The sequence below is a fragment of the Flavobacterium sp. B114r genome, from assembly GCF_056824125.1.
On the sequence record NZ_CP124858.1, the window covers coordinates 4,613,711 to 4,729,053 of the forward strand.

A 115,343-nucleotide genomic window follows, 5' to 3' on the forward strand; every position below is an offset into this window, starting at 1 on the left:
TTAATTCATATATTTTATCCTTTTTTCCATCAACACTTTGTGGAAAACCCATCTCATTAATCAAATTTTCCGTCTTCTTATTCCAAATGGGATTACTTATTGGATTCCAATCTCCCCTACCAAATTGAATATCTTTTTTTACTCCTATTAAAAAAACTGCCGCATTTCCATCTTTTAAAGCTGAACTGTTGTAGAAATTCTTTACTGTTACAACCTTTTTAACAGTATTATCCGGATATTCAATAAAAAAATCACAACTTAAATCGTCAATTTCAAATTGATTGTGAGTACAAAAACTTAATGTAGGCAGAATTAACAAGTACGAGCCCAATAATAACTGGGATTCTTGATTGTCATATTTTAATTCAATCCAATTGGCTTTTTTATTTTCAAGCTGTTCAAATATTTCTTCGTCAATTTCGTCAAGGTCAGAAATTGTTCGATTCGCTAAAAAATCATATATCAACTGCTTATTTTCTACCTCAAATTCTTCTTCTAATATTAATTCATCTATTGAAAATAAATTCCCAATTTTAATTTTTTTAAAATCATTTGGAACTTTTAATAATTCTATAGAATATTCTTCCTTAAAAATAGAAGATATTAGAATAACTTCTTTTAAAAGTGACCATGTATCATAAGACTTAGCATCAACGGGATAAGCCATTGATAAATCATTTAAATAGGCGTACATTTTTAGCTAATTAAATTTCTAAGGTTTGTCTCCCATTCATCAAAAAAACCTTTTGGCCAGCCGCTTAATTTACCAGTTGGCCCTACGGATAAAATTCTCCTTTCAGTGACATCTCCTTCATTGGTAAAAAAATGAATTTTTGCTACCTCAGGATCTATTTTCCCATACTTAGTACCTTTTACTGCGACCCTAATACCATTGAGTAAATGATCACTGTGAGTTTCAATAATTACTTGAACTCCATTTTGAGCAGCTAATGCTAAGAGAATACCTATCTTTGACTGTGCAGAAGGATGTAAATGAGCCTCAGGATTTTCAATAATTAGCAAATCTCCTGGCTTAGCAATAAGTGGAGCTACTATCACCGGCAAACTAAAACTATAACCAAAACCGACTTGCAGTGATGAGAAATCATCGCCTTGACTACCTTTTATAGAGAAAGACATTTTTACATTATCTTTGTCAATATCAGAAATTTTTGTTATGACAGTTCTCCCTAATATATCACTTAACCACGCATTAACATTACGGTATAATAAATTAGGATTATCCAATTCACTGCTTTGAACTTCTTTTAAGCTAGGGTGAATTAAAGCATCTATTCCAACGTTCATGTTTTCTGAAACCGCTCTCTGAATAAATTGTGGTGTTAATTCTCCCTGAATACCTAGAAATGTATTATAGTTTCTACTGGAATAGAATTTAGCGTATGACTTTCTTGGACCAAATCGTTCAGCGTTTAAATAAATAAAATCTTTTTTAAATATAGGCTCATTTTTATAACTTTCATCACCATCAAATTTTACCGGAGCTTCTTTCATATCAGGAATAGATGCATCAATAACCCAATGAAAAACTTTTTCATCTGAATTTTCAATACAAATTTCAACCGTTTTTGGATAGGCTTTTTTATTGCACAATTCTGCGCAATTTTCAAGATTAACAAAGTCATTCTCAAGTACTACTTTTTCTTCATTTTGCAAATTTTTACTTTCAAAACTTTGCTTTAATAATAACAGTGATTGGATAACACTTGACTTACCCATTCCATTTATACCTGTAAATAAAGTTAATGGAGCTAACTCAAATTGCTCATCTTCAAATATTTTGAAATTTTTAAGTTTTATCTGAGTTATCATGTAAAAATGTTTTTATAAATTGGTTTAAAATTGAAAATCTGGCTAAAACAGCACTTTTTGATCCTGTAGTATCATTAATTGATTTAAACAATGTCTGATTGTCATTCATAAGCTTAAAATACTTTTCTGCAAAGGTTATCTTATCATGTTCAATTCTATAAAATTCATCATCTGACAGCCCAGATAGATTCCATGAGATCATATCAAATACAGCTTTATTAGGCTGACGTCCCCATTCATTTTCAGATTTCGGACGATAAAATGCGTAAAAACCAAATATTTCATACGCTCTATGCATAGAAATTTCAAATATACTTTCTAGTTCATGTAATTCATCATCGGAACGATTATATAAATCGTATAGCGCTTCAGAAAGGAATAGATCCATCTTTCCGCTATAGTCCTCATAATTGAATACTTGAAAAGCAATAAATCGGTTGACATATTCCCTGTCTATCATTCTTCTTGAAGTAACTTTATTATTAGTTACTTTTTTAAAGATATCATTTGAAGCTAATTGTTTTAACAAATTTGCAGGGGAACCTCTAAAAATTGCATTTCTGATTTCTTGACCATTCAGTTTTAAACCTCCTGTGTTGATTCTCTGAAAAATATTATATTTTACATCTTCAGGCGTACCTGGACTTATGATATAAGCTATAATTTTTGAATCAAGAATTCTTGCTTTCAAATACCCTGCAAAATCACTATCGTTAAATTTTTTTCCCTCGCATTCTTTAACTAAATATTCGAGTGAAACTAACTTATATTCATTTTGTATAAAACCCAAAATGCTATTTAGTCTTTGCAAACCGTCTATTACCCTCCAAGGTTGTGCAGATCCATCCAAATAAAAAATTGGAATTGGTAAATTAATCATTAAAGATTCTATAAATCTGCTTTTTTGAATATCATTCCAAAGATCAGGCATCCTCTGCAAATCATCCTCAGTTCGAATATCAAGTTCTTCGTTCTCAGAATAAAAACTATAATTATTATTTTCTCCCTTTAAATATATAGTTTTATCATCTAAATCTTCTAATGCTTTTTTATCAATTAATTGAATAAGCTCGTGTACACGAAAATGCTGTAAACGTACATTTACATCATCAGGATCAAAAGATAGTTCCTTTTTATATTTGAAATTAGATCTTTTTATTTTTCTAATCATATTTTATTCAATCATTTTATTTTGTTCACACATAAAAAAACATTTTTTTTCAAAACAAGTTACTTCAAAATTTATATTTTGCCTTATAATATTATCTATTAATAGTCTGACAATTCAATTCTATCCTTTTAATTTAATTATCTCAAAATTAAAGAATTTATTGTTTTTTTTATTGGAAATCACAGTGTATAAATCAACAACTAATATAAATACAATTATTTTTTTCTTGATTTTGTCTATTTTAAATTTAACTACTCAAATTATCAACTTTAAATATAAATACATTTGAAAATTTATAAAATGGCTATAACTCTATTGGCAAATATAAAAATTAATACAAAAGCAACTTAACTAAAATCTCTATTATTTCAATGTTAACTTTTAAATTTATTGTAATAATTAGCTAATAAAAAATCTAATATTATGATTTAATTAGCAAAGATAATCCAACTATAATAAGCAAACTATTTAATTAAACTTTACTATACGTAACATTTCAATAACATAATTATTTAAACAACTAAAAAAAAGATTTTATGTTTTATCACTCATGCTACTAATTATTTACAACTGAATTTATTGACCCGATGCTTACATAGTTCTTTTATGAAAAAAGGTTCCATATAAGGAATTGATTTAATAGTGAGGCTGTTATAAAATCATCATAATAAAGCACGAATATTTTGAAGCAATAAAAGGCAAAATCAGCGAAAAAACCGAATCGTTTTTTTTCTATTTCAATATTAGCTGCAACCTTTACAACTATTTAGTTGGTTTTCTAATATCCATCTAAGGGTTTTATGTTTCGAAAAATGGGTTTTGTAGTCTTTTTAAGCTATAAGTTTACCTATAAAGGTTTCTTGAGGCGTATTTCCTTGAAGGGATAGTTGGGGCGTATGGTGTTATAAGTTAACACATCTACCACAAGAGCAGTTTCAAGTTGTTTTCTGTTGGTTAAATTTTGGGATTTGGGAATTTTGATTTTTATGGAATTGGGTAAGTTATTGTATAATCCGTTTCGGATGCAATCATTTATCAATTACGGATTTCCGTAATGACATTGAACTCTAAATAACGATATTTGATGTAATTATTTAAGTCTAAATAAAATAATCATATATATGGCTAAAAGTAGAAGTTTCTCAATTTACCTATTAAAAGATACATATAGTCCAGATAATGCATTGAAAGACGACCACAATCTGCAATTATTAGAGGAAGAGAATACAAATCTTCCTAATAATTCCATAATGTACCTATCTGATAATCCAGGAAGCCCTCCATGGTGGAAAAATTTTGGGGGAATTCGTAAAAACTTACATCAAGTCCAAAAAGGAAGCCTTATCTTTTTACCTGTTGATAATAACTGGGTAGTATTGACATTTGGCATTACTTACCATCAATTAAAAGACAATTGTTATCATTATGATTTTGGTTTAAAGACAACATTAAACGCACTATTTGGTTAAAATAAACCTATTATATTCATAAATAAACAATTAAAAAATTATATTATTTAAACTTCAGGAGGAAGCCTTATTCCGCCATATCCCCGGAGAAGTAAATTCTTCGTAGGCGTTTGGCTGTCTTATCAGAAGTATCGTTGAAATAATCTTTTAACCATTTATCAGTATCATCCAGAAACTGTGGCTTCCATTCGTCTTTCGTTCCTTCTAATTTTTCTTTATCCAGATGTCTTTTTACAGATTCACGAAAACTATAATGATTAAATAGACGCATATATTCACCAAAGTAAATATCCGAAATTCTTTTGTCCCCTTTTATAATCAACATATTTTCATCATTATCGCAAGTACTCGCCTTGCTAAAATTAGCACTGCCTCCTACTAGGATGGGTTCTTCACCCAAAGGATCAATAAGCATATATTTCGTGTGAATCCAGTATACATGAAGACTTGGAATTATACGGTCAATTTCAGCGAGCCATCTGTCAAAACTATTTGTCCAAATCCTGTTCCCGATAGCAACGACTACATTATCAAGCGATCTTATTTTTCTATTGCCTCTTCATCTTTCTCTTTTGACTTTGGACTTGAAAAAGCTTTTTCCATCAGCGCCATCTTTAGTATTTTACTTTCTTGTATACCATAAACATCTTTAAAGTTCTGGTGCATTCCGAAAGCAAATGTCATAAATAATCCTCCTTCTGCCTCGCCGGCAAGTTTTTTATAATAGCTTAATGCATCAAGATCTGTGTTCCTCGGACTAAATACTGCAGTAGTACCCTTCTGCAGAACTGCAGGAATTGAAAATGCTTCTACATTTGACTGACGATATGGTTTATCAATTTTAGGATCTTCAAACAGTCTCTCCCAATATGCGTAAAAAGATTCTGCAATGTTTTTATCCTCTACAATATGCCCAAGATTAGAATGTCCGAAAATGCCGTTCTCCGTTAGATTTGTTGAACCTGTCCATACAGATTTGAAAACGCCCTGTTTTTTTAAAATAAAAAATTTATTGTGCATCAGTTTGCCATTTGCACGCCCCTTGCAAAGGTGAGCTATTCCTGCCGTCTCTATAGCTTTCCTATTTGCTTCACGGGGTCCTTTAAGTTCTCCTTTGTTATTTATTGTTACTATATCATCAAACAGTATTTTGACTTCAGCTCCACGCATTTCAGCCTCCTTTAATGCCAGAAGAACATCACCATATTGAAAAGCATTACTGACCCCATATTGGAATTCATAAACTGCTCCAAATATAGCATCTCCACTTCCCGCCTGCTTTATAAACTTAATAAGTGCTTCTATTAGACCTCTGGAGAGCCATTCATAGGCGCCTCTTCCTGCTTTACTTGGTTTGATCTGCTGAAATCGTCTTGCATACTCCTGAGTCGCAACAGATCCTCTGTTAAATATCGCGGTGTGGTTTGCTCCATCTTCTATTTCAGTTTCGATGTCAACAACTGCTTTATGACGTATTTCTAACGAATCAGGTTCACCATACATTGCGTTTATAGAGTAGGTATATTTTCTACCTGGAAAGGCAGAATAGTCCGACCATTGAAATCCTTGAAACGGATGTTCAAAAGAAGAAAAAGTTTCTCGCAGTACAGGAAATGGTTTTGTTTTCTCGAAAGTTTTAAGTCCGCGCAGCCAAGTATCCTCACCGTCACTATGATCTTTTCTTTTAATTGCAAATCCTCTAAAACCTTCTTTGAGACCAGTTTCAATATCCAACCCTAAAAACACAACATAAGTTCCTGCAATAGCATTTACTGTCAAACCGTTCTCTTTTACTCTTTTTCTCATAACAAATGGATTATCTTAATACTAAAAGTTTTTTAAGCCAAATTCACATTATTAAAATCAGAATAAAAATATATCATTTTGCGAGTAAAAAAACAGGTACAAACACCTGATTTACAGACAAATGATTTTATTAAACTTTAGATAATATTCTTTTAACACGAGCAGAATCACAATAATGTAGAATGAAATAAAATAAGAGGTCTAAAACAATTATTTGATATGCGCAGATAATTTTTAGTCTGGCTGTACTTAGTTTTAAACTATTTTGTTTTATAAATTAATGATGATCGATGAGGAGTTTGAACCGTAAATTTGAATAAGTTATTTCCATTTTGCGATTAAAGTAATTTGCAATTGTCTGAATAATAAACTTTAACACATTTCTACGTAAAACTTCCAATTACATTTGGTAATTTTACGTATAGTTTTTAAATTTAAAAAAATGGCAAAAGTTCGCAGGAGCTCTCCAAAAAGAGATGGAGACCAAAATACCCAAGCAGGTCCAAAAAGACGAATCACTCCGCAAAATTCTGGTAAGGTAGAAGTAAAAGGTTTAAGAACTGCTTCAACTAGACCTTTAACAATTAAGGGGGGGCAACCTTTAAGATTAATGCCTAAAAGTTCAGTACAAATAAACACGAAATTTAATATTAATGATTCGCTTCCAAATATTAAAAACGCGATGGATGTCGTGCAATTTATAAGACACAATACTATTAATTCAGACTATTTCAATTATCTAAAAAATATTGTTACGTTTCCTGACCAAACCATCTCAGAATTGCTGCACATTAGTTCAAAGACATTTGTGTCGTATAGATCAGGAGGTACTTTACCAAAAGGAAATACTCAGGAACAAGCACTTATGATAATTTCTTTATATAAGCATGCGGAAGAAGTATTTGATACAAATGATGATTTTAGCAATTGGTTAAACACTCCTAATTTTTTCTTTGACAATCAGAAACCTATCACCGAACTAAGCACGATCTCTGGAATTAGATATATTGATGATCGTTTAACTGCTATGGAATATGGTGATAATATTTAGTTTCTACTATGATAGTATTTAGAATTGCACTTGAAAAATATGCCCTACTTACCTCTTCAGGCGCTGAAAACCGATGGAATAAAACAGGTGAATATGTTATTTATACAGGAGGAAGTAGATCACTTTCAACACTTGAATTGGTTGCTCATAGAGCTCACGTAAGCACAAGTAAAATTTATAAGGTCATGCAAATATTTTTTGATGATGATCCAACGTTAATTAATGAAATTAAAATTTCTACTTTACCCGCAGATTGGAGAAGTAGAAGTGCGTATAGTATACTTCAAAATATTGGCTCGGAGTGGTACAGTAAAAATTCATCATTAGTTTTAAAAGTTCCATCGGCTATAATTCCACAAGAATTTAATTATATAATCAATACAAAACATCCCGACTTCGCCAAAGTAAAACTTATATTAACTGAAGATTATTCATGGGACAATAGGCTTTTGTAAATTTTATTAAATAAAAATCAGTTTTGTTATTCCAACAACTTTAATTTTCGTTCAAATTCTTTATTACTTTTTAATTGACTCTGTCGCATCTGTCAAAAACAGGTAAAAATACGGGTGACGTGGTTCAAAGAATTGTTCCATCACATTTGAAAAAAAATTAAATTTCAATTTCTTAAATCATCACCAAATTTTGAACTGGATTATCCTCAAATTATAAATTAACTTTATATAGAACAAAATTCAACTTTCATATTGCTTTAAAATTCTCTTGATTTGAAAATTAATTTAAAAAATTTGCTCATTAATAAATCCGAGATTTTACGTTTTTTTAATATTTAACCCTTACGATACATACAAACCGATTACAAATAAAAAAATAAAATAATTATCTTACAAATCAATCGAAAAATAAGCCAATTTCTTTAAATCCTGCATAAAATGGTTTGTAAATTGTTCAGTAAGGGTCACCACAGCCAAATGGCGCCAATTGAAGACAATTGGCGCCATTTTTTTTATATACCCTATTAGTAGTGAGTTTTACTTATTTTTGATGTTTTTACCTCTCTTTTTAATCATATTGAAATAAAGAAAAAAATTATAAAAAAATAAGTTTTTACATGAAAAATAAGATGAATTTAAAATTAGCGTTCGATAACTTAACAGGATTCGAACCAATTGATGAAATATTATCTAATTTACAAAATGGTTTATCAATTCATCATTACATGAATTTTTCGGTTATTATATTATCAATTGTTCCTCAATTCAGACAAAAAATTGGTTCATTCCTCATTTCATCTTTCGTTTAATTTCAAGAAAAATCTACAAAAGAATATATACCAATTCCAAATCATTCTCCATAATAATTATAGCTATGGGTTTAATGATGAGTACAATCTTTCCATTGAATACCAATTTATAAATACAAAATTAAATTTAAATAAAGCCTAAAAAGCAAATGTTGTGTAAGTGTTATTGCAGATAGCGTATATTTATTAATCAACAAATTAACTATCAAGACAAAGCAAATGGTCCGCAACTCACTTCATGATCTTTTGTATTTGCATGACTTATAGTCGAAAAGTGACTAGAAAATAGCTTGGCTTCAACCGAATCAGAACCACAATATTTTTTTATCAACGGAACAATAGTTGCGGCAGCATTAACAAAAAGAGGAACAATATTAAAGAAGATACTTGACTCATCTAAATTATAATAATTACAATATTCAATAAACTGATCTGTATTAAGATACTCTTTTATCATTCTTTTTGTGTCTTGTTTTATTCGAGTTTCTTTTTCTGGTAGATTAAGCAGATTTTTAAAGTCTAACCAAGAAACATAAAGTTCAAATGTATCTGCGCCATCTTCAGTACAGGGAAAATCAACTAAAATATACTGTTCCATATTTTGTATCGATATCGCCTCTTGAGTATGATAAGTATATAACGATCTAATTCTGTTCGCTGTATTGTGATGACGTGCATTTCGAATTGTTAAGATTAAAGCTAATGGGGCAGATTTATACCAATCAATTGGAATTTCTTCTAGTTGTCTCCCTATAGCATCATACAAACTGTGAAAAGAATTTAGTACACCGCTTAATCCAGCTTCAATATTCCCTACGGCTTCAGCCCTATCAACTAGAAGCAGACCTCCTGCATGTGCAATAATATGGGATTCTAGTAATACTCGGAAGCATTGAGATAATTCTTCAAATGAATGTTCAACCATTTTATCATGTATCATATTTACTTTTTTTTGATTTTATTTTTTTATTTCGCATTAAACGACTTAGGCATTTCGAATTTCCAGACTAATAGGCCAATTTAGTTTTGCATTACTTTCTGTAATTTTGTATAATTTATTTACCCCCATCGCACAAATATTTTTATATTAACCAAATAATGGCAAATTTTGTCTTTAAATTAATTATCGACCAAAGATAACTCCAGTAGTACGCAGTTATTTTGCGCAGTTGGATAATTCTTCTTTAAATTACCAGTAAACGTACTTTTTTTTAAATTAATGTGCCTACTAGCATTTTATAAATCTTAAAAGGAAAAATATTTTAATGGCTTTTATAATAATTGCAAATACCTAAGCGAAAAGATTATCATTTAGATTTTATGAACCCTTGATTTTAAATAAAATACACAACACGTATTTATACTGTTTTTTGATTTTAGAACTTTAATTAGTTTTACTCAACAAAAAAAAGTAAGTTTTCGATTAATAACAAAGGTCATTAATGAGAACATTTAAAACCAAAAATTCTTTTTTAAAGATTTAAAATCACTTCATCATTGGGAGTCAATTGCAAATACTATCAGCATTATTAATAAGCCAATGAGATAATGTAGTTAAACTTTTCTTTAGTTTTGTTTACATATCCCATTCTAATAAAAATTAAAACTTAATATGAGTAAAATAACAAGAGTAAAATTCTATGGCCATCCTGTCCTAGGAAATTCTGAAATCAATTTAGTCAATACAGAAGAATTTAAAAATAATGAATATATTTCATTTGTTATTGGCCAAAATGGAACGGGTAAATCAAAATTGATGGAAGCAATTTCACTATTCTTAACCAACGCACATCGATTTAATAATGAAAATGCGAAATGGAATAACATTAAGTATGGGATTGAAATAGATATTTACGCTGCTGGCAAATTATATAATTTAAAATACAAAAATGGTTTTAATTTCGCCCAGGCAAATGATACCGATATAAAAACAATTTTACCCGATAACTTAATTGTTAATGTTTTTACTTTTAATGACAAATACCCTTTTATTGATAGTGAGGAGTTTTATAATTATTGTGGTCTCAGAACAGTTTCAAATAGCATATATGTCAACAAACCAACTGAAGAGTGTTTTAATAATTTAACCTCAATTCTTCTCGTGAAAGAAAAATTAAAAGTTACAAATGATATCTTCAAAGAGTTAAACTTAAAAAAAAAGATATCTGTTACATATCTTAAAATAAGCAACAAGATAGAAAAAGATAAAAATTTTATTAAAATAAAGAACGACTTTAAAAAAAATAAAAAATTCAGCAAGCAAAATATTACAGATTTTGTTTCGATAGTAAGCTCAACGTTATCAAAAAATAAAAATGAAAACTATAAGATCAAAAGGTTCGTAAATAATTTAGAAGAAATTGATATCGTATTAACTTTTCTATGTTCAACAGAAGAATTAAATAAGAGTAATGAGCTAACTTTTAGCTGGGAAGACAGTTTAGAAGATAATGAAGTGTCAAAAAATAAAGAATTTACAAATAAAATAGAATTATTCAAAATTTTAAGAGAAATTGGAATTTTACAATTTGACAAATTTCAAGTATTCAGAGATAGCTATTTCAATTTTAATGACGCGAGTTCGGGTGAATTTCATTTCCTAAATCTTTTTTCCTCTATATTAGCAAATATAAAGGAAAATTCAATAATTATTATTGATGAGCCAGAAATTAGTCTGCATCCCAACTGGCAGAATATGCTTTTATACACCTTGGATCCTTTATTTAAAGCATTTCCAAATTCTCATTTCATAATTGCTTCCCATTCCCATTTAATGGTGTCCAGTTTAAAAAAAGACAATAGCACTTTAGTAACAATCAAGAAAGGCGAAGAAGGACTTATAATTAAAAACTTAGATAAATTTGATACCTATGGCTGGTCTGCTGAACAAATTCTTTTTGACGTTTTTGATATGTTTACAGATAGAAATTATTATCTGTCAATTAAAGTTCAAGAAATAATTAATGAAATGGCATTGATAAAACCAAATGATGGAAAAATAGAAAAATTAAAATCTGAGCTACGAGAGCACAACATTGATGGTTTACATGACAATGATCCTTTTAAAAGTATAATCAAAAACATTCTAGAATGAGTTGGAAAAAAAATCAAAAAATCAAATACAGTTACGAAAAAAACATTAATATAATTCCAAATGTAAATCCACTATCAACAGATGAGTGGAAGACAAGCACCGCTCTTAAGGAATTAATTAAAACTCATTATACAATAATACAAAATGATTTGTGTGCATACTGCAGGACACCTGTAAGATTTGGTGCCTATGGTGAGCCAATAGAACATATTGTCCCAAAATCCGACAAATTAAAATGGATGTTTCATCCAAAAAACCTATGTGTCTCCTGCTACGGGTGCAATACAAAAAAAAGTACTAAAAACACTTTAATTAATATTAACGGACATGCACCAAATGATTTTTTAAATTATCCAACTAACTCAAGTGATTTTAGTATTATTCACCCACATTTTGATAATTATTCAGCACACATAGTTGAGGAGAACCTAATTTGTAAACCTAAAGATTCTAGTTCTAAAGGAGCTGCTACAATAGATATTTGTGAATTAAACAGAATGGATTTAATATATACAAGGGCAAGAATAAACAAAAAATCTAAAAAAGAAATTAATAATTTACTTACGTCAATAGTAGCAGATCCATCGAATAGAGCTGAAGAGATTGCATCAGCAAAAATAATGATTGACAACATTATATTTAGATACAATTACTACAAAGCTCTTATGAAATAAAAAAATGGTTTTTAGGAATTAATATTGTACTTGCCATTAAGTCTGGCGAGTCTAGTGTCGAATATATTAAACATTGTAAAAAGTGCACCTGACTTTTAGCAGGTGCATTTTGGACTTAATACCTATCTAGCACAAAAAATTAAGGCGAATTATATAAATGTTTCGCCAGGGTAAGTTTTAATTATTTTAAATTGTTTTCAACTGCTGTTCAAAGGCTAACAATGCTATCTCATTAAAAAAATGTTTTATCATCCTATCATTAGAAATATCTTCTTCTTTCGTTGAACTATTTTTAATCAATTCTAACCCGAATATTTTCTTTATAAATTCAGGAAGCATATTCAGAATATTTTCATCAGCAATTACTTTTTCGGGAAAAAACAACCTTGTAATTCTTTGTTTTATTAATACATCTGACAGCTCATAAACTTCTGCTAAGCGACAGAGTATATTATCTCCTCCATTCTTTCCATAAATCCCCGCCCCTACTTTTAAAGCCAGTTCGCGTAATTCCGAAGCATATTTTTTCAAATAAGCTTTACAGTTTTCTTTTATCAAAAAATAATCATCATAATCAATTTTTCCTTCTGAAAAAAGCTTATGAGCATTTAAACTTCTGTCAATTGATCTGTCCATTGCTTTTCCAATCTCACGTTTTTTAATTTGATAGTCTAGCTGTCTTCCCTTATCAATCTTTTTCAATAAATCATTGACTCTTTTACAAAAAGAAACATCAATCTTGACATCCTTAAGAAACAACTGGAAACCTGGATTAATATAGTCAGCCCTGATTCTATATTTACATTTTCCGGTACAATGATAATAATAGTATTTTTTGCTCCTTCCCTGTGAAGAACTCCCTGTTAGTGTTTTTCCACAATCAGGACAAAGAAGAATTCCCCTTAATAAATAGTTTTCATTAAGCACTCTTTTCTTTTTAACCAGTCTTGAGTTTTTTACATTGCCTAATATTTTTTGGACTCGTTCAAAAAGTGCCACAGATACAATTCCTGTGTGGAGTCCATCTATAGTCCTGCTCTTTTCATTTCCAGCTTCAGGAATTTTGATCTGCCCGCAATAAATAGGATTTCGTACTAACATGTAAAAGGCACTTCTGCTGCATTTTAAGCCTTTAGATACAGTATCCTTATATATTTCTGCTAGTGTAACTCTTTTTGCCGTAATTATTTCTTCAAACACTTCCCTAATTATAAAAGCTTCAGGAGCATATGCAGCAATATACTTTTTCCCATCTGCTGTTATTTTATTCCTATAACCTAAAGGAGCCTTATTTATCCAGCGACCTTCCAATCTTGCTTTCTGAAGACCTAAACTTACGTTCCGGCTTTTTTTATCATTTTCAACTTCAGATGTGGCGAGATATACAGCAAGTATGATCTTGCTTTCGGGTATAGAAAAATCGATCGGCTGATCTATGGCCTGGAGAGATACTCCTAATTTTTGAAGTTTCTCAAGCGTTATATAACCATCTGTGATGTTACGGCTAAACCTGTCCCAACATGTAAAAATAATAGTAGCAGGACAGTTTTTAAGAGATTTAATCTTAATCATTAATTTATTCCAAGACGGACGATTAAATGTTTTTGCCGAGCAATCCTCAAAAATAATTTCTGAAATAACGAGATTGTTATATTTACAGTAATGCAAAAGACGTTCTAACTGGCTGCGCTGGGAATATCCTTTTACAGCCTGCTCATCGGTACTTGGATATTCCGCTGCAAAGGTCGCCACGATTCCGCTACAAAGTACACCACCCATTCCGCTTCAAAGTACGCCACGATTCCGCTGCAAAGGTCGCCACTTATTCCGACGCAAAGTACGCCACTTTACTTCTGATTTAAGAGTTGTAAAGGACTGACATTCCGACACAAAGCACACCACCTTTCTCAAGTCCATTATCTCACTAAGTAGAGATTTAACCGCCATTTAGCATAAGTTTGGTTTGTAATCAAAAAACCACTTGCAGTATGGCAAATAAACCACTTAGTATGATTAAGATAAGACAGATTCTTTTGTTTTTAGAGCGTGGAGTTTCACAACGGACTATTGAAAAAGAAGTCAGAATTTCTAGAAAAACAATCGCACTTTATTTGCTGAAATTTACGCAAACAGGAGTTGATTTTAAGGAATTACTAAAGCGTTCAGATCAAGAACTTGAGAACATACTAGGGCTCTTAAAGCCCGCTGTAGTAGAAGATACTGATCCGCGCAAAGTTCATTTTAATAATCTGATCGGTTACTTCAGCAAGGAACTTAATCGAACTGGTGTAACACGATTATTACTTTGGGAAGAATATATTAAAGAATATCCTGAAGGTTTTCAATATTCTAGATTTTGTGAACTCTTACAAGATCAGGAGAAGATAAACAATGCTGTGATGCATTTTGTTCATACTCCTGCAAAGCTGCTTGAAGTTGATTTTGCTGGAGACATGCTTCACTATGTTGATACTTCAACTGGAGAACTAATCGCGTGCCCTGTATATATTGCTATTCTTCCCTTTAGCGGTTATGGTTATGTGGAGGCTTTACCTGATGCAAAACTACCTCAAGTGGTAAAAGCTTTGAATCATACCATTGAATACTTTGGAGGGGTCCCCTTGACTGTTAAATCAGATAACATGAGGCAATGGGTATCTAAAAGTTGTAAATACGAACCTGTATTTACTGATATGCTCGAACAATGGGCAAACCACAATAATATTGCTCTGCTTGCAGCTCGTCCCTATAAACCAAAAGATAAGGCTTCTGTTGAGAACAATGTAAAGATTACGTATAGACGTATTTATGCCAGTCTACGTAACGATACTTTTCATAGTCTCGCAGAACTCAATAAGGCTATTAGAGAAAAGCTGGATTATCATCATCAATTGAACTTTCAAAAGAAAGTATACAGTAGGCTCGAGTTGTTTAAAAGTCAAGAGAAAACACTACTACAACCTCTTCCAGAATCCCCATACAGTATCAGACATTACACCAAAGCAAAAGTTCAGAAACATTACCATGTATTGGTGGGTGAAGACTGGCACTTTTACTCTGTTCCCTACCGCTATATTGGGAAGGAAGTACGTATTGCCTATGATCAGGATGTAGTGGAGATCTATTGCGATGCACAAAGGATTGCTGTGCATACTAGGAATTACACCAGCCATGGTTATACCAGTATCACGGAGCATATGCCTGAAAGACATCGGATCATTAAGAATCAACGTGGATGGAGTCCAGAATATTATCTCAAAAAAGCAGAAGAAAACGGCCCTAATACTTTTGAATTTTTCAAAAAAGTAATGAACAGTAAACTGATCATTGATCAATCATATACTGCTTGTCTTGGATTATTGAGACTAATGAGCTCCTATGGCAACATTCGGATGGAGGCTGCATGTAAACGGGGATTAAGAGGGCGTAAGTTTACCTACGGTGTTATCAAAAACATCCTGGTGAATAATATGGATTTACTCGAAGAGGAGTCTCCCATCGAGTTCCGCATCCCCGAACACAGTAATATCAGAGGCCCTGAAGCCTATAATTAATCAACTTATAAAACCTTAATAAATGAATACACAAAATACATTAGAACAGTTCAAAGGCCTTAAATTGACAGGCATGGCTAAAAGATATGAAGCTGCATTAGCGCTTCCGGTACATGAACAAGAGGATGTTCATTCTCTCATAGCTATGCTCACTCAGGCAGAAGTAGAATACAGAGAATACTCCAGAACACAGAAGTATCTAAAAGCAAGTAAACTCCGTTATCATGCCCTACCAGAAGATATAATTTGCAACACAGAAAGAGGTATCACAAGAGAACAGTTATTACGACTCTCTGATGGTATGTTTATAGAAAAGGGAGAGAATGTCTTGATAACTGGTGCTACTGGTTGTGGTAAATCTTTTATGGCTTGTGCTTTAGGACGCAGTGCCTGCTTGCTTGGGTATCGCACTCTGTATTTTAGCATGAACAAGTTTATAGATGCACTAACTCAAGCTAAACTTGATGGATCATATCTTAAATGGATTAAGAGTATCTCAGTGGATATTTCGGTTCGATTTGTGCCAGTGATTTCGGTCGGACCGTGCCACCCATTTCGGTGAATTTGTGCCACTATTTCGGTTTGAATAGTGCCACTATTTCGGTTCAATTTGTGCCACTCGGTTAATAAGTCATAGTTTTCCGGTTCGATTTGTGCCACTTTGAAAGATCAAAATCAGCTACTATCTTGTTGTTATCTAAAGCAATACGATATGGCTAATAAACTTGATCCTATGGACTTAAAACAAATCATTACTTTACATTTGGACGGTTATAGCAATCGTAAAATTGGAAGTACATTAGGTATTTCTCGCAATACTGTAAATACTTATATGCAGCTTTTCGAAGGCTCTAAATACTCTTTAGAACAGTTGCTGACGTTGGATATTGAACAACTATCAGAGCTCTTTTCTAGCTTTACGACAGTAGACACTCAAAGACATAACTCTTTAATGCTCTATTTTGAGACGGTTAATAAAGCTCGGAATCATCCTGGATTTACTTTTCTATATCATTATGCTCAATATGCTCAGACAGTAGCTAATCCCTACAGCTACACACAGTTTATGGAGCATTATAACCGGAAATATAAAGAAGTAAAAGGCTCTATGAAGTTAGAGCATGAACCTGGTAAAGAGATGTACATTGATTTTGCAGGTAAAAAACTCTCATATATTGATCAAAACACAGGAGAAATTATATCTGTAGAAGTTTTTGTGGCTATACTTCCTAATAGCCAATATACCTATGTGCAAGCCTGTCCGAGTCAGAAGAAAGAAGATCTTATTATATGCTGTACTAATGCGCTAAACTTTTATGGAGGTGTTCCCTTGGCAATAGTCTCCGATAACTTAAAATCAGCTGTATCTCGCGCAAGTAAATATGAATCACAAATAAACAGAAGCTTTAAAGACTTTGCTAGCCACTATAACTGCATAGTCAATCCAACTCGTATTTATGCTCCCCAAGATAAGGCGTTAGTGGAGAACGCAGTACATCTTGTCTACCAAAGAATTTACTACCCAATCAGGGAGATGACTTTCTTCTCTTTAGAAGAGCTCAATGCAGAGCTACGACGTATGCTAATCACTTACAACCAATTACTTTTTCAACGTAAAGAAGCAAGTCGTGTAGAGCTCTTTCAATCTGTGGAAAGACAATATTTAAAAGCATTACCCTGTACTACTTATCAAATAAAGGATTATAAAAGAGCTAAAGTTCAGAAGATAGGTTATGTGTATTTCTCACCTGACAAGAGTTATTATAGCGTTCCTTATCGCTACATAGGCCATCATACAATGATTCACTACACCAATACTTCAGTAGAGATCTATTATAATCATTTACGCATTGCAATACATAAACGAAACCCGAAAAAAGGGAATTACAATACAATTAAGGAACATTTATCCAGTACGCATCAAAGCTATACCAGTTGGAGTCCTGAGTATTTTAAAAATCAAGCAGCTCCACATGGTGTTCATTTAGTCAAATGCGTAGAGAAGATTCTGTGTAATGTCGATTACCCTGAGATTGGATACAAGAGGGTGATTGGCTTAATACAACTACACAAGAGTTATGGATCACAAAGACTGGATAAAGCTTGTGAGATTGCATTGAATGCTAATGTTGCAACCTACACCCATATCAAAAACATCCTGCGTCATAATATGGATCTCAAAGAAGCTATGTTCCAAGAACTAGACGCTAACACTAATCACATCCCAGTACATCAAAACATCAGAGGAGCCTCAGCGTATCAATAAATATTAATCTTAAATATTATAATATGGACAACAATCAAACTATCGAAAAGCTAAAGACCATGAGACTTAACGACATGGCACAGCTACATCACAGTCACATTAAAAACAACACAATGACCTCATTTACTATTGATGAGTACATTGGTTTATTGACGGATCACGAGTATGAAAATAGACAAAATAGAAAAATAGAAAGGCTAATTAAACAGGCTGAATTTAGACAAAGTGCAAGTATGCCAGATGTGAATTATACTCAAAACAGAGATCTAGATAAAAATATGTTTACCCGTCTAGGAACATTGGATTTTATTCTCAAAAAACAGAATGTAATATTAACTGGTTCCAGCGGAGTTGGAAAAAGTTATCTTGCTCAGGCTCTGGGATACCAAGCCTGTTTGATGGATTATAAAGTCTTATATTATAACACTGCTAATCTTTTTAATTTATTAAAAATAAGTAAATTAGACGGGACATACCTAAGGGAAATGAAAAAGATACTAAAATCAGATCTACTTATTCTGGATGACTTTGGCTTACAACCATTCGATAACCAATCCCGGGAAGCATTATTGGACATTGTTGACCAAAGGTACAATCAAGCATCAATAATACTGTCTTCTCAAATACCTGTATCTGCATGGCATGATATAATTGGGAACTCGACAATTGCTGACGCAGTCCTAGATCGTATTGTAAATTCTTCTCATAGAATAAATCTGCAAGGCGAGTCTATGAGAAAAGCAAATTTTTAAACTGAACAAACTTTTTTGTATTATTGTAATCTCTTTCAAAGTGGCACCATTTCAACCGAAATGGGTGGCACGGTCCGACCGAAATACCCACTCAGCATATAAGCTTTTAATATTAGATGATTTTGGGCTAAAAGCATTAAGTAATGATGCAAGGATTGCTTTACTAGATATCCTCGAAGATAGATATGGTATAGGATCAACTATGATTACTTCTCAGCTACCAGTAGACACTTGGTATAACTTTATTGAGGAGCCAACTCTTGCTGATGCTATAATGGACAGATTGTCAGCTTCTGCACACAGAATTGCATTAACAGGTAAATCGTTGAGAACTAGAAAAAATTATTAACTTTGAAAAATATCATCTTTACTAAGTGATGATAAAGGACGATTTGACTGGCGTACTTTGCGTCGGAATAAGTGGCGACCATTGTCGCGGAATCGTGGGGTACTTTCGTCGGAATATCTAGTACTAACTCGTATGTACAGATAAACCACAGGCATAAGCAGGTAGATTTACAAGGAATGATTATTATTTAAAACGCAGAATTTAAATAATTATTTGATACATAGCACACTCAATATTAATCAAATTTGCGCTTAAAAGTTTATCACATATAGAAATAACACATTAACTTAAAGCCTATTAACGGAAAATCTAAAAATATTAGCAGACTCTTTTTAATATATTTTGTAATGTGAAATTAATAAAATAAGATTGTAGTTAAATACCAAAAGTGTCTCTAAATATTGTAATAGGAAATTACTTTTCTATTTCAAAAGTCAAATAATTTGATAGTATCCCAGATGGGGTTTTACTTCTTTTGTCTAGTATTTCTGTATTTGCAAAAACAATAAAATTATCCTTAGCTCTTGAAACGGCTACATTTAACATATTCGGCTTATTGTCTCTATCAAAAAACATTGTACCTGAATCGCCTTTTCCATAAACCATTGAAAACAAAATCATTGATCTTTCGGCTCCTTGAAGTGCATGAACGGTTCCTATTTTTAATTTATCAACATTAAATCCTGCATTTTTTAATGCATATCTCAAACTGTTTTTTTGACCAACAAAAGGAGTAATAATACCAAGAGAATCTTCAACTTTTCCATATCTTTCCTCTATTCTCGTTTTATTCTGAACTAACCAATTAACTATTGCCTTTACTTCATTGTCATTGTAACGACTTGAGTTTTTTACTGTCGAATTCCCTTCAACATGAACGCAATACATTGGAGGAAATAATAAATCACTTTTTGCAGGTCCTTTAAGTGGTACTAGCTTTCCATCATATGCTAATACATTGCAATAATTAATAATCTCATCAAAACAGCGTCGATGCTCAACCAAAGTAACACCTTTTTCCTTTGTGCCATGCTCTCGAATATTACTAGCATTTTGAGCCATTTTCATAACACTTCCAGTTGAAGCAAGAAAACCTTTAGGATCAAACTCTTTCTCATAAATAAGATCATCATAATTTTTAATGATACCGCATTTTTTTAAATTTCCAACATCAATTTTATTAGTAATGTTCCAAACAGGTTCAATTTGTTTGACATCACCTACTATAACTGCTTTCTTAGCAAGTGAAAATGTTGCAGTCCCCACCTCCGGTGCAACCTGGCCGGCTTCATCAACAATCAATAAATCTATAAAACTATAAAGTGGACGTGTGTCAAAAATATTTTTACCATCTTCTCCTTTTTTGAAAAACCTGAAGAAACTAAAAAATTTAGGAGCCATATAAAATGTACTAACAAAACAAGGCGTTAACATTGCTTGTCGCTGCCATCTATTTATCATTGCATCAAACCCTTTTCTATCGAAATTTTCATCTTTCAAATCCGATTCTAATTTTAATAACCATCTTCCTTCCCAATAATGCAAAGCAAGCTGAAATGCTTCATGACGAAGTGTAACATCCAACTCATCATAAAAACAATTTGGTTTAACATCATTTTTAATTTTAAAATATTCAAACTCCCAGTATTCATCTTCTGTCTTAGGTGGATTTCCATTAATGGAATTAGAAATTTTCCATTCTTTCCATTTTTTTATCGACTCAATAATTGTTTTTGCAGTTGTTATTTTATTGTCGATCTTTTCAAGTATTATACTTTTTGTGAATACAAATTCTTTAGCTTCACTTATTAATGAATCTCTCAATATGATTCTAACTTCCGATGCTCTATTCGCTAAAGCTGATTTCAATCCAAAAAAGCAAAATAGCTTTCTAAAAAACGATTCATTATTAAAATATGAAATAATTTTTTCTTCTAATTTATTTAAAATCTCAATATCAGATTGAAACTTTATTTCGTTTAAGATATTTTCAGAATAATATTTATCACGAATACTAATATCATTTAGATATCCATTTGAAAATAGTTGTTCATTTTGCAAGTAAGTTTTCCATTTATTAGATGCTTCATGCAATATTGCCTGTATATTTAAAGCTTCCTTCTGGATTTTTATTATAGCATCATTAATATTTAAAATCTTATCTTTAAAATATTTTGAACACTTTTCAATAAAATAAGGTTTAGCAATTTTTAAATATTCTTGGTTTTCAACTCTACTAAACAAGCCTTCACCGTTTTGCTTTTTATAATTTATGCCTTTCAACTCTGCCTCTGTTTTTCCATTAGCTGGTAAATAAGTAGCATAGCCATCAATTTCTGGTAACCACCTTCCTTCTAAATTCCCTGGCTTTGTATTTGATTTTGAAAAACTATCTATAATGTTTGTTACTGCTTGATTATTGGTTGAACACGCAAGGATTATAGAGGGTTCATTTCCTGCTATAGCACTTTCTACAAATTTATTAGCAACAATACTTTGTAACAAAGTTGTTTTTCCCGTTCCAGGAGGTCCATTCACTGCAAAAACTTTGTCATTTGTTTTTAAAAAGGTATTTAAACTTTTACGTTGCGATATTGAGATTGGGAAATCAAACCCCATTTGTCCTATATGCAAGAAATTTGAATCGATGAATTCAGATACATTTAATGAATTATTCTCTTTAGGATTGTTTAGCGTTATAAATGTCTTTAATAATTCAGGAATTCTGTCTTCCTTTAATATCTTTTCATACAAATGAATTATACCGATTGCGGCGTTAACATCTTCGTCCGGCAATAGAACTATTCCATTCTTTAGAGTTTCATAACCCTCTGATACATAATTCTCAATATTTTGATTTATAGCTAAAGCAAAAACTTTTTTTACGTAATCTATATATTCCTGATAATTCACATATTGTTCTCTGCCTACAGCAGTTACATTATCAATATTTTCAACAGTGCCAAATATAAATTCAGTTCTTTCATCTGCTAAGGGTTCTAAATACTTTCTTTGGAAAACTGGAAAATATTCTTCTGGGACCCGTAAACTTCCTTTTCTATCTAGTTTCGCAAAATACCAAAAAGGAAATTTAGGCTGTTTATCTTTTAAGAAAACAAGATTTTCTGTTGTGGGTTTTATTTTTATTGGAGAGATCAAGACTTCGATTTCATCTAAATTAACCCAATTCTCACTATCCTTACTTGAAACACCTTTCTTTTTATTTATGCGTCCTTCTTCAAAATTTATCAGTTTGTTTACGCTGTTCAAATCTTCTATTTGCTGCATATCAATTTCAAAACTCTCAATTTCAAAATGCTGAAGTTTATCAATATTGATATCTGCTTTTAAGGAATCCGACAAGCTTTTTTTCCAATATGTTAACCACTTTTTATATTCCATAATTTCTTAAGTGTTTTCTACAATTCTATTAATACTAAGTAAGAATTCTTGAGTTTCTTTTATATCATAAAATTTTTGCTTCATCAATCTAATCTGAAATTTTATCGGCAGAAAAACACCCCATTTAGATACCGTTAATGAGTCTGGATTTCCTTCTAATTCTTTAGTGACAATCTCATCAATAATTTCAACATTCGAAATTATAAGATTTAACTTAGACAAAAACTCTTCTCTGGAGATCATGATGTAAAACATACTCGCTTTATCATCTAACATATTTTTAATTTCTATTACATCAAAAAGCAGTTTAAGTGTCCTGTTTATTTTAGTGCCTGTAAAAGTATAGAACACGATTTTTTTCTCAGAAACCATCAGCAATTTTTCTGATTCAATATTTTGTAAATCAAAAACAGAAAATTCTCTTCTCATCTTCTCTAGCTCGTCTGAGGAGTTTTTATCTAGCTCACTAAAAATTTCATTTTGATAGATTATTTCAAGCATTTTTTTTCTGATTTCAGGATGTACAATACCTCCTTCTCCAGAAAATTTCGGTTTTTTACCATCATTGGTTGGAATTACCTCTATTTTTTTCGCTTTAAAATCTACAAACTTAATTTTCCATATTTTAGCTGCTAATAAAATATTCTCATCTTCCTTAACTTGTGGTGAAAATGGAATTTCCCCAATTTTATTACCTGCACTTACAACTTTAAAATTATCTTCAACGGTAAAAGCGCTGTAGAAATCTCTATTATTAACGATTTTTTCACCTTCAACTCCTATAATAACCTCATCTCCTAATTTTTCCAAAAAGTCTATTGCTATCAAATGATTTAAAATTTCTTCAATATCAGAAACTTGAATATCATTGAATGCAAAATTGTGATTTAAATGCTTAATCAAATCCACAAGTTTAATACCTGAATGTCCTTTTGTTATCGATAAGGCCTGATGCAATAAAATATCATAAACAAGATTCATAGGCTCGGAAGGTTCTATAAATTTCTCTTTATATAATTGCCAACATGCTAACGATTGCAATAAGCTCCATTTATCTGTAGCATATAAAAAAAGATTACTTTTTGCACCATTTTGTCTGCCACTTCTGCCAACACGCTGTATCAAAGAAGCAATGCTATTAGTAGCATCTATTTGAACGACCTCATCAACTGAACCAATATCAATTCCCAGCTCTAATGTTGAAGTACATGATATACAGAAATTTTGCCTATTATTACTTTTTGCAAAATATTCTACATATTCTCTTACTTCTTTATCAACCGACGAATGATGTGAAAAATAGTTCGTATGTCCTTTTACCTTTTCCGAAATCTTTTTAAGCTTAACTGCTACTTCTTCCGCACGCCCCCTACTATTGGGAAAAATCAGAACTTTATTATTTCTGGTTTCTAAATACAAATCCTTTAAAAGATCTAAAGGAAGTTCAATACCTTCATTTTTAAAATATCTAAACTCTGTTTCTATTTCTTTAGATGTTTTATCTAATAGCACTTTTGTGTGTAATACATCTCCAGTAAATTTCTTTGCCTCTTCATAATCTCCTATGGTTGCTGATAATCCTACTATATTAAATTTCTTTGAATTCAAATCCTGCAATCTTGACAAAATAGATTTTAATTGAGCTCCCCTTCCCGATCCTATAAAGGAATGTATCTCATCAATTACAAGATACTTAAGATTAGAAAACAGATGACTTACATGGTGTGGTCTATTAACAAACATAGCTTCCAACGACTCTGGAGTGATCAACATTATGCCACTAGGCTCTTTTATTATTTTTTCTTTCAGTGTTCTATTGGCTTCTCCATGCCATTTTGTAACTGGAACTTCAAGGTATTTACAAAGTTCTTCTATTCTATAAAACTGATCATTAATAAGAGCTATTAAAGGTGATATATATAATACTTGAATACCAGATTCATTAAAATTAACTTTTGAAAGTATAGGAAGAAAAGCAGCTTCAGTTTTACCCGAAGCTGTTCTTGAAGCCAAAATATAGTTGTCATTAGTGGAAATGATTCTTTGAATTGCAGCATCCTGGATAGGTCTCAATTCTTCCCATCTCTTGTCCCTGACATATTTTTTTATAGGATCTGAAAGTAGATTATAGGATGACATTATAATTCTTCAATACTATTGATTAAAGATAGCTCATCTGGTCTTTCATCTGATATTTCAATTTCTCCAAATAATATATTTTTATCAACGCCAGGATTCTGTCTAATAATATTAAGTATATTCAAAAAATCTCGGATAACTTCACGAGGGGTTAGAAATTCTGAAGCACCAGGTTTATTGAAAATTTCTTCCATGAATTGTTGAATATCATTATCTGAAATATCAATTTCTGTTTTATAATTATAATCGAAAATTAATTTAAGTTTTTTAAGTAAAACGAAAATTTCATTATGATTTAAAGGCATTAAACGAATGACAGGCTGTGCAAAATCCCTTACTTCCAGAGTTTCAAACTTATTTGTTTCTAAACGAGATTTTAACGCTTGATAGCTAAATAAACCTCTTCTTTCGTTTTCTAAAAATTCTCTCGTACCTGCAAAATTAAAAAACAGATTAGCTACTTTTCCCTGGAAGCAATCATTATAAATAGATAGAATTTTTTCATAATTTTTCTCTCTCATTATAGACGTTGAAATCTTATATAAATTTATTGCTTCATCTAAGTTTATCATAAATCCATTATATCCCATATTTACAAACAGCTTACAGAAATTCTTAAGCATGTCATAGTAATTAAGATCATTAATTATATCTCTTACACCTAACTCTTGTTTGGCCTCAGTTTTGGTTTTATATTCCCCTTTAAGCCACTTTAAAGCATTTCTTCTAAGCTGCTCGTCATCCTTTATGTAACCTTCATAATATTTCATTATTACGGTTCCGAAATCAAAACTACCAACTTCTGTTATTTCACTTATAGTTTTCATCAGGTTTTTTTGAATTAAACCTAAATATTGTTCATCTCGAATCAACGTTAAAGAAATATTGCTTTCTTCAGCAGTTTTAGTGATTATCTGCTCAATCCATTTTTCCAGTAAAGTTGGCAAAGCTCCACCTTCAGGTTTTGTTTGAATTGCAACATTATCCATTATTGCAGAAAAGAGCATCACACCCTTACCATCGTTTGAATACAGTCGATTATCTGGTGTAAAATCAGCATTAGCAACAACAAATTTTTGTTTTAAAGCAACTGTGTTAAGCAGATGAAGCATAAATGATTTTCCTGAACCAAAATCTCCAATCCAGAATTTTGCCATGCTATGTCCATTCTTAACATCTTCTAAAGCTGTTACAAAGGAAGCTATTTCTTCAGAACGTCCTACAGTAATGTGCTGAACTCCGATCTTAGGAACCACACCACCTATTAGTGAATTTATAATTGAAGTAGCTTCTTTGGGTTTAATGTTATCTATCATTTTGCTAAAAGTTTTTGGTAATAATCATGATTAATAGTGTAATATTCTTCGTCTTCTTCAATTAAAAGATCATCAAGATTCTCAAAACATATTTCATTAATATTTTCTATTAATTGGTTTTTAAAAGCTCCTTTAGATTTCGCGAAAATTTCAAATTCACTTTGAAGTATTGAAAAATTATTTTTTGAAAAAAATTCCAATGTTGAAGTATGAATTGGTTTAAAGACAAAATCTTTCAAATATATTGAGATCGTCTCTTCGGTTTTACTATGATCAATACTAATTTCAATTTGTTCATCTAATATTAATTTACTGTCTAGTTCTTCTGAATTTTCATCTCTTAAATATTCATTCAATAGTTCTACTGTACCAGAATGTTGCTGCTGAACTTCCTTAATTAGAGATTTATCAAGGTGAATTTTTTTGCGTTTAACAGCATATACCTGCGGAACTGAATTAAGTGCCTTCCTCAAATCCTTATCATATATAAATTCACTAACTATTCTTTCAAAATTCTCTAACTGACTATTATCTTTAAAAAGGCTTTTTTGAATAGTCTTAGTCAGTTGTTTATTATCAAAAGTTATTGACTGTAAATCATGATCAAGATAGTGTAAATATAATGACAAAGCCGTTTCCTGATCATACTTAGCAATAAATTTAGAAGCTTCAAAAAAGATATTTTCAACCGAAGGATTTTCTTTGTTTAATTTTCCTAATTCGATAATTTGGTCCAGAAACTCTTTTGAGTTTTTATTGAAACCGGAACTAATTTCTTCAAATTTAGCTTTCCATCGTGTTGTGTTCTGAAGATTGAGTTTTATTTCTGTTTCCTTATCAGGTAAATTTATTTTTGAAATTAATACTAAATGAATCTGGGCAATTTTACTAATTAGTTTTGTTTCAAATTCTTCTTTTGCATCTAAAGATGATGCATAGGGATCAATAGTTATTTTTCTTTTATGCCCAAATTTTTCTCTTACCGTATTTTCACAAAATTTAAAAATATTAGTATGAAACTCATTCTCGCAAGATTGCATGGCGTGCTTATAATTAATACTTCCTTTCCTGTATCTAAAATGTTTTCTAACTACAACATCTGCAATTTCTTCAAATTCTTTTTCTATTGACGAACCATTATCAACATATAGCTGTTTTAAATTATTCATTGTTGCCAGATAAAGTCTAATTACTTCAACACAGCAATATTCAATATTTACAAAATTATTACTCGAATACCATATTTTATCTAAAACATTCGTTTCATCTTTTGTGAGATTTAATTTTTTCTTGTATTTGTTTCTCCATTCAAATGTCGAATAATTAACTTGAGTATATTGATAATCATAATGATCTTCCCTCAATCTGGCAACGCCATCAGTATCTCCCACCTGCTCCATTTTTTTAATTAGAAAATTAATTACATAGGTTTTAGTTTTAGGATAATGATTACCTAAAATTTCTAATTGTGATTCAAGTAAGGCAATGTTTTTATGCTGGTCAAACTCATTTAACAAATCGAAAAGTAAAATAAAGGCATAATTAGTATTGCCTTCTAAATCTATAAATTGACCATTCAAAAATTGAGTTTTATAATATTGATAAAACTTTTTTTGGTTAGATGTAGCATAATTAATTTCTGAATAAGAGTAAACATAACCATGAGACCAATAAGGAACTTTTGATTCTAATCCATAATCTGAATCAATCCTGTAAGATTGTGATCCCACATCTATAATTGAATCATCAGTTTTTGAACTTGATTTAGTGACAGAGACATTTATCATATTTGTTCCATTAATAGAAGAAACCTGCTTTGTTCGTTGATTCTTTGTTATATCATAATAATTTACTTTGTTAGGCTCCGGTTTCTTTTTTCCTACCGAAACAAGAACAATTATTATAAAGATTATAATTATTATTGTCATCTTTAATTAAATTAGGTCATCTATAATATCTGAAAAATCAAATTCATGAATCATTGTAATTGTATGACCATCTTTTCTTAAACTTAAAGCTTTTTCTACTTTTCGCCCGTAACAGGAAAATGCCCAAGCTGGATTTCCATTATCTCCTACAATTAGATAATCCGTTCTTTTATTAACGCTATCCGTAGGTATTCCTCCTAGTTTTTTAATCTGATTTTGCAAGGTTTCTCTATTACCTCTTTTTAATACTCCTGTGATACAGAATGTTTTTCCATCAAAATCAACGGTTGGTTCACTTGTACAAAGACCAGAAATATTAATATCAGATGTTTCTATTTCAATTTGTTTTTGTAATTCTGAATCTTGCAGTTTTACAAATTGCTTGAAATAAGCTTTAAGAACTATTCTTTCTTCTTCATCAATTTGATTATCTGACAATATTGATAGTATTAAGCTTCTAATCTCATCGTAGGGATAATATGTATTTAGGTGTTCATTTTCAGAAAGCCAAGTATTCAATTCAAATATCTCCTTATCACTGATTTCTCCATCAGATAATATTCCATGACAAATACCTTGTAAAGTTTGAAGATCTGTAGTTACGGCGTTATAGTAATAATTATCACTTTCATATTTTTGGCATAGCCAAAATAAATCTTCAATTGTTTCCTTAGGAGGTATTTTATTTGAAATAGTTTCTTCAATGATGGTCATAAACTCATTAAAAGGATTTCTGTTTATCAACAGTTTATGCTCTGTTACCCATTTTCTAAGTTCATTAATTTCTTTTTCGTTCACTTCCTTATCTGACTGAATACCAAGCAACAATCCTTTTAAAGAGCTAATTGCTTTATCTGCTTGAGATTTTGAAGTGTAAATTTTTAACAACTCTTGATCTATGTTACTCATAATTTTTATTTCTTTTATTATTGAATTAAATACATAACCTGTTTTAAATATCTGATCTACTAAATTTTCTGGCAATTATTTAGAATAAGGGTAATTAATATGAGTAAAATGATTGTATTCATTTCCAAACTTTTGATTTAAACTCAACCAAAAACGTGATGGACTGTATTGGTGAGTTTTTGAACCATATTGAGTATCAACTGTAAACTGTTCCGATCTAACCAAAATACAACTCTTTTTTGCCCTGCTTACACAAACATAACATAATCTTTGAGCTTCAGCTAAAAGTATAGGATTCTTGATATCTAAATAGAATGGAAAGTGTCCCTCTTCCATTCCCAGTAGAATAACAGTTTCAAACTCTAAACCTTTTGCACTATGTCTAGTGGTAATAGTTATTTCATCATTAGGAACACCAAGATATGCAAATCGTTCCAAAGGCATGTCTTTTAGATTGTGATTTTTAGCTTCATCTAACAAAAGTTCAAGGTTTTTAATCTCATTTGGATACATATCTGAAAGTTCTAGAACGTTTACAAGTTCGAGATTATCTATCATTAGTGTTAGCCAGTCCAATATAGTTTCCATTTCTTTTCCCGCTTTTATAGTTTTAAGAAATTTTACTTTTAAGTCAATAGTCTCTAAATATTTACGTGAATCATTATGGTTGATAATTAAATTTTTCCAAAATTTAAAAAGACTATCAAAAGACTGTTCATTAGGATTTATAGTCAAGTGAGCACAGTCTTGAAGCCAAGTCACCGTAGCACTTTTTTCAAAATCCCATTTTGAAATATAAAAAGGAATGCCATTCTTCCTTAAAGCAGCAGCCATCAATCTGACATCAGTATTTGACCATGTTATAATACCGATTTCATTAAAAGGAACGTTATTTTGTATTAATGAAGGCACAACCTTATCAGCAACAACATCATATTGTTGATCCATCTGATGATTGCAGGTGATAAATGTAAAGTCTGGGTTCTCTTCTAATCTTCGTTTTGCAAAATATGACAAAGGAGATGATGGTTCCAATGTTTCCAATGAAGCCGCAATAATATGCTGGTTACTTCTATAATTATTGGCCAACAGTACAGAATGAATATCATCTCGATTCATAAGCTCCATAAGAAAATCCGGATAACCTCCATTAAAACCATAAATTGATTGATTCATATCTCCAACCGCAAAAAGTTTTATGTCTGCATTAAAAACAAGTTCCAATACCATTTCATGTAATGCCTTTCCTAAATCTTGATATTCATCGACCAGTAACCAGGGAAACCTACTTCGAAGTGCCATTCTCACAAAATCTTGTTCATGGATGATTTGAGCAGAAATATTAATTATACTTACAAAATCTAGATATTCAGTTTCTAAGAGTTTTTCCTCAAACTTTTTTGCAGCACTGACAACTAGATCCGTTGAATCAAAAGTGACCTGACTAGTTCCTTCTAATGAAAGGCTTCTCTGTCTATTAATTTCCATCAATTTCAATTCTTTACTAGAAACTTTAAATTCTGCAAGTACATTATTGTAGATTTTTAATTCATCTTCTTTTTTAATAATCTTTACCGGATATTTGACTCCATATTGAGGATAAAGATGTGCAAAAGGTTGAATAACATGCTGAAGAGTAAAACTGTGAACTGTTCCTATGTAATCCTTATTAGTAGGTTTATAACCATATTCTTTAAGACGTTTTTTAATTTCTCTTACAGTCTCCCTACTATAACTAATGCATGCCAGACCAGAAGGCTTTTTAATTGAGCTAGCTGCTAAGCTAGCTGCTTTTAAAGTAAGTACTCTGGTCTTACCACTTCCAGGTCCAGCAATTACCACAGTATTACTTTCAGAATTATAGGCCGTAATTTGGCTTTGGTCTCTTTTGATCAGTTCGAGATCTTCAAAAAAGATACTATTCATAATCTTCTTTTACTTCTTTAACAAAACTTTCAAGTCCGTCTTTAATATACTTAGGAATCAGGTTGGGCGTTAAATAACCAGCTAAACGCTGTGCAAATCTTCCTTTACTTATATTTGACTCTATTTTTTTTAATGCTGACCAATATTCACGGGAATCAAGCGCATCCTCAAAGTTCTTCTGCATCCTATCACCCCCTAGAATTAGTTCCGCATAAACCTTCTTAATTATACCTATTCCATCTGCATTAGTCTCATTCATCATATCAACTTCGAACGTGTATGTACCCACATGTGCTCCACTTTGTTTGAAGAATTCTTTGGCATCCAAAGGTGGTTGCGGAACATCTGTTGGTTCTACTATCTGTAGATCTATCAAAACTGCATTCACATTTTCAACACCTTTGTATCTAAAAGGACGGCCCGTAGCAACATCCATTATATGATATATCCTTTCTTCAACTATACTCCCGTCAGCTTCTGTTTTATTGCTAATTTCATAATAGTCACCGTCAGTAATAAGATGCCACGGTATATTTAAAGCTTGTAATAATTGAATATACGGCATAAAATTAGTTGAATCTATATTACAAACTACAATACCAAAATCATCCAACGGGATATTTAGTAAATCAGCGGCAGCTGGAATAATGTATTCTTCTGTTATTCCCTCAACAAGAATGACTCCCTTACCAAAATACAGTTCACCTCTTTTTGCATCAATATATCTCTCGATATCCTTTTGTTCTCTTTTGTCAATAGATAACTTTGCTGTTGAAAAAATTTTACTGGCACCTCCAATGTTCCTAACATGTACTATTGAAGATAGAGGGGCAACGGAACTAATAAAGGTAGAATGACTCGTAAATATTACCGATGTATTACTTTTATGCAAGACTTCTCTAAATATCAGCCTTTGAAGAATTGGATTTAAGTGTGCTTCAGGCTCTTCAATGGCAAGAATGGTAAATGCTTGTTGTACTCCATTGTTTTCATCCATCCAAGAATATAAAATCTCCATATCTGCATCATCTATAGAGGATCTCAATATATACTTTGATTGTGTAGTTATATCATAGTATGCATTGATCATTTGTGTTTCATCAAGCTGTAATAGTTCCTGAAATCTTTCTGCCTTGATAATAGGAGGAATAGTTCGATCTTTTAGCAAAACAAGCATCAATGTGATGTAAAGGATATTGCCAAGACCTAAACTAAGTTCCCCAACAGGCCTTTCACTCACACCAAAATAGACTTGAAGTGTATACAAAAGCCTTTCGGTATCAATATCAAAAGTACTTAGAGTAATATCGCTATCACTTTGCAAACCTGAGAGTGATGTGAACCTATCTTGTATAATATTTTTAATATGCACAATTTCATCCAATTGCAAAAGACCATCTGCTGCATCCTTCATAGATTCAGAAATTTTTTCCAAATCATCTTTTGAAATATCATATTTCTTGACCAGTTTATAAAGTGGAGAGTTTTTGTTTGCCTTTAATTCACGATCTACATCTCTGAGTGCTTTTATAACGTATATATTAATAAAACTACGATCTTCACTTGTAAATTTACTTAATTCCTTATTTCCTTTGTATATCTCATATTTATAATTAAGAATATTCCCTAAAGGTCCAATATTTGGAAAGAATCTATATGTGAATTGAAGTGTTGGTGGTGTATCATCAATGACCGCATCTATAAATTGTCCTACAAGCCTTGAGTTGTGTTCAAAACCTTTGATCTCTAAAGTAATTTCTATTGCCAATCCATTTATCATAGGATCCAATAAACTTTCATGGAAATCACTTTCTGTCAATTGGCGGTCATTATCAGAAAAGTCTTTATCTAATATCAACTGGATTGCTCTTAGAAAGTTTGTTTTTCCTATATTGTTTTCTCCAATTATAACTTGCTTGTGATCAAGGATAACATCTACATCTAAGAAATTTCTAAAATTCTGAATTTTTACTCTTGATATATATGGATTTTTAAATTCACTCATAAAAGCTGTATTATTATATTTTTTATTAAACTCCTAAAACTTCAACCTTGCTCTTTCCGCTCTGTTGCTTACTTACCTTAATTTGCACTGGTATCCTTTCAGTCATTTCCTGAACGTGTGAGATGACACCAACCTTACGTCCTTGGTTGTGTAGCCTTTCCAATGCATCCATTGCAATATTAAGCGTGGTAGGATCTAACGAACCAAAACCTTCATCAATAAATAAAGATTCTACTTTCATGCGACTTGAGGATAAGGAAGCCAAGCCCAAAGCTAGAGCAAGTGACACTAAGAAAGATTCCCCACCGGAAAGTGAATAAACAGTTCTTACCTCATCTCCCATATCCTGATCTACTATTTGCAATCCAAGCGTAGCCGGAATACGTTCAATTTTATATCTGCTCGTGAGTTCCTGCAAATGAATATTGGCATAGCCCAGCAGAACGTCAAGTGTATATTCTTGTGCAATCTGTCTGAATTTTTTACCATCAGCAGAACCTATAATTTCGTTTAATTTACCCCAGTTTTCTGTTATATCAGCTTGTTTTGCGATATCATTGAGTAAAGAGCTTATCTGGGCTTTATTGGTTTCATTTTGTTGTAATTTAAAACCAATTTCTCCCTTTTTCTGCTTTTGTTGTTCAGCCTCGGGTTTTTTAATAGCAATCAACTCATTCAATTCATCTAATGAGCGCTCCGATAATACCGTTTGTTGATGAACGTCTAGTGATTGTTTTCTTTCATCAAGGATAGAAGTTGCTTTCGTTACTTCTTCCTCAATTAATTGCAGTGCATTGCGTTCGGCTTCTATCCAACTGTTTTGTAGTGCTAGCAGTTCATAAAGTGTTTCTGTACTTAGTAATTGATCGTTCTTGTGATTGTAATTACTCAGCCAGTTTTCTATTTTTTGTAGTGTTGATGTTACATCAATCTGCAATGTACTTATCGTATTTTCTAATTCTTCTTTTTGGGTATTGGCTTTTGTTAAATTAATACTCAGCTGTTGCAGCATTTCTTTAAACTGATCTAGTTTTTGTTGTGCGTTTTCTACAGATTGCCTCAACTCTAATTCCACTTGCTCTGCAGGTCTTCCTTCAAAAATATTAGCACGATCTTGAGTAATAACCTGATAGCTTTGATACTGTGCAGTATACATTGCGTTTTTTTTAGTAAGCTCTGCTGTAAGATTTTGAGATTGGCTTTCCAGTTCTTTCAAAGTTGCTTCAAGAACACTTTTTTGACCAATGTATTGCTCCAGATCTTCAGCATATTGTTTCCAGGTTTGTGAAAAACTCGCAATATCATTAGTAAAATTGATTGGTGCAACTTTCCATTTAGCCATCCAGTCTAAGCTTGTGAAATATGGTAAAAGTAACTCTTCTATTAAAACCAGATCGGAAGTTGCTTTGTCACGTTCTCTAGTTTTGCTACTTAGTTGTTCCTGATATATTGATAATTTGCTCTTCAGATCTTTAACTTCATTACCAAGTGTTTCAACAATTTCTTTTAAAGAATCGTTTTTATTTTTATCTACCTCCAGTTGTTGCTTTTGGCGGGCATGAACTTGTGTTTTTGAAAGTAAATCAGCCTGTTTTGCTTTAAGTTCTTGTAATTTTCCCTCTATCCATTGAGACTTTTTTTCATCGGAAAGTGTTAGAGTTTCTTTAGCAATATCAAATTGCTCCCAAACCTGCTTGTTCTTTTCCAGCTCCGACTCTTTTTCTTTAATAGTTTCTTGCTGATTCTGAATAGTTTGCTCTAAGCTTTGAAATGCTTGTTTCAAAGCATTATGTTTTCCGAAACTGTTCAGGTAAATACGCTCTTTTTCATCATAAGCATCTTTTAACACCTTCAATACATTTTCCAAATGTGGATTATGTTCAGTGTAAGGGTGAGTTTTACTACCACATACTGGACAAGGTTCATCATCAATCAATCCATTTCTAAGCGATTCTACGTTTTCTGCGGATGCCAGAATAGCTTGCTGTAATAGTTGAGATGCGGTTTCTTTTTCAGCATTTTCTACTATTAATTGTTGCGAAAGTTGTTGTAAGGTCTGCTGATTTATAGGATAATCAGACTGGTCTTTAATTTGTTTATTTTTTAAAATATCTAAGTCAGTTAAAGCACCATAAAACAGTGACCAATGAGCTTGTGCTTTTATAATATTTTCAACAGTGTTATCTATCGCAATCTTATCCAACTGCATGGTTTCAATAGGAATTAACAGCAATTCTTTTGCTTTAACAGCATAGATTTTGGTCAAATTTCCCCATTCGAATGCTTTTTTTTCCAAATTAGATTCAGCTTCATTTTTTTTAGTTTCATCTATCTTAATCTGATCTTGCAATTGATTAAGTACTGTAGTTGAAGATTGAAAAATTTCCAATAGCTTTTGAGCATCTTGCAATTTGGACAAAATAATTTCTTTATTTTCAGCTATTGGACTACGCTCTATATTTTCATTCTTCCAATCCGTTATTATATTGATATGAGCAGAGATCCCAGAAAACTCAGTTTGTTTATCCGTGAGAACCTTTTGATGTTGATTTATAGTTGCTGTGGCGTCATCTACATCTTGTTTTGCTTTTTGCAGTTGCTCTCTCTTTTCAACAATTATCGTATCCAGTTTTTTAGCTTGCTCTAAAATTGGCAGAGCATCATTCAAAGCTTTATTATTTTCAGTCAATGCAGTTCCCGAAGCTATAATCTCATCATTCAACTTTTCTTTTTTTTCTTCTAATGACTTTATAGTCTCTTTCAAAGTAATTAAGTTAGCTGTTTTTTCAGCATGTTGATTTTGTGCGTGCTTCAAAGCATCTACCCAGCTCCTGGTTTGTTGAATCGCCTCAGTAACAATCAATTTTTGTTTGCGGGGAAGTGCATTTATTTTTTCTTCATTTGCAGTTTGTAATGCGATTTGCGCATTCTGATAATTGGTTTGTAACTGGGAAAACTGTTCCTGCCAAACAATTTCTGCTGCTAAAATTTCTATCTCTTTTTCTAAACTTTTAATTTGAATCTCCAAAATTCCTTGTTCCTCCACCAAACTCTTTTGTTCTTCGTCAGTTAGAATAATAACTCCATCTTTTCGTAAATTAAGATCTCGAAGTTGTTGTTCTTCCACTTTATATTTTTCAAATATTTTTTTTGAAATTTCAGAATAGATATGGGTTCCTGTGAGTTTTTCGAGTAAAGAAGATTTTTCATCTTTATTAGCTTTCATAAAGGCAGTAAAATCACCTTGTGCCAGCAATACTGATCGGGTAAATTGTTCAAAATTTAAGCCTACCAAACGTGTAATCTCATTCAAAGTCTCTTGCTTTTTACCTGGAATGACAGTATTCGAGCTGATATTTGTCAATGTTATAGAATCTGATTGCATACTACCCTCGGCCTTATTTCGAGCACGTCTTACACTCCAAATAGCACGATAATTTTGCTCATCAATACCTCTAAAATCTACTTCAGCAAAACCCTCAGAAGTTCCGTCTCTTAAAATACCCCGAACATCACTTTGGTTCAATTTGCTTCCTTGGACATCATGAATTTCAATTCCTATTTCTTTTGCCTGTAGGTAGCGGGGGGTTTTTCCATATAAAGCAAGACATATTGCATCTAATATAGTTGATTTTCCTGCTCCCGTAGCTCCAGTGATAGCAAAAATTCCCGCAGAACACAATGGTTCGGTTGTAAAATCGATCTCTGTATTACCTTCTAAAGAAGCTAGATTTTTTATTCGAATAGCTAATATTTTCATGTTATTCGGCCGTTTGGTTAATTTCCTGCGTCACTTGCTGGAAAAGTTGCAGAATCGTATCTGGGATTTCACTATTGTAACGCTGTTGGTACACTTTATCAAATATATCTATAGGCTGTAATTCGTTCAATTTTTCTGGCGTAATAAATTCGGATACTTGCTGCGTTGATGATGGATATTTCACATCAATTTTAACTAACCTTACTTTTTTACCCATTAGTGCAGTTTCTATTTTGTGTCGTAAAGCAGGTTCAGGCCCTTCCAGTAATATACGAACTTCCAGATATGGAAAAGGTTCTTTGATATCATCCGGTTCTGATAAATTCTCTAATAATCCTATGACTTCATGCAACGGCTGAGGAGCTTGTGGAATTCTTTGAAGTGGCACAGATACCGGAATTTCTATCGATTTTAATTCGCTAATTTCCTTGTCTAGTTTAAAAACAATAACTTGATGTTTATAATTTAGTTCAGAAAAAGACATTGGTAATGGGCTTCCAGAATATCTAATATGATCTTGTCCACCTATTCTCTGTGCTTTATGAATGTGCCCTAGTGCCACATATTTTATATCTTCGTGAAATGCACTAGCTGGAATACATTCTACACCTCCCATAATAAGTCTTTCTGTTTTGTCTAAATCACTTACTTCTGCGTGATGTGTATGTAAATGCCCCATAGCAATTATGGTTTGTCCATCTTGCTTTTTTAAATTAACATATTCAAACGCCTCTTTATATAATGCAGTTACACCTTCAGTGTAAGGATTTGCACAATTTAATAATGTTGGATAGTCACCCATGCGTAAAAATGGAATCGCAAGACACCATACTTTTACCTTTTTAGAATCATCATAAATAGGTACAAGCAGCTTTTCGTAATCTATATTACCATCTATATCTTTTTCAACTACGCCTACAATATGTACATTAGATGATTCCAATAATGGTTTTGGAGCCTCTAAACGAGATGCCGAATCGTGATTACCTGCTGTAATTACTATTTGTATATCAGGATTTATTTTAATCGCATTCTTTAAAAAAGAATAAAACATTTTTATTGATGAGGCAGATGGATTTGAAATATCAAAAATATCTCCACTAACAAGTAAAACATCTATTTCTTCTGTTTGTAAAGTAGCAATTAGCCAGCTTAAAAACTGTTGATGTTCGTAAGTGCGGTCGTATTCGTGAAACAATTGGCCTATATGCCAATCTGCAGTATGTAGAATCTTCATATTTTACTTTTAGTCAATACACATTTTTCATTATCATATATAAGATAATTCAAATATCAATCTTTTGTTTTAATCTTTTTTATGGAAAACCGTAATCTCTCAAATATATCAATTCATAAAAACTAACCACCAAGTATTTATACGTGTTTCTTTATAATTTTTGCTTACCTTTTGACTTAACTTAAAAGATTACTTCTTTCTTTAATTTTGCAAGTGATTAAGGCTATGAAGTGATCTATTTTAGAACTATATTTAACACCTTTTCTCTCATAAAAAGCAAAAGGCGAATTTTAAATATTTCCTTTCACTTTAAATATGTGATTTAAAAAAAATAAGGGTGCAAAAATGCGCCCTTAACTTTATCTTCATTTTCGTTATCAAATCCATCAAACCTCAAACAGAAATTCACAGAGCCAAAGAAAGACAACTCTAATGCCCATTAATCTTTCATATATGAGAAACCATTATTACTGGCAATAGTAATTAAAGGCTGAATAGTTTCTTTAAATTTTAAATAATCCCATCCGCTATCATCTAGATCAGGAAAAATGCTAAGATATTCCTCCAAATATTTATTCTTGGAGTTATAACTTTTAACTATTTCAAAAGCTGTCTTCTGAAGAGTATAAAACTTATCAAAATATTTATCTATCAACGGGAGCCTATTGCTTTTAAACGAATTAAAATTTTTATCAATTGGAATTAGATTCCAAATTAAATCATGAGAAACAAATGCATGGGGCACAAAATGGTCTAAAGCATATTTTTTCTCATCAAAAACTAATTTTTTATTAGTAAAAATACAATCTACTGTCCCCAATTCATTAAACACAAATTTCCAATATTCGTTTGTTTGTTTAATCAATGAATTTCTTGTAACAGTCTTAAATATTTTATTTGAAATGTCTGGAACATTTGGATTTCTTTTTTGAAGAAAAAGCGACAAATTCCAATAACAAAAGTCTTTTAATATTTTTGAATTCGACTGTAAATAAGTTATCCATATAGGATTAATTTCTATATAATCTTTTTGCAAATGATACAGTGCCCCATGCTCAAAATTTTGAGAATGGGTGTATATATCATTACGTCCCCCTGAAAACCAAGATGAAATAAACCAATGCGGAACATTTTTATTAAAATGATTTAATATTTTGACAGTTTCGATCTTCTGGGTATTTTCTAAAACAGAATTTATGATGTTTTTATTTTCATTTATCTTAAGATTTTCAATCTTCATAATGGTTTTCACTGCATCTTGAATAAGATCTTGTTTACCAAAAGATACTTGAAAATAATTAACGGTATACCATGAATTACTAATCATCCTCGAGAATATTTTTCTTTTCTCAATATAAAAGATATCTTTTTCTACTAATTCGAGAATCGCTAGAAACCAATAAAATTTATAAGTGGCAGACGTACTTGAAAATACGGATGATAATTTATCTATTTGAAGATGCTGCGAAATTGGAAGATTCATAGAATTTTAAATAACCTTTTAGGTTTAATTTAGTACTTTATACAACAGATCATAGATATTCATTGTTTTTTTTGCATACTTCATTAATCTTTCAAGCTCAAAAAAACTTTCTTTTGCCAATCGATTCATTTCTTTGGTCTATTGTTCAACTATACTACGATTTTCACTTAAGTTATCCTTGTTAGGAATAAAATAATTATCTCCTACATATAGATGAATCGAACTATACTCGTTAAATTTATTTATTTTTTCAGTAAAATACCAGTAAAAAGTGACAAACCAATATATTAACTTTAAAATTTTTCTCAATCATTATGGTTGATAATTCTAAAGTACTAACATATACAAAAAGTAATTGTTTACCATTTATCATGAATCTTCTAATTAACCTCCACTAAGTAAATCTAAATATTCATTAACTTCTGATTTCATTACATAGATAATTATATAGGTAATAATCCCAATTCCTTAAGAAACTTATTATGATTTGCGGTAGCTATTTTTAGTTCTTTGCTCAAATCGTCTAATTTTTTATTCACTTTTAATAAGTCGATTTTTTCGTCGGCAACGGCTGTACTTACATAATTGGATATATTCAAATTATACTCATTTTTACACCAGTCCTTGATATTAACTAATGTATATTGTGATGGTGTACCATCTTCACGATGAAAAGTATTTCTTTCACGAAGGATTTTAGAAGCTGTAAAAACATCTGCACTAACAATTTCATCTCTTAAGCGATAAAATTCAGCATCCGTTAATCGCACCCGATTAAGAGACTCAAATTTTTCACGAAAATTAAGTTTCAAACTACTCTTATCACGTATATCATTGCGGTAAACATATTTAAGATCTTTTAATTTTTTGATTAAACTATCTTCTATTTGATTCTCTTTTGTAATTACTTTTAAAAAAAAGAAGTTTATGTTAAAAATTCTCAGTCAAAGATAACTAATAATGTTCTTTTTAAATGATTCCATTATTATCTAATAAAGTAATTTTTATATTTTTCTTCCTTATTAAACTCTAACACATCCCTTTAAAATAAGATGTCGGCTAAATTTGCGTAAATAAAAAAAGATGCCAAGCATCTTTTTTTATTTACCCTGTAGTCTTTCTTTTTCGAGTAAATCAAACTTGTTATTAATTGTTTTTTTTAGAAAGCTATAATAATCTATTTTTTCTTGTGTTAGCTTTTCTTCCAACTTAAAGGACTTATCAACAATTGTTAATAGTGTTGCTCTATTTTTCAAAACAAAAAGCTCACAATAATTGATATTCAAGTATTCACTAAGTGTTAATATTTTATCCCATCCGCTTATGCTTTCAAAGCGCTCAATTCTACCAATCATAGTTGAATTATATTCTAATATTCCAGCAAGAGTATGTTGAGATAATTTTTGGCTTAATCTAGCTAAACGGAGAATACATCCAATTTGGATATTAATTATATATACTTCTGTTTCTCCCGATTTTCTCATAAAGTAAAATTTGAGAAAAAAGATCACTTTATTCGATACAAATTTGTATCGAATAAAGTATTTTGTTATATTTGTCACAATAATTGCATCTAAAAATGTAATTTTGCGATTCTTCACATAAAATATTTGAAGCATTCGCTTTGAACCTTGCATTAAAAAACTGGAATTTTTTGAGCGCGCAAGATGATAAGTGTAAATGCTCACGTCATATAGTTGTATATTGGCGTGGGCTCACTTACATGCGCGCGGGTCGTTCCAGTACCTTTAATGCTACGTAAGTCGAGAACAACCCACGCCTCTATATTAAAGGTAAAAACTCTTCTTAAATTCTTAGCGCTTTATTTCTTTATTTGCATGGTTTCGCAGGACAATAAAAGTTTAACTTTTAACGCCTTTATTCATGTAGAAATAAAAACAAATTCATTATGACCATTAAGCAATTTACTTAATACATAAAAAATGGCCCTCTATCTCGTCGCCAAACTAACATAGAGGACCGTAGCTAATCTAACTGACGTTTCAACTAACCATTCCAATATTATGAATAATTTTTCATTTTACAAGGAGGTAAAAGCTTTTTATTGCCTAATTTTTCTGGGTTATTTCTTGTCTTTTTCACCTGTATACGCAAATTCTAAAGAACGACATAGTCTTTCTTTCTTCCAACAACATCAAATTCAAGGTACCATCAACGACGGTGCAAGTCCTTTGCCAGGAGTTACAATTGCCGTCAAAAGCAAACTTAAATTATCAACCATATCTGATTTTACCGGCCAATATTCCGTTTTGGCTTCTGCAAACGATACGCTAGTTGTTTCTTTTATCGGTTTTAAAACAGCTGTGATTCCAATTAATGGAAGAACAATAGTGAATATAAAACTTAGTTTTGACACCACTACCCTTCAGGAAGTCCGGGTGAATGCCGGGTATTATTCCACCAAGGAAAGCGAGCGTACTGGCAGCATTTCCCGGATCACCTCCAAGGATATCGAAACCCAGCCCGTCACTAATGTACTGGCCACCATGCAGGGAAGAATGGCCGGGGTGAATATCACCCAGACCACTGGGGTGCCGGGAGGAGGCTTCGAAATCAAGATTCGTGGACAGAATAGTCTGCGAGATGAAGGAAATGCGCCACTCTATATAATTGACGGGATTCCTTACTCTTCTGATCCCATTGGACATGGACAGGTTTCCACACTGTTTCCAAATCTGGCCAGCCCTCTGAACGGAATCAATCCTGACCAAATAGAAAGTATAGAGGTTTTAAAGGATGCTGATGCTACTTCCATTTATGGCTCCAGGGGAGCTAACGGTGTTGTGCTGATTACTACAAAAAAAGGCAAAAGCGGTAAAACCAAATTCACCTTGAACGCTTCAAGCGGCGCAGGCAAGGTAACAAGATTTGCCAAATTCATGGATACAGAACAGTATCTGGCCATGCGTCGCCGTGCGTATGATAATGATGGAATTACTACCTATCCAAAATCAGCCTACGATATTAACGGAACCTGGGACCAGACACGCTATACCGACTGGCAGAAGGAATTTTTTGGAGGCACTGCGGCCTTTACTGACCTGCAGGCTACCATATCAGGCGGATCACCTTCCACCACTTTTCTTCTCAGTGGAAATTACCATACTGAAACTACTGTTTTCCCTGGGGAATTTCTGTATAAAAAAGCAGGTTTCCAATCAAGTGTGAACCACGAGTCTGAAAATAAAAAATTTAAAATACAATTCTCCGCAGGCTACACCTTGCAGGACAACGATCAACCTTCTTCTGATCTCACAAGTCTCTCCAGAGGCCTTGCCCCTAATGCTCCATCCCTGTACAACATTGACGGGAGTCTGAATTGGGCAGACAACACCTGGCAAAACCCACTTCGAAACCTATCGGCCAAATTCGAATCGAAAAGCCATGATTTGCTGGCAAGTACTTTACTTTCCTATGAGCTTCTTGAAGGTCTCTGGATTAAAAGCAGTTTTGGATACAGTGATCTGGGGTATCTCGAAACCCGTACCACCCCCTCTACCATATACAATCCAGCATTTAACTACGACAGCTCATACTCGAGTCTCTCGGTCAATACAACCAACAGGAACTCCTGGATTGCAGAACCCCAGCTCAGTTGGGAAATAGAGACCACGACAGGAAAATTCTCCCTCTTGGCTGGCGCAACATTTCAAAACCAGTCTACCGGACAACTCGTGCAGACAGCAAGCGGTTTTCCCTCTAACAGCCTTATTTATAATTTAGCCTCTGCCTCCACAGTACGCGTACTGAGTGATAATGAAACGCTTTACAAATACCAGGCTTTTTTCGGCCGGATTAACTATAACTGGAAGCAGCGCTATATTCTCAACCTAACGGCCAGACGAGACGGCTCAAGCCGTTTTGGACCCGGAAACCAATTTGCAGCCTTTGGGGCAGTGGGCGCTGCCTGGCTGTTTTCCAAAGAAGCCTTCCTGCTGGATAGCCCATGGCTGTCCTTTGGAAAACTTCGCCTAAGTTATGGTACAACGGGAAGTGACCAGATCGGAGATTACAAGTTTTTGGATACCTATAGTATCTCAGGAGCCTTATATGGCGGTACAGCAGGATTGCAACCTACCGGCTTATTTAATCCTGATTTTGCATGGGAAACCAATAAAAAACTGGAACTCGCCCTGGAAACTGGATTCTTTTCTGATCGCATTTTCCTCACTGCCGCCTGGTACCGTAATGTTTCCTCTAATCAGCTTGTGGGGATACCCATGCCGGCCACTGCGGGATTCCCGTCCCTTGAATCCAATCTAAGGGCAACAGTGGAGAATTCCGGACTCGAATTCACGCTACGCACTATCAATCTTAGCTCGGGCCAATTAAAGTGGACCTCCAACCTTAACCTGAGCCTGGCGCGAAACAAACTTCTTAGCTTTCCTGGTCTGGAAGGCTCTACCTACAGCCAAAGATACCGTATTGATAAACCCCTGAATATTGTACTGTTATATGATTATACAGGTCTTGATTCACAAACCGGACTTTACCAGTTCCGCGATTTCAATAAAGATGATAAGATTTCCTCACCTGAAGAAAAACAGATTGTGGCAGACCTCAATCCGAAGTATTTCGGGGGATTTCAAAATTCTTTGAGCTACAAAGGATGTAAACTTGATTTTTTACTGCAGTTTGTAAAACAAAAAAATTATAATTATCCTTTATCATCCGCAGGTGCAATGTACAACCAACCCCAGCAAATGCAATACAGCTGGCAACAGCCAGGTGACACGGGACCTTATCAAATCTACACCACAGGTTATAATTCACAAGCCGTTGATGCCGGTTCACGCTACAGTGAGAGTTCAGCCTCTATCGGGGATGCCTCTTTTGTGCGACTCAAAAACATTTCCTTTTCCTATGCTCTTCCCTTGCCTGTTACAGGGACGCAGTGCACAGTTATACTCCAAGGCCAGAATCTTCTCACCTTCACGCCATATAAGTATGGAGATCCCGAGTTTGTAAGTTCGGGATTCCTGCCTCCTTTAAAGATAATCACCGCAGGGATCCAATTAACCTTTTAAACTATAAAATTATGAAAACCATAAACCCTAGTATAATCTCAGGCCGCTATACAATACTTATCCCCCCACTTTTACTATCTTTTTTACTCTACTGCTGCGACTCCTTTGTAGAGGTAGATCTTCCAAAGTCACAGTTGACAACAAAAACAGTTTTTGAGAATTACCATACTGCCGATGCCGCCCTAAGCGATATTTATGCCAGCATAAGAGATACCGGAATTCTAAGTGGTACGAGCTACGGGGTATCCAATCAACTAGCCTGTTATAGCGATGAGCTGACCTGGTATGGAACTCCACTGAGTACTACCGAGAGTTTTTACAGTAATGCACTACTGCCTTCTAATAGCGCAATAACAGAATACTGGAGAGCAGCTTACGTCCAGATATATGCAGCCAATGCCATACTAGAAGGTAGCAAATCATCCCTGAGCCTAACTTCTGCCAATAAAGAGCAACTTGAAGGCGAGGCGCTTTTTATCCGGGCTTTGCTGCATTTTTATCTTGTTAATCTCTATGGCGATATTCCCTATATCACCACAACAGACTACAAAGTCAATGCTGTTGTCTCTAAACTGTCCCAAAGTGATATTTACCAGCACATTGAGCTTGATCTGCAACAGGCTGCGCTACTTTTATCTTCACCTCAAAGCAATAACGAACGGGTGCGTCCCGGGAAATCTGCCGTGTATAGTTTACTGGCAAGAGTTTATCTTTACTCACAATCATGGACCAAGGCCAACAGTAGCGCCTCTGTGGTTATAAATGATACAGGGCTTTATACTCTGGAGAGTATCCAGAACGCCTTTTTGAAAGATTCCAGAGAAACCATCTGGCAACTACAACCCGCCACGCCAGGTCAAAATACCGATGAGGCTATTACTTTTATTCTCTCCAGTACCCCTCCTCTCACTACATCGCTCTCCAATAGCCTTATGGAGTCCTTTGCGGCAAATGATCTACGAAAAAAAAACTGGATCCAGGGGATTTCCAACGGGGATTTGATATGGTATTACCCTTTCAAGTATAAAATAAGCAACACAACACCTGTCTCAATGGAATATCCTATCGTGCTGCGTCTGGCCGAACAGTATCTAATTCGCGCAGAAGCAAGAGCGCAACAGGGCGATTTAAACGCAGCAGAAGAAGACCTCAACCATGTGCGTAGAAGAGCTGGCCTTGACAATAAAGAAAACCTTGACAAGCAGGCACTACTCGATGCTATCCACGATGAGAGAAGATGGGAATTCTTTACCGAATACGGCCACCGTTTCTTCGACCTTAAACGATCCGGACGCATAAATCAAGTTCTATCAGCTCTAAAACCCGGATGGGATCCCCATGACATCTTTTTACCCCTTCCACAAAGCGAGCTGGAGTTAAATCCAAAATTGCTTCCTCAGAACGATGGTTATTAACTTTAAAACTCCACCTATGAAACCTATAAACCAAAAAGAAATTCATCTCCCGCTTTCTTTGGCAGTAGTTTTAGCTTTATTTTTTATTTTTATTTTTATTTTGCCATTAGTGACCTGCCCTTTAAAGGGGCAGGTGGTGCAAAAAAAACAACTTAATTTCAAAGATTTTAACTCCCTGGGAGAACTACAGTTGCATAAAGCAACTCCAGATGCACGCTGGAGCAGTTTTTCAATGCACTATAAAAGCGGTATAGACACGCTCTTTCTACGCTCTACGTCAAATAAAAAAGAATACTTTTTCCCTTCAGGGACAAATCCCGATTTTTTATCAAACACTAATTTTCTCTACCAAAAAAATGCAGCCCTTCATCTAGTGAATCTTCACACTGGAGCAAAGCAGACTATAGAGCATGTTCTGAGTTATGCCTGCTCGATTTCCTTCGGCCAATTAATCGTGCTTACAAAACAGAATTCTCCTGCGGGGAAGACCCTTTTGGTACTAAACAAAGACGGTGTTATTATTCAGAGAATTGCAAGTGCAGAGCAATTTAAAATCAGCCCATGCTCGAGAAAAGTAGTTTTTACAACTATGGAGAACGGCTCTTATTCGCTTGGCATCATCGAGCTGACCAATCCCATTACTCCCCATTGGATCTTAAGAAAAAGTTCATATTCTTTTAAAATGCTTACCTGGGAGAAAACAGCCAGAGCCCTGTGTTTTATTGGCTCTGAGGCTTCCGGATCAAATAAAAATTCTCTTTTTTATTACATAACAAAAAGTAAGGCGCTTTTCTGTATGGATCCTGAAAAACAGATCGGGTTTCCACCCGGGCACCTACTGGATAGTCTTGGGCAATATCCTCTTAACATTAGCCAGGACCTGAAAAGAGTGTTTTTTGGACTGCTCAAAAAAACAGATCCCGATCCTTCGTTCAAAAAGTCTAACTTCGGACCTGAAGTAGAACTCTGGAACGGCAATGACAAATTGATTTATCCCATGCAACAAAGGATGGGCGACTTTAATAAAAAAACCTACCTGGCAGTCTGGACTCCCTTTAAAGAGGAGTTGGCGCAGATTTCCAACCAGGCTCTCCCCGGTGTAATGCTTGCCGGTGAGCAGCAATACGCAGTTCTCTCTAATCCACAGTCTTATGAGCCTCAACTGGAGTACAGCGGTCCTCGAGATTTTTACATCCTGGATTTAAACACAGGTAAAAAAGAGGTTTTGCTTCAAAATAAAGCCATAACCCCCACAGAGCCCATGCCGGGAAGCTCACCAGGGGGAAAGTATATCACTTACTCAAAACAAAATGATTGCTGGATTTACGATCTCAAATCAAAAACTCATCTAAACATTACCCAGTCACTGCGCGCATCATTGCCTGATAGCCTGCGTGATTTACATCAGGATTCATATTTTAGAGTTGCAGGCTGGACGCCTTACGACAAACAGATTCTGCTTTATGATACTTATGATATCTGGATTATCACCCCTGATGGCAATAGCTACAGGCGAATAACCCATGGCCGGGAGAAAAAAATACATTTTCGTATTTTTGAATCTCCTCTCTCGGACGACCTTTCCAATTATGAGGGATGGACCCACAGAACCTTTAATGCCGACAAAGGTCTTTTGCTCGAGGCAAAGGGGGATGATGGGAAAGCAGGTTATTTCAAATGGGAAGCAGCCATAGGTGAGAAGCCGATAGTATACAAAGAAGCCTATACTTCTGAACTATTTGTCTCACAGGACCAAAAAAGTTTTATATATCGTGAAGAACAGTTCAATATCTCTCCAAGGATTGTGCTTCAAAAGGGAAAAACATCGCACGTCTTTTTCCAAAGCAATCCACACCAGGCGCAATACAACTGGGGACAGAGTACTCTTATTGCCTACCAGAATTTGAAAGGCAGTAAATTACAGGCCCTATTATACTATCCCGTAAATTATGATCCTAAAAAAAAATACCCAATGATTGTAAATGTGTACGAGAAACAGTCTTCAGAGCGTTATAAGTACATTAACCCAACATTGGAAAACGAAGCAGGCTACAATCCCACAGTGCTCACCAACCAAGGCTATTTTGTGCTTTGTCCTGATATTGTTTCCGAAAAACAAAATGAGGGTCCTTCTGCATTAGACTGCACTGTGGCGGCCACAAAAGAAATCATTGCCAGAGGCCTTGTCTATCCTGATAAAATTGGTATTATTGGCCATTCCTTCGGAGGATTTGAGACTTGTTATATTATTACCCACACCAGTCTTTACGCAGCCGCAGTAGCAGGGGCAGCCATAACAGATATCAGCTCTTATTATTACACCATTAACTGGGATACTGGACGTCCCACAATGAATTATTTTCAAAGCGGACAATTAAAAATGGAACGTCCACCTTATGAAATACCTGATATCTATGACCGTAACTCTCCAATAGTTCATGCCCCTAAAGTTACAACACCCCTATTATCATATGCCGGAAAAAAAGACAATCATGTGGACTGGCACCAGAGCGTCGAATTTTATCTCGCCCTTAGAATACTTGGTAAAAAAAATGTAATGCTCCTTTATCCCCAGGAAGCCCATACCATTTTAGACCCACAAAGTCAAACAGACCTAACACAGAGAATCTCTCAGTGGTTTGCTTACTATCTAAAGGATGAAAAACATGCAGACTGGATTGAAAAAGGAACAATGTAGGGCAGTAAATAACAAAGCAGTCCCTTAGGAACTGCTTTGCAACTTTCAGTTATTCGAAAGTTTAATTACTAGGACGATAAAGAGTCTCATCACAATTGTTGTTCACTTTACCCTTAGCTTGTTCCCCTGAAGGATAACTTATTCGGCAAAGTTGGCTATTAAAATTGGTACTGCAAGATACTCGCTGATTACACGGCTTATTATTTTGGTCAGTTACATAACCGTCTTTAGGCGCCGCATTGCTGGATTTCTGCATCGAAGTGGTTAGAAATGCTCCAGCTGTCCCAATAAATAACACAAATGTAAAGGGCATCATTTTTTTAAAAAATATAGTTTTCATAATAATAAATTTAAATTAAACTTGATCTACTCTTTTCTACAGGTTTTCAATCTTTTTCCTGATACCGGCCGGTATATTTTTATGCACCATTCATTTTCTCTAATGCAATTTTCATTTCATCTCTCAATAAATCTCCAAGATCGTAAATCATCAGATCACCACCAGCAATTACATAAAAGTGTGTATCTGTAACAAAAAGATCTTGAACCTTTAAATCCGGGTTATGATAAATAACAAAGCTCATTACATAACTATTTTTTTTTAGATTGTAAACATCAATCACAGAACATCGGCTCCAATGTTTAAGATCATCATACCTGCCTGGAACTTTAGAATTCACAAAAAGAAGGTTGTTTTTGGTAGTAGTCAGCGTATTGACTTTTAAAGGAGGCGCTCCCATTTGTCTCTCTGTATTGTTTTTCAGATAAGCGACCTTTATCTTTGCGTGTCTTATAGTATCTATAGTATGCCCTGTTATTTTCAGACTACCATTTCTATCGGCTGCAATAAACTCATTACGATAAAAATAATTATACACAAAGAGTTTCATTTCTTCATTATAAATAAGCATACCATCACTATCAAAAATACCATCAATCTGTCTCTTAAGAAGATGCGGGGCAAATCGCACATGTGGTAGATTCCCTGCGTAAAAAATTCCAAGTACTGTAGTTTTGTTTTTACCTGTATTATTGCGAAAGGCTATTGTAGCGCTATCCATTGGCTGAGCTACGGTAAAGGTTGGCATACCTTTTAATTCAGTATTGATTTCCCTTTTTTGTAAATTACCTCTAAAAATACAAGGCACGGTTCCATCTAATAAATAAATATTATTATCTCTGATTAAAATTCTAATAGATCGAAATGAAAGTTCTCTATGATCGAAATGAAGTTTTAGTGTCTTTTTACTTCCTGTTTCGTCGATCGATAGCAGATGCAGAGGATCTGTATAGTTTCCCAGATAAATAGTTCGGTTACTATTACCTGCGAAATAATAGGAATTAAACTTCACATCAATAGTGCCTTGTAATATGACAGCACTTTTCGGATAGCGTCTTATAAATGGATTATTATGGTGAATAATCTGCTCTGAGAACAAATACACAATGATCATAAATAATATGCTTATTAATATTAAAAAGAAAACAAGTCCAAGATATAATTGCATCTTTATTTTCCTAACTCCTTGTTGGTAAATCTGATTTTGCAGTACTAATGCAATAATAGACAGAAGTACAAAAAAAAGATTAAAGATTAAATGTGACTCCCATGTCATTTTCTCTAAAATTCCTCCACAGGAACAGGGTACAAAAGAGCTAAAATGAAGTATAATAAAAATATAGGCTGTAAACATACTCATCAAGCTCAGTGCGGCAAACAGAGCAATAGTTCTTGTTCTACTATAAAGAATCAGTGCAGCGATAAGAAGTTCAATACCAATAACAGCCCAGGAGATCCAAGCTGCAAAAGCACTTAAGATAGGAGACTGAGAAAGCTGTACCTGAAATCTTTCAAAATCCATAATCTTGCTCACCGAAGCATAAACAAATAGCAAGGCGTAGAGTAAACAAATACATCCTATTACAATCCTTTTTATACGACCTGATAGTTTCATGACCTAAAATTTTAAATTATTGTCTGCCAGTGATAAATTTTATTACCAGAAGAATAATTAACAAATTTAGAAGTGTTTTTTATTATAATTGTTACCCAAAACAAGCCAAAAGTTTTAAAAAACGTGCCAATTTCAATTCGCATTATACCTTAAATAAGAGAGACTTAATAGAATAATCTACAGTAATATCTACATTTTCCCTCGAAAATCCTTGTAGTTTTAATTTGCTTTTACGGATTACCACATTTTTATTGATAAAATATTAGATACTTTAGCCATTCAACAAAAATCAAAATAAATACAAGCGCTACAATATATCATCATTCAGCAATAGGTAAAAAAATAGGAAAAAAACTCTGGGATGCTCCTAATAAATAATGAGCAAACTCAAAGCTTAAAATAAAGATCCTTTGGATTAATTCTATGCCAATTTGATGAACGCAATGATTGAGGTGGAATAATTAAAAAAATAAAAGTGTGAAAATGAAAATATTCTTTGGTAAAATATCTGATAAATACGATTTAAAACAAATAGAAGATGGTTACTACCAGGCTCCTAAAAATAGTACATGGTTTAATGGCATTAACGTTGGGGATTATGCATTTGTCATTGGAGGTAATCGCATTCAATTATGGAAGACCCTTCAATGGGGGCAAATGGTTGATAGCGAAAATGCTAGACTCGATTTCGAAATTATTAGTCGTGATACAGGCCTAAAAACAAAAGACTTAATTGCTTTTAAATTTTTTAAGTTAACAATCGATTTAATTGTAAAATCGACAAGGTCAACGGGAGGGGAAAGGAAAGCTTTTTTTGAATTGGAGGTAGAACCATTATTTTCAGAAACAGATTTACTAGATTCTCAAACATTTACAAATCCGCAGAACTTTAGAAATATAAAGACTTTTCTACCTGGAGAAACCATAAATCTTGATTCATATGATATTCAAATGCAATTTGATAACGGACTTCTCAAACTACATCCAATAAAAAACTGTGGAGAGAACATTATAAGTCGTTTTAAAGACAATACTGCATTTATTGGAAAAGGACAATCTCAAAAAGATAAGACACTTTCTATTTTAAAAGCAACTAATAATATTGCAAAACCTTTAAATATAACCATTAAAGATCTTTACGATTCTTGTATGTGCAAATACGTAGTTGAAAACCAAGACACAAAGTATTGGGTAGTAAATGGGTATGAGCAAGAAAAAATAAGCTATGATTTAGAAAATGATAGTTTTGTAATGTATTTTCAATATAGTGTTCAAAGACAAGGAACAGTAACACAAACACTTAATACAGCTAAAAAAATAAAGCCTGGTGATAAAGTGCTTCTTTATAACAATAACAGTTTTTTTGGGCATTCAACCTTTATTGAAACTGAAATGCAAAGCACTATAGAGACCACTCTGGGGGATGTAATTAATAAAAAAATAAAAAATGATGATGGCGAAATTGTAACTTTTACAGATGCAAAATGTATTTATGAGGACTTGACAATGGACAATGGTTTTGAAGGTGAATGGGGTCAAAGACTAAATTTACAACCTTGGGAGGATGTAAATGAGCAGGGAATAAATATTCCTGGTATCTTGGAACATGTAGGCTCGTCTTCAATTATTCAAAATACCATTATTGAATTGAAGGACAAAACATTTTTTGATTTAGTAAAAAACATCCTCTCAGGAGAATTTCAAAATAGTAAAGAATATAACAAGATGAATGCAATTATAGATCTTATTAAATATAAAAAACAAGTTATTCTTCAAGGTCCTCCAGGAACTGGAAAAACATATTCAGCAAAAAAACTGACTTTTAAACTTTTAGGAGGTGATATTCCAGAACGATATAAACTTATTCAATTCCATCCTTCCTATACATACGAAGATTTTGTTAGAGGTATTGTTTCTGAGATAAATAAAGATGGGGAAGTCTTCTACAAAGCTAAAAACAAAATTATCGCAGAATTTGCTAAAATAGCCGCAGGATCAAAAGAAAATTATGTTTTAATTATAGATGAAATCAATAGGGCGAATCTTCCCTCTGTTTTAGGAGAGTTAATTTACGCTTTAGAGTATCGTAATGAACCTGTGCAGAGTATGTATGATATTGATGGTGATAACTCCATAACGATACCGGATAATTTATTTATAATAGGAACAATGAACACAGCAGATAGAAGTGTCGGTCATATCGATTATGCAATAAAAAGACGTTTTGCATTTGTGGATGTTTTTCCAAACGCAGAAGTTATCAATTCAGAAAAAGGTAAAGAATTATTTAATTGTGTAGCGAATCTTTTTGTTCAAGTAAAAAACGGTTTAAATGTCAATTCGGTTTTTCTAGCTTCAGATTTTGATCATAAAGAAGTACAACTTGGACATAGTTATTTCATTTTGAAACAAGCAACACCGCAAGAACAAAAAGTAGAACTCGAAATGCGATTAAAGTATGAAATAATTCCAATCTTGAATGAATATGTAAAAGATGGATTGCTACTTGAAACAGCAAAAGATGAAATTGAAAAAATAGCTGGTTTTGAGTGTTAATTTACTAACCTATAAAGAGCATGACCAGAAATCATTCGTAGATGATAAACTTGTGCTAACTAAAGATTTTTTTGAGCCTCTTTTCATTAAAAGTCATAGAGGTAGAGATGCTAGTATACCATGTTTTTCTATTCAAAAATCTCAAACAGAGCTTAATTCCTATAATGTTAAAATAGGATATTTCATCGGTGTTGATTGGATTGAAACAAATCAACTAGCATTGCATGTAGGTCCAAAAGTAAATAAGTCAAACAAAGAAGTGGATTTTATTAAAATGCTTTTTTCTTCTCTTCGTCATACCGATGTAGCAAAGGAAATAAACGAACTATTTGAGGTAAAATGGGATCTACCTACTATTGAAATTCAACAAAAACAAGATTTGCTAACACCTTTTTTGATTGCAGAATTTTTAAGCTTAATCAAAACTATTGTTCGAAAAGGGTTAAAGAAGTCCTACTATAATGTAGAGCAAAATCTTCAAAGTAAAGTAAAAGGAAAAATTCTTGTGGGAAAATCGATTAAACTCAATCTGCAACAAAACAAAAAGCTTTACACGTATTGCAGCTATGATGAATTTGGTTTAAACAACAAAGAAAATCGTCTGTTGAAAAAAGCATTAACTTTCGTGAAAAGATATTTACCTAATTATTCAAATTTCACGAACAATAAAGATCTACAGGACATATTTAATTATATAAACCCAGCTTTTCACGAGGTTTCAGGTCAAATTGATTTAAAGGAAATTAAGCATACTAAAACAAATGCATTTTATCAAGAATATGAACCTGCAATTCGATTAGCGAAACTAATTTTAAAAAGATTTGGCTATAATATTTCTAATACAGAAAAGACTACAATTAAAACGCCCCCTTTTTGGATTGATATGAGTAAATTATTTGAATTGTATGCCCTGGGCTTATTGAAAGACCGATTTCATCATCAAGTACAATTTCAATATAAACACTTTGGAAATGAGCTCGATTTTTTATTGAATTCTCTTGAGTATAAAATGGTAATAGATGCTAAGTATAAAATGGTCTATATAGATGGTAGTAACGATGAAGATATTCGTCAAGTTAGTGGCTATGCACGCTTACAAAAAGTTTATAAAGATTTAGGTAAAGTTGCTGGTGAACTTATAGATTGTTTGATCATGTATCCCGATCAAGAGAATGGTTTAGAAAATTTAAAGAATGTTGAGTTAAAAGCCAATGCAATCGAGCGGTACTTTGGAGTTTATAAGTTAGGTTTAAAATTACCTCATATCAAATAATTTATGAACTACTAGTATCTAGAATGCGCTTACTATTGTATACTGTTGCATAAAATTTATTAAGTTGGAAATAAAGGCTTCGTTTTATAGACGAAGCCTCTTAAATATAGCACATTAATGCTAAGTAGGTTTCTACTATCCTCTCCTGGCTCCTACTACTTCTTTACAGATGTCATTATTTTATAAACAAAAAAATATTTTACATTTCTTGACTCATAAGTCATCGAAATTTGAATACGATTGTAGTTTTTTCCTTAAATTATCACTAAATTCCCCATTATTGTAAAGCTGTGTTTTTAATTACTAAACAGAGAATTAAAATAAGACGTATTTCATTAACAATTTTTTTAAAACGTAAAGGAATGAAAAAAATTAGTGTATTAACATTGGTCGCTGTTACTTTATTTACAACAGCATGTAAAAAATCATCAAGCGAAACAGTAACAGGCGAAGAAAAGCAGGTTGCCGAGAAAAAAGGAGAAGTATTAGCAGTAGACTTAGCAACATCTAAAGTAGACTGGAAAGCATTCCATAAAGGAGGTTTTGCGCCTCGCTGGGGAACACTTGCCATTAAATCAGGTGAAATTTCTCTGGAAGGCAATGAGCTTACTGCAGGTGATTTTGTAATAGATATGACGTCTATTAAAGTAGATCCTGCATCTGTAACTGAAAAAGACAAAAAGTATACAGAATTAGAAGCTCACTTAAAAAGCGCTGACTTTTTTGATGTTGAAAAAAATCCAACTGCTGACTTTAAAATTACTAGCGTTACTAATTTAGCCTCTCCTGTAAAAGATGCTGTAGAAGGTGCCAATAAAACGGTAAGTGGTAATCTTACCCTTAAAGGTAAAGCTGTTAATGTTACCTTCCCGGCAAAGGTTACTATAGTGGACGCTACTGTAACATTACAGGCTAAATTTACTGTTAATCGCACGGACTGGGATATTAAATTCGGAGCATCCCAAGCTGATCCCGCAGAATGGATGATCAGTAAAGATATCGAAATTGGTATCAATGTAACGGCAGGAAAATAAAAAAGTAAACCGTTAATTATTATTAAAAAAAAAGACAGCCTACTATTTATTCAGGCTGTCTTTTCTATTTTACTCTAATAACCTTTTCGTGTCATAATTCTAGAGATAGCCAATGGCTCTTTCTATCATTTATATTGCAACCACTATCTCTTCATATCTCTTCACTCTGCACTTTATAAGAAGCGCTATATTGAGTTGCTTGGAGATTAAAATTTTCTGAAATTGAACCATTTAAAACATAAAACTCTGCGCTATTGTTTTGCTTATCATAATTAAAGAGTCTATAGATGTAATAGAGATTGCTCAATAAACTTCTCTTTTTTATCAAGAACCTTTTCTTTCTTGGAGATTGTTATCTCTTGTTTGGAAATAGTTCTGGATTGCTCTTTAATAAGCTCCAAAAGTTCTTGTTTTGATAAGTTTTCTAGGTCTATTTCCATGCCGTAAATATAAGGAAAACCCCAGTATTTACAAAGGATTTACAAGTCATATCTACAAAGAAAATCGCTTTTTTTGACTGCTTTTTATAATGTCAATTCCCTCTATCATTAATACTAAATCACTCCAACTAATTCGAAGATCATTATTATTAACCATGGCAAAAGTTCCTTCTTCTAAGCGCTTGTGATAAAGCACAAAACCACCTGCTTCCCAATGAAGGAGTTTGATCTGATTCTTTTTGCGATTAACAAAAATAAAAACTTCTCCACTATGAGCTACCCGTCCTAGTTCATTAGTCACAATACCACACAAGCCATCAAAACTTTTCCTCATATCGCAAATTTGAGGATACAGCAAGAAAGTATGGGAACTGCTCAGGCTAAACATTAATACAGGTTTACTAAGGAGAAGATTTCTTTAAGATCGGTGTTCTGAACTTTTAGTATGACGCCATTTGGATAGACTATTTCATACTGACTCTTCATATCAATACTTGGATTGGCAAGCTCAATAAATCCACCAGCTAAATCGTCTTGCTGTTTACTTATTTTAATCCAATAGCTAAAAGTACCCAATTTGATTCCGGCTTTATCACAAAATGTCTGTTGACTAATACCGCTTTGTTTCCAAGCTTCCACTTGAGATAACATATATTCTTTTTTGTCCATCTTAATATTCTTTCGGACAAAACTACTATCTTACATTAGCTTATGAAATATGTGTTTGCTCGGGCGGATACGCTAAATCATCCCAATAACAAATCCAGCATTAAGCCCATTACTCACATCTATCTTTGTATATGTGATTAAAGATTTATTCTGCAAAACCATAATTTTCGTTCGTTTTTAATATCCATTTAATCTTAGAATAATTTTTTCTAAACATTTGTCTTTATCTTTATGAAAATTGGTTAAGTCAACGAAAATTGTATTTGAAAATGGCAGTTTACCTATTTCACTTCCGAGTTTATTACAATTATCATCGAGAAATTTAACATATATAGGATTGGTTGATTTTAATACCAAGATTGGAGCATTAAAATATCTTTGAGAGTTTTCAATTGCATCTTCAACTTTCGTATTTTCTTTGTATATACTTGATGTAATGCGATAAATATTTGTGATTATCTTTCCTAATTCTGTAAGTTCATTTTTTTTTGATTGTGGGCATAGATTACAAATCTGCGCTATCATTGTAAACATATCCGAGCCGTCTGGTTGTTTAATAATTGAATGCTGTACTAGTTTTTAATTTGTTTACTCTGATTATAGCCCTCTAAGATTAATCGCTCTAATTCGTCGAAAGAACAATCTAAATCCCCAGAAGTAATTATATAAGGTGTACCCATAGACTTTTCATTCATTTTAAAGAAAAGTGAGCTAATACCTTTTTCATTATTTGGAGTTTCTTTTAAAAATATTGCTATGTAATTGTTATAGTTGTATTTAATTGTTTCTATCTTACTGATTTCTTCCCATTTGATAAGCTTCTTGGTATATAAGAAAAAACCATTAAATATACCTTGTTCGTCAATTCTTAAGAAGACATCTTTTCGGAAAATACTTTTTAAGAGTAAAAATATTACCAAAGCACAAGTTATTATACCAACTATAGAAAATATAATTACGGTATTTTTTGTTGGAAGTAAAAAATAGGTGTGTTCGGAAGGATAGCATAAAAAATTCACCAATCCACATAAGACAAAAATCATCAATAGCATTATTGCAATTCTTTTGAAATAATTTTTATTTTTCTCTATTATTATTGTTTTCATTTCTCTATTATTATTGTTGTTTTCATTTGTATGTTATTCATAAGCTTTTTCAACTAAATTTCCTGCTCTTTCACTCGCATAATATCCTGCAACTCCTCCAACAATGGCTCCTGCAATTGTTCCAACAATTGGTATTGGAATAAAACTTCCAACTGCAGCTCCTGTCGCAGCTCCTGCAGCCCAACCAACCGCAATACCAGCCCCAACTTTTGCTGTGGCTACTGCTGTATTCTCACCGTTAGTATATCCTGTGTTTTGGTAGTTTTGGTAATCTCCAGCTACTCCTTGTCCAACTTCTATAGTTCCAAGAATAACGGTGGTTGCAATAGAACCTTTCTTTATTAATTTACTTACATTAAACGTCTTGATATTTGCAACACTTCCTCCAGTCCAATTAGACTTATAATATTTAAAACTAAAGTTTCGTAGGTTATAACTACCATTGTTAGTCAACCTAAATGAACCACCTTTATTACTAGTTAATGCTAAAATATCAGCACCATCTCCAATTCTATCATTAATGGAGTTTGCATCATCTACTGTGCTACTTTTTTTAGATTTTCCTTGTACAACAACTTCCTCAAGTTCTGTAATTTCACTAGCAATTTTTGTTTCTGGGTCATAAAGATATGTATTATTGGGGTCATCAATTAGCGGTTTAAATGCAGGTGTATTTGGACAGGTTGGACAAATTGCTAGACCTTCTTTATCGTTTTCAAACAGACCAGATGGGTCAGACCAATAAACAGGATTGTTAAAACCAAACCTGTAAGGATTATGCATAGGGGCTAACTCGGTTAATGGGTCAATTACATTAAACCTGCCAATAGCGGGGTCGTATTGTCGCCAGTCCATCGCTGTAACATTCAGCCCCAGTTCGTCTTGGAGTTCTTTCCCATTGTATTTATACTTATTAGCAATTGGTAAATAATCATTATATCCTTTATGTTTTAAACCAAATGGATAATAATTATTCTCTTCGATAATTTCAAGAACTTGGCTTTGCGGGTTTTTAGCATAACTAACACGAACGTTTCCTAAATGATCTTTGTACTGAAACACATATGATAAGGCTCCGTTCTCATTTTTAACATACCCTTCAGCCGTTGGAAAAAACTCTAAAACATTATCCTTGTACTGAAAACCACCCAGATAATTTGTACTGTTTACAACACTATTATCCGTTACAATTTTCTCGAGTTTCTGCCCTACTGCATTGTAAATATACTCAATCGAACCAGTTGTTCCAAAAATAATTTTCTTAGGCAAATTAAGATGGTTGTACTCTATTTTAGTAATGTTTTTGTTTTTATCACTAATCATATTACCATTAGCATCATAAGCATAATCATCGCCTGTTTTATTGGCGTCTATAAAACCAGCATTATCATTTCCGGTAAGGCCTTCTGTAACGTTTACCAATTGATTAGAATTCTCATCTAGATAACCATAAGTCAAATCATCAATCTTAAAGACAATAGAAGGCGCATCACTATCGCCATATCTTTGTAGATATTTAATATTACCATTCTTATCATAGCTTAAGCTTTCATTGTAAGCGCCCGATACAGGAATAGCATCGTTAGGTTTTCGATAAATGGCGTTCTTTAGTCGGTTAAGGTTGTCATAGTTGTATCCGTAGGAGCGCAATGCATAATCTGATGCGGTTTTCCAGAATGTTTCTGCTATGTTTCCATTGTAGAGAGCATCCACAGCTGAGTTACCGGATTGGTTGTTGTAATTAATTTTAAAGGCAAATAAGTCTACCGGATCTGAGTCGTGCTGTAAATTATCCGTATCGTTGATACCGGTAAGCCAACCCCTTATGTTATAGCTAAAATCTACTTTTTGTCTCGCATTTCCGCCACTGTCCCCTACATTTTTACTCTCCAGTTGTCCTAATTGATCATAGCTGTTTGACGTCAAGAGTTGTACAATTCCTGCATTAATCTGATGGGTATGGGTTAGTAAACGATCTTGCGGTGAATAGGTAAATTCTTCTTTTATAGTAAGCTCGTTATCGCCTGAAGTTCTTTTGTGTTTGGTGATTGTATAAAGCGCTTTTCCTGTAAAATCTAGTTTACTGTCTGTACTGGTATACCCATCAAAATGATTTTGTATTCTTGTACGGATAGGCCTTCCTTTATCATCATAAACTGTAGTTGTTGTTTCTCCTAATTGCGCCGAAGCTATCGTAACTACTCTTGTCCAGTTTCCTGTAGCCAGGCCTTTTGCGTTGGCTAAAACAGGCTGATCTTCGATAGTTGTAGGTATTGATGGCGCATTAGGATAATCATAATTATCGTAATAATTAACCGTAAGAAGTCTAAAATTGATAGGGGTAATACTATTACTGTAATTTGCAGGGATTTCATCTATAGTGGCAGAAGTTTGTTTAGTCTCGAACAAAACAGTTGCTGTATTTTGAGCATCCTGCAATGATTTTCGTATTACTGAATTCGATGATTGATTGTACCAACCCGTATAAACCGGACGACTAAAAGCATCATATTTGGTTATGAGCCAACCTTCTGCTGTTTCGTCTCTAAAAGGCGAAAACGAAGGGCCTGTGGCTACAGGGCGATCTAGTTTATCATAAACGATAAACTCCCATTGTTTTCCAGGTAATTTTTTCTCGACCAAACGGTTGCGATTGTCATATTTATATTGATAACACAAACCGTTTAAAACATCATTACTGATCGTTCCGCTTACTTTTGGAGGAAGTACATAAGTAAGGTTGCCGTAAATATCATACACATAATACGTATCGTGTTTGTCACCTGAATCATAGGTTCTTTTAAGAACTACTTGTCCTTCTTTATTTTTAAATTCTACTGTAGAGCCTGCAGATTCACTTAGGCTTGCACCTGAATTTTCATCATAAGTTACGTTTTTGTACAGCTCATTCTCTGCATAAGTTCCAGCGTCTGAAAAACTAATTTCATACAAACCCTGACCCGCTAGCCAGGTTGTATTTGCTTTATATAATTTTACTGCATCCGATGATTTATTGGTTTGATAATCGAGTTTTATTTCATGACCACTGCCCATCATCCAGGAAGTTCCCGGAGCCGCTTGTTTTAAAACCCTGTTTAAAGGCGAGGCTTCGAGTTTCTTTTCAGAAAAAGGATTTGCCGTATTTTCATATTTCTCTGTACTGTAAAAACCTTGTGCGGCAGATATCGCAGCAGTGGGATCGATCTTTGGATAGCTGTTACCGCCATTGGAAGAGGCATAAGGTAAATATTCTTTTATCTGTCTTCCAAAAGCATCGTATTCTATTGGAGTGATGATATCTTCCCCATTTGCTCCCTGCCCAATAGCAATGCTTTGTATCGGGCGTCCCAATCCGTCAAAATAAGTCACATTTTGGCTCATCTCGTCTTTGGTCAAGGTATTAAAATTCCCTGCCTGCACCGGCTTTTTAGGCGCAGCGGTATACACGAAATTGTCATCACTGAAAGTCTGGGCCGTTACACCCGAACTTGCCAATAGCAACAGAATAAATATAGGTATGTATTTTTTCATACAAATACATTTTATGTTTTTAGAATTCATAATGATTAAAATTCTTTATAGTTTTTTATTGCAGACTAAATATTGATACAACATTGACTTCGTTTGCATCTATGCAACTCTCAATTAGCAGTTACAAATAACAAGCCCGCAACTTTATTATTTTTCTTCTATTTCTCCCTGGTTACATACTCCATTTTTATCTGCATAAGGCTGTCCCAGTCGATCAATTTCGTCTTCAGCTTTTTGATTGGCATCTGCCTGAGAGATTAACGAGCTATATGTTTTTGGAGAAACCTTATACAGTACAGAGGTTCCGTTTGTTCCCCGAGGGCAATACGTCCTTCTTATCGATCTATAAATAAGCACATTATAAAACAAACACTCACCACTAGCATTGGCATTGGCTTGTCCTTCTGCATTGAGTTTAGCCAAAGCTTCACTGTTAACATGGGCCTGAGAAGTTTTTAAAACTACCGCTCCCTCTGCTAAAGCATATCCAACAAAAGAACCAACCGCCCCGCCAACACAGGTGTTTTTCTGAAATGAACCACTTACAGCGGTACTTCTAAAGGTACAATCTGCATTAGCGTTAGCATATGCCTGCCCATAAATATTGATCACTAATTCAGCAGAAGCATCAGCTGCCGCTTGAGAAATATCAGAAGCATATGCTCCGGCAGCAACAGTATACCAAACGCTATCGGGTATTCCTCCAATACTACAGTTGTTTCTGCTAATTAATCTGCTTTGAACACTGTTTCTAAACGTACATACTCCATTTGCATTGGCATAAGCTTGTCCATCTGCGTTGAATTTATTACTTCCTAAGACATTTGCTTCTGCTTGTGAATTATGAGAATACGCAACTCCAAAACCTTGATTGTAATAAACATTAGAACCAGTACCACCAGCATCACAATTATTCTTAATAAAAAGATCAATCATTGCAGGACTGTAGAACGTACAATATCCTGCTACATTTGCATAAGCCTGACCATTTGCATTAAATAGGTTTAGAGCTTGGGCATCTGCATCTGCCTGAGAACTATTTGAAGAAGCAGCTCCTTCAACCTGGCTAAAAGCTACATCTGAGCCATAACCTCCGGCATCACAATTACTCTTAGTAAATGAACCGCTTAAAGTCGCACTTTTAAAAGTACAATATCCATAAGCATTAGCATTAGCCTGACCTTCAATTTGATATTTATTCCAAGCCTGAGCATCAACATCTCCTTGTGATGTTTTTAGAGAAACTGCTCCCATAGCCAGACTATAATCTACAGGAGAACCTACTCCTCCCACTGGGCAATCATTTTTTTGGAAAGGACCACTTAATGCAGCGCTCATAAAAGTGCAATCACCATAAGTATTGGCATAAGCTTGTCCGTCTGTATAAAACTTAGCGCTTCCTAACGCATTTGCTTCTGTTTGTGAATTATGAGAATACGCAATACCAAAATCCTGACTGTAATAAACATTTGAACCCGCACCTCCTATACTACAATTATCCTTAGTAAAATAACCATTCATTGCCGGACTGTAAAACGTACAATATCCTGTAGCATTTGCATTGGCCTGGCCATTAGCATTAAAAATATTTAGAGCCTGCGCATCTGCATCTGCCTGAGAACTATTTGAAGAAGCAGTTCCTGCAACCAGGCCAAAAGGTACACTCGAGCCATAACCTGCGGTATCACAATTGTTTTTAGTAAATGATCCACTTAATGCCGTACTATAAAAAGTACATATCGAATTATCATTGGCAAATGCCTGCCCATTGTTGTCGATTTGCACTATTGCCTGAGCATCAGCGGCAGCCTGTGAAACATCAGAGCTATATATTCCTGCAGCAACTGTATACCAAACACTTGAAGGGCTACCTCCGGGCTCACAGTTGTTTCTGGCAATTAATCTACTTTGCGCCGTATTTAAAAAACTACATTTTGCATTGGCATCACTATTGGCAAATGCCTGTGCGTTGTTATCAATTTGCGTCACTGCCTGAGCATCAGCCGCTGCCTGAGAAACATCAGAGCTATACGTACCCGCAGCAACTGTATACCAAACACTTGCAGGTGAACCTCCCGGCTCACAGTTGTTTCGGGCAATTAATCTACTTTGCGCAGCATTTAAAAAAGTACATTTTGCGTTGGCATCACTATTGGCAAATGCCTGTCCGTTGTTATCAATTTGCGTAACTGCCTGAGCATCAGCCGCTACCTGAGAAACATCAGAACTGTAGGTTCCTGCGGCAACTGTATACCAGACACTTGCAGGTAAACCTCCCGGCTCACAGTTGTTTCGGGCAATTAGTCTACTTTGCGCAGTATTTAAAAAAGTACATTTTGCATTGGCATCACTATTGGCAAATGCCTGTGCGTTGTTATCTATTTCTGTTTGAGCCTGAGCATCAGCCGCAGCCTGAGAAATATCCGAGCTGTAAATTCCTGCAGCAACTGTATACCAAACACTCGAAGGGCTACCTCCCGCTTCACAGTTGTTTCGGGAAATTAATCTGCTTTGAGCAGTATTTAAAAAAGTACATTTTACCAAAGGATTTGTATCGGCATAAATTTGCCCGTCAGTATTGAATTTATCTGTTGCTTTTGCATCGGCATCTATCTGAGAAATAGTAGAAGAAGAAACTCCTTCTACCTGATTATAAACTACAGTTGCCCCTGCTCCACCTGGAGCGCAATTGGTCTTGGTAAAAGAACCGCTTCTGGCAGCACTTCTATACAAGACAATACTTGTAGACTCATTATCATTGCAATCTATTTGCTGTCCTTTATAATTGTAACAATATTTTTGAAGTACATTTAAATCTTTATCTTTAACAAATTTTAATCTGCCATAAGAATTATACTCATAATAAGAAGCAGTACCTTTAGGATCTGTTACACTAGTTACCCCTACAAGGGGATTATAAGTGTAGGTCGAAATAAAAGCATCCGGCAAAGAAGTGCGAAGTGCATTTAAACCATTTCGCAATAACTGCTCAGTACAACTCCCGGACATACAATTATCAGTATCAGCGTTCGAGAGTGTCTGCAAATTGTTAATTGTTCCTGCAGGAATTGAGCCATAAGCAAGATTCTCTATCTTGGCAATAGGTTGTGTTTTATTGTATCCCCAAATAATAGAAACCGGAATACCAGCCTCTAAAGTATATTGCAAGATATTCCCTTTCTCATCATACTTGTCAAAAGTGAGTTTTTTGTCAGTACTATTGTTTATACCCTCGATTCCTTTATTGGCGTAAATAAATCCCGGTAATAATAAATTACTGGTTTTGTCGCTTTTATCATAAACTGTTTTTTGTTCTGATAATTTTGCTCCTTGTTTTAGGGTTTGCGTATCAAGAACTTTTCCTATCATATTTTGAGCTACTAGTTCATTTCTGAATGGTTCAGATGCCATTTCAGGATCAGAAGCATAAAAATACTTTGTCTCTATATTCTCTCCTGTAGAACTCGTCGTGGTTTGCGAACTTAGTTTTTGATGAAGCGCATTATTATACTTATAAGTTGTTTGGGTTACTATAGGATTTAAGCCTTCTAAATCGTATTGGGTATTTTTTTCTGATTCTAGATAAAACCAGTACGAATTAGTTGTGTATTTACTAATATTCAAATGTTCAATATTTTTATAATCAGGACTAGTAAAAAAAAGTATTGGATTATATTTATAGTCAGTTGCTATACCTGGCACTTTCCTGGTATATTGATCTTCTAATTTATAATTGTATTCTACTATATTTAAATTAGTTAATCTTTTATCAAAAACTATTTTTTTTCTCAACAACCCATTATTCCAGCTTGAATTGATCCAGGGAAAATAAGCAAGATCGCTATTAAGACATAAATAAGGTTGCATGTCTGCAGATACATCATAAAAAAATTCTTCACCTCCATTCTTAAAACTAGTCCCACCATGACTCACAGTTACATTTTCATAAGTTGTAGAATTGTTACCCATTGACTTGTATAATGGATATACGCTATTAGCATTTACATTTAAAATGAGCGCTATACTCATTATCGTTGTAAATTGTACGTGCGGATCATCACAAATTTTCCTAAGTTCAGTATGTGTCAATAATTTTATCTTAACTCCCTCTGTACCGCTCGATACATCTGGTGTTTCTTTTTTACCATAATAGTAATGTTTTACATCTGCTGTATTGAGCCTGGTATCAAAAGATGTAATTTCTTTAATCCTTAATCCTGCGACCGGTATATTAGCTTTAGACACAATGCCGCCACCTAAACAATAAGTAAAATGTACCTTTCCTGTAGTTTTAGGCTCCGGAGAAAATACAAGAGAAACTCTATAGGTATTATTTTTTAAAAACTTATAGGAACGTGTAACCGGTATATTGTGCTGATAAGCATAAAAATTTAGACTATTCTGCATTGGATCTGTCAAATTTTCAATTGTAACAGTCATAATTAATTCTCCCTCTGGAAATACACCCGGCACTAAATCATAATCATCATAAGAAACTTTTGCTTGTACTTCCGTTTCATATTCTGATTTATTCTCAAATACAAATGTCTCTGTCTGCTCCTTTCTGCTATTTCCTTTATTGTAAAACCAACGATTTACTGTTTTAAGTTCCAATGGGCCTGTTACATCTGTCCATATTGTATTTGCCTCGTATTGAAATTCGTTATAGCCTTTTGTAGGGTATACTATTTTTTTCAGAATCCCTTTTTTTGCATAATCAACATAAGGGCGTTTATCTCCCGTCGATCTGCCCATAAGTGCATCTTTAACAATATTATTTTGTGGATAAAGATCTTTGTGGATAACAGGATCCGGATAAGTCCCGGGCTTTCCGTTATAGTATCCCCATAAATCTCTCTGATCTGATAATCTTGCTACTAAGTCATCAGGGGCTTCATATTCAAAACTATATTTTTTTGAGGTATCTTTAAAAATACATTCACTCAAAAAAATTCTTTTATTAGTTGTAAAAAGATAATTAAAATCAGCCTTTTCAATTATATTCTGTCCTGCATCAAACACTTTAATTCCACTAAGTAAATAATTCCCCATCGTATTAGGATTGTCTCTCTGTTGAAAAGTAACACTTCCAAACTGAGCCTCATTACTACTAATACTCTCTATGATTTTCCCCATAATAATTAAATGATTCTCCATCCGATTTGATGGAGCCGTCATCGATGATGGATCACATTTTAGTTCTTGTTGCACCTTTATTCCAAATGACTCACTAATAGTTGAAACAAAACTATAATTGGTGCCTTTATAGGTAAAATTAACAACATCTCCTTCTGGGTGAATGATCTTAGTGAGATACCAGCCTGTAACAACGGTCTGAGGCGCTTCAACATTCTCCCAGGTACTGTACTCAATATCATAAAATTGATATTCGACCCCGTCCTCTGTCGTTATTTTAAATCCGGATTTAATATTACTGGCAAGTTTCTCAATTTTTAAATTGTTTTGAGGTACCAATACTGCTTTACCATTGTCATCAAAAACAAATTGCCCTGAATGCCCCTGAAAATTATAAGAGTACAAATCGGGCTGCATATCTTTAAACTGATTTTTCTCTATGTATACAATAAAAGTATCTGAAAAACAATCGTCTGTAGAGATAGGAACATTTCTTTTTTCATCTGGCTGTCCCCTGACAATCCTGTTAATAATACCTCCTGTATTCAGGTTCCATCCGAGCCCTACATTGGTTTCCATCTGATCGACCTGTATGCCGTTTGAATTATAATTTAAGGCAATAGGAATTGCTATATTTTTTGTCTTATAGGTATACACAGGAACACTTATATTGGGAGTACCGGTAAAAGTACCAACATCTGCCTGACCGTATCTCCCCAGCTCATACGCCGTAGGAGAAGGCGGTATAATTTTAGGTTCATTATTATTATTACTTTGTCCATAAATTCCAAATGAGAATAGGAGGAAAAGTAAAAAACTTACTATTTTAAAATTATGCATGCTTTTATTTTCTAACATTTTACTTTACTTGTTTGATCACTTTTACAGATTCTGTCTTTACATCAGTTTTGATCTTAATGATGTAAATACCTTCTGAATATCTGCTTAGGTTTACAGGCACTGTTCTGGAGTCTATTGCAAATTCCTGTAAAACACGTCCTGTAATATCAACCACAGTGGCTGTTCCGTATTTAAAATCATACCCTATAATCACATTGGTATACGTTGTTGCAGGATTTGGAATCGCCTCGATACTAGATTTCACTTTCTCTACTTTTTGTTTGTCTTTTAGTTTTACCACCCAAAAATCATTACCTCCAATACTTCCGTTTTTATCTTTTGAAGCGCTTGAATTAGAAGTTCCCGCCATGAGGTATCCACCATCACGGGTCTCTACTAACTTTCTAAGGATATCTTCTCCGGCGCTCCCTACTGTTTTGCTCCAGATTTCTTCGCCCTTCTCATCTATTTTCAAGGCGATATAATCGTTTATTCCGTCTTTTTCTTTGTTTACCACATTCATTGCTTTTCCAACAATACCTTCTCTGGGACGTTTATTATCTCCTTGCGCGTATCCGCCTATAAGATACGTCTGGTCTCTGTTTTCTACCAAAGAGGTCAGAATATCTACTTTTCCAAAATCATAGGTTTTACTCCATAAGACTCCTCCGTCCTGATCCAGTTTCAGGATCCAGTAATCAGTTCCGTTGCTAACGATACCGCCCATGGCTGTAAGCGCATTTTTACTGTTAGAATTTCCTCCCACAATATAGCCGCCATCGAGAGTCTGATGAATGACATAAGGCTGATCGTCTCCCTCTGCTCCATAGGTGTTTTGCCACTGTATTTCGCCCGTATCATTTATTTTAATGATCCAGAAATCTCCAACTCCTTTATTGTTTGCTGTTTTATCTCCTGAAATTGGAGAATTAGAATATCCGGCTAAAACATATCCGTTATCTGTAGTTTGTTCCATACCTCTAAGCACATCAGCATATTGCCCACCGTATGTTTTTTGCCATTCGATATCACCTTGCTTGTCTAATTTGACAATCCAATAATCCATGTTACCTCTGCTTTTTTCAGATTTATTAAATAAATCAGCTTTAGTTGTAGTGAGAGATTTTCCGTCTGGTTTGGTGTTGGAGATAACCGGAGGACCGGAGCTTGAAGAACCGCCTAATATATAACCTCCGTCTTTGGTTTGAAAAGCGCATAGCAATTCATCCTGACCAGAACCTCCTATGGTTCGTTGCCATTGTTCGCCACCTGTTGCGTCCAATTTTATGACCCAATAATCGGTGATTCCTTTACAATCCTCTTTTTTTTGAAAACCAGCCATTGAACTCGATGTTCCTGCCAGAATAAAACCACCGTCTCTGGTATTCTTAACACTTTGAAGTAAATCAAAACCGCTTCCACCAAAACTTTTCTGCCAGTCAAGATCTCCTTTTTCATCCATTTTCCAGATCCAGTAATCTAAATCTCCCTGATTGTCATCTGTTTTATTTCCGGTTTTGTTAGACAGGGAACTTCCTGCCAAAATAAAACCATAATCGGCTGTTGGCTGAGCGTCAAAAAGATAATCGGCATGGGTTCCTCCATATGATTTTTCCCAAAGAATGTCTTGAGAGTAAGTAAAAAAAGGAAAAATAAAAGGAAATAATACAAAGTAAAGTTTTTTCATAAGCACACTAAATTTGGAGAATTCAATAGTGCTCGCTAAACTAAACTATTAATGAATTGTATCTTTACGGTTTTCCACATTTTTGTATTTATATTAATAAAAAAGAGTATTTTAACGTAATCTTTTAATTACATTAAAGAAGTACTGTAGCTTGTTTCAAACCGGATGATAAAAAGGAATTCTAAAATTCATTGAAGCAATTCCTTTAAACCCAGCCTACTGAAAAACGCAAGATAAATCAATGAAATTCTAGTGTTTTAAAGTAGCTGCAGCCTTGACAAACATTCGCATTTTGCTTAATTTTTCCCCATGAGTCATGAAGAAATAAAACGATACTTTGGAAGCACACCTCCACCCGAGGCAGTACAATGGAAACCTTGATCCAAAATTAGTGATTCAAAGCTTTTTTTTAACAGCTGCTACATGGCATTCACAATTGGTCCCCTTGAAATGTGTCCGGCCTGGTGGCAAAACTGAATTCTATTTTAACATTTTGGCACATTAAAAATTGATATAAAACCAAAAGCTACTATTTAAGAAAAGCTACAAAAAAATGGACAATGCTAATCCATAATTGGGGATTAATACTCAATCAGTTCTTAACTATAGTAAAAAAAGGGTTCAACTTTAATTAAAAAGCCAATCCCGTTATTTTAACCTTACACACTTTTTAAGACAGTGTCGGTTTAAAAAAGTTAAGGGTGTAAAAATATAGGAGTGGTCGGAAGAAATTCTGGCCACTCCTAAGCAATTGCCCATCCTTTAAAACTTTCTAATATTTACAAATGATCTTAGTCTACATTAAGTCCTACTATTCCCAATCATTCCATTCTGAATCTTTATTTTCTCGCCACAAACCCTTACCAACAGCCAAATTAACAGTTAGCTGCAGTGTATCATCAATTCCTAAATATTGTACCTAATGGTACTATTCTTATATCTTCTTCTTTAAATTCTGGAGCTGGACCTGAAAACACTTCCCATACATGTTCTTCCCATCTCATAAGTTCCACTATTGTTTTACCTTTTAGAGAATCAATATCGGTTATAACATAAGATTTTTTAGGACCTGAATATTCCAATCCATGTCAATCCATTTCCAAATAGGATCATTTGCAATCATTTTTATTAACATTATAATAATCATAAACACCTAGCATTAATTTCATATCAATATTTATTTCTGATTTGTTCAATATTGACATTTTGCAAAAACACCTAATCTGAAACACTACCCATTACCTATTTTATCACTAACTTTGATACATTAACAAATGTTCCAATATCAATAGTTGACTTATCATTTGCTTGATGTAACAAAAAATGAAGAGTATCTATTTTAGTATTTTGGGGGTACCTTATCATATACACTCCATTGCCAGAACCTAAATTACCAAAATGTTTTTCTCCTATTTTCCATTCTAAAAAGTATTCACTATTCTTAAACTCTTTGCTTGTTTTTTTTAATTTCAAGACAATTTGATTATTTGAAGATAATGCAACTTTTCTTTTTTCTCCTTTTATAACTTTATAATGCCAAACTTTTTCAATCCATACAGAATCAATAATATCTAAATCTCCTGTTTGTAATTTATTTGCTGTAGAGAGATAAAACCCATTTTCTTTTGAATTTGAAATTGTTGAAGATGCTTGAGGTGTCTCGTCTTGGAGTTCCTTGTCGTTGTACTTATACTTATAGGGTTCTGTAAACCTTTTTTATATAAAACAACCCCTTGCAAAAAATCTCCATATAAAGAACGTCCAGTTACATTTTCCTATAATACGAAATTAGATTTAGTTCGGTTATTTTCCTAATAAAAACATAGCCAATTTATCTCACAAAAAAAGCCCTCATTCCTGAGGGCTTTCGATTGTTATTGAAATAATATTTTATAAAGAACTAGCTTTAATTCTTACGATTTTACCGTCCTTCATTACAACTAAATCGCTGTTAGTTTTCTTTTTAGACTCAATCAATTTTTCATAAACTTTATCCATTGCGTCTATAATCTTCTTCTGAGTCGGTGTTGTTGTGTGTTCTCCCATGATTCCTTATTTTTGAGTTTATCGAACTTGATTTTATGTATAACTTCAATATCGTTACCTAATGTTTTTTGCGCAATCAATTCAGCCTTGCCAACTGTATTATCAAAAATCAATGCCTCATTAACTATCGGCAAATATATATCAAATAAATTTGTAATTCCATTTTTATAGCGTCGTTTAATAACATCGGTTTCAATATTATGCCCGCCATCCTGAACCCGAAGCTTAACCCTCTCAATAGCCAGGTCAACATTATTTAACCAGAAAAACAAAAGTACAACTTTATAATCTTTTTCCTGAGCTGTAATAACTTTCTGTTTATAGCTTTTCGTTGCTAAAGTTGTTTCAAAGGCAAACACTTCGTTATTCGCTAATAATTCATTTATTCTGTGAAGCATTATTCTTCCCGCTTCAAAAGCCACCTTTTCCGGTTGAAACGGCGAAAGTCCTTTGGCTATTTCATCAGCATTTACAAACTCCTTACAATTTAGTATCTCGGGAAGTATTGTAAAAGAAGCAGTTGTTTTACCTGCTCCATTGCAACCTGCGATTATATAAAGATTTTTACTCATTAGTACAAAGATAAGAAATTTCAAATTTAATAAATACTATTTTTAGATACTTGGAAAGTAACAATTGATCATTTCACGTTGGTGTGAACTGTTCACTTTAATATATTTTTCCGTAGTTCCCGGCCATTTATGTCCTGCCTGTTCCAGAGCCTTTTCCAAAGAAATATTATTCTCATTGAGCCAGTTGCAGATCACGCTCATTCTGATGGTCTGCGGATTGAGTTTTCGATCTGGAAATAAAGCCCTGAGCGGATCAATCATCCCATGAATACCGCCTACGGTAATAGGTTTGCCAAGCTTGGTAATAATTAGTTTCTCTGTTTTACATCGAAGCATTTGGGATCGGGTTTCCTGCAGGTAATTGAAAAACAAGATCATCTGTCTGGGTGATCAACTAAGTGATTTTGCAAAGATCAACCGTTTTACAAAACGGCTTGAACTAAATGAAAACACCAAACGAAACAGTGTACATATTTCCCTGAATTTTGATCCTTCAGAAAATCATTCCAAAGAAAAGCTGATGTCTAGTGTAAATACCTATATGGAGAAAATCGGTTTTGGAAACCAGCCTTATTTGGTTTACCAACATCACGATGCGGGACACCCGCACGTTCATTTGGTCTCTGTAAATATTGAAAGGGACGGCAAACGAATTGATATGCATCATTTAGGCATTCGAAAATCAGAACCCGCAAGAAAGGAAATCGAAGAAACTTTTGGATTGGTAAAAGCCGAAGGTCGAAAAATAAAAGAACAATTTAATTTACAGCCTATTTCAATAAGCAAAGTTAATTATGGAAAGGTTCAATCTAAAAGAGCCTTAACAAATGTTTTAAACAAGATAATCAATGAATATAAGTACTCAAGTCTTCCCGAACTTAATACAGTACTGAAACAATACAATATATTGGCTGACCGTGGTAATGAGAATTCAAAGATCTTTTTAGCAAATGGATTGGTGTACCGAATACTGGATGACCAAGGAAATCCCATTGGAGTTCCAATTAAAGCCAGTGATTTTTACTTTAAACCAACTTTGAAATTTTTAGCAGAAAAATTTAAGAACAATGAAATAAGAAAATTATCAGACAAATCAAGGGTAAAAAATAAGATAAACACGACCTTGTTTAATGAGAAAGCAATGCCTTTAGGTAAATTTGCTGAGCTATTGGGAAGAGAAGGCATTCAAACTATATTTAGACGAAGTAATGAAGGTAATCTTTATGGAATTACCTATATTGACTATACAACCAAAAATGTTTTTAATGGCAGTAGTTTAGGAAAAGAATACAGTGCCAAAGCTATTGAAGAACGCTGCGGATTGAAGATTACTGGTGAACAAAAAGAAAATCAGATTTATGAAAAACTTCCCTTTAAAGAATTATTGATCGAGGATTTACAATATCAAAAAGATACACTTACCATTCCTCATTTAGTTAGGTTATTGGATCTGATTACACGTGCTGAATATTCTTCAGATTATGTAACAAAACAATTTAAGCAAAAGAAGAAAAAAAGAATTCAAAGAAGGATTTAAAAAAATTACGGGTGTATTTATAATGCACCCTTAACTTTGTCTCCATTTTTTATTAGTACATCCCTATTAACTAATATTATCAATTGCAATTATCGAGAAACAATTGTTTTGCATTTACCTGACCCAGCATGGAAATTTCTAACCATACTTTACAGGCATTTTCCTTATCCCAGATTCAAAATATACAGCCGCTTTATTGTATAAAGCATCTATATTTTTGCGATCAAAATTATATGATTCCGTAAAATACGTAATGGACTCTGAATATCTCTTTTGTTGGTAAGCGACTAATCCTTTACTAAAGTAATCCGAAGATTTTCTTAGATCCTCCATTTTTCCTCCATAGATTCTCTCAAATTCAGTTAAATCCTCTGTAAAAAAAAGCACTGAAATTCCCCAATATCTTTTTGTGATTTCACTTTTCAGAACAAATGGAATTTCAATGGATTCATAATCCTGAAAGTCTTTTAGATTCCATTTTTCAAAGGAATGATCGATAACTTTTTTTACTGTTCTTATTCTTGATGAATCATTTTGCGTCGAAAATGTTATTTCTGTCTTTATTTTTTTTTGTGCCGGATAAATTTTTAAATTCCCCACCAATTCAAAATTTGAGTAATTATTTTTAAATGCTTTATTCAAATCTATTTCAATCGTCGCATTAGTTTTTGGCGCAAATAATTTTGAAGCGATTATATTTTTTTTGTTTTTATTCTTTTCTTTAAACTGTGCCAATACAGCTTCTTGTTTACTAAAATATAATCTTTTTAGCTTATCATCTGTTAAACCTTCAATTTTTTCACTTAATATTAGAGAATCATTACTTACTTTTTCAATGATAAATCCTGCATATTGAGATGTTTTCATTAAATCATTGATCAAGTTAAAATCTAAACAACTTTCATTAGTTCTATGAATTGGACTTGAATTAATGCATAGTCTATTTTGATCAATCCGATACTCTGCATAAGCAGAATCTTCTACAAATCTGTCAAAAAGATCACTTCCATCTTTCATTTCTACTTTGTATTTTATCCAATGCCCCTGTATTGCTGAAAGCCTAATCTGTCCATAATTATTAGTAAAAAAAAATATGGTTATGATAAAAAAAATGCTTTTCATTTTTATACTGATTAAGTATATTGTATATTTAATTTGAGAATATGTATTTAAAGGATAAACTTACCATTTTATCAATCAAGTCCAAAAGTAAATCTTTAAAATAGCCATAAAAACTACTAAACTTTTACTGAAGCAAATAGTACGTCGGTTTAGTCTTTTGAGATGAGTTCTGAGAGTCAAATTTTTCCTTTCAATATGATTTGTACCAAAACGTTTTACAGAGTGTAATTTCTCATCAATTAGATACCTGTAGTTTTTTAATCTGTCGGTAAATATCTTTTTCGGTTCTGATAATTTTAACGTATCGAGGACAAGGATCAATGTTTTATTTGTTCGTTTACCAACATTAAAACTCACAACCTTTTTAGAATTCTTTTCCAGAGCATAAACCAGCCAGATAAAATTTCGCTTATTCCTTATGTAAGTGCACATTTCATCAACTTCATACATTTTTCCTTTGCTGATAATGGGCTGATTAATACTTCTTGCAATTGAAACGATTCTTCTTAATAATGTTGTTGTTGAAATTTTTAATATTCTTGCAGTACTTCTTATTCCTAAACCTTCTTTTGTTAATTGAATGATATTTTGATTTATGCTTGAGTTGTAAGCTTGATAAGTATAATTTTTTATAAAACGGTAACAACAAATTTTACAATAGTACTGCTGTTTTTTATTTTTGGTTCGCCCATTTTTAACAACTTCTTTCTCTTTACATCTTGGACAATTTACACCATCACTAACTCTGGAACACGAGGAAATATTTTTACTCATTTTAGTTCTTTTAAGGCAATATTAAAACAAAAAAGATGAGCATTACTGCTCATCTTTAAATTATTTATTGATAACATTTACTCTATTTCAACATGTTAGAAATCTAAAATCTCGTATCACTAACTCTAAAACACTACCCAATTTGTATCCGAGCTAATATTGGCATATCCAACTCTAATCCTTGACAGGCAAATTCAGTAATAACACTGTTTAGATTTCTACAATAGGATAAATGCGTATCATAAACATAATATTGTAAAAATGTAAAAGATGGGGTTGCTGTATACCCATTCATCATCCCATATTTAGGAAGAATTTTACTTTTTGAACTTGCAATAAGACCAAATGTTTTATCGGGTTCATCATCATATTTATTTCTTACATGAGATTTCGCTAATTCAAGATCTCTTGTAACGTATATTGGATAATCTTCATTACGTAGATTCGTAATCATCCCTTTTGACTCGGCAAATTTATCGTCTAATAAATTCTGATGAATTTTATTGCAATTTGACTTGATTTGTTGAAGTAGTTGTCTGATATAATAAACTGAAAATCTATTTCCTATCAATGTAAGTGTCTTTAAACAAATGATTAGGCCTTAGGTAAACCACCTTGTTTTGAAAGTCGAGAAAAATATTAAATCTTTTCAAAACCTCATTTCCCAGAATATGGATGTTTTTTCCTTTGACAGGTTTACTGGTCGTTGTTTGCTGAACGGGAACATTTTTTAATTTAAACTTCCCAATGGTCAACATTTCCAAATTGGAGGTGATTACCGGAATTTCATTTCCCTGACCGCCTCTCATGATTACTTTTTTGATGATTTTCATATTCTGGACAGGAAATTTCTTTTCGGCTAAGAGATCATTGTCCAACATTGCTGTGCGTTGATAACCGGTATCGAATAAAAAGAGATCTTTTTCAGAAGCTTTGCCTTGTTTTATTTCACTGCTGACAAGGAAGCAATACTCCTTATAAAATTCCATCTTTAATTTTGAAAACTTCTTATTTCCCTCTATATTTTTTGGCAGTTTTGAATGGACGACCATTAAATCCTTATCATAATTCAATTCCACCACTTTATCTTTGAATAGATCCCAGCCAAACCTGCCCTCGGTGCCGTGACCTGTCAGTTCTGCATCATAAACTTTGGTTGAGTACGTATTTTTGCCGATCTGCAGATCGTAGAATTTATCATATAGTTCCACAGAAGTTTTGATCTTATTCTTTAGGGTATAGTTGGTCAAAATCAATTCTGTCATTCCCGTATCAAAGTTTAAGGCTAAAGTGTCAATTTTATTAAATACTGCCTTGACATAGATTGTGTTTTGCTCATTAATTTTCATCAGCAGACTATCCGAAATTTTTTCTGATTGCGCAAAAATACTATTTGAAATAAGTAGGGCTGAAAGGAGTAATATAATTTTCATTAATTTATTTTTATTGATGATAAGGGTAAGAACTATTTATTTCTTTACTAGTGCAGAACAAAAAGTAATTTAATTAGCTCTTTTTTCCGAAATTTTCTATCCATCTTCATTATCCTAATTAAATTCAATAGATTTTTGATACATTTTGATCGCAGAACTATTTTGTCGTTTTCTCGAAAGATCAGTATACCCAAAAGAATTTTAGGTACAACACTCCCCTCTTTTCTACAATTAAAACATTGCCATTAAATTACTTATATTCAGCTAATACAAAAAAAACACATCTAATTCTGTCTTGATATTAGGAGCTTTAAAATTGGAAACTGAAATAAAGAGCACGATCAAAATCACTATTTTTGTTCTCATATTTCATTGTCTGATTTAATTGTTTGTTAATTAGCTATGATCCAATTGCCTTACTATTTCTATTATTTCATGACTAATTTCAGGGTTGATACCTCGTTTTTCCTTTAGTAAAATAAAAACAGAAATCGTTGTATTTAAATCCGGCATATACATAACATCTGTTCCCCACCATCCACCGTGGTAGTAGCCTTTATATCCATAAAATGACGGAAAATTGTAAAGTCCCAAACAGTAATTATTATTTAACTCCCTTGGGTTAGTGTAGGTGTATAATTCGGATAAAACTTTTTTATCTTTTATTATTTTGCCTTCAAACAAATACTGAAAGAACATCGCTAAATCTTTGGTCGTAGAAGCTAATCCACCACCACCGTACAAGTCCCATGAAGGATTGATTTTCTCAGAATCCCAACCATAAGCCTTCGAATATTGGTGTGCAAGAGCCAGAGTGTTTGCTGGCTTTTTCTCTAAATCCACAAACCAGGTTTCATTTATTTTAAGCTTTTTGAAATCTAATAAGTCCCGAATTGCAGTGAAAAACAATTTGCCCGTCTCTTTTTCTATAATTTCTGATAATAACAGATAATTAATATCGCCATAAGCGAAAGCTTTTCCAGGCTCAAGAGGCTTTGCTATTTGCATTGCAAGTTCTATTTGTTCATCTCTGGTCCATTGATGATTGGGATTTTCCCCAACATAAGCGAAATAAGAATCAGTCACGTAATCCGTGATCCCGGAAGTGTGAGAAAGTAGATTCCGTACTGTTATCTGATTGAGGTTGTATCCACTTTTCAACAATACTTTTTTTGTTTTTTTAGATAAGAGATTATTAATCGGCTGATTTAATTGCAGTTTTTTATTTTCTACCAATTTTAAGATAGAAGCAGCAACATAGGTCTTGGTGTTGCTTGCAATAAGAAGTGGTTGGTCTTTATTAATTTTTTCTCTGCTATCACGATCAGAAAATCCTGTTGCATAGGTCCAAGAAATTTTATGATCTGGAACTTCCACATGAATCATTATTCCCACAGCATCCCGATTAGCATGATAAGTTGAATCTAAAATATTTCTAAACTGTAATTCAATATTTTGCGTGTAAGAAATCGACGAAATAAAGAGAAACAATGTCCCTAGATAGTTTCTTAGTTTTTGCTGTTTCATTTTTTTTTATGCTTTTCAACTATAGAAATGAATCATACTTTTTCAAATTGATCCTTGAAGTTTTTCGAAATAATTTACAATTTAATTTTTTTTTCTGATTATCAAATTTACACCGACCTATTCATTCTTAAAATGGTTAATAATAACCAATTATTAGTCAATTTCGTTTTCTAAATTTGCAAGTAAACGAAAAAATGCTACTCTATGTTCAGCATACAGCTGTTATCGAGCTATAGATCAAATTCTAAGTTCATAATATCGAATTTAATCTCTATCTCCTAACAAAATTATGAAAAAAGTTATTCTGAAATACTTTGCTCTTCTTCTTCTTCTTTTTGTATCCTGCAAGACATTACAAATCAATAATGAACCTGCTAGGTCTTTTTTACCGATGAAAATCGGAAATAAGTGGACAATTGATTCACAAAATTATACCCAAATACAAGATACAGTAAGAATAGATAATAAATTGTACTACAAATTCTATTCTTTAATAGGCGGTGATGCTGTTTCTACAGCGTATCTTCGAATCGATGAGAATAATCAATTAATGGAATCATGGCCAGATCTAAGAGGTAAGGAATATACACGAGCAAAGTTTAACAGCAAAGTTGGCGATAGTTTCTTCACCCTTAATGACGCAAGTACTAATGATTACAAAGTTACTGTAATTAAAAAAACTAATAAAAAAATAACCTTTTCTTTTGAAATGATTTACCATGATAATATGAAAGGTGAATCACATCAGGTAACCTATATTAAAGGGCAAGGTTTAGATGATGGATGGAAAAATATTAAGATTGACACGAAGATAGTAAAGTAGATATAAGGGACTTCCCTGACAAAGTAGATCTCAGTAAAATAAGCAAACAAAAACACTAATTATTTAATCCTTCTGAGATATATTCTTTTCAGAAACAAAAAATATATTTTTAACAGGATTCAGTAACGCTTTGGTCCAGTGGAGAATGAATACTTTTTTGAGAATGAGAACAAAACCGGTAAACGAACTCGGTTTTTGTATATAAAGGTTTGCTCCTTTATTAAAAGTATCCTCAATATCTACAGGGTGATTGGAAGTGGAGAGCATAACTGCAGGGATTTCCTTAAGCTTTTCATCGCTCTTTATTTCTGCCAATGCCTCCTTACCCCCTTTAATGGGCATATTTATATCGATGAAAATAATATCAGGTTTCCCTTCGGACCCCTCTTTTAAGGTGTCAACCAATTCTTTCCCGTTTTCTACAGTAGTGACCTCTGCAGGAATTTTTGTTGCACTAAGAGCTTCCATAAATAATTCCTGATCATCTTTATCATCCTCAGCCAAAACAATTTTTACCGGCGTTACTTCTTTTAAGTCTTTAGCAGAAATGCCTGAGTTTTCAGTATTTATCATGTTGGATTGGCTTTACAATATCCAAAAGTAATATAAAAACAATTAATAAAAATTTAGTTAAATAAATAATCTTCAATCATCAACAAACTTAGTATTAATTCAGGCCATAACTTTTTGTAAAAGCGTACATTTTCTCTATCAAAGCAACATTGACAAGAGAAAACATTCCTTCCTACTACCTCATCAGAACAATAGAGATGTTTTGCAGAATTGCCATATATTATGACAAGAAAAATTTTGTGCGTTGGGAATATTGGATACCACTAATAGTAATTTTATAGAATTTGTGCTGCTTGTATTTTTGTGCACAAGAGGAAATTTAAAAATCATTTCAATTTTTATGGCTTTCCAAATCAAACTAATTTTATTTTGGAATTAATCTGCACTTCACTTATTACCTCGGACGGTCTAATGCCCTGCTAGAGAGCCATGCTCGAATACATGTAAAAAATGATTACAATTCTAAGGTATTAAAGTAGTCTGAGACTTAACAAACATTCATTTCACTTACTTTTGTCCATGAATCAAGAAGAAACAAAACGCTTTTGAAACCGATCCCCGCCTGAGTGGACTGAAAACTATGGGCAAAAATTAGTAATACGAAGGTTTTTTAAAACAGCTCTTGCATAGGGATACACAATTTTAACGATTCCCTTGAGATGTGTCCCCCTGGTGGCATCTTAAGGATTTTTACCAGCACCTCAGAAGTATTCCTTGTCTTGCCGCACAAACGCAAATAAAAGTATTCCATTACATTGTAATAAATATAATATACAAATAAAAGCCCGTTAAAGATATCTTTAATGGGCTTTAGGTCTTAGGCATATAAGGCCGGATACTGGCTTTGCGCTGCATATCCTATTTTGTATCGGATTATATATTCAAATAACGTCCAAAACAATTAAATTATTATTCTTGAGATTTTCATTTGGACGGATTCTCCATCTGGCTGATAATCTTGTTGACCTCACTTTCAGTTGATTTGAGTTTGGTCTGGCAAAAAGTAATAAGCTCGGCAGCCCTCTTAACCTTTGTGGCCAGTACATCAACCGAAATGGTTTCATTCTCTATTTCCTTTGCAATTGCTTCAAGCTCTTTGTAAGCAGCTTCATAAGTCAGTGTCTCTTCCATTGTATTTTGTTTTTTGCTTGACGGTGGTTTTAAAAATTATATCAGAGAGTATCACATCAATGTTGTCCCCCACTGTTATAGTATTGGCATTACTGATGATTTGATCGTTTATTTTCACAATAGCATAGCCCTTTTTAAGGATGTTCTCCGGGGACATCATCCGAATACTCGCAGCGTAATGTCCCAAATAGCCTTTCTGGTTGCGAAGGTAGCCACTAGTGAATGTTTTCAGGTTACGGATTGTATTGTCAATATCGTTGATCCTGTTGTAAAGAATAATCTTGGGCTTTGCTGAAACTTGATGGGACAGGCTCAGCAGCATTTTGTGCTGCTGGTACAGGATGGTTTTGGAGCTGTTGATCGTGTTTTGATTAATCGTATTTAGAGCATCTTTATGCCCTGTAATAAGCTCCCTGGCACTATTGGAAATAGTACTCTTTAAACTAGAAAGGCTCTGGTAATTCACCAGAAAGAGCTGCTGTGATTTAATGACGATATTCTTCTGAAGCAAAAGGATCTTCTGTTCAAAACCGCGGTTGTGGGCAATGATAAACTCAGCGGCCTTGGTAGGAGTCTTGGTCTGGGTATGGGCCATAAGGTCGGTTATACTCACGTTTTTCTGATGCCCGATCCCTGTGATGACTGGAATTGGAAACTTGGCCACCGCCCTTCCGATATTATAATTGTCAAAGATCAGAAAATCAGACTGCGCCCCCCCGCCCCTTGTGATCACCACGGCGTCGTATTGTATTCCGGTAGTGTAGATTTCAATAAGTTTACCAAGGAAGAGCTTTGCATTATTATCTCCCTGCACGATAGTCGGGTAATCATCAATTTGAAAGACATAACCGAAATCGTTGTGCTCAAGGGTATGTCTGAAATCCTCATGACCTGCAGAATTGATTCCCGAGAGCACTGCCACCTTTTGAATAACTGCCGGTAGTCTTAACTGATTGTTGGTGGTACTATACTGCTCACCTTCCTTTGAAATAAAAACATTTTCCTGCACCAGCCTTTTAAGGGTGGCATTTCTTTGCTGTTCCAGGATACCCAAAGTAAAATTGGTATCGATATCCAGTACAATCAGCGAGAGTCCAAACAGGGGATGATAATCCACACTAACCAAGACCAACACATTAATATTATTGGTGAAGCTCTGGCCTGTATTTTTTTCAAAATCAGACAGATGCATCGACCCCGTCCCCCAGGCCTTGCCTATAATTTTGGCTACAATGCTGTTGGATGTACTCCCTTTTTCTACCAGTTCAAAGTAATGGATCCTTTTGTCGGCCTTATAGGAATGATTGGTAATATCGGCCACTACCCAAAAAGTCTGCCCCTTGAAGCGGTCCGAGAGAGCATCACTGATTTTTCTGTTGAGCTCCGAGAGTTTGATATGTTTTTCTGATCCCATAAAAAGCAGTGAACTTAAGTGTTCCTTAATTGAATTTCCCTAATGGTTTAAGATGCGGTAATGGTTTAGAATTGTAGATTTGATTTCTTTTATATTCTCCCTTTAGGTAATTATTTCGCGGTACTAACAAGGGTAATGGTATCTGCCAGGTCGTGGCTGGAAATATAATCCTGTACGAAATCTTCCGCCTCTTTTTTATGATCGGGTGAAGTGGAAAATGAATTGAGGTAAAAATCCTCATTCTCGTCGGCAATGTGAATGATGTGGGTAAATCCCTTGGAAATCAAAGTCCCTTTTAATTTTAATACCTTAAGCTCCCCGTTGTTGTCAATTGCCTTTTTCACTCTAAGCTTTATAGTTTTATCCATGGTATTGGGTATTGTGTGATTCTGTAAAACAATATACTAAAAGAAAAATTATTTTTTACGTTTTTTATGTTTTTTTTCTATTGCATTTCCATGCCTTTGCTTCTCACAGGCCAAAGGATCGTGTTAATTCACCTTCCAAAACAAGTCTCTTTCCTGATTATTTACTGCCCTAAAACTACTAAAAATCAGAACAGCACTATTGGGTTCCATCATAAAAAATAAGAACAATTAAAAAAACAGATCCTTTTCATTCAAATATTATAAGAAAAAAACCTTGTCTTTTCTGCCCGAATAGGGGACAAATTCTTGGAAACCACAGAGATTTCCCTTTCCAAAATGAAAACAACGCATTGCCTTGAGATAAAAAAAATGCCTCACCATACCATAGGACCACTTTAAATCTGATGGAAAAAAAACTGTGCCAGATCCCCTCGCGCATGAAAAAGGAAAAAATGCCATGATCCCAAGCGGAAAAGCTTAAAGAAATTTCGGTTTTTGCGTTTTTTTACCGTCGTTTTATAAAAGCGTAAAACTCATAAGGCACTGATAATTAAAGAACTCTTAGATAAAATTCTATAAGAACAAATACGCCCCTTGTTCTTAATTTTGAATTAGTCGTGGATTCAAACACTCTGAATCATGGCGCCATAATTCGGAACCTGATAATTAATAATTTTAAACAATAGGACATGATAACTGACGACAACAAAAAATACGATACAACAAACAACCACAATGCTAATCACCCAAAGCAGGAAGATACTACGGTGAATCCCGAAGAAAACTTTGATGAGAATTACAGCGAATCGGAAGATTTCGCAACTGACTGAATCCAGGGCAGACAGATCAAAATATACTATTTCACACTCTCAAATAAATTAATGATAAAAAACATACGATATGGCAACTAAATCAGCATCCAACAGCACGGCCAATGTCTCGGCATTGGAGAGAATACTAATGATTACCAGCGGGTCGTACCTGCTCTATAAAGGACTTTCACAGGAAAGCAAAAGCCTGGCTAAAATCAGCTCCGGTGGGGCGATGCTCGCCAGAGGTCTCAGCGGGTACTGCCCGGTGTACAACGCGTTGGACCACTTGAAAAATGACAAACCCTCTAATGTAAATATCCGAACCAGCGCCGTAATCAACAAGCCCATCAGCGAAGTATACGCCTTTTGGCGCAATCTGGAGAACCTGCCTAAATTCATGAACCACCTGCAGTCCGTTAAGACCATAAGTGATACCAAATCCGAGTGGACTGCCAAAGGTCCTGCCGGTATTGGCACACTTACCTGGAATGCAGATATCATTAAGGATCAAAAGGAAAAACTCCTAAGCTGGCAGTCCCTACCAGACGCCTCGGTTAAAAATTTTGGCAAGGTGCTCTTCAAAGCCAAAGGAAAAAATACCCAAATAGAAGTGACCATTTCCTATCGTGCCCCTATGGGACTTGCCGGTGAAGGTGCCGCAAAACTACTGAACCCTTATTTTGAGAAAATCGTAAAGAACGACATCGAAAACCTGAAGATCTATTTGGAATCATAGTCCCGCGAATTGGGGTCCGGACTTTATAAATAAAAAAAGCCTTTTAGATTTGGAACCTAAAAGGCTTTTTTTGAATGTACCTTTAATTGAATTTACAAACTTAAAACGATAGTCATGAAAGAATTAATCCAGCAATTCGAAGAAAAGCTAAAAAGACATCTTGAAAATACCTTTAGTGCTTCCCCCGGTACGGATAACATAAAAAGACTCAGCGAAACCGAGAAAACAGTCTATGATTTTGTGGACAATTACATTTTGGAATCCGATTTCATAGCAGCAGATCTCGAGCCATCGGTGCAATACATCCTGGATGAATTTGCAAAATCAAAAATCAATTATATTGAGTAAGTTTTTAATAGAGACAATCTGTTACTATTAATCAGGCGGCTTGTCAATACTGGCAGGCTATCTCCTGGCCTGGGCATTCATATGGTGCCTGTAGCGGCTCGAGGTTTCATAGGCAAGTTTTCTCACCCTCACGATATTTCCCAACGGGCGGTGCGCGTACAGGCAGTGAAACGGATCGAAACTCAATACATCCTCAGCATAAACCCTTCTCTGCGGACTAAAAGTGTCCTGTGGCGGGAAGGAGAGTTTGGCAACGGGGTGGTATGGGCTTTTGTCCTCGGGCCACTGTACCGATCTGTCCTCTACGGGCATAAGTTGAAGGTCCATGCAGAGTTGCACGCCAATTTCGTATTCCGCGCTATCGAGAATGATTACCTGGTAGGGAGGAAACCAACAGGAGTTCAAGAAAGTCCATCCCAACTGGCCAGTGGAACTCCTGGATATCCCAAGACGCGTCGAAGAGTAAACCCGCATCGGGTTTTACTACCCAGGATCCATCTCACCTTTTGTCAGGTATGGGAAAAATAATTCATCGTCCGGAATTTTACCTAATGCGTTCTCTACCATGACAATCCTGTAAAAATCGTATTTTATAATATAACAGTTTTGCCTGCTGGCGCGGTAACTTTGGTTAGAACCCTTAAAAGTAAAATCATGGACGATAAATCAAAAACAGGAAAAGCGGACGATTCACAAATCAATATCAATGAATCGTACGAGGTGCAGTATTGGTCTGAAAAGTTCAATGTGCCCCAGGAAGTATTAAAAACGGCCGTAAGGGCTGCAGGTACCAATGTGGAACATGTCAGGGAATACCTGGCAGAAAACAACTGATCATGCCCTGGTATGACGGGGACTATCCCCCATCTTATAAGAACCAGCCCGCGGGTGTCAGGGAAAAAGCTGTGGAAATAGCCAATTCGCTACTTCAAGACGGTGCCGAAGAAGGAATCGCAATCGCCACGGGACTCAAGCAGGCCCGTGAGCTTTTGAAAAATCACAAGGAAAAAACTTAAAACAGAAGATCATGGAAAATAGTTAGCAAAGATTCCAAAGGGATCAGGATGATACCAATCAAAATGCCAAGAGCGCCTCAGCAGGTATGCAGCCCGGGACCAGCACAGGGGAAGCCGGATGCCTGAATCATTACGATCAGCAAGGAAACTCACGATAAAACAAAGAACAAAAATAGCAATATCGGGGGAAAAAGCATCGATGAGGCCACAGATCCATCGAAGCTCTCCAGCCTTTAACTGAAAAATAACACTCTAAATTTATACATTATGTCAAGAGAAATTTTCGATACTTATGATCAGCAGGAACATACGTATCACGCACACAGCAGAAGATTCCATAATGTCTGAAACTATGGAGAAAAAGATCCCGCAATCAATCAGCACCAGGATGATTCCCGCAGCATTCACAACCATACGGATGATTCATCCCAAAGAACTGACAACAGCAGTCCGAATGCTAAGGATGATAAGCAACAATGGGTTAATGATGCCAACAGAAAGACCCTCGATGAGGAAACAGCAGATAAGGATGAAATCGAATAATCCGATGGCTTGAGTCTTTTGATCAACCGTAGAACAAAAAAAGGTCGTTATAAAGATCCCGGTTCAGGAATTGTGAAAAGAATTTTTAATGTAACTGTTACTAAATTCTTTTCAGGATTCTTTTGAGACGGGATCCGCAATTCTGAAGACCAATATGCCGGCGAAACTTTTTTTATGGACCCTGCAGTTTGGACTTTCCCTGCCACGCCTTGGAAATAATTGCATAAATTTGCAGGCAGGCCGCCAGGAAATAAACAGCTTAATAAAAATTAAAATGACCGACCCGAATTTAGAAAACCTAAATGCAAAACAGCTTCAGGCCGTTACCACAACTGAAGGGTATGTCCGCGTTATTGCGGGGGCGGGATCAGGAAAAACAAAGGCGCTGACCTCCCGTTTTGCCTATATTGTAAACAGGCTGGGAATCAATTCCTCGAATATTCTCTGCGTCACCTTTACCAATAAGGCCGCACAGGAAATGAAAAAAAGGGTAAAAGCCCTTGTCGGGGATACCCGCGATCTAAGTCTTATCACTACCTATCATGGTTTTTGCGTGCGTTTTCTGCGCGAGGAAATAAATAAAATTCATTATCCCAAAAATTTCATCATCCTTGATACCGAGGACCAGAAGACTATTCTGCGCGATGTCTTTAGCGAACTGGAGATCAACTCCCGCCACCTGACCTTCAAGCAGGTCCTTCAGTTTATCTCCAAATCAAAAAGCACGTCTGATTACCTTGCATATATACTCGGTAACAAAAGCTTTGAGGATCAGCAAACCGAAAATTTATCTCTCAGGGTCTTTCACCGGTACCTGGACAAACAGAAACGAAATTATGCCCTGGATTTTGATGACCTTATTCATTTCACGGTCTATATTTTAAACTCATTTCAGGACGTACTTTTGAAATGGCAGAAAAACATGCACTACATTCAGGTCGATGAGGCGCAGGACAGTTCCGACAGCCAGTTTGAGCTTGTCGAAATGCTCTCTCGTGTCCACCAAAATCTATTTGTGGTGGGAGATCCCGACCAGACCATCTACGAATGGCGCGGCGCCAAACCCGAATACCTGGTGGATTTTGATAAAATGTTTCCGGACTGCCAGACAATCATCATGAACCAGAACTACCGCTCGACCCCCAATATACTTCAGGTGGGCAACCACATTATAAAAAACAATACCGTAAGGGTGGCCAAGGATATGGTCACCGATAAGCCCGCCGGGTTTGAGGTGGTCCATTTTCATGGCAAAAATGATTTTGAGGAAACCCAGTGGGTCGCGGGTGAAATCAGGGAGATCCTGAAAACCGAAAAGGCCGCCTATTCTGATATTACCATCCTGTACCGTGCCAACCATATTTCCAGAAATATCGAACAGGCACTGATCAAGGCCAATATCCCCTATTCCATTTTTGGAGGCATCAAGTTCTTTGAAAGAAAGGAAATAAAGGATGTTTTGTCTTTTTTAAGGCTCATGGTCATCGGGGACAATATTTCATTTTTACGCATGTTCAACCATCCGGCAAGGGGCCTTGGCAAAAAGTTTCTCGGGCGCTTAAGCTATCTGGCCCGCGAACAGAATTTATCTTTGCTCAAGGCGCTGCAAAGGAATATTTCAGATACCGAACTGGCAAAAAAAGGCGCTGTAGAGTTTTTAAAAATCATTGAAGAACTACAAGCAATTTCCAAAACCAAATCCATCTCGGACCTGGTCAAGGACATCCTCGAGAAAAGCGGCCTGGCCGAATTGTACCGAAAAGACGGTGACCAGGACCGTCTGGAAAACATCAAGGAACTCGTAAGCTCGATGATGCTATTGGAAAAGGAAAACAATGAGGGGATTAATGTGGAAGAATACCTTCAGGAAGTATCTTTGTATACCGATCTGGACACACAGAATGAAAATCAGGACAAGGTTAAACTCATGACCATCCATATTTCCAAAGGCCTTGAATTTCCCTATGTTTTTCTCTGCGGATTTACCGAAGGGGTGATTCCCAGCGCGCTGTCGATAAAGGAAAGAAGAAAAAGGGCCATCGAGGAAGAAAGAAGGCTTACCTACGTGGCAGTTACCCGAGCGGAGAAAAGATTCTATATCACCGATTCCGAAGGGTTTAATTTCACCACAGGGCTCAATAAATATCCTTCCAGATTCCTCTTTGAAATCAAGGAGGAATTCTACGTGCGCAAGGGTAAATTAAGCCCCGAAATCATACAAAATAATCAAGCTGGCAAAACAAGTGTACCCGATGGGGATGCTCAGGCTTTCAAAGTTGGGGATACCGTTATGCACGAGGTCTTTAAAAAGGGAAAAGTCACCCAAGTCAATTTTGACAAAAATGAATACAGGATCGATTTTTTTGAAATTGGTAAAGAAAAACCCATTGATTTCTCTTTTGGCTTTTTAACCAAAATCGAAGGTGACCAGCATGCCGAAGCTCCCGCTCAGGGTGATGGGCCCGCCATGGCGGAAGATCTGAAATCCCATTTAGGCTCTTTAGGGGATCCCTTTGCGCAGCAGGATAAGCAAACAGATCCAAAAGAAGAAAAAGACATCTTGTGGCACAGCCCTGCAGCTACCCTGCCCGATAACGAAAAGAAAATTCAAAATGATAAAAAGGGAAATAAATGGTGGAAATTCGGCAATTAAATTCTGGCCTGATTACCGTCTTTTTACCACTTTCGCTTTTTAGGTACTTCGTGTAAATTTGATAACAAAATCGTTTTTTATTGTAAGACAAAACACAACTATTGCCTTAATTTTAAAGGTATTAACTAAAAAAAAACTTACCATGGGAAATACACACAATTACAGCAGTAAAGAACTTCAAAAATGCCCGTACCACAACCAGCTTCAAACCCTTTTTAATGACGGTAATCCACAACAGGATGCCAATACAGGGGACTGGGATCAGGAGCGTGAGGATGATGCCGGTATGGATCCCGACCGCAATGAGAAAGGCGGTAATAATAATTAAGGAGGTGCAGCAAGTACAGGCAGCGCATCGAGAAACAGCTAATCTTGATCACGCCGCAATCCTGCCTTGGAATAAATAGCCTTACATATTCCTCTAGCAATTTCAAGCTTAGATAAAAAAAGGCTGCAATGCTCGGTGCGCTTCCCTACCAAATACATTGCCATTAGGGTAGGCACACCAAAAAAAAGTAATTGCTGCGCACTAGATTTTTTAAAGGCTCGCACAATTGCCGTAAAGTACAGCTCTGACACCCAAAGGATTTGCCTTAATTAAAATAAAAAGGTAATGAAAACAAAAACCGTTACGCCGAAAAATAGCCATACACTACTGGAAAAAGGCATAAAAAGCAAAATGCCTTCCGCTATCAAACCTATGCTGGCCACACTGGTCAATGAACCTTTTGATGATCCCTACTGGTCGTATGAAGTCAAATGGGACGGCTACCGCGCACTGGCCTATGTCCAAAATGGCTTGGTAGCCATTGCCTCGCGCAATAACAAATCCTTTGCCGCAAAATATTACCCCATAACCGCCACCATGGAAAAATGGTCCATTGATGCAGTACTCGACGGGGAGATCTTAGTAATCGGAAGAGACGGAAAAGCCAATTTCAGCGCCCTGCAAAACTGGAGAAGTGAAGCGGACGGTCATCTCGCCTATTATGTTTTTGATCTGCTCTGGTACAACGGCAGAGATATTACCGCACTGCCATTATCCCAAAGACAGGCCATCTTAAAGGAAATACTGCCCGGTGATGACGATCGCATCCGCCTGAGCCAAGTCTTTACTTCAAATGGGCTGGACTTTTTTGACGCGGCAAAAAAAATGGGACTCGAAGGCATCATGGCCAAAAGGATGACCTCGGTTTACAGCCTCGGCGCCCGCAATAAGGAATGGCTGAAAATTAAAGTGAACCGCAGACAGGAAGTAGTAATCGCCGGATACACCAAAAATGGCAACTCCGCAAAACAGTTCAGTTCCCTGCTGCTGGGTGTATACCAGAACGGAGTACTGGAATATGTCGGAAAGGTCGGTACGGGATTCAGTGACAAGCTACAGAATGAAATGATGCAGGAATTCACTCCCCTGATTACCGATACAATACCTTTTGCCACAACTCCCGATATCAACAAACCCTCCAGATTCCGTCCCAATCCTCCACACGCCACGGCAACCTGGTTAAAGCCCTCTTTGGTCTGCGAGGTGAGTTTTGCCGAGGTGACCACAGATGGGGTTTTCCGGCACCCTTCCTTCCAGGGTATGCGCTCCGACAAAAAAGCAAAGCAAGTCGTACGGGAGACCGCATCAAAAACACAGGCCATAGTAGCTGACGGGCATTCCAACACCTCAGATGAAAATCATTTGGTCCGGTCTCCAAAGAACACTGGAAGAAAATCCCTGCTCAATCCAACGGAAGAAACGCAGGTAAAAAAAATTAAAGGCCACGAGCTGAAGTTCACCAATCTGAGCAAGGTATACTGGCCTGAGGACGGCTATACCAAACGCGATATGTTAAATTACTATTATCAGGTTGCCGACTACATCCTGCCTTATCTAAAAGACCGTCCCCTTTCGCTCAACAGGTTTCCAGGCGGTATACACTCACCGAGTTTTTACCAGAAAGATGTAAAGGGCAAAGCCCCCGACTGGGCAAGGACTTTTCCTTATACTACCAGTGAGAACCAGGACAAGGAGTTTCTTGTCGGGGGTGACCAGGCCACCCTTTTGTATATGGCCTCCCTGGGCTGTATCGAAATCAACCCGTGGTTCAGTACCATAGAGCACCCTGATAATCCCGACTATTGTGTTATTGATCTTGACCCGGATAAAAATACCTTTGATCAGGTGCTCCAGGCAGCACAGAAGGTAAAAAAAGTACTGGATGCCTTAGACATACCTGGATTTGTGAAAACCTCGGGATCAACCGGAATGCATATTTATATTCCACTTGGAGCAAAATATTCCTATGACCAGTCCCAGATGTTCGGAAAACTCATCGTGTCTGTTGTACATGAGCAGCTGCCCGATTTTACCTCAATGGAACGCCAGATCAAAAACAGACAGGGCAAAATGTACCTGGACTTTCTTCAGAACCTTCCGGGTGCCACCATTGCTTGTCCGTACTCCCTTCGTCCCAAACCCGGGGCAACTGTATCCATGCCCTTGCATTGGGAAGAAGTCAAAAAAGGGCTAACTATGCAAGATTTTACCATTAGAAACGCATTGGAACGTATCAAAAGTGAAGGGGATATTTTCAAAGGCGCCCTGCAGAAAGGTATTGATATGAAAAAAGCACTCGGCAGGGCTGAAAGTATTTTTAAGTAAGGGTAATGGATCATTTCTCCTCACTAGGCAGTTGTCCATGAATTTAAGTGTATAGTGGACTGTTGTGCCAAGGGGACACCATGGATCTTAGGATTTTTGTTTTACCGGTTTTAAAACGATTGACTAGTTACAAAAAAAAAAAAGCCTGTAGCGATATCAGGCGCTACAGGCAGAAAAAACATTAAATAATCAACCTACCAGGGCAAAATTATTTACCCTTGGTGCTTTTAGCACTGCTTATTGAATCAGTACTGACAGAAGTATTGCGTTTTTGGTAGTTCCTTCCGCGCCCAGTTTGTTATACATATTCAAACATAACAGCCTTCGAATTACCTTGGTTACACGATTCAGGCTTTTTTTTCCATAATTATAAAACACAAAACTCGCCTTGCAGACTGTTTGAAAAATAGTTTTAAATTATTATTTGTGAATTTTTTCCTATTTTCCAGTAAGAATTTATAAATTAGTAGCTTCTTTTCAAGCTGATGACAAGCAACCATAAATCGTAAAAAGAGATGGGAAAATTTGTAATTATAAGAAAAACAGCCGGTAAATTTCAGGTACAGCTAAAATCCAAGGCAGGCGCTGTGTTGCTGAGCTCCGAAGAGTACACAACCAAAATCAGCTGTAAAAAAGCAATCGAAAGTTTTCGCACCCCATGCAAAGCAGCCCGATAAATATCAAAAAAAGATAAGCACTGATTGGGAACCTTATTTCCACCTGAGATCTTCTCATGGAAAGGTCATTGCTACCAGCGCCATTTTTCCAAGTACCCTTTCAAGGGAACAGGCCATAAAAAGGGTGCAGCGAATCGCGCCAAATGCTGTTGTGGAAGACCAGTCCTAAAACAGTAAAAGTACTCCCATTTATCCTTTCGGCATAAGATAATCGTGTTAAAAATCTGCGATTTTTTCCAATTTCACAACTGAAGTTCCCTGTGGTAATTTCCATGGTGACTTGGCCAGTTTCATAGCCAACACTTCGGTGGGAAGCGGTTTGTATTTTCTTAGCAGTCCTATGGCATTAACTAGGTTAAGTACTTTGACCACAAGTTTCTCCCCTGCTCTGTCTGTGCCCCCGCGAAGAAGTGGCCCTGGTTTGAAAATAATAAATTGCCCAAAGTTCAGCCCGGCAATAGCAATTTCAAGTTCTCCCTTGATCCTGGAGTAGAAAACCATACTCTTTGCCGAAGCATCCGATGAGGAAACAAGTACAAAGGAATTTACTCTGTTTTTCCTTGCAATAGCTGCAAAAGTTGCCGGAATACCAAAATCGATCTCCCATTGTTTTTCTTTTGAACCCGCGTCCATAAGGGTCGTTCCCAAACAACTAAAAAGGACGTCTCCGCTAATATGTTCGCTGTACTGTTCTATATTGGAAAAATCGATCACATATTCTTTAAGCTTTGGATGAGATCTTCCGGTAGGTTTTCTAACAAAGATCGATACTGAACTATAGTCATCATCTTGTATCAGTTCATTCAGTAAAAATTTCCCAGTAGAGCCTGTGGCTCCTATAAGCAGTGCTCTCATAGCTTTATATTTAATTTTTGGTATGGTATACAGTATCTATTATTCAAGACATCTAATCTATGTTCTTTAAGATAATAGTAAAGAGGCTGTCTTTTAATGTTTATATTGCTTTCTGATAATGCATTTAAAAACCTGCAGTGGGTAGAAACTGCCGCAGGTTTAAAAAAAAGGCAGGATCTTACTTGCCTTTCTTATTACTTGTCGAATCAGTTTTGACTGTAGCGGTTCCTTTTTGCACAGTACCTGCGGATCCAGAACCAGTTGAACCTTCGCCCGTTGCGCCGGTTGTTCCCGCACCCCTTACGGTTGTTGTATCAGAATTTGGTCCTACAGTATCGATAGTGGTTGCAATAGAATCACTTCCTGTCTGATAAGGATCTTGGGGAGTGGGATCATTTTTTTTACAGGACACAGCCGTCACTAAAATAAGGGTAAGCAATGTATTTCTAATCAGCGTTTTCATAGTTTCTTTTTTCAGTTAATAGTATCTCAAAGATAATACTGCATGTTTGCAGAACATTATATAATTTTAACCAGTGCTTACAAATTTAAAATGTACTAACTTGTTTATCAACACATAAAGACCTTCTTATAAAAAAGATCACCACATTATTTTAACTGTACTGCCCCCCGTAATATTGTACGAAATTATTTCTGTATTTTCAGAAGTAGGAGCTATAATATTTTTGTCTACTAATGCTTTGATTTTTAATTTTACTTTGTTGGGAATTAAAATCTTTAAATTACACTCCAGAGAAGCACTTCCTAAAATTTTAAATGTGAGTGTCTTGTTTGACTTTTTTATATGGATTAACGGGTAATCTGAAAATAACAGAAATTCCTCACCTTTCACCTTATGATATTGTCTGGTTAAAACTCCAAACCCTACCCCGGCGCCGTAAACCTCCTGTCCCACTTGTCCGCTTTTTTCCCATCCGTTATAGAGATCTTCCAGGGGAATCCAAAGCTCTTTTCCTATCTCGCCGGTTTTAACTTCGTCCGATATCATTTCCTCGGGCAGCTTAGGGGGATAGTAAAAAGGAAACCTGCTTATCGCATATTTTAAAAATTCAGGTATTAAAATTTTTAAAGAAGACGGTAGATCAACCGTCGCGGATTGTAAAAGATATTCTGAAAGACCCGCGTACACCTCCATCTCTTCATACGCAGCCGTATAAGGCGCATTATTGAGGGGAAATACGGAAAAATAATTGGGGTAATTTTTACCAAATCCGTACTGGCAGTCCCAGATCTGCATATTTTTAAAAAGACATGCCAGACAGGCATAACTCAAATCAAGATACTCCTGTTTACCCGTAAGCTTGTACAATTCTAAAAGAGCCCCTGCAGAAAAAGCAGTGTTATTGGCCTGGTAAAGAATATCAAACCCACAGCCTGCCAATTTTTTTACTGATTTTTCAGCCTCCCTTAGGTAACGTTTGTTGTTGGTAAGCCGGTATATAAGCAGCATTAAATGTGCATAAGACCCCGGCACATCTTTCTCTCCGCCCTTTCCTGGCTCAGTTTCTTTTTTGATCACTTCCAATGTATCCATTTTATAAAATACCGGCCACTGGTAGTCAAAGTGATGGGCAACTTTTATGGCGAAATCAACAGATTTCAAAACGAGTTCTTCCGCTTTTTTCTCACCATTCAAAGCAAGCCTCGCAAGGTTCATAAGGGGATGGTGCAGGTACCAGGAGTCCATAACCATTTCCTGCTTTTGTTCTTCTGATTTATCGAGTTGGTGTGCAAGTTCAGGAAGCCACCGGTTCACGGTCTTCACCTTAGGATCATAAAAACCTTCTATCCCATCGAGTAATTCATTATAAATAGGATCTGTTTTTCCATACCAGTCCTTCAATTCATTTAGGGGCATAAGCACTGCCAACTGCACCATCACTTCCCCCGGCGTATCATAGTCACATAGGTACGCATTTAAATACGATTTTCCTTTTGTCTGTGTCCAGCATCCCTTGCTTTGCTGTAGATCCCTTAGGCAGCTTTGGGTAATATCCGGCCAGTTATGATAAAAGACCTCGGGATGAGGGAGTGCCATGTATACATGGGCCAAATGGTTTAAAAACTCCTGTGTTTCCTGTATCTCGTTATCTATAATTTGATCAGAAAAAATCACGTAAGCATCAGAGATGATGTAAGCCTTGTCCGCAGGCAACGCTTTCTGATTTGTAACGGGCAATTTAAAACCTATTTCAGGCCAGGCCCCTCCAACGGTATCTTCTAATGAAGTTTCTGTTGCTTCACAATACGGGCTTAAAGAACCCAGATTTTGAAAATAGAAAACAGAACCTGTTCTGGGTCTGGTAGTACTTGCAAAGAGTATACCTGATCGAGAGCCCATTTGATGCATATGCAGGTTTCCACTGGTGTTTTCGACACTTCCCTGTTTTGTAACCACAAGAATATCGCGGGGCCAAAAAGGGATCAGCAGAGGCATCTTGGCGCTAAATGATGTCGTGTAATGAAGTAATACTTCTTCACTGTCAGGGAAATTGACACAAACTTCATATTTGCCAATCCTGGTTTCCAGATTGAGAACAAGAAGTTCCCCGTCATCGAGTAAATTAGTCACTTCAAAACAGCAGTTCAACCCGAACGCAGCGCGAAATGCCATTTTGCCCCCATCAGGCCACGTGGTGAGAATCCATATGGAATCACCAGTATTAAACGCATGAAAATTATAATTCTTGAATTCCTTTTCCCAAATTACAGTGCCGTTTTCTAAATCGGCTTGCACGGTCGCAGCCCAAGGTGAAATAGTATGCATAAGTTGTCAGTTTAAAAGTTTATAATTTTTCAATATGGATGATTATTTTTTGGTTTTTGTAGTTTAAAATCAATCTGAAGTTTAAAGACAGGGCAAATAAAAACAGCTGTACAATTATATCTTTACTCGCGGATTTCCATATGTGAAGCGTCCAAGGGTTTGGACTGCAAGGAGCCGATCTTGCGTCAGATAAATGGAAAGGATCACAATAGCAAATACCCAAAAGAATTCGCTCTGCCAATTCATCTCCTTGTTTTTATTGATCAAAGATCATTACATTTAAATTCAATGAGTTACATTACTCAAGCATTAAATTACATGATTTCCGCTCTAGATTTTATCTTCGCAAACAATTTGACGATAAGCCCTTCAAGACGGTCTTGATAATCTTTGAGCAGCCACTCTTTGTAATTCCTGCTGGCATTGTCAAGACATTTCACATATTGTTTCACCCTCCACTGAATTTCAGGCTGAAGCCCTTGGGCAAGTGCAATGGCCTCGGATAGTGCATCGGCATTATCCATGCACATTTTCGCTTGCTGCCTGATCGATTCCTGTATGACTGTTTTGGGTTTTTTATCCATATCAATAGCCTCTTGATAGGACGCTTCAATATCAAAAGTCATTTCAAGGGTCTTAGGAAACTTGGCACGCAATTCGCCCGACATGCCATGAGACTGGACGGCAGAATTACCAGAGGCATGATACTGTAGCTGCTTTGCAAATACGTCCGGTTTTTCAAAAACAAACTGCCAATCTACCGGCGCATCCCATGCCCCAAAGCGCTGGATATTGTTTCCAAGATCCGTAATCCCAAAAGTTTTCTTTGAAGGAAGCCTGCGCGAGCCGCGGCCTACCATCTGATGATATAGCGTAATGGATGTAGTAGCCCTGTTAAGTATAATATGCTCTAGGGTAGGTTCGTCAAATCCGGTGGTAAGAATGGACACCGAGGTAAGCACAGCATCCTTTGTTTTCTTAAACCACTTGAGGATTTCTTTGCGCCGGTCATCAGGGGTTTTGTTATCCAGATGTCTTATCGGAATTCCTGCCTGGGTAAAAGTCTCAAATACCTCTTGTGAAGTAGCTATACCATTATTGAAAATCAATGTCTTTTTTCCCAGCGCATTTTCTCTGTACGCTTCTAGCAATAATTCCTGCATGGATGAAGAGCTATACAATTCATTGGATGAACTCACGGTATAATCACCGTGTATGCCAGTTTTTAATGTATTGAGCTCTACCTCATAAACAAAAGATTTTGGTTTGGCCAGAAATCCTTCCTTTATAAGTACAGCAATACTTTCGCCTGTTATCAGTGTATCATAATGCTGTTTCATAGGTTTGGAAATATCACTGCTAAACGGCGTTGCGGTAACTCCAATAACAACTGCATTTTTAAAGCTTCCCAGTAATTTCCTGAAGGAATTGTGATGCGCTTCATCAATAATAACAAGGCCTACAACCTGGGGCTTTATTTTTTTTGACTTTATCCTGTTGCGCAGCGTCTCAACCATGGCAACATAACAATCACAGCCTGCTTTAAAATTACCACTAGTACTGTTTATCATGCAGTTCTTTACACCAAAACTTTTTAAAACAGCAGAAGTCTGCCTGCACAATTCTTTGCGATGGGTAAGGACAACCGCCGTTTTACCGTATTGGTCTATAAATCGTCTGGCGATTTCGGAAAACACAACAGTCTTGCCTGCTCCTGTAGGCAGCTGGTACAAAAGTTTACTTTTGCTGGTTTCCCCTATTTTCTCAAAAATAGTTTCAATGTCCTTTTTCTGATAGCAATGCAAGGTCTTTGGATGTATTTTTGTATTCATTTTAAAGGTCATTAAATAATTATTAGATCGGCATAATAGTAAAACCTTCTTTTTTTATTCCTCTGCCGGCAGCAGTTGTGACTCCATAAATTTTCCCGTCACTATTGTTCCCTCTTCATCTTCCCATTGAGTAATTACATTTTCAATAAGTTCAGGCTCAAATCCAATAATTTTCATAATCTGATTGCCAAATTCCTGCTGTACATTTTGTCCTTTCTTAAACATATTCATATTATTATTGTTTAATAAATAATTTCCCTTTATCCTAAAAAGCCATTATGAAAAACATATTATAATTGCATTTCAAAAGTAAAATTAACCCAGGTAGCTTGATACCATTTTACAACTTTCCTTTTCATTATTATATTATTTTCTCATTGAGTCATAAATATTTCATAAAACACTGCAATCAAACATATTACATACTGAAAATTGTATAATGTCTTGCTGTAATTCTGTAAGTGCGGTCATTATGTTTAAAGTAAATTTGAACTGCCTGATAAATATATAAGAGCTCATCTTCATATACTCTGAAGTTGGAAATTATAGGAACTTCTGTTTCAGGCTTTGAATTGTAACCACTAAATATTACTTATATGAAAAATTTGCAGGATGAAAAGCAGAGAGATCTGTCTATCAACAAATCTGACGGCACCAATAAGTTTTTAACCACAGATCAGGGTGTCAGAATTAACGATGACAATAACACTTTAAAAGCAGGAGAAAGAGGGCCTTCTTTATTGGAGGACTTTATTTTAAGGGAAAAAATTACCCATTTTGACCACGAAAGAATCCCTGAAAGAATTGTACACGCACGAGGTTCGGGAGCACATGGTTTTTTTGAAGTAACCAACCCGATCCCGGAATTAACTAAAGCGGGATTTTTGCAGCAAGCCGGACTTAAAACTCCCGTATTTGCAAGATTCTCAACCGTTGCAGGCTCTCGTGGTTCTACCGATTTAGCACGTGATGTTCGCGGATTTTCGGTGAAATTTTACACTCAGGAAGGTATCTATGATCTGGTGGGAAATAATATTCCAGTGTTTTTCATTCAGGACGCATCAAAGTTTCCCGATCTAATTCACGCTGTAAAACCAGAACCGCACAATGAAATACCGCAGGCTGCATCTGCGCATGACACTTTTTGGGATTTTATTTCACTAATGCCCGAATCAATGCACATGATCATGTGGGTAATGTCTGATCGTGCCATTCCAAGAAGCTATCGTATGATGGAAGGGTTCGGGGTACATACCTTCAGACTTATTAATGAAGCAGGCGAATCTACTTTTGTAAAATTCCATTGGAAACCAAAATTAGGCACGCATGCTGTAGCTTGGGATGAAGCTCAAAAAATTTCAGGAAAAAATCCCGATTTTCACAGGGAAGATTTATGGGAAGCCATCGAGATGGGTAATTTCCCTGAATGGGAATTAGGAGTGCAAATAATTCCCGCTGCTGATGAAAATAAATATGAATTTGATTTACTTGACCCAACCAAGCTTGTACCCGAGGAACTGGTACCTGTAACCATTGTAGGGAGAATGGTACTGAACCGTAATCCTGATAACTTCTTTGCAGAGACAGAACAAATCGCTTTTCATCCCGGACATGTCGTTCCCGGAATTGATTTCTCTAATGACCCCTTATTACAGGGAAGATTGTTTTCTTATACCGATACGCAGTTATCCAGACTTGGAAGCCCAAACTTTCATGAAATTCCAATTAACCGAAGTGTAGCCCCTGTACACAATAATCAGCGTGAGGGACATATGCGTCAGGAAATTAACGTGGGCCGTGTGAGTTATCACCCGAATTCCCTTGGAGGCGGCTGTCCTTATCAGGCTAAGATTGCCGAAGGAGGTTTTTCAAGTTTTGAGGAACGTATCGATGCCCATAAAGTAAGAGAAAGAAGCGAAAGCTTTAACGATCATTTTGGCCAGGCCAAATTATTTTTCAATAGTCAGACCGCCACAGAAAAGAGCCATATCGTAAAGGCGCTTCGCTTTGAACTTGGAAAAGTGGAAACGACAGCTATCCGATTGAGAATGCTTGGACTTCTCTCGCAAGTTGATACAGAACTCGCAGAAAAAGTGGCCATAGGACTCGGTGCGACAGTTCCACCAGTATTGGAAACTCCATTAAATCGTGGTGTATCACCAGAAACTGAAGCAGAAGGTAAACAAGAACCTCAAACTGTGGATCAATCGGTTGCCTTCTCGGATGCTCTGACAATGCTGAAAAACCCGACTAACTCCCCTACTATTGCCTCGCGAAAAGTAGCAATTATATGCGCAGATGGAGTTTCACAGACAAGTGTCATGAATATTAAAAGTGCGCTTTTAAAACAAGATGCAAAAGGATGTATTATTGCGCCGCATCTTGGTTCGGTGCTTACAGACAACGACGGGGCCATTCATGTTGATTTTAGTTTTCTTACTGCATCTTCCGTATTATTTGACGCTGTCTATGTAGCTGATGGCTTGGGCATAAAAGTGTTAATTGACAATGATGATGTAAATGAATTCCTGAGCGATGCCTATAAACACTGCAAAGTAATTGGTGCAGATGGGCAGGCAATAACGGTCTTAAATGCAGCTCCTTTCGCATCAAAAATTACTAATGATGACCCAGGAATTATATTGGCAGGCGATGCAGGATCTGATGCATTTGCACAAGAATTTATTACAGCTATGGGGAAACACCGCATCTGGGAGCGTGAAAAAAACTTATATAACTAATACATAAAATCAAACCTTATGAAAAATTCAGAAAAACCAAATGAAATCAATGCTGCTAATAACAGCTCTAATTCGAATAAAAAAAACAGTGCTGAGATTGTAAAGCCGGCCAGTGATGCTGCCACAGAACTAAAAGAGCTATTCATTGACAGCTTAAAGGACATTTACTGGGCTGAGAATGCTTTGGTGGGGGCTTTGCCAAAAATGGCAGCCAATGCAACTTCTGCAAGTCTGGCAAGTGCTATTAAAGAACATCACGCGGTTACCCAAAACCAAGTGGCGCGTCTGGAGCAGGTCTTTGAACTTGTAGGAGAAAAGGCCGAAGGAAAAAAATGCGAAGCTATGGCAGGACTTTTAAAGGAAGGTGATAGTATCCTCGAGGAAACCGTTCCCGGAGCTGTTCGCGATGCTGGAATAATTGCTGCTTCGCAAAAAATCGAACACTATGAAATTGCTACTTACGGCACACTTGTCGCCTTTGCTAAAACACTTGGTGAGAATGATGCAGCAAAATTATTAACACAAACCCTTGCTGAAGAAAAAGAGGCTGACTGCTTACTTAACGATGTTGCATTAAATGCCGTTAATATAATCGCTGCCGAATAATTATTTTTTCACCAATTATAAAAAAATCTGCACCGTTTGGGAGGGTACTGAAAAACATCCCTTATTTTGATCAGATTTATTTTTAGACAAAAAAGCGCTTATAATAAGATCTAAAAAGACACGTTATAAGCGTTTTTCGCTTTATCTATATATTATATGAAGCTATATACGTCCATTTTTGATTTTATGGAAGGGCATTTGGACAATCCTTACAGATATAGTAATTCATTATATCAATTTCATCATTCTTTTTAAAATTGACCTTAAAAATAGTCATCGCTCCTTGCATGTACAGGTACGGTTCACAAATAACCGTGGAGGCTACCTTCAGGATAATATCATCCTGATTTTTGGATCTTCTACTGTATCATATTTCATGGAACAGGGTTGGTGAATAACTGCTACTTTCATGTTTTTTGTTTTTACAATTAATAGAAAAATAAGTAACTTTTATTTAAGCTATTAAATTTACAGATATCTGCTTATTCTTATAAATATTACACAAATAGAAATCCTATATAGAATTAAAATTGAAATTAATTTTAACTTGGCTTTTTTAGTATAATAGTACTTACAACTGAAGATAACCATAAATGTAATCTCTCGTTATATCTTGTGATAAATAAAGAAAGCCTGCAATTTTGAGATTGCAGGCTTTTTATAAAGAAAAATATTTTATTTATCGCCTTCAGTAGCGTCGAAATTGATAGTGTTATATGCTGCCTCGGTTAAGGTTATGTCCGCCTCTTTCTCTTCGTTTAAAGTCTGAATCAATAATGAAACAGCCTGATCTTCACCAAGGGTTTTCGCAAACGAGGCCAAGGTTCCATAAGTAGCAATTTCATAGTGTTCGATTTTTTGCGAAGCAGCAATTATTCCAGCATCGCGAACTGCACCTGGTTCAGTTTCTTCCATAATACCCTCGCCTTCTTTAATAAGTCCTTCCATAGCGTCACATTTTTTTGCAGCTGCTTTTTCTCCAATTGAAGCAAAAACTTCTTCCAATCTTGCGACCTGTCCTTGAGTAACTGCTAAGTGATCGTTGATGGCGTCAATTAAATTTTGAGAAGTAGCATTTTTTGCCATTTTTGGTAGTGCTTTTACAAGTGCTTTCTCAGCCCAGTAGATATCTTTTAATGAATCAACAAACAAATCTCTCAATCCTTCTGCGGCTGATGCCTTAGCTTTCACTGTTGTTTTAGAAGAACCTGATTTTGACTTACTATCAGCTGTTTTTTTAACAACTGTACTTTTAGAAGCTGAACTGCTTTTTGCAGACGTTACTTTTTTAGCGGACGCTTTAGTATTTGAATCTTTCATAATAGATATTTTTTAATTAGAATTTCAAATGTAGCATTGCTGGGTGCCAATTTCTTATACAATTTTCCAGCATTCTTTCATTATTTAAACCTTTAAAAATCAATACATAAGAAATTATAATTGTATAATAAAGTTCAATAATCATATAATTTTACTGTCTCTTGGCAAGCTACTTTTGGGTAAGTTAAAAAATTACAAAATTGTAAATATGATCTAATATTAAATGACTTAAACAAACTTATCGCCATGCAAAGAAATGTACAAACACAAGAGGGAAAATTACAATCAAAAGTTTCTTTCTACAATACCAGGAATCCTCAGAATTATGATATGATCGTTTTTTGCCATTTAATCAGGACTGCCAAGCCTTAAAAAAAACAGATTAAAATAAAAACAAAATGTAACATGAAAATATTCTATAGATCATTCACTTTCCTTATGCTTACTTTCTACTTTCCCTTTATGGCTTCGGCACAGCAAATGCAGACTGACCGCCCTAATGAAACCGAAAGCCCCAATGCTGTTACTTCACATCATCTGCAAGTAGAAAACGGATTTTCATTTGAAAGGCAGCAAAACGAGAAGACTTATGAAATTCCTCAAGTCGTGATGCGATACGGTATTTTTAAAAATACAGAAATTAGAGTTGAAAGTGTTTTAAAAATGAGCGATCAAAATCAACAACATGGTTTTGGTATTACGCCAGTTATAGTGGGTTTTAAATATCACATTCTCGATCATAAAGGCGTAGCTATTCCCGATATCGGTATTTTAGGTCGTGTGAGTATTCCGTGGATGGCAGACAAAGTTTTTAAAGATAAATACTACAGTCCGGAGATTCGTTTGCTGGCGCAGCATACACTTTCAAAAACTACTCATTTAGGATATAATGCAGGAGTTCACTGGCTTTCGCAATCAGCTGATCCTGAATACATCTATTCAATTTCTGCCGACCATTCCCTGAGCCAAAAATTAAAGTTATTTGTAGAAACATTTGGTACGGCCGTTTCACAGCATCATGCGCAAAACAGCGCGGATGTAGGAGTTTTGTTTTTATCCAATAAAAACCTGCAATTCGATTTTATGGCAGGAACAGGAATTATGCATGGATATAATAATAAATTTGCCGAATTGGGGGTGTCTTTCAGAATATAAAATAAGAGTACCTGTTAGCCACAATTTTTTTTATGCACTTTGCTTCAGTTGTGTTTTAAAGGGAGTATAACGGTAAATTTTGCACCTTCGCCAGTTTTTCCTTCTGCAAAAATATCTCCACTATGCTTTTGTACTATTTTTTTGCACAGTGCCAGGCCAATACCCGTTCCCCCATATTCAGTCTTATTGTGAAGTCTTTGAAAAATACTAAAAATCTGTTGGCTGTATTGTTGGCTGAATCCAATTCCATTATCAGCAATTTCAATTTTGTAATACGTGTTTCCCTCAATAAGATTTGAGTTAAAGGCAATTTCTTGTAACGTTACCTCTTTGCTGCTAATGGTAATAACTGGAAAAACATCGCTTTTACTGTATTTTAATGAATTGGAGATAATGTTTCCAAACAATTGGGCCATCTGCACAGGATCAGCCTCTATCGTTGGCAGAACTCCATGTTCAATAAAAGCCTTTTTCTGCAGGATTAAAATCTCCAGGTCAGATATGATCTCTCCAATTACATCATTGAGGTCAATAGTTGTATAAGAACTTTCCTGTTTTGCTACTTCACTGTAGCCCAGTAAATCGCGAATCAAATTAACCATCCTGTTAGAACAAATATTTATCTTGCCCAGATAAGTTCTCGAATCATCATCCATCAATCCAACTTTCTGCTCCAAAAGCTGCGAAAAAACACTTATTTTCCTTAATGGCTCCTGCAGATCATGTGATGTAATATGAGCAAATTGCTCCAGTTCTTCATTTGTTTTTTGCAATTTTAAATTTACCTCGTTAAGCTCTTTCGTTCGTGCCTCTACAATCTGTTCAATTTGTTCCTGCGCCAGCACGCGAGCTGTCACGTCAATAACTACCGCATATACTCCAGTTATAATATCATGCTCATTTCGGCAGGGCTCATAAATCAAGCTTACATATACTTTTTTCAGTTTCCCGTCCCTTGGCAGGAAAATTGGGATCTCATGTGCAACATGGGGTTTGCCGGTTTCATATACCTGCTTAAGCAATTTTTCAAACCCCTGGTCCTGGGCCTCGAATACGCCTTCGAAAATAGGTTTGTTCATTATTTCCTCAGCAGTTTTTCCCCACACTTCAATCATTTTTTCATTGGCAATATCTACAACATGGTCAGGACCGGTGAGAATGCACATTCCAATTGGTGCCTTAAGTATAGTATTGCGCAGTTCCGCTTCCTTTTCTTCTATCTGCTTTATTGCCAGTACTTTTTTAGTAGTTTCGGTACAGATCACCAAAACTCCTTCAATTTGTTTATCCAGACCGCACACAGCACTATAACCAAATGTCCAGTAAACATCCTCAATTTTTCCATTTCTGGAGATCGGAATCAGCTGGTCTTCGCTCCAGGTAGCTTCCCCCCCGGTGTATACCTGATTAATTAAAGGGCCTATCGTTTTCCAGATCTCTTCCCAGCAAGGTTCCCCTTCCTGACCAAGTGCGAGCGGATGTCTTCCCTGATCTCCAAGACTTGGGCGGTAAGCATCGTTATAAAACTGAACTTTTTTTTCTCCCCACCATAAAAACATAGGGAATTTAGAAGAAAGCATGATATCTATTGTGATATGTAGGCTTGCCGGCCAATATAATGACGATCCGATTGAGGTCTTCGACCAATCGAATGCTTTTGTCAGGCGTTCCATTTCTCCATTTCGGTGGTCAGAAATCTGGTCCCTGCTATTTATCATGTCTTTATTCTCCTTATCTAGTGTCTGCATAAATTTTACCCAATTAAAAATTTATTACATATGGCAACCAGGCCATTAAAATCCATAGGTTTAGTAATATAATCATGGGCACCCATATCTTTGGTCCGGTTTTTTAATTCATCTACTGATGAAGTAGAGAACATTATAATTGGGATATCTCTGAGTTCGATATTTTTTTTAATATGCTGCAAGAATTGTATACCATTCATCAGTGGCATATTAAAATCAAGTAAGATGACGTCAGGGACGATTATCTTCTGTTCGAGTTGTATTACTGCCGAAAGTGGATCATTGATCGCTGTGTACCCCACTTTTTCGGACACTTTTCGCAGCGCTAAAAGAAACATTTCACAATCGTCAGTATCATCATCAACATGTAAAATGTGTTGGAATTTCATCTAGCGGTTATTTGTTTGTAAGTAAATATACTCTTATTTTACGGGGTATTTCAAATTAAATTCTCTTAGTTTAAACGAATACTGAGGGTATCTGTGCTCCTGGATCTTTATTTTAATCTTTAAAAATTCAGATTTTCACTGAGAAGTACTTTAAACGAGAGAAAGTTATTTTCGCTTTTTTTGAAAAAAAAGATAATATGTCTATATGTAGGAAAAAGATATTACTGTACAATTTCTTACTTTAATTTATTCCCTGTATGCTATTTATAATACGCAATGATACCGCTTCGCAAAAATCCAGTCCGGAATAATCCGGATTATAACCTCCAATGTACGGAACTGCCATAATAAATATGTTTTCATTGTAGGCTCCGTACTGGTCAATAATTTGAAAATTATCATTTATTGCAATTCCCGATACGTTTAAAAAGTAACTTCCTGTACTGTCACTTTCTACGGAGCCGTTGCCTTCTAAAAAAGCAAGATGCCCTCTTTCACTTGATTTGAATTTTATTTTTGCAGGACTGACTGCTTTTTGTGAAAGTAAACTCTTAAAAGGGAAATCTGCGTAAGATAGATGTGGCTGACCAACACAATCAATAAAAGTTTCATAAAATACGGATTGTGGATTGTTATGCTGATCCAAGAAGTTATACCGGATTCCACCACCATTTTGCGGTTCTACGGTACTTTCTGCACCAACGGGAATAATATCCAGAACTCCTGCGTAGTGAAGCGCCAGTAACTCGATACAGGATTTTTGCGGAACAAATGCAATTACAATTGATATCAATGGCATAAGTACTTTTTGAAGTCGTTGGATATCTTCTGCCGAAAGGTATTTTGCAGGATGATTCATAGCAAAGCTCAAAACTGCCAGCATCTCTTTCCAATACACTGATTCCTGCCTTTTTATCGATTTCTCAGCCTGAATATATTCTGCTTTTAAAAGCTGAAATGGTTCAAGACGTTCTCGGAGTTCCATCATTTCCAAAACAAAATCCTCAATACTGAGATCTTTAATTCTATTGTAAAAATCAGGATCTTTATCGCGGAATATTTCTTTAAAATCTTTTTGAAATACAAAATCCAGTGAGAGAAAACCATCATTCTCTCTTCTGTGCAATTCAATTTCTTTTTCCGTCAGCAGCGAATTATTATTAAGATGAGAATCTTCGAGATGAAATCTTACTGCAGGTAGCATTCCACTTCTGGAATGCATGATCATTTTAAAATCGGGGCTTTCTACATGGCTTTGAAAACTTATATTTCCATTTTCATCTTTTTTAAATGAACCATTTTCTCTGGCAAGAGTTCTTATGGCGTCTATCGCGGTTAAAGACGACCCTTTTATAGCTACTGGGTGATTGAGTTTAAGCAAAAGCTTTGATGGCGGATATGGAGCGTCATAATACCCTTTGACCTTTCCTTCATATCGCAGTGGCCAGTTGTGTCCTGTACAAATAACTACATGGTCAAATTTATCTTTTTCAGTAATTGTTTCTACCCATACTTCATTGTCTTGTTCGTTGTAACTAATATCCACCACATTGCTTTGATAGTGAATTCGTGTTGTTATTCCAGCTTCATCTCCTTTTTGCTGTAAAAGTTTAAACTGGTCGGCGAGATAATATCCAAAAAGTAATCTTGGCACTACTTTATATTCAGTAAATTTATCAGGATCAATTTCAAATCTTTCCAGTAAATCTAATGGTACAGTCAAAATCCATTCTGAAATTGAAGTGGCAATTCCGGGCGTTTCGTTATCTGATACATTGGTTACATGTTCGTCATTTGCTCCTTCTCGACTATAAGGCATTCCTGCGCCAAGGGTAGATTTTCGTTCATAGATGTCTATTTCAAAATTTGTGCTTCCTGATTCAACCAATCTTTTATACATAAACAGTCCGCTTGGTCCTCCTCCTAAAATCGCAATTCTCTTTTTATTTTCCATCATTTTCATTACGTTTCTATTATTGTTTAACTGTAAATTTTCAATTTATAAAATACTATTCTAAAGCCATTTCTTTCTTTTAAACCATAAAAAAATTATTATAGAAACTAAAACCATTACAATTAAAGTAATTGGATATGCCCAATAATAATTAAGTTCAGGCATAAATTTGAAATTCATCCCGTAGATCCCTGCTATAAATGTAAGTGGCATAAAAAAAACAGAAAACACAGTGAGCACTTTCATAACATCGTTTGTTTTCCTGGCAGATAAAGACAAATAAATATTCAATAACTCTTTTGCATCTTCCTGAACCTGATCGTTGAGCATCAAAAGTTTAGTATGCAGATCGTGAACATCTCTAAGTGCCGGTACTTCTTCTCCTTCTGCCCTGATAGAATTTACAACTTCATTACTCAACAAAAGCAGTTTTTTGTATAATCCTGCCCTGTTTTTTAGGTAATAAATTGCCTCTATCATATCAGCAGGGATATTTTTTTTCAAAAATAATTTAGATTCATAACCGTCAATTTTATTCGATAGATTTATAGCGGGCTGTTCAAAAGAATGCAGTGCATCGCGAACAATATGAATGACAATGCCTGTGCTTGTTTTAACTTTCCCAGTATCGACATACGTTTCTTTTATAGTTGAAATTAAAGGCTGGGCTGTACGATGAACTGTAATGATAAAGGATTCGTTATAAAAAACAGCAATTTTACAACTCAGACTCTGGACGGTCTGCAATTTTTCCTTATTTTCACTGACAACTCTTATAATTAGGAAGTGGGTATTATTGTGTTCCTCAAATTTTGGAAGATGATCCGGATCCAGGCAATCTAGTAGTGCGTATGAATTAAGATGAAACTTTTCACTTATGGCTGATAATTCATGATCAGTGGGATCAACAAGATCAATCCATTCAATGTTGGTACCTTTAATACTGCATTGGGTTAAAGCCATCTACTACTTCTTTAAATATTTTATAATTTATTACTGCGCTTTATTAATAATGATAAAGCGACTAAAGATAGTACTCAGAGCATTTAAAAGATTATATAATAAAAGATGAAACTTTCAGAATTATAGTGTTTCAAAATTTTGTATAATGATAGTACAAGGATTAATTGTATAACTATATATGTGTGTAAAATAAAAGCGATTTTTCGACTGGATTTCAATTCGGCAGGGGAATATTAGTCTACTTCTTTTTTAAATGCTGAAGGATATTTCTCGAGAAAGAATTAGCCCTGGATTTAATTTCAAGACATTAATATTTATATAGCTATAAAAATTGCAGAAATAGCCTTGTGTATTTTTATCACGCAGGAAAAATTTCACAAGATTTGAATCTACTGCCTTCAATATAATAGACTTCGGGTAGCAATTGACCTTTCGTATTTATGAGTTTAAGAAATTAAAAAAGGCAAAGATAAAACGTATCCCAAATGCGACAGAACCAAAAGAAGTGGGCATAAACTTTTTATTTAAAGATGTAAAAAAAGTATATATTTGAAAAAAAATACTCTACAAGCTTTGTAATTACTAAAAGTATACTTTGATGTTCTGCACTTCCTTCTTTTGTTTTTTTTTGTATGGCACTATATCGTACCGATAAACTTTTAAAAATAATTCAAAAACATCAATAATTCCTCAGGTAGGATGCCAATTTTAACTCAAAAAAAGCCAGCAGTTTAAGTAGGCAATTCTTGCTGTTATTGTAAACATTAATAAAGTATAAACTAATTGTTATAAATTCAATTCACTCTATAATGTAGTTACAATAAAAGAAACTATTCTAACATTTTTTTTGACATCTTCTCGGATTCTTTTTATAATATAATATAGCGCAGATCCTAGTGTTGGACTGGCATTTTTTAAAATTTTAGAACAACAAATTCTACTAGATTAAAAGACTATCTTTAGTATTATTCTGCAACATATTTGAGTCTGATTTTTGAATTCAAAACCCTAGTTTTCTGGACAAAATTTTTAAATAATTAAGTTCAATTGAAATCCTTTTTAAGTTAATGCCTTGGTGTGTCGAAAATAATTCTCACAGATGTACCTACTAATACTGTACTTGCTATAATTATTCTGCAATTGATCTTTTCCGCCAGAGTCAGAACAAGTCGCAAACCAAGTCCAATGCCCTTTTCATTATTAGTTCCTCTTCTACTGCGATAATTTTGACTCAGAACAGCGTCAAGCATTTCTGTACTCATTCCTATTCCGTTATCGTTAATTATTAATTCATTCTCAAGGGCCTTTATCGAAATTAAACCATTTTCAGAGGTAAACTTAATGGCATTTGAAATGATGTTTCGCACAATAGTAGTTAGTATTTTCAAATCGTTTTCTATATCATTAAGCTTCTCTATATCAACAGCAATGGTAATACTTTTGTTCTCATATGTAGCTTTATTCACTTTTAGCGCATTATTTATTAGCTCATCAAAATCAATCCGGACTTTTCTATATTGAATATAGTTGAAATTTAGTCTGGCCCAACTAAACGTAGTATCTAATAATTGCAAAGCCTCTATAGACTCCACTTTTAGAATCTTCATCATTGAAATGAACTCCTGTTGCGAAATTTCCGATTGCTCACCTAGAGATGAGATAGAAATTAGGTTTGCAATAGGACTGCGTAAATCATGGCCTAAGATGGTAAGCATCCTGTCATTATTAAGGTTGTTTTTTCTTAATTTCTCCTGTAACATAACATCGCTATCAATATCAACAAAAGCAATAATATGTAACTCTTTTACAATGGAACTTTTAATTTCAAACCATTTTTTTTCTCCTGTTTTGCAGGTGAGATGTGCTTTAATTTTCACGTGCCCTTTACCAGTTTCTTTAATTTGCTTTTCTCGGGAAGCCCATTGCTGGGTAATTTCAGTACGCAAGAAATCATCTGGGAAAATTAATTTTAATAAATCCGTTCTTGTTGTTACTTCATCTATAGTATAACCTATTTTTTTATTAAAATTTTTATTAAAAAAAAGATAAAAAAATTCACCTCCGACTTTCTCAGAAATTATGATAGGATAGGGTAAAAAATTTACTATTTTTTTGAGCTCAATTCTTGATATCTCAACTTGTTCTTCTGTAGCCATAGTTATTCCCATTTTTATAAAAAACATTGCTTTACTTACTTTCATTTATTTACCGATTAATTATAAAAAATAATGCGTTTTCAAAAACCTGACTAGAAATACAATTGCTCTTTAATGAAAAAAACAAGAATTGATTAAAACACATTTTAAAAAAAACAGCAGTAAATAAAAATTTACTGCTGCCCAAATAAATCCATTTTATATAATCTTCCAAAATTATATACTTTCCATTTTCGCCTTATGCATGTGTTTCTCACACGCATAAGGCAGACAATCTAAATTACATTTTCCGGTATTGATTCAATATTCGATAATGTAACTTAATATCACAACTCAAAGATTAGCTTATACTCATTATTGGATTGAAACGATAATAAATTCACTTCGTCTGTTTAACTGATGCTCTGCCTCACTACAAGGGACACCATCAGAACATTTGTTTACCAGATGATTCTCTCCATAACCTTTCCCTGTCAATCTACTTGGGTCAATCCCTTTTTTAATTAACCATTGTATAGTCGATTTGACTCTTCTTTGAGATAAAGCGAGATTGTATTTAGCGGTCTGACGACTGTCAGTATAAGAACGAACATCAATTTTCATCTTTGGGTATTGGGTCATGACCACCAGGATTTTTTCCAGTTCAAAGGCTGAATCTTTTCGAATAAACGATTTGTCCAAATCAAAATAAATAATCGGAATATTAAGCGTTTTAGCCAGGTCTGTTCCTATTTCTATTGGTTTAATTCGTTTTTCTAATTGCAGCTCTAAGTTGGTTTCTCCACTTTTTCCTTCTATTCTAACTGGAATTTCCCTAGTCTCATATTCTTGTTTTACTCCCCTTAGATGATAACTTTTATTGCATTCCACATTAAATTTATAGCTTCCATCCAATCCTGTTACCACTTCGGCTATGGTTTTAAATTGTCCGTCGAGCAAGATTACTTTGGCATTCTCCAGTATTTTTTTAGTTTCAAAATCGACTACAGTCCCTTTTAATACTTGTTCACAAAGTAGTTTTCTGGTTTCGGTAAACATATAAATATCGTCGTTTCCTAGGCCTCCTTCTCTATTGGAGGAGAAGAATCCGTTTCTTGTTTTACTATCGATAATAAAAGCAAAATCGTCTTGTTTTCCATTTACAGGAGCACCAACATTTTGCACTGCCCCAAATGTACCTTCCGCATCTATTTTTGAAACAAATACATCAAGTCCACCTAATCCTGGTCTGCCGTCGCTGGCAAAATACAGTTCATTACAATCAGATATAAAAGGAAATGTTTCTCTTCCTTCGGTATTGATTGTTGCTCCTAAATTTTCGGGTATTCCAAAACTCCCATTACTACTAATCGTTACACTAAACAGATCTGATTGTCCTAATGTTCCCGGCATATCTGATGCAAAATACAGTTTCTTCTCATCCTTGCTTAATGCTGGATGTGCCGTACTGTATTGGTCACTGTTAAATGGTAATTCAGATATATTACTCCACTTTCCATTAACAAAATTTGCTTTATAGAGTTTTAATAATGTAATTTTCTTGTCGTCTTTTCCTCTTTTTCCATCCAGAAAATTGTTTCTTGTAAAATACATCGTTTTTCCATCCCTGGTAAAAACAGGTGTGGATTCATTAAATTTTGAATTGATTTTTTTTTCGAACCTCTCTGGCTTACCCACAGTTCCATCAGCTTTTAATTCTGCCCAATATAAATTTGTGAAAGATTTATTTGTCCATTTGAATGTTTTTTTAGCTACTCCTCCGGTATCTCTGGCTGAAGTAAATACAAGTTTGTTGTTGTAATAGGCACTTCCATAATCCGTTTGAGTGGAGTTAATTCCGGTATCGGTCATTTCAAATCGACCGGAATTTGACTTTATTTGCTCGAGATAGTTTTTATTGTTTTCAAACAATATCCCTCTTTTATCAGTGGCAATTTTTCTGTTGAATGCCTCTAAAATTTTATCCGCTTTGGCATAATCCCCCATAGCTTTTAAGCTTTGGGCGTAACGATAGTAATATTCTGTATCCTGCTCTTTATTCATTAGAAAAAGGGCATCATACCATTTGGCCGCCTGGGGTAATTCACCATTAAAATAATAGGAATTTGCCAATCTCTGGAACACATCTTCATTTTTATATCCTTTGTTGGCTACTCTTTCATAAATATCAATAGCATCAACATAGGCGTATTTGTTATACTCTTTGTCTGCTTTTTCCTGACTTGATGTTTGCGTATTTCCTTTTAATGTCATCAACACTAAAAAAACTGCGGAAAATAGGTGTTTAATTTTCATCTTTTGAGAGTTTTAGAAGAATCTTGGTGAAGTTATTCGGCTGTAGTTATTTAAGAATTCAAATCGGAGAAATATCTCATGTGACCCTGAATTATAATGACTTAATCTGGTAGTCTCATGATCGTAAGCATATCCGATATAAAGCCCGTCGGTAATTTGAAATCCTGCCATAGCACTCAATGCTGCACTCCATCTATAGGTTACTCCTATGACAAATTTGTTATTGAACATAAAGTTTGTCGAAAGATCTACCTGTAATGGAGCTCCTTCAACCATTTTAGTCAATACCGCTGGTTTAAATTTTAGATAAGGATCCAGATCAAATACGTAACCGGCTATTAAATAGTAATTTATTCTGTCCTTAAAAATAGCCACATCATTATCATTGTACCTATTGGTTTCAATAAAATTAGGAACTGATAATCCAATGTAGGCTTTATCAGAATGCCAATAAACCCCTGCTCCGATATTAGGTGTGACTTTGTTGTTTAGATCCTGAAACTGTGGATCTCCCTGATCCTCGGGATGTAATTTATTAACATCCAGATTAAACAAGTTAGCTGTTGCCTTGATTCCAAAAGAGAGTTTAAAGGTCTCAGATGTAGGGACGGTGTAGGATAAATCGGCAGACAACGTGTTCTCATTTGTGGGGCCTATTTTATCATTTAACAATGAAACCCCTATTCCCAAATTACTATTATTAAGTGGTGTATTTACTGAAAAACTACTGGTTTCCGGTGCTCCATCTAGTCCTACCCACTGGGTACGGTACAGTCCGAAGATGCTCATTGCTCCTCTTGATCCTGCATATGCCGGATTTATACTGATAGTATTGTACATATATTGGGTGAACTGCGAGTCTTGCTGCGCAAATCCCACTACGGAAAAAAACATAAAAAATATGGCTGATTTTCTCATTTATTTTTCTTTTAAGAATGACTTAGTTTTTTCAGGACTAAGCCATTACGAATTGTTTTAATGTTATCTATTAAGGTATAAATATCCTGCTTCCTGATGCCCATTGGAATCACTATCCTTATATTTCAAAATATAATAGTAAGTCCCTACAGGTAATCCATCAGATTTCTTAACTGTTGTTCTTCCTTCTGACATTCCTCTAAAAGCACGTTCTTCATTATTATAATGGTCACGCTCGAATACCAACACTCCCCAACGATTATAGATTTCAATAGTATTCTCAGGATAACATTCTAAGCCCTGAATATAGAAGCGTTCATTCTTAGAATCACCGTTTGGAGATATTGCATTAAATACTTTTATAATGCAACCCTCTATAGCTAAAACTGTTGGATTATCTCCGTCAATATTATTGTCATCAGATGCATCCCTTACAGTAATGCCTAAAGGATTTACTGCCGTTACAATAGCCTGATTGGAAACGTTTTTGGCATTGATATCACTTTGTTTCAGAACATAAACTCCTTTAAAAGTAGTACTGTCAGTTTCTCCCGGAGATAAAGATATTGGACCTCCAGTCATTTCAATTCCAGGAAGCGGATCTTTAATTGTAACCTCTTTAAGTCTTACATTTCCAGTATTTATCACAGTAAAACTATAACTAATGGTTTCACCTGCATCAGCACTTCCGTTATTATTTGCATCGTTGAAAATGGCTGTTTTGATTAAAGCAATACTTGATTTTTGTTCCAAAGTAGTAACCGTACATTTAGGACAGGTTGTTTCATAAAATTTATCTTTTGGAGTTAATGGCGCTTCATCCTGAGAATCATTCTCAATATCATTACCATTGGTATCTTTTCCGCTTACAAAAGCTAAATTATATACCGCTCCAAGATCAATATCAGCTTGTGTCATTGTATAACTTGCTGTATAAGTTGTTGCATCAATAACGGCTGGGGATAGCGAGGAAATTGGCCCTCCTGAAACTGCAACCATAGGATCGGATACTTTGATATTGCTGATCGTAACATTTCCTGTATTTATTACTTTGAAAATATAATCAATACGATCTCCTACATTTACAGTTCCATCTTTATCAGTATCATGGTACGTACCCATTTTGTATAATTTTAAACCAGGTTCCTGAGATAACTTTGTTTCGGTTGGATCATCATTTGAATCTGAGGTTCCTGAAGTATCACTTACTGTTGCGTTATCAGGAGCTGTTCCTGTGGCAACAGCTGAGTTGCTCACACTTCCATTATCAATATCAGACTGCTTAATGGTGTATGTAGCAGTGGCAGTACCTGTGGCTCCGGGAACTAAACTCGAAGGACTGGTAGTCAGATTGGCACTGCCCGTCATTGCATCATCAACAACTACTGCGCTAAGGGTAACATTACCTGTGTTTTTAACACTGAACGTATATGTGATTACATCACCTACCGCTCCTGTACCTCCAACACTGCTGGTTTTTACAACGGCAATCTTTGGGGTTTGGGTCAATGTCGTTTCAGTAGCATCATCATTTGAATCTGAGGTTCCTGAAGTATCATTTACTGTTGCGTTATCAGGAGCTGTTCCTGTAGCAACAGCTGAGTTGCTAACACTTCCATTATCAATATCAGACTGCTTAATGGTATAAGTAGCCGTAGCAGTACCTGTAGCACCGGGAACTAAACTCGAAGGACTGGTAGTCAGATTGGCACTGCCCGTCATTGCATCATCAACAACTACTGCGCTAAGGGTAACATTACCTGTGTTTTTAACACTGAACGTATATGTGATTACATCACCTACCGCTCCTGTACCTCCAACACTACTGGTTTTTACAAGCGCGATTTTTGGTGCTTGTCTCAGTGATGTTTCGGTTGGATCATCATTGGTATCAGAGGTTCCTGAAGTATCATTTACTGTTGCGTTATCAGGAGCTGTTCCTGTGGCAACAGCTGAGTTGCTAACACTTCCATTATCAATATCAGACTGCTTAATGGTGTATGTAGCAGTGGCGGTACCTGTAGCACCTGGAGCTAAACTTGAAGGACTGGTAGTCAGATTGGCACTGCCAGTCATTGCATCATCAACA

At 34.9% G+C, this 115,343-nt stretch carries 87 protein-coding genes (2 of these 87 running past the window's edge); 32 read left to right on the plus strand and 55 right to left on the minus strand.

The features are described from left to right. The 3 genes in view from QLQ94_RS19295 to QLQ94_RS19305 are tightly spaced (at most 29 nt apart) and all read right to left on the minus strand, a layout consistent with a single transcriptional unit that may run on beyond the window. Window positions 1–667, minus strand: the 5' portion of a protein-coding gene (locus QLQ94_RS19295) for a hypothetical protein (RefSeq protein ID WP_482498228.1). 293 nt of this gene lie to the left of the window's left edge; 667 of the gene's 960 nt are visible here — the first part of the coding sequence; the start codon lies at window positions 665–667; its stop codon lies beyond the left edge, outside the window. A 29-nt stretch (window positions 668–696) separates the two neighbouring features. After that, window positions 697–1,833, minus strand: a complete 1,137-nt coding sequence (locus QLQ94_RS19300; protein ID WP_482498229.1) for an AAA family ATPase — start codon at window positions 1,831–1,833, stop codon at window positions 697–699. Beyond that, the gene (locus QLQ94_RS19305; RefSeq protein ID WP_482498231.1) at window positions 1,811–3,004 is read right to left on the minus strand and encodes a DUF262 domain-containing protein; all 1,194 of its coding nucleotides are present in this window, start codon (window positions 3,002–3,004) and stop codon (window positions 1,811–1,813) included. Before QLQ94_RS19305 ends, QLQ94_RS19300 begins: the two co-directional genes overlap by 23 nt. A gap of 1,121 nt (window positions 3,005–4,125) precedes the next feature. Between QLQ94_RS19305 and QLQ94_RS19310 the strand changes: the two genes are divergently transcribed. Beyond that, window positions 4,126–4,473 carry a DUF6119 family protein gene (locus tag QLQ94_RS19310; RefSeq protein ID WP_482498233.1) on the plus strand — a complete coding sequence of 116 codons (348 nt, stop codon included), beginning with the start codon at window positions 4,126–4,128 and terminating at the stop codon, window positions 4,471–4,473. Between the two features lie 67 nt (window positions 4,474–4,540). Here the strand turns inward: QLQ94_RS19310 and QLQ94_RS19315 are convergent, their stop codons facing one another. Then, complete coding sequence (locus tag QLQ94_RS19315; RefSeq protein WP_482499994.1) at window positions 4,541–5,017, minus strand: phospholipase D-like domain-containing protein; 477 nt, start codon at window positions 5,015–5,017, stop codon at window positions 4,541–4,543. Further along, window positions 5,014–6,279 (minus strand): phospholipase D-like domain-containing protein, encoded by a 1,266-nt coding sequence (locus QLQ94_RS19320; RefSeq protein WP_482498235.1) that lies wholly within the window; start codon window positions 6,277–6,279, stop codon window positions 5,014–5,016. Before QLQ94_RS19320 ends, QLQ94_RS19315 begins: the two co-directional genes overlap by 4 nt. A gap of 442 nt (window positions 6,280–6,721) precedes the next feature. On the opposite strand from QLQ94_RS19320, the gene QLQ94_RS19325 reads away from it, so the two are divergent. The 3 genes from QLQ94_RS19325 to QLQ94_RS19335 all read left to right on the plus strand — a co-directional run bounded on the left by QLQ94_RS19325 (window position 6,722) and on the right by QLQ94_RS19335 (window position 8,594). After that, window positions 6,722–7,330: an antitoxin Xre/MbcA/ParS toxin-binding domain-containing protein gene (locus QLQ94_RS19325; protein ID WP_482498237.1), complete on the plus strand. Its 609-nt coding sequence runs from the start codon at window positions 6,722–6,724 to the stop codon at window positions 7,328–7,330. Window positions 7,331–7,338: 8 nt separating this feature from the next. Beyond that, entirely contained in the window at window positions 7,339–7,785 is a 447-nt protein-coding gene (locus QLQ94_RS19330) for an RES family NAD+ phosphorylase (RefSeq protein WP_482498239.1), read from the plus strand. A gap of 617 nt (window positions 7,786–8,402) precedes the next feature. Next, window positions 8,403–8,594, plus strand: a complete 192-nt coding sequence (locus QLQ94_RS19335) for a hypothetical protein (protein ID WP_482498241.1) — start codon at window positions 8,403–8,405, stop codon at window positions 8,592–8,594. 205 nt (window positions 8,595–8,799) lie between these two features. Here the strand turns inward: QLQ94_RS19335 and QLQ94_RS19340 are convergent, their stop codons facing one another. Next, window positions 8,800–9,534, minus strand: coding sequence for a hypothetical protein (locus QLQ94_RS19340; RefSeq protein WP_482498243.1), 735 nt, complete (start codon window positions 9,532–9,534; stop codon window positions 8,800–8,802). A 672-nt stretch (window positions 9,535–10,206) separates the two neighbouring features. Between QLQ94_RS19340 and QLQ94_RS19345 the strand changes: the two genes are divergently transcribed. Both QLQ94_RS19345 and QLQ94_RS19350 read left to right on the plus strand, forming a co-directional pair. After that, window positions 10,207–11,688 carry an AAA family ATPase gene (locus tag QLQ94_RS19345; protein ID WP_482498245.1) on the plus strand — a complete coding sequence of 494 codons (1,482 nt, stop codon included), beginning with the start codon at window positions 10,207–10,209 and terminating at the stop codon, window positions 11,686–11,688. Further along, window positions 11,685–12,362, plus strand: coding sequence for a hypothetical protein (locus QLQ94_RS19350; protein WP_482498247.1), 678 nt, complete (start codon window positions 11,685–11,687; stop codon window positions 12,360–12,362). Before QLQ94_RS19345 ends, QLQ94_RS19350 begins: the two co-directional genes overlap by 4 nt. Window positions 12,363–12,548: 186 nt before the next feature. Here the strand turns inward: QLQ94_RS19350 and QLQ94_RS19355 are convergent, their stop codons facing one another. Continuing rightward, entirely contained in the window at window positions 12,549–14,141 is a 1,593-nt protein-coding gene (locus QLQ94_RS19355) for a recombinase family protein (RefSeq protein ID WP_482498249.1), read from the minus strand. A gap of 209 nt (window positions 14,142–14,350) precedes the next feature. Between QLQ94_RS19355 and istA (QLQ94_RS19360) the strand changes: the two genes are divergently transcribed. The 5 genes from istA (QLQ94_RS19360) to QLQ94_RS19380 all read left to right on the plus strand — a co-directional run bounded on the left by istA (QLQ94_RS19360) (window position 14,351) and on the right by QLQ94_RS19380 (window position 19,283). Beyond that, a complete protein-coding gene (gene istA / locus QLQ94_RS19360) occupies window positions 14,351–15,916 on the plus strand; it encodes an IS21 family transposase (protein WP_271338769.1) in 1,566 nt (521 codons plus the stop codon). A gap of 22 nt (window positions 15,917–15,938) precedes the next feature. Next, the gene (locus tag QLQ94_RS19365; RefSeq protein ID WP_482498251.1) at window positions 15,939–16,478 is read left to right on the plus strand and encodes an ATP-binding protein; all 540 of its coding nucleotides are present in this window, start codon (window positions 15,939–15,941) and stop codon (window positions 16,476–16,478) included. 150 nt (window positions 16,479–16,628) lie between these two features. Further along, a complete protein-coding gene (gene istA / locus QLQ94_RS19370; protein ID WP_271338775.1) occupies window positions 16,629–18,182 on the plus strand; it encodes an IS21 family transposase in 1,554 nt (517 codons plus the stop codon). 23 nt (window positions 18,183–18,205) lie between these two features. Next, window positions 18,206–18,934, plus strand: a complete 729-nt coding sequence (istB, locus tag QLQ94_RS19375) for an IS21-like element helper ATPase IstB (protein ID WP_482497946.1) — start codon at window positions 18,206–18,208, stop codon at window positions 18,932–18,934. A 64-nt stretch (window positions 18,935–18,998) separates the two neighbouring features. After that, window positions 18,999–19,283: an ATP-binding protein gene (locus tag QLQ94_RS19380; protein WP_482498253.1), complete on the plus strand. Its 285-nt coding sequence runs from the start codon at window positions 18,999–19,001 to the stop codon at window positions 19,281–19,283. Between the two features lie 414 nt (window positions 19,284–19,697). On the opposite strand, the gene QLQ94_RS19385 is transcribed toward QLQ94_RS19380, so the two are convergent. The 12 genes from QLQ94_RS19385 to QLQ94_RS19440 form a co-directional block, all read right to left on the minus strand. Further along, window positions 19,698–22,685, minus strand: coding sequence for a DEAD/DEAH box helicase (locus QLQ94_RS19385; RefSeq protein ID WP_482498254.1), 2,988 nt, complete (start codon window positions 22,683–22,685; stop codon window positions 19,698–19,700). Window positions 22,686–22,691: 6 nt separating this feature from the next. Further along, window positions 22,692–24,824 (minus strand): DEAD/DEAH box helicase, encoded by a 2,133-nt coding sequence (locus tag QLQ94_RS19390; protein WP_482498256.1) that lies wholly within the window; start codon window positions 24,822–24,824, stop codon window positions 22,692–22,694. Next, window positions 24,824–26,140, minus strand: coding sequence for an ATP-binding protein (locus QLQ94_RS19395; RefSeq protein WP_482498257.1), 1,317 nt, complete (start codon window positions 26,138–26,140; stop codon window positions 24,824–24,826). The genes QLQ94_RS19390 and QLQ94_RS19395 overlap by 1 nt, the downstream gene beginning before the upstream one ends. Then, window positions 26,137–28,068, minus strand: a complete 1,932-nt coding sequence (locus QLQ94_RS19400; RefSeq protein WP_482498258.1) for a tellurite resistance TerB C-terminal domain-containing protein — start codon at window positions 28,066–28,068, stop codon at window positions 26,137–26,139. The genes QLQ94_RS19395 and QLQ94_RS19400 overlap by 4 nt, the downstream gene beginning before the upstream one ends. A gap of 6 nt (window positions 28,069–28,074) precedes the next feature. After that, window positions 28,075–29,052, minus strand: coding sequence for a BRCT domain-containing protein (locus QLQ94_RS19405; RefSeq protein WP_482498260.1), 978 nt, complete (start codon window positions 29,050–29,052; stop codon window positions 28,075–28,077). Further along, complete coding sequence (locus tag QLQ94_RS19410) at window positions 29,053–30,903, minus strand: UvrD-helicase domain-containing protein (protein WP_482498261.1); 1,851 nt, start codon at window positions 30,901–30,903, stop codon at window positions 29,053–29,055. Continuing rightward, window positions 30,896–32,908 carry an ATP-dependent nuclease gene (locus tag QLQ94_RS19415; protein WP_482498262.1) on the minus strand — a complete coding sequence of 671 codons (2,013 nt, stop codon included), beginning with the start codon at window positions 32,906–32,908 and terminating at the stop codon, window positions 30,896–30,898. Before QLQ94_RS19415 ends, QLQ94_RS19410 begins: the two co-directional genes overlap by 8 nt. 25 nt (window positions 32,909–32,933) lie before the next feature. Then, window positions 32,934–36,668: an AAA family ATPase gene (locus tag QLQ94_RS19420; protein ID WP_482498264.1), complete on the minus strand. Its 3,735-nt coding sequence runs from the start codon at window positions 36,666–36,668 to the stop codon at window positions 32,934–32,936. 1 nt (window position 36,669) lies between these two features. Next, window positions 36,670–37,905: an exonuclease SbcCD subunit D gene (locus tag QLQ94_RS19425; RefSeq protein ID WP_482498266.1), complete on the minus strand. Its 1,236-nt coding sequence runs from the start codon at window positions 37,903–37,905 to the stop codon at window positions 36,670–36,672. A gap of 439 nt (window positions 37,906–38,344) precedes the next feature. After that, window positions 38,345–39,388 carry an HNH endonuclease domain-containing protein gene (locus tag QLQ94_RS19430; RefSeq protein ID WP_482498268.1) on the minus strand — a complete coding sequence of 348 codons (1,044 nt, stop codon included), beginning with the start codon at window positions 39,386–39,388 and terminating at the stop codon, window positions 38,345–38,347. Window positions 39,389–39,831: 443 nt separating this feature from the next. Continuing rightward, on the minus strand, window positions 39,832–40,332 hold the full coding sequence (locus QLQ94_RS19435; protein ID WP_482499995.1) for a type I restriction endonuclease: 501 nt from the start codon (window positions 40,330–40,332) through the stop codon (window positions 39,832–39,834). A gap of 156 nt (window positions 40,333–40,488) precedes the next feature. Beyond that, window positions 40,489–40,872, minus strand: a complete 384-nt coding sequence (locus tag QLQ94_RS19440; RefSeq protein ID WP_482498270.1) for a helix-turn-helix domain-containing protein — start codon at window positions 40,870–40,872, stop codon at window positions 40,489–40,491. 540 nt (window positions 40,873–41,412) lie between these two features. Between QLQ94_RS19440 and QLQ94_RS19445 the strand changes: the two genes are divergently transcribed. The 3 genes from QLQ94_RS19445 to QLQ94_RS19455 are packed head-to-tail and all read left to right on the plus strand — an operon-like array spanning window position 41,413 to window position 48,549. Beyond that, window positions 41,413–44,436 (plus strand): SusC/RagA family TonB-linked outer membrane protein, encoded by a 3,024-nt coding sequence (locus QLQ94_RS19445; RefSeq protein WP_482498272.1) that lies wholly within the window; start codon window positions 41,413–41,415, stop codon window positions 44,434–44,436. Window positions 44,437–44,447: 11 nt separating this feature from the next. Next, entirely contained in the window at window positions 44,448–45,851 is a 1,404-nt protein-coding gene (locus QLQ94_RS19450; RefSeq protein WP_482498274.1) for a RagB/SusD family nutrient uptake outer membrane protein, read from the plus strand. A 16-nt stretch (window positions 45,852–45,867) separates the two neighbouring features. Continuing rightward, a complete protein-coding gene (locus QLQ94_RS19455) occupies window positions 45,868–48,549 on the plus strand; it encodes a S9 family peptidase (RefSeq protein WP_482498276.1) in 2,682 nt (893 codons plus the stop codon). 61 nt (window positions 48,550–48,610) lie between these two features. Here the strand turns inward: QLQ94_RS19455 and QLQ94_RS19460 are convergent, their stop codons facing one another. Beyond that, a complete protein-coding gene (locus QLQ94_RS19460) occupies window positions 48,611–48,889 on the minus strand; it encodes a hypothetical protein (protein WP_271336890.1) in 279 nt (92 codons plus the stop codon). Between the two features lie 79 nt (window positions 48,890–48,968). After that, window positions 48,969–50,504, minus strand: a complete 1,536-nt coding sequence (locus QLQ94_RS19465; RefSeq protein WP_482498278.1) for a DoxX family protein — start codon at window positions 50,502–50,504, stop codon at window positions 48,969–48,971. A 483-nt stretch (window positions 50,505–50,987) separates the two neighbouring features. Between QLQ94_RS19465 and QLQ94_RS19470 the strand changes: the two genes are divergently transcribed. The 3 genes from QLQ94_RS19470 to QLQ94_RS19480 all read left to right on the plus strand — a co-directional run bounded on the left by QLQ94_RS19470 (window position 50,988) and on the right by QLQ94_RS19480 (window position 55,367). Continuing rightward, complete coding sequence (locus tag QLQ94_RS19470) at window positions 50,988–53,060, plus strand: McrB family protein (RefSeq protein ID WP_482498280.1); 2,073 nt, start codon at window positions 50,988–50,990, stop codon at window positions 53,058–53,060. Next, a complete protein-coding gene (locus tag QLQ94_RS19475; protein WP_271336893.1) occupies window positions 53,050–54,333 on the plus strand; it encodes a 5-methylcytosine restriction system specificity protein McrC in 1,284 nt (427 codons plus the stop codon). Before QLQ94_RS19470 ends, QLQ94_RS19475 begins: the two co-directional genes overlap by 11 nt. Window positions 54,334–54,695: 362 nt before the next feature. Next, window positions 54,696–55,367, plus strand: coding sequence for a YceI family protein (locus QLQ94_RS19480; protein WP_482498282.1), 672 nt, complete (start codon window positions 54,696–54,698; stop codon window positions 55,365–55,367). Window positions 55,368–55,648: 281 nt separating this feature from the next. Here QLQ94_RS19480 and QLQ94_RS19485 read toward each other — a convergent pair whose 3' ends face one another. From QLQ94_RS19485 to QLQ94_RS19535, 11 genes are all read right to left on the minus strand, one after another. Further along, a complete protein-coding gene (locus QLQ94_RS19485) occupies window positions 55,649–55,807 on the minus strand; it encodes a hypothetical protein (protein WP_271336895.1) in 159 nt (52 codons plus the stop codon). 52 nt (window positions 55,808–55,859) lie between these two features. After that, window positions 55,860–56,195: an IS66 family insertion sequence element accessory protein TnpB gene (gene tnpB, locus QLQ94_RS19490; RefSeq protein WP_271336896.1), complete on the minus strand. Its 336-nt coding sequence runs from the start codon at window positions 56,193–56,195 to the stop codon at window positions 55,860–55,862. Beyond that, window positions 56,195–56,476, minus strand: a complete 282-nt coding sequence (tnpA, locus tag QLQ94_RS19495) for an IS66 family insertion sequence element accessory protein TnpA (RefSeq protein ID WP_271336897.1) — start codon at window positions 56,474–56,476, stop codon at window positions 56,195–56,197. Before tnpA ends, tnpB begins: the two co-directional genes overlap by 1 nt. Before the next feature lie 177 nt (window positions 56,477–56,653). Then, window positions 56,654–57,001 carry a hypothetical protein gene (locus QLQ94_RS19500; RefSeq protein ID WP_482498284.1) on the minus strand — a complete coding sequence of 116 codons (348 nt, stop codon included), beginning with the start codon at window positions 56,999–57,001 and terminating at the stop codon, window positions 56,654–56,656. Between the two features lie 47 nt (window positions 57,002–57,048). Beyond that, the gene (locus QLQ94_RS19505; protein ID WP_271336899.1) at window positions 57,049–57,582 is read right to left on the minus strand and encodes an STM3941 family protein; all 534 of its coding nucleotides are present in this window, start codon (window positions 57,580–57,582) and stop codon (window positions 57,049–57,051) included. A gap of 33 nt (window positions 57,583–57,615) precedes the next feature. Beyond that, window positions 57,616–61,113 carry a DUF6443 domain-containing protein gene (locus QLQ94_RS19510; protein WP_482498286.1) on the minus strand — a complete coding sequence of 1,166 codons (3,498 nt, stop codon included), beginning with the start codon at window positions 61,111–61,113 and terminating at the stop codon, window positions 57,616–57,618. A 147-nt stretch (window positions 61,114–61,260) separates the two neighbouring features. Next, a complete protein-coding gene (locus tag QLQ94_RS19515; protein ID WP_482498288.1) occupies window positions 61,261–67,107 on the minus strand; it encodes a DUF5977 domain-containing protein in 5,847 nt (1,948 codons plus the stop codon). A gap of 1 nt (window position 67,108) precedes the next feature. Then, window positions 67,109–68,776: a T9SS type A sorting domain-containing protein gene (locus tag QLQ94_RS19520; RefSeq protein WP_271336902.1), complete on the minus strand. Its 1,668-nt coding sequence runs from the start codon at window positions 68,774–68,776 to the stop codon at window positions 67,109–67,111. A 1,242-nt stretch (window positions 68,777–70,018) separates the two neighbouring features. Further along, window positions 70,019–70,249: a hypothetical protein gene (locus tag QLQ94_RS19525; protein ID WP_482498290.1), complete on the minus strand. Its 231-nt coding sequence runs from the start codon at window positions 70,247–70,249 to the stop codon at window positions 70,019–70,021. A 530-nt stretch (window positions 70,250–70,779) separates the two neighbouring features. Beyond that, window positions 70,780–71,394 carry an ATPase gene (locus QLQ94_RS19530; RefSeq protein ID WP_482498292.1) on the minus strand — a complete coding sequence of 205 codons (615 nt, stop codon included), beginning with the start codon at window positions 71,392–71,394 and terminating at the stop codon, window positions 70,780–70,782. A 42-nt stretch (window positions 71,395–71,436) separates the two neighbouring features. Further along, window positions 71,437–71,730, minus strand: a complete 294-nt coding sequence (locus tag QLQ94_RS19535; protein ID WP_482498294.1) for a hypothetical protein — start codon at window positions 71,728–71,730, stop codon at window positions 71,437–71,439. Window positions 71,731–71,755: 25 nt separating this feature from the next. On the opposite strand from QLQ94_RS19535, the gene QLQ94_RS19540 reads away from it, so the two are divergent. After that, window positions 71,756–72,931, plus strand: a complete 1,176-nt coding sequence (locus tag QLQ94_RS19540; RefSeq protein WP_482498296.1) for a relaxase/mobilization nuclease domain-containing protein — start codon at window positions 71,756–71,758, stop codon at window positions 72,929–72,931. A 138-nt stretch (window positions 72,932–73,069) separates the two neighbouring features. Here the strand turns inward: QLQ94_RS19540 and QLQ94_RS19545 are convergent, their stop codons facing one another. From QLQ94_RS19545 to QLQ94_RS19565, 5 genes are all read right to left on the minus strand, one after another. Further along, the gene (locus tag QLQ94_RS19545) at window positions 73,070–73,948 is read right to left on the minus strand and encodes a hypothetical protein (RefSeq protein ID WP_482498298.1); all 879 of its coding nucleotides are present in this window, start codon (window positions 73,946–73,948) and stop codon (window positions 73,070–73,072) included. A 180-nt stretch (window positions 73,949–74,128) separates the two neighbouring features. After that, complete coding sequence (locus QLQ94_RS19550; protein ID WP_271336909.1) at window positions 74,129–74,827, minus strand: IS1 family transposase; 699 nt, start codon at window positions 74,825–74,827, stop codon at window positions 74,129–74,131. 133 nt (window positions 74,828–74,960) lie between these two features. After that, window positions 74,961–75,398 (minus strand): DNA/RNA helicase domain-containing protein, encoded by a 438-nt coding sequence (locus QLQ94_RS19555; protein WP_482498300.1) that lies wholly within the window; start codon window positions 75,396–75,398, stop codon window positions 74,961–74,963. Continuing rightward, on the minus strand, window positions 75,385–76,260 hold the full coding sequence (locus QLQ94_RS19560; protein WP_271336914.1) for a pepsin/retropepsin-like aspartic protease family protein: 876 nt from the start codon (window positions 76,258–76,260) through the stop codon (window positions 75,385–75,387). The genes QLQ94_RS19555 and QLQ94_RS19560 overlap by 14 nt, the downstream gene beginning before the upstream one ends. A gap of 396 nt (window positions 76,261–76,656) precedes the next feature. After that, complete coding sequence (locus tag QLQ94_RS19565; protein WP_271336915.1) at window positions 76,657–77,787, minus strand: serine hydrolase domain-containing protein; 1,131 nt, start codon at window positions 77,785–77,787, stop codon at window positions 76,657–76,659. A gap of 289 nt (window positions 77,788–78,076) precedes the next feature. On the opposite strand from QLQ94_RS19565, the gene QLQ94_RS19570 reads away from it, so the two are divergent. Then, the gene (locus QLQ94_RS19570) at window positions 78,077–78,610 is read left to right on the plus strand and encodes a hypothetical protein (protein ID WP_271336916.1); all 534 of its coding nucleotides are present in this window, start codon (window positions 78,077–78,079) and stop codon (window positions 78,608–78,610) included. Window positions 78,611–78,673: 63 nt separating this feature from the next. On the opposite strand, the gene QLQ94_RS19575 is transcribed toward QLQ94_RS19570, so the two are convergent. The 4 genes from QLQ94_RS19575 to QLQ94_RS19590 all read right to left on the minus strand — a co-directional run bounded on the left by QLQ94_RS19575 (window position 78,674) and on the right by QLQ94_RS19590 (window position 82,096). Then, window positions 78,674–79,183 (minus strand): response regulator, encoded by a 510-nt coding sequence (locus tag QLQ94_RS19575; RefSeq protein WP_482498303.1) that lies wholly within the window; start codon window positions 79,181–79,183, stop codon window positions 78,674–78,676. Between the two features lie 924 nt (window positions 79,184–80,107). Then, window positions 80,108–80,314, minus strand: a complete 207-nt coding sequence (gene xseB / locus QLQ94_RS19580) for an exodeoxyribonuclease VII small subunit (protein WP_271336918.1) — start codon at window positions 80,312–80,314, stop codon at window positions 80,108–80,110. Further along, a complete protein-coding gene (gene xseA / locus QLQ94_RS19585) occupies window positions 80,292–81,728 on the minus strand; it encodes an exodeoxyribonuclease VII large subunit (protein WP_482498305.1) in 1,437 nt (478 codons plus the stop codon). The genes xseB and xseA overlap by 23 nt, the downstream gene beginning before the upstream one ends. A 110-nt stretch (window positions 81,729–81,838) precedes the next feature. Beyond that, on the minus strand, window positions 81,839–82,096 hold the full coding sequence (locus QLQ94_RS19590) for a hypothetical protein (protein ID WP_427402380.1): 258 nt from the start codon (window positions 82,094–82,096) through the stop codon (window positions 81,839–81,841). A 689-nt stretch (window positions 82,097–82,785) separates the two neighbouring features. On the opposite strand from QLQ94_RS19590, the gene QLQ94_RS19595 reads away from it, so the two are divergent. The 10 genes from QLQ94_RS19595 to QLQ94_RS19640 all read left to right on the plus strand — a co-directional run bounded on the left by QLQ94_RS19595 (window position 82,786) and on the right by QLQ94_RS19640 (window position 91,703). Beyond that, window positions 82,786–82,926, plus strand: coding sequence for a hypothetical protein (locus QLQ94_RS19595; protein WP_271336922.1), 141 nt, complete (start codon window positions 82,786–82,788; stop codon window positions 82,924–82,926). 70 nt (window positions 82,927–82,996) lie between these two features. Continuing rightward, on the plus strand, window positions 82,997–83,644 hold the full coding sequence (locus tag QLQ94_RS19600; RefSeq protein WP_482498307.1) for an SRPBCC family protein: 648 nt from the start codon (window positions 82,997–82,999) through the stop codon (window positions 83,642–83,644). Window positions 83,645–83,758: 114 nt separating this feature from the next. Next, window positions 83,759–83,992 (plus strand): hypothetical protein, encoded by a 234-nt coding sequence (locus tag QLQ94_RS19605; RefSeq protein ID WP_271336924.1) that lies wholly within the window; start codon window positions 83,759–83,761, stop codon window positions 83,990–83,992. Window positions 83,993–84,646: 654 nt separating this feature from the next. Further along, the gene (locus QLQ94_RS19610) at window positions 84,647–84,826 is read left to right on the plus strand and encodes a DUF3606 domain-containing protein (protein WP_271336925.1); all 180 of its coding nucleotides are present in this window, start codon (window positions 84,647–84,649) and stop codon (window positions 84,824–84,826) included. 2 nt (window positions 84,827–84,828) lie between these two features. Further along, on the plus strand, window positions 84,829–85,008 hold the full coding sequence (locus QLQ94_RS19615; RefSeq protein WP_271336926.1) for a DUF2188 domain-containing protein: 180 nt from the start codon (window positions 84,829–84,831) through the stop codon (window positions 85,006–85,008). A gap of 697 nt (window positions 85,009–85,705) precedes the next feature. Next, window positions 85,706–88,204, plus strand: coding sequence for a UvrD-helicase domain-containing protein (locus QLQ94_RS19620; RefSeq protein ID WP_482498309.1), 2,499 nt, complete (start codon window positions 85,706–85,708; stop codon window positions 88,202–88,204). A 142-nt stretch (window positions 88,205–88,346) separates the two neighbouring features. Then, on the plus strand, window positions 88,347–88,532 hold the full coding sequence (locus tag QLQ94_RS19625; RefSeq protein WP_271336928.1) for a hypothetical protein: 186 nt from the start codon (window positions 88,347–88,349) through the stop codon (window positions 88,530–88,532). A gap of 285 nt (window positions 88,533–88,817) precedes the next feature. Next, window positions 88,818–90,857, plus strand: a complete 2,040-nt coding sequence (gene ligD / locus QLQ94_RS19630; protein ID WP_482498311.1) for a DNA ligase D — start codon at window positions 88,818–88,820, stop codon at window positions 90,855–90,857. Window positions 90,858–91,372: 515 nt separating this feature from the next. Then, window positions 91,373–91,534, plus strand: coding sequence for a YegP family protein (locus QLQ94_RS19635; RefSeq protein WP_414655397.1), 162 nt, complete (start codon window positions 91,373–91,375; stop codon window positions 91,532–91,534). Between the two features lie 13 nt (window positions 91,535–91,547). After that, window positions 91,548–91,703: a YegP family protein gene (locus tag QLQ94_RS19640; RefSeq protein ID WP_414655398.1), complete on the plus strand. Its 156-nt coding sequence runs from the start codon at window positions 91,548–91,550 to the stop codon at window positions 91,701–91,703. Between the two features lie 47 nt (window positions 91,704–91,750). Here QLQ94_RS19640 and QLQ94_RS19645 read toward each other — a convergent pair whose 3' ends face one another. The 5 genes from QLQ94_RS19645 to QLQ94_RS19665 form a co-directional block, all read right to left on the minus strand. Then, entirely contained in the window at window positions 91,751–92,389 is a 639-nt protein-coding gene (locus QLQ94_RS19645) for an NAD(P)H-binding protein (protein WP_482498313.1), read from the minus strand. A 178-nt stretch (window positions 92,390–92,567) separates the two neighbouring features. Beyond that, window positions 92,568–92,852, minus strand: coding sequence for a hypothetical protein (locus QLQ94_RS19650; RefSeq protein WP_482498315.1), 285 nt, complete (start codon window positions 92,850–92,852; stop codon window positions 92,568–92,570). A gap of 138 nt (window positions 92,853–92,990) precedes the next feature. Then, complete coding sequence (locus tag QLQ94_RS19655) at window positions 92,991–95,177, minus strand: hypothetical protein (protein WP_482498316.1); 2,187 nt, start codon at window positions 95,175–95,177, stop codon at window positions 92,991–92,993. Window positions 95,178–95,491: 314 nt separating this feature from the next. Next, a complete protein-coding gene (locus tag QLQ94_RS19660; RefSeq protein WP_427402372.1) occupies window positions 95,492–97,009 on the minus strand; it encodes a DEAD/DEAH box helicase in 1,518 nt (505 codons plus the stop codon). Between the two features lie 54 nt (window positions 97,010–97,063). Then, complete coding sequence (locus QLQ94_RS19665) at window positions 97,064–97,240, minus strand: hypothetical protein (protein WP_271336934.1); 177 nt, start codon at window positions 97,238–97,240, stop codon at window positions 97,064–97,066. Between the two features lie 365 nt (window positions 97,241–97,605). Between QLQ94_RS19665 and QLQ94_RS19670 the strand changes: the two genes are divergently transcribed. Together QLQ94_RS19670 and QLQ94_RS19675 are read left to right on the plus strand one after the other, a co-directional pair. Beyond that, window positions 97,606–99,750: a catalase gene (locus tag QLQ94_RS19670; protein ID WP_271336935.1), complete on the plus strand. Its 2,145-nt coding sequence runs from the start codon at window positions 97,606–97,608 to the stop codon at window positions 99,748–99,750. 18 nt (window positions 99,751–99,768) lie between these two features. Further along, entirely contained in the window at window positions 99,769–100,356 is a 588-nt protein-coding gene (locus QLQ94_RS19675; RefSeq protein WP_271336936.1) for a ferritin-like domain-containing protein, read from the plus strand. A gap of 675 nt (window positions 100,357–101,031) precedes the next feature. Here the strand turns inward: QLQ94_RS19675 and QLQ94_RS19680 are convergent. Further along, window positions 101,032–101,676 carry a YciE/YciF ferroxidase family protein gene (locus tag QLQ94_RS19680; RefSeq protein WP_271336216.1) on the minus strand — a complete coding sequence of 215 codons (645 nt, stop codon included), beginning with the start codon at window positions 101,674–101,676 and terminating at the stop codon, window positions 101,032–101,034. Between the two features lie 405 nt (window positions 101,677–102,081). On the opposite strand from QLQ94_RS19680, the gene QLQ94_RS19685 reads away from it, so the two are divergent. Further along, window positions 102,082–102,831, plus strand: coding sequence for a transporter (locus QLQ94_RS19685; protein WP_482498318.1), 750 nt, complete (start codon window positions 102,082–102,084; stop codon window positions 102,829–102,831). A gap of 44 nt (window positions 102,832–102,875) precedes the next feature. Here QLQ94_RS19685 and QLQ94_RS19690 read toward each other — a convergent pair whose 3' ends face one another. The 8 genes from QLQ94_RS19690 to QLQ94_RS19725 form a co-directional block, all read right to left on the minus strand. After that, window positions 102,876–104,549, minus strand: a complete 1,674-nt coding sequence (locus QLQ94_RS19690; RefSeq protein WP_482498319.1) for a sensor histidine kinase — start codon at window positions 104,547–104,549, stop codon at window positions 102,876–102,878. 35 nt (window positions 104,550–104,584) lie between these two features. Continuing rightward, window positions 104,585–104,968 carry a response regulator gene (locus tag QLQ94_RS19695; RefSeq protein ID WP_271336213.1) on the minus strand — a complete coding sequence of 128 codons (384 nt, stop codon included), beginning with the start codon at window positions 104,966–104,968 and terminating at the stop codon, window positions 104,585–104,587. 241 nt (window positions 104,969–105,209) lie between these two features. Beyond that, window positions 105,210–106,931 carry an FAD/NAD(P)-binding protein gene (locus QLQ94_RS19700; protein WP_482498321.1) on the minus strand — a complete coding sequence of 574 codons (1,722 nt, stop codon included), beginning with the start codon at window positions 106,929–106,931 and terminating at the stop codon, window positions 105,210–105,212. Window positions 106,932–106,982: 51 nt separating this feature from the next. After that, window positions 106,983–107,885, minus strand: coding sequence for a magnesium transporter CorA family protein (locus tag QLQ94_RS19705; RefSeq protein WP_271336211.1), 903 nt, complete (start codon window positions 107,883–107,885; stop codon window positions 106,983–106,985). A gap of 1,064 nt (window positions 107,886–108,949) precedes the next feature. After that, window positions 108,950–110,086 carry a PAS domain-containing sensor histidine kinase gene (locus QLQ94_RS19710; protein WP_482498323.1) on the minus strand — a complete coding sequence of 379 codons (1,137 nt, stop codon included), beginning with the start codon at window positions 110,084–110,086 and terminating at the stop codon, window positions 108,950–108,952. 309 nt (window positions 110,087–110,395) lie between these two features. Further along, window positions 110,396–112,336, minus strand: coding sequence for an OmpA family protein (locus tag QLQ94_RS19715; RefSeq protein WP_482498324.1), 1,941 nt, complete (start codon window positions 112,334–112,336; stop codon window positions 110,396–110,398). A gap of 12 nt (window positions 112,337–112,348) precedes the next feature. After that, entirely contained in the window at window positions 112,349–113,254 is a 906-nt protein-coding gene (locus QLQ94_RS19720) for a PorP/SprF family type IX secretion system membrane protein (protein ID WP_271336208.1), read from the minus strand. 63 nt (window positions 113,255–113,317) lie between these two features. Beyond that, window positions 113,318–115,343: the 3' portion of a DUF7507 domain-containing protein gene (locus QLQ94_RS19725; RefSeq protein ID WP_482498326.1), read on the minus strand. 3,974 nt of this gene lie beyond the right edge of the window; only the last 2,026 of its 6,000 coding nucleotides appear in the window; the start codon falls outside the window, past its right edge; the stop codon is at window positions 113,318–113,320.

What these genes read in the sequence shown, in the direction of transcription:
- QLQ94_RS19300 (WP_482498229.1), bottom strand. Translation starts at nt 1,833, where the DNA reads ATGATAACTCAGATAAAACTTAAAAATTTCAAAATATTTGAAGATGAG.
- QLQ94_RS19305 (WP_482498231.1), bottom strand. Translation starts at nt 3,004, where the DNA reads ATGATTAGAAAAATAAAAAGATCTAATTTCAAATATAAAAAGGAACTA.
- QLQ94_RS19310 (WP_482498233.1), top strand. Translation starts at nt 4,126, where the DNA reads ATGGCTAAAAGTAGAAGTTTCTCAATTTACCTATTAAAAGATACATAT.
- QLQ94_RS19320 (WP_482498235.1), bottom strand. Translation starts at nt 6,279, where the DNA reads ATGAGAAAAAGAGTAAAAGAGAACGGTTTGACAGTAAATGCTATTGCA.
- QLQ94_RS19325 (WP_482498237.1), top strand. Translation starts at nt 6,722, where the DNA reads ATGGCAAAAGTTCGCAGGAGCTCTCCAAAAAGAGATGGAGACCAAAAT.
- QLQ94_RS19330 (WP_482498239.1), top strand. Translation starts at nt 7,339, where the DNA reads ATGATAGTATTTAGAATTGCACTTGAAAAATATGCCCTACTTACCTCT.
- QLQ94_RS19335 (WP_482498241.1), top strand. Translation starts at nt 8,403, where the DNA reads ATGAAAAATAAGATGAATTTAAAATTAGCGTTCGATAACTTAACAGGA.
- QLQ94_RS19340 (WP_482498243.1), bottom strand. Translation starts at nt 9,534, where the DNA reads ATGATACATGATAAAATGGTTGAACATTCATTTGAAGAATTATCTCAA.
- QLQ94_RS19345 (WP_482498245.1), top strand. Translation starts at nt 10,207, where the DNA reads ATGAGTAAAATAACAAGAGTAAAATTCTATGGCCATCCTGTCCTAGGA.
- QLQ94_RS19350 (WP_482498247.1), top strand. Translation starts at nt 11,685, where the DNA reads ATGAGTTGGAAAAAAAATCAAAAAATCAAATACAGTTACGAAAAAAAC.
- QLQ94_RS19355 (WP_482498249.1), bottom strand. Translation starts at nt 14,141, where the DNA reads ATGGGTGGTGTACTTTGTAGCGGAATCGTGGCGACCTTTGCAGCGGAA.
- istA (WP_271338769.1), top strand. Translation starts at nt 14,351, where the DNA reads ATGGCAAATAAACCACTTAGTATGATTAAGATAAGACAGATTCTTTTG.
- QLQ94_RS19365 (WP_482498251.1), top strand. Translation starts at nt 15,939, where the DNA reads ATGAATACACAAAATACATTAGAACAGTTCAAAGGCCTTAAATTGACA.
- istA (WP_271338775.1), top strand. Translation starts at nt 16,629, where the DNA reads ATGGCTAATAAACTTGATCCTATGGACTTAAAACAAATCATTACTTTA.
- istB (WP_482497946.1), top strand. Translation starts at nt 18,206, where the DNA reads ATGGACAACAATCAAACTATCGAAAAGCTAAAGACCATGAGACTTAAC.
- QLQ94_RS19385 (WP_482498254.1), bottom strand. Translation starts at nt 22,685, where the DNA reads ATGGAATATAAAAAGTGGTTAACATATTGGAAAAAAAGCTTGTCGGAT.
- QLQ94_RS19390 (WP_482498256.1), bottom strand. Translation starts at nt 24,824, where the DNA reads ATGTCATCCTATAATCTACTTTCAGATCCTATAAAAAAATATGTCAGG.
- QLQ94_RS19395 (WP_482498257.1), bottom strand. Translation starts at nt 26,140, where the DNA reads ATGATAGATAACATTAAACCCAAAGAAGCTACTTCAATTATAAATTCA.
- QLQ94_RS19400 (WP_482498258.1), bottom strand. Translation starts at nt 28,068, where the DNA reads ATGACAATAATAATTATAATCTTTATAATAATTGTTCTTGTTTCGGTA.
- QLQ94_RS19410 (WP_482498261.1), bottom strand. Translation starts at nt 30,903, where the DNA reads ATGAATAGTATCTTTTTTGAAGATCTCGAACTGATCAAAAGAGACCAA.
- QLQ94_RS19415 (WP_482498262.1), bottom strand. Translation starts at nt 32,908, where the DNA reads ATGAGTGAATTTAAAAATCCATATATATCAAGAGTAAAAATTCAGAAT.
- QLQ94_RS19420 (WP_482498264.1), bottom strand. Translation starts at nt 36,668, where the DNA reads ATGAAAATATTAGCTATTCGAATAAAAAATCTAGCTTCTTTAGAAGGT.
- QLQ94_RS19425 (WP_482498266.1), bottom strand. Translation starts at nt 37,905, where the DNA reads ATGAAGATTCTACATACTGCAGATTGGCATATAGGCCAATTGTTTCAC.
- QLQ94_RS19430 (WP_482498268.1), bottom strand. Translation starts at nt 39,388, where the DNA reads ATGAATCTTCCAATTTCGCAGCATCTTCAAATAGATAAATTATCATCC.
- QLQ94_RS19440 (WP_482498270.1), bottom strand. Translation starts at nt 40,872, where the DNA reads ATGAGAAAATCGGGAGAAACAGAAGTATATATAATTAATATCCAAATT.
- QLQ94_RS19445 (WP_482498272.1), top strand. Translation starts at nt 41,413, where the DNA reads ATGAATAATTTTTCATTTTACAAGGAGGTAAAAGCTTTTTATTGCCTA.
- QLQ94_RS19450 (WP_482498274.1), top strand. Translation starts at nt 44,448, where the DNA reads ATGAAAACCATAAACCCTAGTATAATCTCAGGCCGCTATACAATACTT.
- QLQ94_RS19455 (WP_482498276.1), top strand. Translation starts at nt 45,868, where the DNA reads ATGAAACCTATAAACCAAAAAGAAATTCATCTCCCGCTTTCTTTGGCA.
- QLQ94_RS19460 (WP_271336890.1), bottom strand. Translation starts at nt 48,889, where the DNA reads ATGAAAACTATATTTTTTAAAAAAATGATGCCCTTTACATTTGTGTTA.
- QLQ94_RS19465 (WP_482498278.1), bottom strand. Translation starts at nt 50,504, where the DNA reads ATGAAACTATCAGGTCGTATAAAAAGGATTGTAATAGGATGTATTTGT.
- QLQ94_RS19470 (WP_482498280.1), top strand. Translation starts at nt 50,988, where the DNA reads ATGAAAATATTCTTTGGTAAAATATCTGATAAATACGATTTAAAACAA.
- QLQ94_RS19480 (WP_482498282.1), top strand. Translation starts at nt 54,696, where the DNA reads ATGAAAAAAATTAGTGTATTAACATTGGTCGCTGTTACTTTATTTACA.
- QLQ94_RS19485 (WP_271336895.1), bottom strand. Translation starts at nt 55,807, where the DNA reads ATGGAAATAGACCTAGAAAACTTATCAAAACAAGAACTTTTGGAGCTT.
- tnpB (WP_271336896.1), bottom strand. Translation starts at nt 56,195, where the DNA reads ATGTTTAGCCTGAGCAGTTCCCATACTTTCTTGCTGTATCCTCAAATT.
- tnpA (WP_271336897.1), bottom strand. Translation starts at nt 56,476, where the DNA reads ATGGACAAAAAAGAATATATGTTATCTCAAGTGGAAGCTTGGAAACAA.
- QLQ94_RS19500 (WP_482498284.1), bottom strand. Translation starts at nt 57,001, where the DNA reads ATGATAGCGCAGATTTGTAATCTATGCCCACAATCAAAAAAAAATGAA.
- QLQ94_RS19505 (WP_271336899.1), bottom strand. Translation starts at nt 57,582, where the DNA reads ATGAAAACAATAATAATAGAGAAAAATAAAAATTATTTCAAAAGAATT.
- QLQ94_RS19510 (WP_482498286.1), bottom strand. Translation starts at nt 61,113, where the DNA reads ATGAAAAAATACATACCTATATTTATTCTGTTGCTATTGGCAAGTTCG.
- QLQ94_RS19515 (WP_482498288.1), bottom strand. Translation starts at nt 67,107, where the DNA reads ATGTTAGAAAATAAAAGCATGCATAATTTTAAAATAGTAAGTTTTTTA.
- QLQ94_RS19520 (WP_271336902.1), bottom strand. Translation starts at nt 68,776, where the DNA reads ATGAAAAAACTTTACTTTGTATTATTTCCTTTTATTTTTCCTTTTTTT.
- QLQ94_RS19530 (WP_482498292.1), bottom strand. Translation starts at nt 71,394, where the DNA reads ATGAGTAAAAATCTTTATATAATCGCAGGTTGCAATGGAGCAGGTAAA.
- QLQ94_RS19535 (WP_482498294.1), bottom strand. Translation starts at nt 71,730, where the DNA reads ATGCTTCGATGTAAAACAGAGAAACTAATTATTACCAAGCTTGGCAAA.
- QLQ94_RS19545 (WP_482498298.1), bottom strand. Translation starts at nt 73,948, where the DNA reads ATGAAAGATGGAAGTGATCTTTTTGACAGATTTGTAGAAGATTCTGCT.
- QLQ94_RS19550 (WP_271336909.1), bottom strand. Translation starts at nt 74,827, where the DNA reads ATGAGTAAAAATATTTCCTCGTGTTCCAGAGTTAGTGATGGTGTAAAT.
- QLQ94_RS19560 (WP_271336914.1), bottom strand. Translation starts at nt 76,260, where the DNA reads ATGAAAATTATATTACTCCTTTCAGCCCTACTTATTTCAAATAGTATT.
- QLQ94_RS19565 (WP_271336915.1), bottom strand. Translation starts at nt 77,787, where the DNA reads ATGAAACAGCAAAAACTAAGAAACTATCTAGGGACATTGTTTCTCTTT.
- QLQ94_RS19570 (WP_271336916.1), top strand. Translation starts at nt 78,077, where the DNA reads ATGAAAAAAGTTATTCTGAAATACTTTGCTCTTCTTCTTCTTCTTTTT.
- QLQ94_RS19575 (WP_482498303.1), bottom strand. Translation starts at nt 79,183, where the DNA reads ATGATAAATACTGAAAACTCAGGCATTTCTGCTAAAGACTTAAAAGAA.
- xseB (WP_271336918.1), bottom strand. Translation starts at nt 80,314, where the DNA reads ATGGAAGAGACACTGACTTATGAAGCTGCTTACAAAGAGCTTGAAGCA.
- xseA (WP_482498305.1), bottom strand. Translation starts at nt 81,728, where the DNA reads ATGGGATCAGAAAAACATATCAAACTCTCGGAGCTCAACAGAAAAATC.
- QLQ94_RS19590 (WP_427402380.1), bottom strand. Translation starts at nt 82,096, where the DNA reads ATGGATAAAACTATAAAGCTTAGAGTGAAAAAGGCAATTGACAACAAC.
- QLQ94_RS19595 (WP_271336922.1), top strand. Translation starts at nt 82,786, where the DNA reads ATGATAACTGACGACAACAAAAAATACGATACAACAAACAACCACAAT.
- QLQ94_RS19600 (WP_482498307.1), top strand. Translation starts at nt 82,997, where the DNA reads ATGGCAACTAAATCAGCATCCAACAGCACGGCCAATGTCTCGGCATTG.
- QLQ94_RS19605 (WP_271336924.1), top strand. Translation starts at nt 83,759, where the DNA reads ATGAAAGAATTAATCCAGCAATTCGAAGAAAAGCTAAAAAGACATCTT.
- QLQ94_RS19610 (WP_271336925.1), top strand. Translation starts at nt 84,647, where the DNA reads ATGGACGATAAATCAAAAACAGGAAAAGCGGACGATTCACAAATCAAT.
- QLQ94_RS19615 (WP_271336926.1), top strand. Translation starts at nt 84,829, where the DNA reads ATGCCCTGGTATGACGGGGACTATCCCCCATCTTATAAGAACCAGCCC.
- QLQ94_RS19620 (WP_482498309.1), top strand. Translation starts at nt 85,706, where the DNA reads ATGCCGGCGAAACTTTTTTTATGGACCCTGCAGTTTGGACTTTCCCTG.
- QLQ94_RS19625 (WP_271336928.1), top strand. Translation starts at nt 88,347, where the DNA reads ATGGGAAATACACACAATTACAGCAGTAAAGAACTTCAAAAATGCCCG.
- ligD (WP_482498311.1), top strand. Translation starts at nt 88,818, where the DNA reads ATGAAAACAAAAACCGTTACGCCGAAAAATAGCCATACACTACTGGAA.
- QLQ94_RS19635 (WP_414655397.1), top strand. Translation starts at nt 91,373, where the DNA reads ATGGGAAAATTTGTAATTATAAGAAAAACAGCCGGTAAATTTCAGGTA.
- QLQ94_RS19645 (WP_482498313.1), bottom strand. Translation starts at nt 92,389, where the DNA reads ATGAGAGCACTGCTTATAGGAGCCACAGGCTCTACTGGGAAATTTTTA.
- QLQ94_RS19650 (WP_482498315.1), bottom strand. Translation starts at nt 92,852, where the DNA reads ATGAAAACGCTGATTAGAAATACATTGCTTACCCTTATTTTAGTGACG.
- QLQ94_RS19655 (WP_482498316.1), bottom strand. Translation starts at nt 95,177, where the DNA reads ATGCATACTATTTCACCTTGGGCTGCGACCGTGCAAGCCGATTTAGAA.
- QLQ94_RS19660 (WP_427402372.1), bottom strand. Translation starts at nt 97,009, where the DNA reads ATGAATACAAAAATACATCCAAAGACCTTGCATTGCTATCAGAAAAAG.
- QLQ94_RS19665 (WP_271336934.1), bottom strand. Translation starts at nt 97,240, where the DNA reads ATGAATATGTTTAAGAAAGGACAAAATGTACAGCAGGAATTTGGCAAT.
- QLQ94_RS19670 (WP_271336935.1), top strand. Translation starts at nt 97,606, where the DNA reads ATGAAAAATTTGCAGGATGAAAAGCAGAGAGATCTGTCTATCAACAAA.
- QLQ94_RS19675 (WP_271336936.1), top strand. Translation starts at nt 99,769, where the DNA reads ATGAAAAATTCAGAAAAACCAAATGAAATCAATGCTGCTAATAACAGC.
- QLQ94_RS19680 (WP_271336216.1), bottom strand. Translation starts at nt 101,676, where the DNA reads ATGAAAGATTCAAATACTAAAGCGTCCGCTAAAAAAGTAACGTCTGCA.
- QLQ94_RS19685 (WP_482498318.1), top strand. Translation starts at nt 102,082, where the DNA reads ATGAAAATATTCTATAGATCATTCACTTTCCTTATGCTTACTTTCTAC.
- QLQ94_RS19690 (WP_482498319.1), bottom strand. Translation starts at nt 104,549, where the DNA reads ATGATAAATAGCAGGGACCAGATTTCTGACCACCGAAATGGAGAAATG.
- QLQ94_RS19695 (WP_271336213.1), bottom strand. Translation starts at nt 104,968, where the DNA reads ATGAAATTCCAACACATTTTACATGTTGATGATGATACTGACGATTGT.
- QLQ94_RS19700 (WP_482498321.1), bottom strand. Translation starts at nt 106,931, where the DNA reads ATGAAAATGATGGAAAATAAAAAGAGAATTGCGATTTTAGGAGGAGGA.
- QLQ94_RS19705 (WP_271336211.1), bottom strand. Translation starts at nt 107,885, where the DNA reads ATGGCTTTAACCCAATGCAGTATTAAAGGTACCAACATTGAATGGATT.
- QLQ94_RS19710 (WP_482498323.1), bottom strand. Translation starts at nt 110,086, where the DNA reads ATGAAAGTAAGTAAAGCAATGTTTTTTATAAAAATGGGAATAACTATG.
- QLQ94_RS19715 (WP_482498324.1), bottom strand. Translation starts at nt 112,336, where the DNA reads ATGAAAATTAAACACCTATTTTCCGCAGTTTTTTTAGTGTTGATGACA.
- QLQ94_RS19720 (WP_271336208.1), bottom strand. Translation starts at nt 113,254, where the DNA reads ATGAGAAAATCAGCCATATTTTTTATGTTTTTTTCCGTAGTGGGATTT.